We start from the raw sequence: 113,802 nt of genomic DNA on the forward strand, positions 1-113,802 counted from the left end.
CTTTATCTACGGCGCTTATTTTACCGAGACCTTCCGCGGCGCTTATCTGGCGGTGCCGAAAGGGCAGATCGAAGCGGCGACGGCCTATGGCTTCAGCGGCGCGCAGATCTTCCGGCGCATTCTGTTCCCGGCGATGATGCGTTTCGCCCTGCCGGGCATCGGCAATAACTGGCAGGTGATCCTGAAGGCGACGGCGCTGGTGTCGATTCTCGGCCTGAACGATGTGGTCAAAGCCACGCAGCTGGCGGGAAAAGGCACCTATCAGCCGTTCTTCTTCGCCATCGTGGCCGGCGTGGTGTATCTGATCTTCACTACCGTTTCCAACGGCGTGCTGTTGTGGCTTGAACGGCGTTACTCACTGGGCGTCAAGAGGGCCGAACTATGATCGAGATCCTGCAACAGTATTGGCAGTCGCTGCTGTGGAGTGACGGCTACCGCTTCACCGGCGTGGCGATCACGCTGTGGCTGCTGATTGCCTCGGTGGTGATGGGCGGGCTGCTGGCGATCCCGATGGCGGTGGCGCGCGTTTCTTCCCTTCGCTGGGTGCGTTTCCCGGTGTGGCTCTACACCTATGTGTTTCGCGGTACGCCGCTGTACGTGCAACTGCTGGTGTTCTACTCCGGCATGTATAGCCTCGAGATCGTGCGCGGCAGCGAGTTTCTCAATGCGTTTTTCCGCAGCGGGCTCAACTGCACCATCCTGGCGCTGACGCTCAACACCTGCGCTTATACCACCGAGATCTTCGCCGGGGCGATCCGCTCGGTGCCGCACGGTGAAATCGAGGCCGCCAACGCCTACGGTTTCTCGCGTTTCAAGATGTATCGCTGCATCATTTTGCCTTCGGCGCTGCGCACCGCGCTGCCGGCTTACAGCAACGAAGTGATCCTGATGCTGCACTCCACCGCGCTGGCGTTTACCGCCACCGTGCCGGATCTGTTGAAGATCGCGCGCGACATCAACGCCGCGACCTATCAGCCGTTTTACGCCTTCGGCATTGCGGCGGTGCTGTATCTGATCATCTCCTACGTGTTAATCAGCCTGTTCCGCAAAGCTGAGAAACGCTGGATGGCACACGTTAGTCACTGATAAATGACGGGAAGAAAACCATGTCTGAGAATAAATTAGCCGTCACGGAACTGCACAAACGCTATGGCGACCACGAAGTGCTGAAGGGCGTCTCGCTGGCGGCCAACGCCGGGGATGTGATCAGCATCATCGGCTCCTCCGGCTCCGGCAAAAGCACCTTTCTGCGCTGCATCAACTTCCTTGAGAAGCCGAGCGAAGGTTCGATCAGTCTGAACAACGAAGATATTCGCATGGTGCGCGACAAGGACGGCCAACTGAAGGTATTCGACAAGAAGCAGCTGCAGCTGTTGCGCACCCGCCTGACCATGGTATTTCAGCACTTTAACCTGTGGAGCCACATGACGGTGCTGGAGAACGTGATGGAAGCGCCGGTGCAGGTGCTGGGGCTGAGCAAGGCCGACGCGCACGAGCGCGCGGTGCGCTACCTGGACAAAGTGGGCATCGACGAGCGGGCGCGCGGCAAATACCCGGTGCACCTGTCGGGCGGCCAGCAGCAGCGCGTCTCTATCGCCCGCGCATTGGCGATGGAGCCGGAGGTGCTGCTGTTTGACGAACCGACGTCGGCACTGGATCCCGAACTGGTGGGCGAGGTGCTGCGCATCATGCAGAAGCTGGCGGAGGAGGGGAAGACCATGGTGGTGGTGACGCACGAAATGGAGTTTGCGCGCCACGTTTCCAACCACGTGATCTTCCTGCACAAAGGGTTGATTGAAGAACAGGGGCCGCCGGCCGAGCTGTTCGGCAACCCCAAAAGCCCGCGCCTGCAGCAGTTCCTGTCCGGCGCGTTGAAGTAACGTCAGATCAGCGGGCTTCGGCCCGCTGATTGACAACGTCATCCAACGCCTGTTCCAACTCCAGATAGCGGAAGTGGAAGCCGGCTTCTTCCAGCCGTTTCGGCACCGCCCGCTGGCCGCCGAGCACCAGCACCGCCGCTTCCCCCATCAACAAGCGCATGACGAACGCCGGCACCCGCAGAAACGCCGGGCGATCGAGCACGTTGGCCAGTTGGGCGGCGAACTGTTCGTCATGCACCGGGTAGGGGGCGACCATGTTGAACGGGCCGGTCAGCGTGGCGTGATCCAGCAGATAAATAATGCCGTTGACCATGTCGTCGAGATGGATCCACGGCAGATATTGGCGGCCGTCGCCGATCGGGCCGCCCAGCCCGAAGCGGAACGGCGGCAGCATTTTGGCCAGCGCGCCGCCTTGTGGCGCCAGCACCACGCCGGTGCGCAGCAGGCAGACGCGGGTGGCGTCGCTCTGCGCCTGCAGCGCCAGCGTTTCCCAGCGTTGGCACAGCTGGTGGGTGAATTCGTCGTGCGGCGGCTCCTCTTCGGTGACCACCGCCTGCCCCTGATCGCCGTAGTAGCCGACGGCGGAACCGGAAATCAGCACGCCGGGCGGCGTGCTGCCGGCCTTGATCAGCTGCGCCAACCGTTCGGTCAGATCCCAGCGGCTGCGGCACAGGCGCTCTTTCTGCTGCGCGCTCCAGCGCTTGTCGGCGATAGGTTCGCCGGCGAGGTTGATCACTGCGTCGAAGTCATCCAGCGACTGCCGGTCGTCCAGCGTTTGCCAATAGCTCGGCCGGTCGCCCAGCCTGGCTCGGGCGCGCCGCTCGTCGCGGGTCAGTACCGTAATGTGGTGAGAAAGCGCCAGCAGTCTTGCCGTCAGGCTGCTGCCTATCAATCCCGTTGCGCCGGTGATCAGGATCCGCATGGTCGACCTCCCTGAGTTAGCCCCGGCGGTAGCTCATGGTCATGGAGACCGAATCGGCGTAGCGCAGAGCCAGAAGTTTATCTATCTCCACTTCAGCATAGGTTACCCAGGCGTGTTCTTTTACGATGTCGAGCACATCCTGCGTTAATTTTTCCAGCAATGCGAAACGGTTATCTTCCACATGGCGGATGATCGCTTTGGTGATGGTGCGGTAGTTGAGTGCGTCGGCGATGTCTTCGCTGTTGCGCGCCTTATCCGCCGGGTAGTGGATCACCACGTTGATCAGAACGTCCTGTCGGTTGTTGATTTCCTCTTCCTTGATACCGATGAACGTGCGCAGCCGCAGATTTTTAATGCGAATAACGGCGTCGGATTGACTGAAAGACATCAGAGATTCTCCATAGGTCTGATTATTAGCGTTCAGAATACACGGAAAGTAAGGAAATGATAACGTGAGGACGATGTGACTCCCCGGCCGACGGGGAGTCGGGGGAGGCGCTTAGGCTTGTTCGGCCAGTTTGTAGGCGCGCTCGGTCGCCGGGCGGTTGCTGATGCGCTCGAACCAGTTGCGCACCGCCGGGTAATCTGCCAGATCGATGCGCTGGCGCGGATGCGACACCACCCACGGGTAGGTGGCGATATCGGCGATGCTGTAGTTGTCGCCGCCCAGGTACGGGTGTTTTTGCAGTTCAGCTTCCAGCACGCCGTACAGCCGCTTGGTCTCCAGATGGTAACGCTCGATGGCGTAAGGCACCGGCTGCGGCGCGTAGTGATTAAAGTGATGATTCTGCCCGAGCATCGGCCCGAACCCGGCCACCTGCCAGAACAGCCACTGCAGGGTGGCGGCGCGTTCGCGCAGGCCCTTGCTCAGCAGCTTGCCGGTCTTCTCCGCCAGATACAGCAGGATTTCCCCGGACTCGAACAGGCTGATTGGCGCGCCGCCGTCCACCGGTTGCTGATCGACGATCGCCGGGATTTTGTTGTTGGGAGAAATGCTCAGAAAGTCCGGTTTGAACTGCTCGCCGGCGCTGATGTTTACGCGATGGATACGGTAGGGCAAGCCGACCTCTTCCAGAAACAAGGTGATCTTGTGACCATTGGGAGTAGGCGCGTAATACAGGTCAATCATGTTGCCTCCTGCGGTAAGGTGATCTGTAATTCATTACACGTTGCTGCGGTCTTCGCCGCGCACAAAGGTATATCAGAGATCCAACAATAGCAGCTAAGGATAGCAGGCTATGTGGGATTCGTCCGATGCTATCTGCGCAGTTGGATCACAATTCTCCACCGGGGCGGTCGGCGGTTTGCCGCACGGCGCCGGCGCGGTAAAATGGCGCTTATTTCCCTCTATAGGACAAGGTTATGAAGCTGATGTTCGCCTCGGATATCCACGGATCGCTGCCGGCTACCGAACGCGTGCTGGAATTGTTCGCACAACACGGCGCCGACTGGCTGATTCTTCTGGGTGATTTGTTGAATCACGGCCCGCGCAACGCGCTGCCCGCCGGGTATCAGCCCGCTCAGGTTGCCGAACGATTGAATCGCTATAGCGACAAGATCATCGCCGTTCGCGGCAATTGCGACAGCGAGGTCGATCAGATGCTGCTGACGTTTCCCATCGAGGCGCCCTGGCAACAGGTTTTACTGCAAAAAAGACGATTGTTTTTGACCCACGGTCACCTTTATCATCCCTCGGCACTGCCGCCGTTATCCCGCGGTGACGTCCTGGCCTACGGCCATACGCATCTGCCGCAGGCGGAGCGGCAGGGTGAGATCTATTGCTTCAATCCAGGCTCGGTCAGCATCCCGAAAGGGGGCTTTCCGGCCAGCTACGGCATGTTGGATCGGGGCACTTTGCGCGTGCTGGCGCTCGACGACGGCAAGGTCGTCGCGGAGGTGGCGTTAACACGCTAAACGCACTAATTTATACACACACAATAAAAATCTTTGAAAAACACTCATTGATTAACCAGCGCGCGGGATGCATCGCGCCAAAATAGAAGGTTTTAGAGGATGGCGGAACAGGGTCAGGCTGCAGATACCGAATGGGTTGATATCGTCGACGAGCAAAACGAGGTGATTGCGCAATCCAGTCGTCAACAGATGCGGGCGGAGCGGCTGCGTCATCGTGCTACCTATATTGTGGTGCATGATGGGATGGGAAAAATTCTGGTGCAGCGTCGCACCGAGATCAAGGACTTCTACCCGGGCTGGCTGGACGCGACGGCGGGTGGCGTAGTGCAAAGCGGTGAAAACGTACTGGATTCGGCGCGCCGCGAGGCTGAAGAAGAGCTGGGCATCGCCGGCGTGCCTTTCGCCGAACACGGTCTGTTCTACTTCGAAGAAGAGCAGTGCCGGGTGTGGGGGGCGCTGTTCAGCTGCGTATCGCACGGCCCGTTCGCGCTGCAGGAAGAAGAAGTGGCTGAAGTGTGCTGGCTGACGCCGGAAGAGATCACCGCGCGCTGCGACGAGTTTACCCCGGATTCGCTGAAGGCGCTGTCGCTGTGGCTGACGCGCAACAACGAACAGGATTACGGTAAGCCGCTCGACAACCACTGAGACGCCAACGCGTGAGAAAGCCGGTCATCGACCGGCTTTTTTTATGCTGTGGATTCAGCAACTGTCGCGGCGGCACAGCGTGGCGGGCAGGGAGCCCGCCGGTTGCCAGGGTTGCTCGTTCAGCCGCGCCAGCAGCGCCTGGCCGGCCTGAATGCCGATATCGCGATGCGGAATGGTCATGGTGGTCAGCGGCGGCTGGCACACCCGGCTGAACTCGCTGTTGCCGAACCCCACCACCGCCAGATTGTCCGGCACCTTGATGCGCCGCCGCTGGCATTCATACAGCGCGCCGCCCGCCAGTTCGTCCGAGGCGCACACCAGCGCGTCCAGCTCCGGCCAAGCCAGCAAGAATTCCGGCAGCTGCTGCGCGCCGGTGCTGAAGCTGGCGGGCTGCGCGGCGTTGATCACCCGATGCGGCGACATATGGTTGCGCAGCAGCGCCTTGTGCCAACCCTGCAGGTGTTGCTGGAAAATCCACTGTTCCTGATTGGCGCACAGCAGCCCGATATTCTGATAGCCGCCGGCGATCACCGTTTGCGTCAGCTGATACATGGCCGCCACGTAATCGATGCCGATGCTCATGTCGATCGGATCGGCGCGCACGGCGCCGATCTCCACCACCGGAATGTTGGCGGCGATCAACGCGTTGCGGGCATTTTGCGAATGCTCGACGCTGAGCAGCACCGCCGCCGCCAGGTTGTAAGAGAGCAGGGTCTCCAGCAGTCTCTCCTCGCGTTCCAGGTGGTGCTGCGACTCCGCCAGCATGATGTGATAGCCGGCGGGCTGCAGCACTTTCTGCAGACCGGCGAACATCTCGGCGCAGCCGGATTCGGACAGGCTGGGCACCACCATGGCGATGGTGTAGGAGGAGGCCGACGCCAGCGAACTGGCGGCCAGGTTGGGCAGATACCCCAACTCGCTCACCGCGGCTTCAATCTTCTCGCGCAGTTTGTCTGAAACCTGCTCCGGCGTGCGCAGCGCGCGCGACACCGTCATGGTGCCGACGCCCGCCAGCTGCGCTACGTCAGCCAACGTCACCCTGCCCGTGCTGCGGCGTTTTTTACCGATCGACATGCCAAATCCCGACTGAAATGCGCGCGCGGCGCATAAAAATGGTGAGGGTGGGAAGCCGACGGCGCGGCTTCGACGATCCCCGTATGTGGCACATTCTACCCCGTTACCCGAAAGAGCGAGAAAAAATTGTGGTTAACGTCATGCCGCGGCGCGGCGTTTTGATAGCGCTATCACAGATCTGCATGATAGCGCTTTGGTAGCGCTATCTTTGTGATATCCATCACTGTGTGGCCGGGAGGGGTTGATTAAAGTTTTACCGTCGTCGGTGAATTAATCACCGGCCGCAATCATCGATTCTCGGGAGGATAACGTGCTGAAAGAGTGGCTGACCGCCGATCATATACAGCTGTGCGAACGGGTGGAGGACTGGCGCCAGGCGGTAACGCTGAGCGCGCAGCCGCTGCTGCAAGACGGCGTGATTACGCCGAATTATCTGACGGCCATCTTTCATCAGCAGGAGAAGCTCGGCCCTTACTTCGTCCTGGCGCCGGGCATCGCCATGCCACACGCCCGGCCCGAGGAGGGTGCCAACGCGCTGGGGTTATCGCTGTTGAAGATCCATCAGGGGGTGAACTTTCATTCCGCGGATAACGATCCGGTTCAGGTGGTGGTGACGCTTTCCGCGCCCGACGGCAACAGCCACATCGAATTGATTTCGCAACTGGCTGAATTATTTTCAGACAATCAGGCAATGGAGGCGTTATTTCACGCCAAAGATAAACGACAAATCGAGGATATTATCGCCCGCTATTAACGTTTAATCACCAGGAGCACGATTAATGCTAACAACGCCGGGAATATGACCGGCGGCGCTACCCTACACGCTAAATTCAACAGGTGGATATCATGAAAATCATGGCGATTTGCGGTTCTGGTCTCGGCAGCAGTTTTATGGTGGAAATGAATATTAAAAAGGTGCTGAAAAAAATGGGCGTGGAGGCCGAGGTCGAACACTCCGATCTGTCGTCGGCCACCCCCGGCGCAGCCGACGTGTTCGTGATGGCGAAAGACATCGCCGACAGCGCCAGCGTGCCGGCCGAGCAGCTGGTGGTGATCAGCAACATCATCGACATCAATGAGCTGGAAGCCAAGCTGCGCGCTTACTTCGAAGCCCACTCAATCCTCTGAATAAAACGATTGGCGAGGTGGATATGTTTATCCAGGAAACGCTTAAGTTTGTGGTGGATATATTAAAGGTGCCTTCGGTGCTGGTCGGGCTTATTGCGCTGATCGGTTTGCTGGCGCAAAAGAAATCCTTTTCCGACGTGGTGAAAGGCACGGTAAAAACCATTCTCGGCTTTATCGTTTTGGGCGGCGGCGCCACGGTATTGGTCGGGTCGCTCAATCCGTTGGGCGGCATGTTCGAACACGCATTTAATATTCAGGGCATCATTCCGAACAACGAAGCGATCGTCTCTATCGCGCTGGAGAAATACGGCGCTTCCACCGCCTTGATCATGGCGTTCGGCATGGTGGCGAACATCGTGGTGGCGCGCTTCACCCGGCTGAAATACATCTTCCTCACCGGCCACCACACCTTCTACATGGCCTGCATGATCGGCATCATCCTGACGGTGGCGGGCTTCGAGGGCGTTCAACTGGTGTTTACCGGCGCGTTGACCCTGGGGCTGGTGATGGCGTTCTTCCCGGCGATCGCCCAGCGCTATATGCGCCGCATCACCGGCAACGACGATATCGCTTTCGGCCACTTCGGCACCCTGGGCTATGTGCTGTCCGGCTGGATCGGCTCGAAGGTGGGTAAGAACTCGCGCTCGACCGAGGAGATGAACCTGCCGAAAAACCTCAGCTTCCTGCGTGACAGCTCCATTTCGATCTCGATGACCATGATCGTCATCTACCTGATCCTGGCGATCTGCGCCGGGCGGGCCTATGTGGAAAGCGAGCTCAGTGGCGGCCAGAACTACCTGGTGTATTCGATTATCCAGGCCATCACCTTCGCCGCCGGGGTGTTCATCATTCTGCAGGGCGTGCGCTTGATTCTGGCGGAGATCGTGCCGGCGTTCACCGGCTTCTCGGAAAAACTGGTGCCTAACGCGCGGCCGGCGCTGGATTGCCCGGTGGTTTATCCCTATGCCCCCAACGCGGTGCTGATCGGCTTCCTGTTCAGCTTCCTTGGCGGGTTGGCCGGGCTGTTCCTGCTGGGGCAACTGAAGATGGTGCTGATCCTGCCCGGCGTGGTGCCGCATTTCTTCACCGGCGCTACCGCCGGGGTGTTCGGCAACGCGACCGGCGGGCGGCGCGGCGCGATGCTGGGCGCCTTCGCCAATGGACTGCTGATCACCTTCCTGCCGGTGCTGCTGTTGCCGGTGCTGGGGGCGCTTGGCTTTGCCAACACCACCTTCTCCGACGCCGATTTCGGCGTGATCGGCATCCTGCTGGGCAATATGGCGCGCTTTATGTCGAAGGAGATGATCATGCTGGCGATCGTCGCCGTGTTCGCGCTGCTGGTGGCGCATAACTTCTTGAGAAAACGCAAAGGCGCGCCGGCCGCTGACCGCGTCGAGAAATAACGAGGGCAGACTGATGAACGACACAACGAGCGAAACGGAAATTGAAGAGCTGCGCACTCTGGCGCGCGCGATCCGTCTGGAAACGCTGAAAGCGCTGACCGGGCTGGGCTTCGGCCACTACGGCGGCTGCATGTCGGTGGTGGAGACGCTGGCGGTGCTGTACGGCGGCGTGATGCGCATCGATCCGGCGGACCCGGACTGGCCGGAGCGCGATGACTTCGTGCTGTCGAAAGGGCACGCCGGCCCGGCGCTGTACAGCACGCTGGCGATCAAGGGCTACTTCCCGCTGGCGGAACTGAAGACCCTCAATCAGAACGGCACGCGCCTGCCGAGCCACCCGGACCGGCTGCGCACGCGCGGCGTGGACGCCACCACCGGCTCACTGGGGCAGGGCGTGTCGATCGCCGCCGGCATGGCGTTATCCCATCGGCTGGCGGGGCGGCGCAATCGGGTGTTCAGCATCCTCGGCGACGGAGAGCTGAATGAAGGGCAGTGCTGGGAGGCGTTCCAGTTTATCGCCCACCACAACCTGAACAACCTGACGCTGTTTATCGATTACAACAAGCAACAGCTGGACGGCGCGCTGGACGAGGTGATCCAACCGTTCGATCTGGCCGCCAAGTTCCGCGCCTTCGGCTTTGAGGTGCAAACCATCAAGGGCGACGACATCGCGGCGCTGCTGGCGGCGGTAGCGCCGGCGCGCGGCGGCGAACAGCGGCCGCTGGCGATCGTGCTCGACAGCATCAAGGGACAGGGCGTGACCTATCTGGAAAACCTGTCGAACTCACACCACCTGCGCCTGACGCCGGACGTGCAGCTGGAGATCGAAAAAGCCATCGCCGAACTGGAGGCCGCCCATGTTTAACGTAGTGACGCAGTTGGAAAACGACGCCGTCGAAATGCGCAAAGTCTACGCCGGCGCGGTGCGGCGGCAGATTGAGGCGGGCGCGCCGATCATCGCGCTGGAGGCGGATTTGATGAGCTCGATGGCGATGGACGGCGTGCACAAGGATCACCCGCAGCACGTGATCAACTGCGGCATCATGGAGGCCAACGTGATCGGCGTCGCCGCCGGGCTGTCGCTTACCGGCCGGGTGCCGTTCGTGCATACCTTCACCGCCTTCGCCAGCCGCCGCTGTTTCGATCAGCTGTTCATGTCGCTGGATTACCAGCGCAACAACGTCAAGGTGATCGCTTCCGACGCCGGGGTAAGCGCCTGCCACAACGGCGGCACCCACATGTCGTTCGAGGACATGGGCATTGTGCGCGGGCTGGCGCATTCGGTGGTGCTGGAAGTGACCGACGCCACCATGTTCGCCGACATTCTGCGCCAACTGATGGATCTGCGCGGCTTCTACTGGGTGCGCACCATTCGCAAGCAGGCGACGCGCATCTACCAGGAAGGCTCGCGCTTTACCATCGGCAAGGGCAACCTGCTGCGCGATGGCGACGACGTCACGCTGATCGCCAACGGCATCATGGTGGCGGAGGCGTTGAAAGCGGCGGAGATGCTGGCGCGGCAGGGCGTCAGCGCGGCGGTGATCGATATGTTCACCCTCAAGCCTATCGACCGTGAACTGATCAAAACCTACGCGGCCAAGACCGGACGCATCGTCACCTGTGAGAACCACAGCATTCATAACGGGCTGGGATCGGCGGTGGCGGAGGTGCTGGCGGAAGAGTGCCCGACGCCGATGCGGCGCGTGGGGGTGAAGGAGCGTTACGGCCAGGTGGGCACCCAGGCGTTTTTACAGCAGGAGTATGGCCTGACCGCCGAACATATTCTGGAGGCTGCCGGGCAGTTATTGTAAAGCAGAATAGGAATTACCGGCATTCTTAATCGGTAATCGAATTGGTTATTACCCGCGAGTTGTTCTGCCCTGAGACGTTTATCAACATGCTATCCATTACAAAGTCCCTTAGGGGACTTTTTTTTCCATTGATAATAACTGGTCAACACAGGGATAAAATATGATAATGAGAAAATAAATCAAATAAATACAATATGTTAAATTTATTTGGTGAATGATTTCCGTCATGCTGTCTTATTCATACGTGCAGTGAATAAGACAGTGTGTGAATTTTTTATAAACCCTATGATTAAATGACATCCGGCTCTCAAGGAGGAGATTATGGCCGTGGTTCCATTACTGCCGCCAGGCGGTTTTACTGTTCTTGCCAGAAACTTGCGCGAGGCGCGCAGGCAGGGGCAACCGCGCAACATGGCGTTGCCTGGTACTTACTATTGGTTCTACCATCAGGTAAAAAATCGGGGCCCCTGGGATTACAAACAGCAAAATCGCGCCTTGGCTAACTTTGGTAATTTCAATTATGGTGCAACCGGTACCGCGGCTGGAATTCCCGCAGATATTTTGTTGATGGGCGCTGGATTTGCTCAGTCACGTGCAGGAACATCGCGGTTAGAATGGAGTCATTGGTATCAACGCCCGCCGTATGGTGATGACCCTCGGGATCAATATTGGATCAAACAAGGAATTGATTATGCAACTCGGCATGGTTACTAAATGGGCTCATCGGCTATTGACGACGGTTTTGTTGGTTATTGTCGTTGGCTTTGCGGGGTATTGGTATGCCACCCGCGAGACTTATGACGATAAGCTCTACAGCAAAAAGCAGTTGACCGACGAGATTTGGCTCTATGTCACCGAGTACCAGAATGCGGGGGCCACCGACACGGATGTGTATCGTTACTATTTGAACGGAAGCTTGGATGGCGACCCTATCAACGTGCTGAGTCAAAGCGCGCCAATTTTGACGGCGGATCGGGCTGATGCAACTATCCGCGGTGAGGGCAACCGCGTCACCATCAATTTTTCCGGGAAGGTGTATTCCTTTACGAATTCGGCATTTTTCTATGCCACGAACAGCCAAACCCCCATCATGCCTACCATTGATTTTTCTGCACGGGGCGTCAGCGCTTGGCGATGATGGTGGGTGCTGCGGATTTGGCGGGTATTGTCTAAAACAGCATCATCACCAAGAATATCAGGCATAAAAAAGCCAGTCAGGATTACCTGACTGGCTTTTTTTAACGGTTTATTACGCCTTGGCGGCAGCGTCAGCCTGGGAAGACTGGATCGCCGTCAGCGCGACGGTGTAGACGATATCGTCAACCAGTGCGCCGCGCGACAGGTCGTTCACCGGCTTGCGCATGCCTTGCAGCATCGGGCCGATGGAGACCAGGTCAGCGGAGCGCTGTACCGCTTTGTAGGTGGTATTGCCGGTGTTCAGATCCGGGAAGATGAACACGGTCGCCTGGCCGGCCACCGGCGAGTTCGGCGCCTTGGACTTGGCAACGTCGGCCATGATGGCGGCGTCGTACTGCAGCGGGCCGTCGATGATCAGGTCCGGGCGTTTTTCCTGCGCCAGACGGGTCGCTTCGCGCACTTTCTCAACGTCGCTGCCCGCACCGGAGTTGCCGGTGGAGTAGGAGATCATCGCTACGCGCGGCTCGATGCCGAAGGCCGCGGCGGAATCCGCAGACTGGATGGCGATTTCAGACAGCTGCTCGGCGGTCGGATCCGGGTTGATCGCGCAGTCGCCGTAGACCAGTACCTGGTCAGGCAACAGCATGAAGAACACGGAGGACACCAGCGAGCTGCCCGGCGCGGTTTTGATCAGCTGCAACGGCGGACGAATGGTGTTGGCGGTGGTGTGAACCGCGCCGGAGACCAGACCGTCGACTTCGCCCTGTTCCAGCATCAGGGTGCCGAGCACCACGTTGTCTTCCAGCTGCTCGCGCGCGACCACTTCGGTCATGCCCTTGCTCTTGCGCAGCTCAACCAGACGCGGCACGTAGTTTTCACGCACGGCGACCGGATCGACGATTTCGATGCCTTTGCCCAGCTCAACGCCTTGCGCTGCCGCGACGCGCTGGATCTCGTCCGGGTTGCCGAGCAGCACGCATTCCGCGATGCCGCGTTCGGCGCAGATGGCCGCCGCTTTCACGGTGCGCGGCTCGTCGCCTTCCGGCAGCACGATGCGCTTGCCGGCTTTACGCGCCAGTTCGGTCAGTTCGTAACGGAACGCCGGTGGAGACAGACGGCGTGAACGCTCAGAGGTAGCGGTCAGCGAGTCGATCCACTCGGTGCTGATGTGGCTGGCCACGTAGTTCTGCACTTTCTCGATGCGCTGGTGGTCGTCCGCCGGCACTTCGAGGTTGAAGCTCTGCAGGCTCAGCGAGGTCTGCCAGGTGTTGGTGTCGACCATGAACACCGGCAGGCCGGTCTGGAAGGCGCGTTCGCACAGCTTCTTAATCGGCTCATCGATGGCGTAGCCGCCGGTCAGCAGGATGGCGCCGATTTCCACGCCGTTCATCGCCGCCAGGCAGGCGGAGACCAGCACGTCAGGACGGTCTGCGGAGGTCACCAGCAGGGAGCCTGGGCGGAAGTGTTCCAGCATGTGCGGGATGCTGCGAGCACAGAAGGTCACGGACTTCACGCGGCGGGTCATGATGTCGCCTTCGTTGACCACGCGGGCCTTCAGGTGGCGAGCCATGTCGATGGCGCGGGTGGCGATCAGATCGAAACTCCACGGCACGCAGCCCAGAACCGGCAGCGGGCTGTTGGCGAACAGCTGCGCAGGATCGACGTGGGCGATGCTGGCTTTGGTGGAGTCGTCGAAGATTTCGGACAGGTCAGGACGGGTGCGGCCCTGATCGTCGACCGGCGCGTTCAGCTTGTTGATGATAACGCCGGTGATGTTTTTGTTCTTGCTGCCGCCGAAGCTGGTGCGCGCCAGTTCGATGCGCTCTTTCAGCTGCGCCGGGGAGTCGTTGCCCAGCGCCAGTACGAAGACGATCTCGGCGTTAAGGGTTTTGGCGATCTCGTAGTTCAGCGCGTTGGCGAACTGGTGTTTGCGGGTCGGCACCAGGCCTTCGATCAGCACCACTTCCGCGTCTTTGGTGTTCTCGTGGTAGCGCGCCACGATCTCTTCCATCAGCACGTCTTGCTGGTTGGAGCTCAGTAGGCCTTCAACGTAATCCATGCGCAGCGGTTCGGCCGCCGGGATGGTGGAGTTGCTGCGGATGATGGTGGTGGTCTGGTCGAGCGCGTTGTCGCCGGTGCGCGGTTGAGCGATAGGCTTGAACACGCTCAGACGAACGCCTTTTTGCTCCATGGAGCGGATGACACCCAGGCTGACGCTGGTCAGGCCGACGCTGGTGCCGGTGGGGATCAACATAATAGTACGTGACACAGAATAGTCCTCTTCACGATTAACATGAGGCTAAAACAACACCGTCAGCCTGGGCTGACGGTGTTTTGAGAGCATTACGCGGTCAGGCGGGATGCGTCCTGCGCGATGACCAACTCTTCGTTGGTCGGGATCACCAGCGCCAGGCGGCTGCCGTCTTTGGTGATGGCGCCGGATTTGCCGAAGCGAGCGGCCATGTTGCGGTCGTGGTCGATTTCGAAGCCCAGCAGGCCCAGTTTGTTCAGGGTCAGCTCACGCACCATGCCGGCGTTCTCGCCGATGCCGCCGGTGAAGATCACCGCGTCCAGACGGCCTTCCATCAGCGCGCTGTAGGCGCCGACGTATTTGGCCAGACGGTGGCAGAATACGTCCATGGCGCGTTTGGCATCGGCTTTGCTGTCGTAGTTGTCTTCAACGTAACGGCAGTCGCTGGTGACTTCGGTCAGGCCCAGCAGGCCGGATTCTTTGGTCAGCATCTTGTTGATCTGGTCAACGCTCATGCCCAGAGAATCGTGCAGGTGGAAGATGATAGCCGGATCGATATCACCGCTGCGGGTGCCCATTACCAGGCCTTCCAGCGGGGTCAGACCCATGGAGGTGTCAACGCACTGGCCGTTGCGCACTGCGGTGACGGAACCGCCGTTGCCCAGGTGGCAAGTGATCACGTTCACTTCTTCCACCGGCTTGTTCAGCATCTTCGCGGCTTCCTGAGTCACGTAGAAGTGGCTGGTGCCGTGTGCGCCGTAGCGGCGAACGCCGTGGTCGCGGTACAGGCTGTACGGCAGGGCGTACAGGTAAGATTCTTCCGGCATGGTCTGGTGGAACGCGGTGTCGAACACGGCAACGTTCTTGTCAGCCAGGTGAGGGAAGGATTTCAGCGCTTCCGCGATGCCGATCAGGTGAGCTGGGTTGTGCAGTGGTGCGAACGGCACGGAATCTTTGATACCCTGCAGAACTTCGTCGTTGATCACGGCGGAGGCGGTGAACTTCTCGCCGCCGTGCACGATGCGGTGGCCGATAGCGGTCAACTGCGCGGAAAGCTCTGGTTTTTGTGCCAGAATAGTATTAACAATGAAGTTCAGCGCTTCGCTGTGTGCAGCGCCGGCCCCCAGGGCAGCTTCGTGTTTGGCGCCGTCCATTTTCCACTTGATGCGAGCTTCAGGCAGGTGGAAACACTCGGCCAAACCGGAGAGGAATTCGTCGCCGTTAACGGCATCGATGATGGCGAATTTCAGAGAAGAACTGCCGCAGTTAAGAACCAGTACTAGCTTACTCGACATGGAAGTACCTACTTAAATAGTCGTGTTGTTAAAAGAAAATCGAACACACGTGGTGAATTAATCGTCAATCAGACAACAAGCGTAGCGCATAGTGCCGATGACATTTATGATTAACATCATGTGAAGTGCACAAATCACAGGATGATGGAAAAACCGATGATTTCTCTGCGGTTTAAATAATCTTGATTTTTATAGGGCTAAAAGTTGACAAAATTTACGTCATCTTCTACCGGCCACAAGGCCGGCTTAGGATACCGATAGCCCGGTGCAAACACAAAATAAATTTAAAGCTTCAAATTTTTTAGTATGGTCTCTGGCAGCACGCTTTTAGTTTCTTTACGTGACGTTGAGGTACGCAATGACGAGCAAACCGTCCGGTTCCGTAAGCTGGTTTCAGGTCTTCCAGCGCGGGCAGCATTATATGAAAACCTGGCCGTCAGACAAACGTCTGGCACCGGTCTTTCCGGAGAACCGCGTTGCGCGTGCCACCCGTTTCGCTATCCGTTTCATGCCGCCGTTGGCGATTTTCACGCTGACCTGGCAGATCGCGCTCGGCGGCCAACTGGGCCCGGCGATCGCCACCGCGCTGTTCGCCTGCAGCCTGCCGATGCAGGGCTTGTGGTGGCTGGGGCGTCGTTCGGTCACGCCGCTGCCGCCGACGCTGCTGCAATGGTTCCATGAGGTGCGCAACAAGCTGACGGAAGCCGGACAGGCGGTGGCGCCGCTCGAAGGCACGCCGACCTATCAGACGTTGGCTGATTTGCTCAAGCGCGCCTTCAAGCAGCTGGACAAAACCTTCCTCGACGATCTGTAAATGAAAAAAGGCCGCGTTGTGCGGCCTTTTTCGTCTAAGCGCCAATAACCCCGGTTTAAATCAAAGAACGGTCGAGTTGTGATTTCCTGCGTTCTTGCGCTGTGCGATGCTCCCGCCATCACACAGAAATGAGGAAATCCTGATGGAAATGACCAACGCCCAGCGGCTGATCCTGTCGAATCAGTACAAGATGATGACCTTGCTCGATCCGGACAACGGCGATCGTTATCGCCGGTTGCAAACCATCGTCGAACGCGGCTTCGGTTTGCAAATGCGCGAGCTGGATCGCGACTTCGGCGAACTGAGCGAAGAGGTGTGCCGCACCATCATCAACGTGATGGAAATGCATCATGCGCTGCAGGTTTCCTGGGGCAACCTGAAAGAGAAGCAGGATCTGGACGAGCGCCGCCTGGCGTTCCTCGGCTTCGACGCCGCGACCGAGGCGCGCTACCTGAGTTACGTGCGTTTCCTGGTCAGCACCGAGGGGCGCTATACTCACTTTGATTCCGGCAGCCACGGTTTTAACGCCCAGACCAAAATGTGGGAAAAATACCAGCGTATGCTGGCGATCTGGTTGGCCTGTCCGCGCCAGTATCACTTGAGCGCCGTTGAGATAGCGCAAATCATCAATGCTTGATTAAGAAGAGGTTTTCTGTGGAGTGTAAGGGTTTTCTGTTCGATCTTGATGGCACCCTGGTGGATTCGCTGCCGGCGGTAGAGCGCGCCTGGACGCACTGGGCCGAGCGCCGCGGCGTCGACCCGCAAGCGGTGCTGGACTTCATTCACGGTAAACAGGCCATTACTTCTCTGCGCCATTTTATGCCGGGCGAAAGCGAAGCGGAAATTCAGCGCGAATTCCAATTGCTGGAGCAGGTGGAAGCGCAGGATACCGATGGCGTTCGCGCGCTGCCGGGCGCGATTGCGTTGCTGGAGCGCCTGAACGCGCTCGGCATCCCTTGGGCGATCGTCACCTCCGGTTCGGTGCCGGTGGCCGGCGCTCGCCGCCAGGCCGGCGGTTTGCCGCAGCCGGCGGTGTTCATCACCGCCGAGCAGGTTAAACATGGCAAGCCGCAGCCCGACGCCTATCTGCTGGGCGCCGAGCGCCTGGGGCTGGCGCCGCACGAGTGCGTAGTGGTCGAAGACGCGCCGGCCGGCATTCTCTCCGGCCTGGCGGCGGGTTGCCAGGTGATTGCGGTCAACGCCCCGGCCGATGCGCCGAAGCTGGAGCAGGTCGACCTGCGGCTGGATTCGCTGGCGCAGATCGCCGTCGATAAAACGGCGCAGGGCGCGATCGTTCGCCGGCTGGTTTAAGCGGCATGATCTTCACCCTAATTGATTAGACCCCGCTTCGGCGGGGTTTTTTTATGCTATTTTTTAGACCCTTGGACATTTGCCGGATGAGGCCGTTTTGAACAGCGAATTACTGTGGGTGCTGAGTTTACTGCTGATTGCCATCGTGCTGTTTACCACCAACAAGCTGCGGATGGACGTGGTGGCGCTGTTGGTGATCATCGCTTTCGTGCTGAGCGGCACGCTCAGCTTGCAGGAGGCGACGGTCGGTTTCAGCGATCCCAATGTGATTTTGATCGCCGCGCTGTTCGTGATCGGCGAAGGGCTGGTGCGCACCGGCGTGGCTTATCAGGTGGGCGACTGGCTGGTGAAAGTGGCCGGCAGCAGCGAAACCAAAATGTTGATGCTGCTGATGGTGACGGTCGCCGGATTGGGGGCATTTATGAGCTCGACCGGCGTGGTGGCGATCTTTATCCCGGTGGTGCTCAGCGTGACGGCGAGAATGAAGATCGCGCCGGGGCGGCTGATGATGCCGCTCAGCTTCGCCGGGCTGATCAGCGGCATGATGACGCTGGTGGCCACGCCGCCCAACATGGTGGTCAACAGCGAACTGGTGCGTGAAGGCATCCATGGTTTCGGTTTCTTCAGCGTGACGCCCATTGGCCTGGCGGTGCTGGCGCTGGGCGTCGGTTACATGCTGATCGCCCGGCGTTGGCTGGGCAGCGGCGACACGAGCAAAGCAGGCGACGACTGGCAGCGCCGCACCTTCCGTGACCTGATCCGCGATTACAAGCTGACCGGCCGCGCGCGGCGGTTGGCTGTCCGCAGCGCTTCGCCGCTGATCGGGCGTTCGCTGGACGAGCTGCACCTGCGCGCGCGCTATGGCGCCAACGTGGTGGGCATCGAGCGCTGGAAACGCTTCCGGCGGGTGATGGTCAGCGCCTCCGGCAGCACCGAACTGCGCGAGGGCGACGTCCTCTTGATCGACATGTCGGACAGCCAGGTCGATCTGCGCGAATTCTGCGGCGAGCAGCGGCTGGAGCCGATGGTGCTGCGCGGCGATTACTTCTCGGAACAGTCGCGCAACGTCGGCATGGCGGAGGTGTCGCTGATCCCGGACTCGGCGCTGCTGGGCAAAAGCCTGCGCGAAGCGGCGTTCCGCAGCCGTTACGATCTGAACGTGGTGGGCATCCGCCGCCACGGCGAGACGCTGGGCGGCAAGTTGGTGGACGAGCCGCTGGAACTGGGCGACATCTTACTGGTGATCGGCGATTGGAAGGCGATTCGTCAGCTGCAGGCCAAAACCCACGACTTTATCGTGCTCAATCTGCCGGCCGAGGTGGACGAAGTGGCGCCGGCCATCACGCAGGCGCCGCATGCGCTGTTTTGCCTGGCGCTGATGGTGGCGATGATGCTGACCGACGAAATCCCCAACCCGATCGCGGCGCTGATCGCCTGTTTGCTGATGGGCAAGTTCCGCTGCATCGATATGGAGAGCGCCTATAAATCGATCCATTGGCCGAGCATTATTTTGATCGTCGGCATGATGCCGTTCGCGCAGGCGCTGCAAAAGACCGGCGGGGTGGATCTGATCGTCAGCGGGCTGATGGACGTCGCCGGCGGCGCGGGGCCGCGCGTGATGCTGCTGTGCCTGTTCGTCTTGTGCGCCACCATCGGCCTGTTTATTTCCAATACCGCGACGGCGGTGCTGATGGCGCCGATCGCCATCGCCGCCGCGCGCGAAATGGGGGTATCGCCATACCCGTTCGCGATGATTATCGCCGTCGCCGCGTCCGCCGCCTTTATGACGCCGGTTTCTTCACCGGTCAATACGCTGGTGCTGGGGCCGGGCAATTACAAGTTCGGCGATTTCGTGCGGCTCGGCGTGCCGTTCACCCTGTTGGTGATGGCGGTCAGCGTGATTGTGGTGCCGTGGCTCTACGGTTTTTAACGGCGCAACGAGGCTGCGCCGGCGGGGTTACAGCGAGCTGTCGAGGCTGATTTCGTCCAATGACAGACTGAAACTGGGAATGAACACTTCCATGAAGTAGTCCATCTCCGGGCTGCGGCGCTGTTCCAGGGTTTTATCCAGCCGCGCCTTGGCCAGGGTAAATTCGTTGTTACCGGCAGACAGCTCCTCCAGGCATTTCAGGTAGGCGCATAATGCGTCCGCCTGCTTTACCACCTGCTTTTCATCTTCGCTGTAATAGTGCTCATCGAGAATGGTGCGGAAATCGTTGCGCAGTTCCGCGGGGATCATGTCCAGCAGCTTTTGCTGGGCGATCTTTTCGATCTTCTTGTACTCGTGGGCGATCTGCGGATTGTAGTACTTGATCGGCGTCGGCATGTCGCCGGTGATCACTTCGCTGGCGTCGTGATACATCGCCAGCAGCGCAACCCGGTCGGCGTTGAGATTGCCGTTGAACTTGCGGTTCTTGATCACCGCCAACGCGTGGGCGACAAAAGCCACCTGCAGACTGTGTTCGGAGACGTTCTCGGTGCGCACGTTGCGCATCAGTGGCCAGCGGTTGATCAGTTTCAGGCGGGACAGATGGGCGAAGAAATGGCTCTGGCTCATGGTGCTCTCTTTAACGGCAAGTGAGGCCCCCATTGTGAAGCAGTGACGGCGAATTTTGCAACCGGGCAATGAGAGAAGGGCGCAGCAAGGCGCTGCGCCCCAGGCGATTACTGATGGTAGCCTTCAAGGAAGCGGCCCAGCTTGCCGACCGCCATTTCCAGCTCGTCTACGCGCGGCAGGGTGACGATGCGCACATGATCCGGGTAGGGCCAGTTGAATGCGGTTCCCTGCACCAGCAGCACTTTTTCCTGCAGCAGCAGATCCAGCACCAGTTTCTGGTCGTCATGGATATTGAAGCGTTTGGCATCGATGCGCGGGAACATGTACAGCGCGCCCTGCGGCTTCACGCATGAGACGCCCGGAATGTCATTGAGCAGTTCCCAGGTGCGATTGCGCTGTTCGTACAGACGGCCGCCGGGCTGAATGAATTCGCTGATGCTTTGATAACCGCCCAGCGCGGTTTGAATCGCGTGCTGCATCGGCACGTTGGCGCACAGGCGCATCGAAGCCAGCATCTCCAGCCCTTCGATATAGCCTTTGGCGTGCTTTTTCGGCCCGTTCAGCACCATCCAGCCCTGGCGGAAGCCCGCCACGCGGTAGGTCTTCGACAGGCCGTTGAAGGTCACGGTCAGCAGATCCGGCGCCAGCGCGGCGATAGAGTGGTGCTCCGCTTCGTCGTACAGGATCTTGTCGTAGATCTCGTCGGCGAAGATGATCAGGTTGTGTTGACGGGCGATCTCGACGATCTGTTCCAGCAGCGCTTTGCTGTACACCGCGCCGGTTGGGTTGTTCGGGTTGATGATCACGATGCCGCGGGTGCGCGGGGTGATCTTGCTGATGATGTCGTCCAGATCCGGGAACCAGCCGGCCTGCTCATCGCACAGATAGTGCACGGCTTTGCCGCCGGACAGCGAGACCGCGGCGGTCCACAACGGGTAGTCCGGCGCCGGCACCAGCATTTCGTCGCCGCTGTTGAGCAGCGCCTGCATGGATTGAACGATCAGCTCCGAGACGCCGTTGCCAATGTAGATATCCTCAACGGTCACGTCACGCATGTTGCGCGCCTGATAGTGCTGCATGATCGCTTTACGCGCCGAGAAGAGGCCCTTGGAGTCGGAGTAGCCTTGCGCCGTGGGCAGATTGCGGATCACGTCGACCAGGATTTCGTCCGGGGCGTCGAAACCGAACGGGGCAGGGTTGCCGATGTTCAGTTTCAGGACTTTGTTGCCTTCTTCTTCAAGACGTTTAGCTTCTTTAAGCACCGGGCCGCGAATGTCATAGCAGACGTTGTCCAGTTTGCTGGATTTCTCAATGGGGGACATAAAAAGTTGAGCCTTTTGCTGGGATAGGGGCGCTCCTACCGTGGGACGCCGCAACCCGCCCAATGTACTCCTGGCGTAGTTGCTTTTGAAGGGTTTTGCACGCCTTTGGTGCAAATGCATGTCGTAACGGGGGATTTTAGTTATGATAAGCAAAGGTAAAGTTATTTTGTGGTTCATAATTTCATGAACTATAATTTTACTAGGGTTTTGTTCTGTAAAATCACGTGTCGATAAACGAGACGTGTCGGCGATCGCGGCCGGCAGCAGTGAACTGATAAGCCGAAAGTGAGAATAGGCTTCAATAAACTGTAAAGGAACGATAATACCGGAGTTGTCTGATAGCGGGTTGCCGGTTAGCGCACCACACTAAAAAAATGGCATATTTACATTAGCTTTACTTTATATTTCAGCTTAAGCATTGTTTATGTGGTTATAGGATTATTATTTAAAGTAAAAATCTTACTGATTGAATTTATTAAATTCATTGAGTGATAACACGACGTTGGTGCCGTTAATTATTTATTTTTCTTACTCTGTAATGCAGCCTGAACGCCGGTTGATAAGGATTCTCAGTAGCACGAATGGAGTGGAAATTAGGCAGTATCAATGAGTAAAATCTCAGGTTCGGTGGGGGTTTTCCCTTCCCACCGGTATTCAGTCCCCCGCGTTCTATAAGCACCATCGATAGATCGCATTTTAAAAAGCGATAGAGGTAACGAATCATAAGTAATTTTTTTGCCCTCCACTTATGAGTGGGGTACTGTCATAACAGGCTCCGTCCTTTTCAACGGCGTCTGAGAAACACACCAGGGTAGTAGTTCGTAAATTAGAATTTAAAAAAGTGAAGAATACACTATGACAACTGCAAATCGTCCGATACTTAATCTCGACCTCGATCTGCTAAGAACCTTTGTTGCGGTTGCTGATTTGAATACCTTCGCGGCGGCGGCTGTTGCCGTTTGCCGTACGCAATCAGCCGTCAGCCAACAAATGCAGCGATTAGAGCAACTGGTCGGCAAAGAACTGTTTGCCCGCCATGGGCGCAACAAACTCCTGACTGAGCATGGTATTCAGCTTCTCGGTTATGCCAGGAAGATCCTGCGCTTTAACGACGAAGCCTGTACCTCGCTGATGTACAACAATATTAAAGGTGTTCTGACCATCGGCGCTTCCGACGACACCGCCGATACCATTCTGCCTTTCTTGTTGAACCGCGTGACCGCCATTTATCCGAAGCTGGCCATTGACGTGCGCGTAAAGCGCAGCACGACGATGGTCGATCTGCTGGAAGAGGGGGAGATCGATCTGGCGGTGACCACGGCCGATCCGGCCGGGCACCCGCACATCGTGCTGCGCACGTCGCCGACGCTGTGGTACTGCGCTGCCGATTATCACTATCAGGCCGGCGAACCTATCCCGCTGGTGGTGATGGATGAACCAAGCCCGTTCCGCGCGCTGGCGATCAAACAGTTGGACGAAGCCGGTATCCCGTGGCGTATCGCCTACGTCGCCTCCACGCTGTCCGCGGTGCGGGCGGCCTGTAAGGCCGGCCTGGGCGTGACCGCGCGGCCGATCGAGATGATGAGCCCCGATCTGCGGGTGCTGGGCGCGGTGGAAGGTTTGCCGCCGCTGCCGGATACCCAGTATGTGCTGTGCAAAAACGCGCAGTGCAGCAACGAACTGGCCATGGCCATCTTCAGCGCGATGCAGGGCGGCGATGACGGCTATGGCTTCAACGGCGCGGAAGCCGGTCTCCAGAGCGATCAGGATGATGCCAGCCTGGTGGACGAAGAAGAATAACGCCGCGACGTGATATCTGATGAAAAACCTCTGCTTCGGCGGAGGTTTTTTTTGGCCGTTTTTTGATGATTTCTACTGTTATAGAGGTTTAAGTGTGATTTTGTTATGAGTCGTCTGTTTTATTAACTTTTAAGCGTTGCTGAAAAGAGAGTTTGACCGGATTTAAGATGCTGGGTTCGTTTTTTGCACAATAAGATTGAATGAGTTAAAGGCATGGTAATAGCAGGGTTATTTTGTTAGCTTATGGCGGTCGTTTTTGCGGCTTAATTTGAGGAAAATTGTTAAAGGGCCACACTTTTTTTGAGGATTTATGCTGAAAACGTGTCCTGGATCAAAAAAATACCCCTAGGTAGTGAGTGGAAGAACAGGGAATTCCTGAGACAATGGTATAGTAAAACTGAAATGTGCATGTTGGTTTATATCTATCTGTTTCTACACAAAAATTAACTGACACGATTTAGCCTGTCCCTGGCGCATCAAATGTTAATCAAATGATACGTATGTAAACTAGTGTGTAGATACTTTTGTCAAAGTTGACAAAAGGTTATAGAAAGGAGTAAAAAGCCCACAGAAAAACGCTGCCTAACTCGCTGTAAAAGCAGTTTGTTTGTGTGGTTATTTATCCTTCCCTTAAATCGATGTGGCGCACTAACTGCCGGTGACAAGAGCAGTGCGATCGACGCCACTTTTGATGAGTAAGCATAGAGTATGTCAACAACCACTGAAGTTATCGCTCATCACTGGGCGCTCGCCGTATTTCTCGTCGTGGCTATCGGGCTTTGCGGCTTAATGCTGCTGGGTGCGTTCTTCTTGGGCGGGAGAGCCCGGGCGCGCGCCAAACACACCCCGTTTGAATCAGGCATCGACTCGGTCGGCACGGCGCGCATGCGCTTGTCCGCCAAGTTCTACCTGGTGGCCATGTTCTTCGTTATTTTCGACGTTGAAGCCTTATACCTGTATGCCTGGTCGGTCTCGATTCGCGAGAGCGGCTGGGTGGGCTTTATCGAAGCCGCCATTTTCATTTTGGTGCTATTGGCCGGTCTGGTTTATCTGGTGCGCATCGGCGCGTTGGATTGGACTCCGGCGCGTTCCCAACGCCGCAGCAAACCGAGCACGATCACTAACACCAACAGTCATCCGCAGTAACAGCGAGGCATTAAGATGGACTATACGCTCACCCGCATAGACCCGAACGGTGAGAACGACCGTTATCCCCTGCAAAAACAGGAGATCGTCGCCGATCCCCTGGAACAACAGGTTCACCGCACGGTTTACATGGGTAAACTCGAACATGCGCTGCATGACATGGTGAACTGGGGGCGTAAAAACTCTATTTGGCCGTATAACTTCGGCCTTTCGTGCTGTTACGTGGAGATGGTGACGTCGTTTACCGCCGTTCACGACGTGGCGCGTTTCGGTGCGGAAGTGTTGCGCGCCTCCCCGCGTCAGGCTGACCTGATGGTGGTAGCCGGGACCTGCTTCACCAAAATGGCCCCGGTCATCCAGCGCCTGTACGAGCAGATGCTGGAGCCTAAGTGGGTGATCTCGATGGGCGCCTGCGCCAACTCCGGCGGCATGTACGACATCTATTCCGTGGTGCAGGGCGTGGACAAGTTCCTGCCGGTCGACGTGTACATTCCCGGCTGCCCACCGCGTCCGGAAGCCTACATGCAAGCGCTGATGCTGCTGCAGGAATCCATCGGCAAAGAACGTCGCCCGCTGTCGTGGGTTGTCGGCGATCAGGGCGTTTACCGCGCCAATATGCAGTCTGAAAGAGAGCGTAAACACGGCGAGCGCATCGCGGTGACCAACCTCCGGACGCCTGACGAGATTTAAGACGTTCATTTAACGTCCATCTTAGTGCGCTATTGGTTAACACAGCGAAAAGTGAAACTTGCGGCGAATAACCCTTTAGTGTGGTGAAAAAAAATTATGACAGATTTGACGACGCACGACGCCTTGCCTGCCTGGCAGACCCGAGATCACCTTGACGACCCGGTGATCGGCGAACTGCGCAACCGTTTTGGGCCGGAAGCCTTTACTGTTCAGGCCACTCGTACCGGCATGCCCGTGGTATGGGTTAAACCTGACCAGTTACTGGAAGTAATGACGTTCCTGAGAAAACAGCCGAAGCCGTATGTCATGCTGTTCGATCTGCATGGCGTGGATGAACGCCTTCGCACCCACCGCGACGGCCTGCCCGCTGCGGATTTCTCCGTTTTCTACCATCTGATCTCCATCGAGCGCAACCGCGACATCATGCTGAAGGTGGCGCTGTCTGAAAAAGACCTGCACGTGCCGACGGCGACCAAGGTGTTCCCGAACGCCAACTGGTACGAGCGCGAAACCTGGGAAATGTTCGGCATCACCTTCGACGGCCACCCGCACCTGTCGCGCATCATGATGCCGCAGACCTGGGAAGGGCACCCGCTGCGCAAGGACTACCCGGCGCGAGCCACTGAATTCGATCCTTTCGTGCTGACCAAGCAGAAAGAAGATCTGGAAATGGAAGCGCTGACCTTCAAGCCGGAAGACTGGGGCATGAAGCGCGGCACCGAGAACGAAGACTTCATGTTCCTCAACCTCGGCCCGAACCACCCGTCCGCGCACGGTGCGTTCCGCATCATTCTGCAGCTGGACGGCGAAGAGATCGTCGACTGCGTGCCGGATATCGGCTATCACCACCGCGGCGCCGAGAAGATGGGCGAGCGTCAATCCTGGCACAGCTACATCCCGTACACCGACCGCATCGAGTACCTCGGCGGCTGCGTGAACGAAATGCCTTATGTGTTGGCGGTCGAGAAGCTGGCCGGCATCAAGGTGCCCGAGCGCGTCGACACCATCCGCGTGATGCTGTCCGAGCTGTTCCGCATCAACAGCCACCTGCTGTACATCTCCACTTTCATTCAGGACGTCGGCGCGATGACCCCGGTGTTCTTCGCCTTTACCGATCGTCAGAAAATCTACGATCTGGTGGAAGCGATCACCGGTTTCCGTATGCACCCGGCCTGGTTCCGCATCGGCGGCGTCGCGCACGATCTGCCGCGCGGCTGGGATCGCCTGCTGCGTGAATTCCTCGACTGGATGCCGAAGCGTCTGGACTCCTACGTGAAAGCGGCGCTGAAGAACAGCATCCTGAAAGGCCGCTCCATCGGCGTCGCGTCTTACAACGCCAAAGAAGCGCTGGAGTGGGGCGTGACCGGCGCCGGCCTGCGCGCGACCGGCGTGGAGTTCGACGTGCGTAAATGGCGTCCGTACTCCGGCTACGAGAACTTCGACTTCGAAGTGCCGGTCGGCGACGGCACCAGCGACTGCTACACCCGCGTGATGCTGAAGGTGGAAGAGCTGCGCCAGAGCCTGCGCATCCTCGAACAGTGCCTGAACAACATGCCGGAAGGCCCGTTCAAGGCCGATCACCCGCTGACTACGCCGCCGCCGAAAGAGCGCACGCTGCAGCACATTGAAACGCTGATCACCCACTTCCTGCAGGTTTCCTGGGGCCCGGTGATGCCAGCCAACGAATCATTCCAGATGATTGAAGCCACCAAAGGGATCAACAGCTACTACCTGACCAGCGACGGCAGCACCATGAGCTATCGCACCCGGGTACGTACGCCGAGCTTTGCGCACCTGCAGCAGATCCCATCGGTCATCCGAGGCAGCCTGGTTTCCGACCTGATCGTCTATCTGGGTAGTATCGATTTTGTAATGTCAGATGTGGACCGCTAACTATGCATGATCAAAAAGACAATCACGCAGTCAACGATGCGCTCGAGCCCATCAACGCAGCCGCTCCTCAGAGCGGCGTTGATGCATTTGTACTGAGCGCGGAAGAACGTGATGCGATCGAGCACGAAAAGCACCATTACGAGGATCCGCGCGCCGCGTCCATCGAAGCACTGAAAATTGTGCAGAAGCAGCGCGGTTGGGTTCCGGACGGTGCGATTTACGCCATCGCGGAAGTGCTGGGCATCCCCGCCAGCGACGTAGAAGGCGTGGCCACGTTCTACAGCCAGATTTTCCGTCAGCCAGTAGGACGTCACGTGATCCGTTATTGTGACAGCGTTGTTTGTCACATCACCGGTTACCAGGGCATTCAGGCCGCTATCGAGAAGAAGCTGAACATCAAGCCGGGTCAAACCACCTTTGATGGCCGCTTCACGCTGTTGCCGACCTGCTGTCTGGGCAACTGCGATAAAGGGCCGACCATGATGATTGACGAGGACACTCACAGTCAGCTGAAGCCTGAAGATATCGAGACGCTACTGGAGCAGTATCAATGACCAAGCACATTGTACGCACTCCCGAAACGCATCCGCTGACCTGGCGTCTGCGCGATGACAAGCAGCCGCTGTGGCTGGACGAATACCGCAGCAAAAACGGCTATGCCGGCGCAGAGAAGGCCCTCAAAGGCCTGGCCCCGGACGAGATCGTCGGCCTGGTGAAAGATTCCGGGCTGAAGGGCCGCGGCGGCGCGGGCTTCTCCACCGGTTTGAAGTGGAGCCTGATGCCGAAGGACGAATCCATGAACATCCGTTACCTGCTGTGTAACGCCGATGAGATGGAGCCGGGCACTTACAAAGACCGCCTGCTGATGGAGCAGCTGCCGCACCTGCTGGTGGAAGGCATGCTGATCTCCGCGTTCGCGCTGAAAGCCTACCGCGGGTACATCTTCCTGCGCGGCGAGTACATCGAAGCGGCGGCGCACCTGCGTCGCGCTATCGCGGAAGCCACCGAAGCCGGCTATCTGGGCAAGAACATTCTCGGCACCGGATTTGATTTCGAGCTGATCGTGCACACCGGCGCCGGCCGTTACATCTGCGGCGAAGAAACCGCGCTGATCAACTCGCTGGAAGGCCGCCGCGCCAACCCGCGCTCCAAGCCGCCATTCCCGGCCAGCGCCGGCGTCTGGGGCAAGCCGACCTGCGTCAACAACGTCGAAACGCTGTGCAACGTGCCGGCCATTTTGGCGAACGGCGTGGAGTGGTACACCGGCATCTCCGGCAGTGAAGACAAAGGCACCAAGCTGATGGGCTTCTCCGGCCGGGTGAAAAATCCGGGCGTCTGGGAACTGCCGTTCGGCACCACCGCGCGCGAAATCCTGGAAGACTATGCCGGCGGCATGCGCGACGGTCTGCGTTTCAAAGCCTGGCAGCCGGGCGGCGCGGGCACCGACTTCCTGACCGCCGATCACCTCGATCTGCCGATGGAATACGGCGCGATCGGCAAAGCCGGCAGTCGTCTCGGCACCGCGTTGGCGATGGCGGTTGACCACGAGATCGGCATGGTGCCGCTGGTGCGCAACCTGGAAGAGTTCTTCGCCCGCGAGTCCTGCGGCTGGTGTACGCCTTGCCGCGATGGCCTGCCGTGGAGCGTGAAGATTCTGCGCGCGTTGGAAAACGGCGAAGGGCAGCCGGGGGATATCGAAACCCTCGAACAGCTGTGCCGTTCCCTCGGCCCGGGCAAAACCTTCTGCGCCCACGCGCCAGGTGCCGTAGAGCCACTGCAAAGCGCGATTAAATATTTCCGTGAAGAGTTCGAGGCGGGTATCGCCGTGCAGCACTTCGGCAACGCGCATGCGATTGGCGGCATTCAGCCGAACAATCTGCTGAAGCAACGCTGGTAAGCCGACTCGCCCGAACACGGCCAGAATTTTTGATTAACGCCTGCCGCAAGGCAGGCCACTTGGAAGCATGCTGACTATGGCTACGATTCATGTAGACGGCAAAGAGTATGAGGTAGACGGGGCGGACAACCTGCTGCAGGCTTGTCTCTCCCTCGGCCTTGATATTCCTTACTTTTGCTGGCATCCGGCGCTGGGAAGCGTCGGCGCTTGCCGCCAATGTGCGGTAAAGCAATACCAAAACGCGGAAGATACGCGCGGCCGTTTGGTGATGTCCTGTATGACCCCGGCATCCGATGGCACCTTCATCTCCATCGATGACGGCGAAGCGAAGCAGTTCCGTGAAAGCGTGGTCGAGTGGTTGATGACCAACCACCCGCACGATTGCCCGGTCTGTGAGGAAGGCGGTAACTGTCACCTGCAGGATATGACGGTAATGACCGGCCACAGCTTCCGTCGCTACCGCTTTACCAAGCGCACCCACAACAACCAGGAGCTGGGGCCGTTTATCTCGCACGAGATGAACCGCTGCATCGCCTGCTATCGCTGCGTGCGTTACTACAAAGACTATGCGGACGGCACCGACTTCGGCGTGTACGGCGCGCACGACAACGTCTACTTTGGTCGCCCGGAAAGCGGCACGCTGGAAAGCGAGTTCTCCGGCAACCTGGTGGAAGTGTGCCCGACCGGCGTCTTCACCGACAAAACGCACTCCGAACGCTACAACCGTAAATGGGACATGCAGTTCGCGCCGAGCATTTGCCAGCAGTGCAGCATCGGCTGTAATACCAGCCCGGGCGAGCGCTATGGCGAGCTGCGCCGTATCGAAAACCGTTACAACGGCAGCGTGAACCACTACTTCCTGTGCGACCGCGGCCGTTTCGGTTACGGCTACGTCAACCAGAAAGATCGTCCGCGTCAACCGCAGCAGCTGCGCGGCGATGACTGGATCACCCTGAACGCCGAGCAGGCGATGCAGGGCGCGGCGGACATCCTGCGTCAGGCGAAGAAAACCATCGGCATCGGCTCCCCGCGCGCCAGCCTGGAAAGCAACTTCGCACTGCGCGAGCTGGTCGGCGCCGAGAACTACTACACCGGTATCGCTCAGGCTGAGCAATCACGCCTGGCGCTGATGCTGAACGTGCTGAAAAACGGCGGCGTTCATACGCCGGCGCTGCGCGAGATCGAGGATTACGACGCGGTGCTGGTGCTGGGCGAAGACCTGACGCAAACCGGCGCGCGCATCGCGCTGTCCGTGCGTCAGGCCGTCAAGGGGAAAGCCCGCGCGATGGCGGCGGCGCAGCGCGTTGCCGACTGGCAGATCGCGGCGGTGCAGAACATCGGCCAGCACGCCAAATACCCGCTGTTCACCACCAACGTCGACAACACCCGCCTGGACGACATCGCCGCCTGGAACTACCGCGCGCCGGTTGACGAGCAGGCGCGCTTCGGCTTCGCCATCGCTCACGCGCTGGATAGCGCAGCGCCGGCGGTGAACGATCTGGCTGAAGGCCTGAACAAGAAAGTCGATATCATCGTGCAGGCGCTGACCGGCGCACGCAAACCGCTGATCATTACCGGCAGCAACGCCGGCAGCGAAGCCATCATCGAAGCGGCGGCCAACATCGCCAAAGCGTTGAAGGGCCGCGGTGCCGACGTCGGCATCACCTTCGTGGCGGGCGCAGCCAACAGCATGGGCCTGGCGATGATCGGCGGCGGTTCGCTCGATCAGGCGCTGGAACAGCTGGCGAGCGGCGCAGCCGACACCGCCATCGTGATGGAAAACGATCTCTATCGTCATGCGCCGGCGGCGCAGGTGGACGCGGCGTTGGCCAAGGTCAACAACCTGATCGTCGCCGACCACCAGCGCACCGCGATCATGGACAAAGCCAACCTGATCCTCTCCTCGGCCAGCTTCGCCGAGAGCGACGGTACGCTGATCAACCAGGAAGGCCGCGCGCAGCGCTTCTTCCAGGTGTACGATCCGGCTTACTACGACGACGCCAAGAAGAATCAGTTCACCGTGATGCTGGAAAGCTGGCGCTGGATGCACTCGCTGCACTCCACCTACACCAGCCGCCATGTGGACTGGACTCAGCTCGATGACGTGATCGCCGCTTGCGTCGCCGCGTTGCCGCAGCTGCAGGGCATCGTCGATGCCGCGCCGGACGCGACGTTCCGCATTCGCGGTCAGAAGCTGGCGCGTTCGCCGCACCGCTCCAGCGGCCGTACCGCCATGCGCGCCAACATCAGCGTGCACGAGCCGCGTCAGCCGCAGGATAAAGACACCATGTTCGCCTTCTCGATGGAAGGGAACAACAGCCCGCTGGCCGATCGTCAGCAGATCCCGTTCGCCTGGGCGCCAGGCTGGAACTCACCGCAGGCATGGAACAAGTTCCAGGCCGAAGTGGGCGGCAAACTGCGCCACGGCGATCCGGGCGTGCGCCTGATTGAAGCGGGGGAGGGCAGCCTCGGTTACTTCGATCGCGTGCCTGCCGCCTTCAATCCGAACGACGGCTGGCGTGTCGCGCCTTACTACCACCTGTTCGGCAGCGATGAAATGTCGCAGCGCTCTCACGTGATCCAGCAGCGCATGCCGGAAGCCTACGTGATGGTCAACCCGGCCGATGCGGCGACGCTTGGCGTCAACGCGGGCAGCCTGGTGGAGTTCAACTGCGCGGGCCAGACCCTGCGTCTGCCGGTGCGTCTGAGTGAAACCCTGACCCAGGGCCAGGTTGGTTTGCCGCTCGGCTTGCCAGGGATCCCGCCGATCTTGGTGGGTGCTAAGGTAGACAATCTGCGGGAGGCGGCACGATGAGCTGGTTTACCCCTGAGGTGATCGACATCTTGATCGCCATTCTTAAAGCGGTCGTGATCCTGTTGGTGGTCGTGGCGTGCGGGGCGTTCATGAGCTTCGGCGAACGCCGTCTGCTCGGCCTGTTCCAGAACCGCTACGGACCGAACCGCGTAGGCTGGGGCGGCTCGCTGCAGCTGGTCGCCGACATGATCAAAATGTTCTTCAAGGAAGACTGGGTGCCGAGATTCTCCGACCGGGTGATCTTCACCCTGGCGCCGATGATCGCCTTTACTTCCCTGTTGCTGGCATTTGCCATCGTACCGGTCAGCCCGACCTGGGCGGTGTCCGATCTCAACATCGGTATTCTGTTCTTCCTGATGATGGCCGGCCTGGCGGTGTACGCCGTGCTGTTCGCCGGATGGTCGAGCAACAACAAATACTCGCTGTTGGGCGCGATGCGTGCCTCCGCGCAAACCCTGAGCTACGAAGTGTTCATCGGCCTGTCGCTGATGGGCGTGGTGATGCAGGCGGATTCATTCAACATGCAGGCCATCGTTGAATCTCAGGCGCACGTCTGGAACGTCATTCCGCAGTTCTTCGGCTTCGTGACCTTCGCGATCGCCGGCGTGGCGGTGTGTCACCGTCACCCGTTTGACCAGCCGGAAGCCGAGCAGGAACTGGCTGACGGTTACCACATCGAATATTCCGGCATGAAGTTCGGTCTGTTCTTCGTGGGGGAATACATCGGTATCGTCACCGTGTCCGCCCTGATTGTGACGTTGTTCTTCGGCGGCTGGCAGGGTCCGTTCCTGCCGCCATTCATCTGGTTCGCGTTGAAAACGGCCTTCTTCATGATGATGTTCATCCTGATCCGCGCCGCGCTGCCGCGTCCGCGTTATGACCAGGTGATGTCCTTCGGCTGGAAAGTGTGCCTGCCGCTGACGCTGCTGAACCTGCTGGCAACCGCCGCGGTCATTTTGTACAACGCTCAATAAGGGGTGAATAAACCATGACATTGAAAGAGTTAGTGGTTGGTTTCGGCACCCAGGTGCGCAGCATTTGGATGATTGGCATGCATGCCTTCGCCAAGCGCGAAACCCAGATGTATCCGGAAGAACCGGTTTACCTGCCGCCGCGCTACCGCGGCCGCATCGTGCTGACGCGCGATCCGGACGGCGAAGAGCGCTGCGTCGCCTGTAACCTGTGTGCGGTTGCCTGCCCGGTCGGCTGTATCTCGCTGCAAAAGGCAGAACAGAAAGACGGCCGTTGGTATCCGGAGTTCTTCCGCATCAACTTCTCGCGCTGCATCTTCTGCGGCCTGTGCGAAGAGGCTTGCCCAACTACCGCTATCCAGCTGACGCCGGATTTCGAACTGGGCGAGTACAAGCGTCAGGATCTGGTGTACGAAAAAGAGGATCTGTTGATCTCGGGGCCGGGTAAATATCCGGAATATAACTTCTACCGGATGGCCGGTATGGCGATTGACGGCAAAGCCAAAGGCGAAGCCGAAAACGAAGCCAAACCGATCGACGTCAAAGGTCTGTTGCCCTAAGGAGCCAGCAAGCATGGAAATTGCATTTTATCTGGCAGGTTTGATTGCGGTGGCCGCGACGATTCGCGTGATCACCCATACCAACCCTGTGCATGCGCTGCTGTATCTGATCGTCTCGTTATTGGCGATCTCGGCAGTCTTCTTCTCTCTCGGCGCCTACTTTGCCGCCGCGTTGGAAATCATCGTTTATGCGGGCGCCATCATGGTGCTGTTCGTGTTCGTGGTGATGATGCTTAACCTCGGCAACGTGCAGCAGCAAGAGCGCGACTGGATGAAGCCGACGGTGTGGATCGGGCCTGGCCTGCTGTCGCTGGCGCTGCTGGTGGTATTGATCGTTGCGATCCGCAGCGTATCCGATCAGGGCATCAGCGGTGAGATGGTTGACGCGAAGGCGGTGGGCATCAGCCTGTTCGGGCCTTACGTACTGGCGGTTGAGCTGGCTTCAATGCTGCTGTTGGCGGGTCTGGTTGTCGCCTTCCATATCGGCCGCGAGCACAAGCCTGGCGAGGTGCTGAGCAACGCGCCGGTGGGTGGCGAAATGGCGAGAAGAAAATCGGAGGAGCAAGCATGATCCCTCTTCAACACGGCCTGATCCTGGCGGCTATCCTGTTTGTGCTCGGTTTGACCGGGCTGCTGGTGCGCCGCAACCTGCTGTTTATGCTGATCAGCCTGGAAGTGATGATCAACGCTGCGGCGTTGGCGTTTATCGTGGCGGGAAGCTACTGGGGCCAGGCGGACGGGCAGGTGATGTACATCCTGGCGATCAGCCTGGCGGCAGCTGAGGCCAGTATCGGCCTGGCGCTGCTGCTGCAGCTCTACCGTCGTCGTCATACCCTGAATATTGATACTGTCAGTGAGATGCGCGGATGAACCTATTATATTTAACAATTCTGCTACCGCTGATCGGGTTCCTGCTGTTGGCATTTTCCCGCGGTCGTTGGTCTGAAAACACGGCGGCCACCGTCGGCGTGGGTTCTATCGGCCTGGCTGCGCTGGTCACGGTGTATGTGGCGATGGATTTCTTCGCCCAGAAAGCCGCCGGCGTGCAGCTGTTCGAGCAAAGCCTGTGGACCTGGATGGCCGTTGGCAACTTCAATATCGGCGTGACCCTGGTGCTGGACGGCCTGTCGCTGACCATGCTGTCGGTGGTCACCGGCGTCGGCTTCTTCATCCACATGTTCGCTTCCTGGTACATGCGCGGTGAAGAGGGCTATTCGCGCTTCTTCGCTTACACCAACCTGTTTATCGCCAGCATGGTGGTATTGGTGCTGGCGGACAACCTGCTGCTGATGTATCTGGGTTGGGAAGGCGTGGGCCTGTGCAGCTACCTGTTGATCGGTTTCTACTACAAAGATCCGGCCAACGGCGCGGCGGCGATGAAAGCCTTTATCGTCACCCGCGTGGGCGACGTGTTCCTGGCGTTTGCGCTGTTCATCCTCTACAACGAGCTGGGCACGCTGAACATCCGCGAGCTGATGATCCTGGCGCCGCAGAAACTGGCGGTGGGCGATACGGCCATCACCTGGGCGACCCTGATGCTGCTGGGCGGCGCGGTCGGTAAATCGGCGCAGCTGCCGTTGCAAACCTGGTTGGCGGACGCGATGGCGGGCCCAACCCCGGTTTCCGCACTGATCCACGCGGCGACCATGGTGACCGCGGGCGTCTATCTGATCGCCCGCACGCACGGCCTGTTCCTGATGGCGCCGGAAGTGCTGCACCTGGTGGGCATCGTCGGTGCGGTCACTCTGCTGCTGGCCGGCTTCGCCGCGCTGGTGCAGACCGACATCAAGCGCGTGCTCGCTTACTCCACCATGAGCCAGATCGGTTACATGTTCCTGGCGCTGGGCGTGCAGGCATGGGACGCGGCGATCTTCCACCTGATGACCCACGCGTTCTTCAAGGCGCTGCTGTTCCTGTCGTCCGGTTCGGTGATCCTGGCTTGCCACCACGAGCAAAACATCTTCAAGATGGGCGGTCTGCGCAAGAGCATCCCGCTGGTGTACGTCTGCTTCCTGGTGGGGGGCGCGGCGCTGTCCGCGTTGCCGCTGGTCACGGCCGGCTTCTTCAGTAAGGACGAGATCCTGGCGGGCGCGATGGCTAACGGCCACATCAACCTGATGGTTGCCGGCCTGGTCGGTGCGTTCATGACCTCGCTGTACACCTTCCGAATGATTTTCATCGTGTTCCATGGCGAAGAGAAAATCAAAGCGCATGCCGGTAAAGGCATCACTCACCACCTGCCGCTGCTGGTTCTGCTGGTGCTGTCCACCTTCGTCGGCGCGATGATCGTGCCGCCGTTGCAGGGCGTGCTGCCGGAGACGACCGAACTGGCGCACGGCAGCGTGCTGACGCTGGAAATCACCTCCGGCGTGGTGGCTATCGTCGGCATTCTGCTGGCGGCCGCGCTGTGGCTGGGCAAACGCAGCCTGGTCAACAGCATCGCCAACAGCGCGCCGGGTCGTTTCTTCTCGACCTGGTGGTTCCATGCCTGGGGCTTCGACTGGCTGTATGACAAAGTGTTCGTCAAGCCGTACCTGGGCATTGCGAAGCTGCTGCAGCGCGATCCGCTGAACTCGCTGATGAACCTGCCGGCCGTCTTCTCCCGCTGGGGGAACCGCGGTCTGACGGTGAGCGAGAACGGCCAGGTGCGTTGGTATATAGCGTCTATGGGTGTGGGTGCAGTGGTCGTATTGGCTCTGTTGATTTTGGTTTAATTGAATAATTTAAACAGACGCATTTTTCGGGCGTAGCGCCGGGCAGGCGCTACGTACAAAGTTTGAAATTATTCGTATAAGGGACACAAAACGCCATGCTATTACCTTGGCTAATTCTTATCCCCTTTATCGGCGGTCTGCTGTGCTGGCAGCTTGAGCGCTTCGGTACTAAGGTGCCGCGCTGGATAGCGCTGATCGCAATGGGGCTGACGTTGGCGCTCTCTCTGCAGCTGTGGATGCAGGGCGGCTATACATTGACCACGCCGAAAGGCATTCCGCAGTGGCAGAGCGAATTCCTGCTGCCGTGGATCCCGCGCTTCGGCATCTCCATCCACCTGGCGCTGGACGGTCTGTCGCTGCTGATGGTGGTGTTGACCGGTCTGCTGGGCGTGCTGGCGATCCTCTGTTCCTGGCGTGAAATCCAGAAATATCAGGGCTTCTTCCACCTCAACCTGCTGTGGATCCTGGGCGGCGTTATCGGCGTGTTCCTCGCCATCGACATGTTCCTGTTCTTCTTCTTCTGGGAAATGATGTTGGTGCCGATGTACTTCCTGATCGCGCTGTGGGGCCACAAGGCGTCGGACGGTAAAACCCGCATCACCGCGGCGACCAAGTTCTTCATCTACACCCAGGCCAGCGGTCTGGTGATGCTGATTGCGATCCTGGGCCTGGTGTTCGTGCACTACAACGCCACCGGCGTGTGGACCTTCGATTACGAAGACCTGCTGCAAACGCCGATGTCCCACAACGTGCAATATCTGCTGATGCTGGGCTTCTTCATCGCCTTCGCGGTGAAAATGCCGGTGGTGCCGCTGCACGGCTGGTTGCCGGACGCGCACAGCCAGGCGCCGACCGCAGGTTCCGTCGACCTGGCGGGCATCTTGCTGAAAACCGCGGCCTATGGCCTGTTGCGTTTCAGCCTGCCGCTGTTCCCTGAGGCTTCGCACGAGTTTGCGCCAATCGCCATGTGGCTGGGCGTGGTCGGCATCTTCTACGGCGCCTGGATGGCGTTCGCGCAGACCGACATCAAGCGTCTTATCGCCTACACCTCGGTATCGCACATGGGCTTCGTGCTGATCGCCATCTACACCGGCAGCCAGCTGGCTTACCAGGGCGCCGTGATCCAGATGATCGCGCACGGTCTGTCCGCCGCCGGTATGTTTATCATCTGCGGCCAGCTGTATGAGCGTCTGCACACCCGTGACATGCGTCAGATGGGCGGCCTGTGGGGGCGTATCAAGTTCATCCCTGCGCTGTCGCTGTTCTTCGCCGTGGCTACGCTGGGGATGCCGGGTACCGGTAACTTCGTCGGCGAATTCATGATTCTGTTCGGCAGCTACCAGGTGGTGCCGGTGATCACCGTGATCTCCACCTTCGGTCTGGTGTTCGCTTCGGTTTACTCGCTGATCATGATGCAGCGCGCTTACTACGGTGCGCCTAAGTCAGACCAGCCGCTGCAGGGCATGACCGCGCGCGAATTGTTCATCATTCTGCTGCTGGTGGTGTTGCTGGTTCTGCTGGGGGTTTACCCGCAGCCGATTCTGGATACTTCCAACGCGGCGATGAGCAACGTGCAACACTGGTTTGGTTCGTCAGTTTCAGCAATTTCAACAACAAGGCCGTAATTCGCCATGACAATAACTCCTCAACAACTGATCGCACTGCTGCCGCTGTTGATCGTCGGATTGACGGTGGTGGTTGTGATGCTAGGCATTGCGTGGCGACGCGACCACTTTATCAACGCCACCCTGACCGTGATCGGTCTCAACCTGGCGCTGCTTTCGCTGTACTTTGTCGGCCAGGCAGGCCCAATGGACGTCACCCCGCTGCTGCGGGTTGACGGCTACTCGATGTTCTACACCGGGCTGGTGCTGCTGGCGAGTCTGGCGACCTGCACCTTCGCCTATCCGTGGCTGGTCGGCTATCCGGATAACCGCGAAGAGTTCTACCTGCTGGTGCTGATCGCCGCCATGGGCGGCATCCTGCTGGCGAGCGCCAACCATCTGGCTTCGCTGTTCATCGGCATTGAGCTTATCTCGCTGCCGCTGTTCGGCCTGGTGGGCTACGCCTATCGCCAGAAGCGCCCGCTGGAAGCCGCCATCAAGTACATGCTGCTGTCCGCCGCCGCGTCGTCGTTCTTGCTGTTCGGCATGGCGCTGCTGTACGCCGAATCCGGCGATCTGTCGCTGGCCGGCCTCGGCAAGAGCCTGCAGGAAAACATGATGCACCAGCCGCTGATCCTGGCCGGCATGGGCATGATGATCGTCGGTCTGGGCTTCAAGCTGTCGCTGGTGCCGTTCCAACTGTGGACGCCGGACGTGTATCAGGGCGCGCCTGCGCCGGTTTCGACCTTCCTGGCGACCGCCAGCAAGATCGCGATCTTCGCGGTCGTGATGCGTCTGTTCCTGTATGCCCCGGCCGCCGACAACGAAGCGCTGCGCCTGGTGCTGTCGATCATCGCGTTCTGTTCTATCTTGTTCGGCAACCTGATGGCCATCAGCCAGACCAACATCAAGCGTCTGCTGGGTTACTCGTCGATCGCTCACCTGGGCTACCTGCTGGTGGCGCTGATTGCGGTGCAAACCCATCAGCTGTCGCTGGAAACCGCCGGCGTTTATCTGGCCGGTTACCTGTTCAGCAGCCTGGGCGCCTTCGGCGTGGTCAGCCTGATGTCCAGCCCATACCGCGGTCCGGATGCGGATTCGCTGTTCTCTTACCGCGGCCTGTTCTGGCATAAGCCAATCTTGTCCGCGGTGATGACGGTGATGATGCTGTCGCTGGCCGGTATTCCGATGACGCTGGGCTTTATCGGTAAGTTCTTCGTGATCGCGATGGGCGTCAGCGCACACCTGTGGTGGCTGACCGGCGCAGTCGTGGTAGGCAGCGCCATCGGCCTGTACTACTACCTGCGCGTGACCGTCAGCCTGTTCCTCAGCGCGCCGGAATCGCTGCAGCGCGACACCCCGAACAACTGGGCGTTGACCGCCGGTGGCGTCGTGGTGCTGATCTCCGCCGCGCTGGTGCTGCTGTTGGGTGTTTATCCGCAGCCGCTGATTTCGCTGGTGCAGATGGCGCAGCCGACGTTCTGATAACGCTTCAGACAGTAAAAAGGTCGCTTCGGCGGCCTTTTTTTATGGGTGAAACGGCACTCAGCCGTAATGGGCGCTAAACGACGTTTCCAGCGCCTGCACCACCGCCCGCACGCGGGCGGCGCGTTGCAAATCGGGGTGCAGCACCAGCCAGATATCCACCCAGTCTTTGTTCTCCGGGAACAGGCGCACCAGCTCCGGGTCTTTGTCCGCCAAAAAAGCGGAGAGCAGGCCGATGCCCAGCCCGCTGCGAGTGGCGGAACGCAGCAGCAGCTGCGAATTGCATTGCAGCACGACGTTGGGCTCGTGCAGAGCCTCGCCGCAGAAATTGTTCCAGTGGCGCGGCACCAGCTCGCGCGGGAACATCAGCAGATCGTGGCCGCGCAACTGCTCGCCTTTGACCGGCATGCCGCGCCGCGCCAAATAGTGCTGAGTGGCATACAGGCCCATTTCGATGGTGGCTAACCGTTTGATGATCAGCTCATCGTCATCGGGACGGGCGCCGCGGATCGCCAGATCTGCGCCGTGGTAAGAAATATCGGCGATGTTGACCGCCGTCAGCAGCGTGACGGTGATGGCCGGATAGCGTTCCCGCAGATCTTGCAGCGCCGGCATCACGAAGGCTTCGGCCAAGGTATCGGTAGTGGCGATGCGCACGTTGCCGCACAGGCTTTCGTCACCGCTGGCGGCTTTACGGTTGATCGCCTGCACCGCATTTTCCATCTTCATCACGTCCGCCAGCATTTCTTCCCCCAGCGGGCTGAGGGCGAAGGATTTCGGCGTGCGGATAAACAGCTTGGAGCCGAGCGCGTCTTCGAAAGCGGAGAGCCGTCGGCCGACGGTCGCCTGATCGACATGCAGCTGGCTGGCGGCTTTGCGTAGCGTGCCGCAGCGCGCAACGGCGAGAAAAAATCGGGCGTCGTCCCAGTTCATTGCGCACCTCCTCTGTACAGACTGGCGGGAGGGGGAAGGAAGCGGTGTGATGCGGTGTTTATTCTGGTGTGGGGACCGAAAAAAATGCTTCGTATCATCATTATTTATAATGTTTCAGGATATGTATAAATGCATCACCGTGAAGCGGTTTTGCACCTTTATTTTTGTCTGGTAATGCTTATTCTTATCGGCGCTTATGCTGCGACCCGACGCATATTTTACACCAAGGCTACCCTAATGCATAAGCAATACGAATAAGAGCCGGTTCCCGTTATTTCTGGGCGACCGCCAAGTGGGATCGACTCTGAATCAAGTTAGCTCACGATGATATGACTGGATATAAAAAAATGGAGTCTCACGCAGAGATGCTGTGCCCCCCCGTTGCGCTGGCGACGGAGGACGGAGTCAGAGTTACCGTGGCGCCAGGCGCCGAGAAGATGGAACGCAACAACGCCGATATCATTATTCAAGGCCTTGCAGCGCGCGGCATTCAACATATCTTTTTGGTCCCCGGCAAACTGGTTTACCCGTTAATCACTTCTATTGACCGTTCCGAGATTGTCGGCATCGTCGGTGCCCATGAAACCGCATGCGGATTTATGGCCGATGGCTATGCCCGCGCCAGCCGAAAGTTTGGCGTCTGCTTGGGCATTTCAGGCCCCGGCACCATGAATTTCCTGCCGGCGATGGCCGCCGCGCAAGCCGATAAGATCCCCGTGCTGTACCTGGCCGGCAGCATCGCCACCTATCACGAGGCGCAGGGCGCTTTTCAGGACGGCAGCAACAGCGGCATCGATGAGCTGACCATCGTCAAACCGTTGCTTTGCGCCGCGATAGAAACGAAAAACAACCTGACCTTGCAGCATGAGCTGCGCCGCAGCCTCTCCAGTCTGAACCCACAGCGGAAAGGGCGCGCCTATCTGAGCGTGCCGGTCGACATGCAGAAGAAAACCGCGTTCGGCGATCGTCGCGACCAGCCTGAGCGAGTGCCACAGCACCGTGAAGCGGCCGTGGATGTGCAAGCGGTGGAACAGCTGCTGCATGATTATCTGCTGCGCGGCCTCAACGTCGCCTGCCTGGTGGGCAACCGGATGAACAATCCGCAGGATGCCGCGCTGTTGTTGCGGGTAGCGGAAAAATACCGCTTGCCTGTCGCCACGACGTTGTCCGGCAAGGGCGCGTTTCCCGAAGGGCACGCCCTGGCATTAGGGGTCTACGGTTTTGCCGGGCATGCCCGCGCGGTAGAAACCCTCAACGGTGAAGGCGTCGACGTGCTGCTGGTGCTGGGCTGCGATCTCAGCCAGCGCGACAGTCTGAACTGGAACCCGAGACTGCACGGCAATAAAACGCTGGTGGCGATCGACGAAGACTTCGACAAAGTGAGCTCGCATTACCAGCCGGATCTGCAGATATTTTCCAGCCTGAGCGGTACGTTGCACTGTTTGTTGGCCGCGGTTGGCGATGAGGACGCGCGGCTTGGCGACGCGGCTCACTTGCGTGACGCCTGGTTGGAAGGGGTTCGCGCACTGCCGCTGGAACAGCCGCAGCCGACGTTGCAGGCGCGCATCGCCCAGGGCGAAAGCCGGCTGTATCCCGGCGATGCGATTAAACACATTCGCAGCCGCATGAATCCGGATACCAACGTCGTGGTCGATTCGGGCGCACACCGCATCTTCATGGCGCATCACTGGCTGGCGGCCGGGCGGGGAGATTATCACACCTCCAGCTCCCTGGCGCCGATGGGGTGGGCCATTTGCGCGGGCATCGGCATCAAGCTGGCGGCACCGCAGCGGGATTGCGTCGTGGTGACAGGCGACGGTTGCATGCTGATGCACGGCATCGAAATTCAGACCGCCGCGCGTTATGGCGTGAAGGTGGTGTTCGTGGTGATGAACAACAACGCGCACGGCGCCATGCACATCGACACGCTGCAAAATCGCGGCATTTCCGCTGACTATACCGCTTTGCCCAGCCATGACTGGAAAGCGTTTGCCAACAGCCTGGGGGTCGCCTCCGCGAAGGCGGAGACACTGGAGGATCTGGACGAAGCCCTCGACGCCGCGGCGAAACATCCGGGGCCGTACCTCATCGAAGTGATGGTGGGCAACTTTGCGGCGCCTAACCGCTATTACGCCGAGAGCATCGCGGAATACGAGCAGCGCATCAAAGGACTGTAGCACAACGCTGTTTTTTCAACTCGCCAGGTTCACCGCGCGCGGCGCCTGGCATTTTTACTCGCGGCAGTCATGGAGCGATCAGATGGTTAAGTGGAGCATTTTGGCATTGTTGGCAGTATTTCAGGGGCCGGTTCAGGCTGCCGAGGGGCATGGCGAAGGCATCGTCAAAACGACGTTGCTCAAGACCGACAGCGCGTGGGAGGGCTCGGCATATCGTCAGTATCCCGCCGGCGCACCGCAGATCACCATGCTGAAGGTGACGGTAGAGCCGAACAAGGTACTGGCCTGGCATACGCATCCTTGCATCAGCGCAGTGTACATGAGCGGCGGCAGCGTTTCGCTCACCGTCAGGACAACCGGTGAACGCCGCACGTTCCGGCAGGGGGATTCGTTTACCGATACCGTGGATATCGTGCACCAAGGCGTTTCCGGCGAGCAAGGCGCCGAAATGCTGGTGTTCTTCGCTTGCGCGGACGATAAACCGTTGACGGTGAAAGCCGCCGGGTAGTGTTGATACGGCCCAGACCAAAGGCCGTTAATAAGAGAAGATCATGGTAGCTTTGTGGATGGTCGTCGCCAGCGGATTCTTTGCGCTGATGGGTGCTTGCATCAAGTTGGCGTCGACGACGGTCGGATTTTTCGACATCATTTTTTATCGTTCTCTCATCAATGTGCTGATCGTCGCGGCGCTGATCAAGATCCAGCGCCTCGGTTTTCGCACCCGTCATCTCGGATTGCATATGAAGCGGGCGGCGATAGGCAATGCGGCGATGTACTGCGGTTTTTATTCGCTGATACATCTGCCGATCGCCACCGCCACCACGTTGGGTTATACCAATCCCCTCTTTCAGTCGGCGATCGCGTTTATCACGACCCGAGGGCAACTGACCGGTCGGCTGTTGTTTTCCGTGCTGTTGGGCTTTGCCGGCATTTTGGTATTGCTGCGCCCCGACGCCCCCAACGGGGAGTACGTTGCCACGCTGGTCGGGCTGGCGGCCGGTCTGTTGACCGCGCTGGCTTACTTTAACGTCGGCAAGCTGGTGCGGCGCGGAGAGCCGGAACTGCGCGTGGTGTTCTATTTCTCGCTGGTGGGAACGCTGGTTGGCGGCCTGATGACTGCGTTACTGGGCTTTTCCTTGCTGGACGGCGCAATGCTGCTGTGCGTCTGCGCCATCGGCGTCTTCGGCAGCCTGGGGCAGATCGCCATGACTCGCGCCTACGGGGGCGGCAATGCGGTGATTGTCAGCATTCTCTCTTACAGCACCATTATTTTCTCTACGCTGCTTGGCTATCTGATATTTGGCGAACAGCAGTCTTATATCGCCGCCGCCGGTATGGCGCTGATCGTGTTGTCCGGCGCGTTGGCGGTGCGCAAGCGTGCTTCGGCCAAGTCCGAGCAGGCGGCGGTGGCATAACGTGATAAGGAACGAAACAATGAACATGCGTCCGGTTGGCGGCATGGCGATGGCGGTCTTGTTTGGCATGGTGGCGACGTTGGTGATGGATGGGGTGAACAGTGTCGCCTCCAGCGTCGGTCTCATCGGCAAGCTCAACCTGGCCTTCATCGGCAAACTGATGAATCAATGGCTGCAGGGGCAATTTTGGTTTTTGCGGCCTGGCGACATTCCCGATGTGCCAGAGGCTCTGATGATAGGCTACGGCGCGCACTATTTTGCCGGCATTAGCCTGGCGATCCCGTTCTATTGCCTGATCTGCCCGCGCATTAAGTCCGGGGGCGGCCTGTTCGTCGGGGCGCTGACGTATGGCCTGGCCTGCTCGCTGATCTCGCTGTGCTTCATTTATCCCTCGGTGGGGTTGGGGCTTTGGGGAATGGCCGGTAAAAATCCGGCTTTGCTGATCGCCAGCCTGGCCAACCATGCAGTGTATGGCGTGGCATTGGGCGGTTGCGCCATCGCCTGGCGGCGTCGCATGCTGCAGAAATGCATGCCTGGCGCTGCGATGCTGCATTAATGAATCACGATGATGCATTCTTGGCTATTTTGGGCGTGATAGCCCAACGCTATGATAAGCGCGCTTCCTGAAGCCGCGTGGCCTACGGGAAGGCGCATTTATTTAGGGCGAATGCCTGATCGATTCGGGAGTTGAACATGTCAGAAAGTATCGCCGTTGAAGAAACGGCTAAAGCGAAGGCGGGTACATCGCATTTCGCTATCTTGCTGTTTCTGGCGTTGGCATTGATGTCAGCGCTGTTGAACAGCAGCGCGCCGACGCCGCTTTATCCGCTTTATCAACATGAGCTGGCGTTGAGCTCGGTCAGCCTGACGATCATCTACGGCGCTTATGCCGCCGGCGTGCTGATTTCGCTGTTCGGCGTAGGCAATATGGCGGGGAAAGTAAAAGACCTGCGCAGCATGATCGTGCCGGCGCTGTTGGTGGTGTTGCTTGGCGCGCTGCTGTTTTCGGTGGCGTCATCGTTCTTCATGATGTTTATGGCACGGCTGCTGGCCGGCGTCGGCACCGGCGCCCTGACCGGTGCGGCGAATATCGCGTTGGTGCGTTTCGGGCCGCAGGACGGCGGAAAAAATGCGGCGTTGATCGCGACGCTGTCCTTTACCACCGGATTGGCCCTGGGCCCGATCTTTAGCGGCGTCGCCCTGCAAACCGGTTTTCATACCACGTCATTGCCGTTCATCATCATCATGGCCATCGCCGCCGTCGCCGCACTGGGCGTGATGCTGCGTTGGCCGCGAGAGGCGGTGGCGGCGCAGGCCGATAGCGCAGCGGCGGATAACGCGCCGGTGGCGAAGAGCTCTCTGGCGGATGGCCTGCGCGCGACCGGCGGCAAATTCTTCCTGTGCGCCGGGGCATTGTTCATTTGTTGGGCGGTTGCCGCCAGCATTCTGGCGATAGGGCCGAGCGTCGCCGAAAAGCTGTTGGATATGCAGAGCCGTGGCGTCTTTGGCTATGTGGTCGCCGTCTATCTGGTGATTGCCGGCATCAGCCAGATTTTGAGTCGTCGCATCAACGCCCGCCATTCGCTGTTGTTCGGTTGCCTGGCTCAGGCTTTGTCGGTCGGGGTGTTCGCCGTGGCGATTCAGATCCATTCGCTGGCGCTGGCCGCCGCAGGCATGGTGATCGCCGGTTACGCCTATGGCGCGATCTTCGTCGGCAGCGCCACGCTGGTGAATCTGATTTCACCGAAAGCCAGCCATGCGCGTTTGATCTCCCTGTTCTACGTGATCGCTTATATTGCTAACTGGGTGCCGATCCTGTTGGGCGTTGTGATCGACCACGCCGATTTGCATTTGGCGACCCACTTGTTATTCCTGAGCAGCGCCGTGATTTGTTTGACGTTGAGCGTCATGGTAACGCGTGCGGGCTTCCCACGCTGAAACCGGCGTTCGGGAGGGAGGCGACAGGCGTCGCATGTAGGCATTTCATTTGAGATCGTGATTTCCCTGGTGTTGTGTTATTCCAGCGTGCTCGTCACGCTGGCTTTTTTTGTGATACACATTGATTTTTTGATATTTACATTTCCTTATTTGCATTTTTTTCGTGATTTTAGTCACGAAAAAATCACTCGCTTCGGTTAAACTGCGCGCTTTATTTTTGCCGCGGGTCACTTTATGAACGTTCTTTTCGCCATTGCCGTTACTACCGGGATCCTCTCCGGCGTTTGGGGCTGGGTTGCCGTCAGCCTGGGGCTGATCGGTTGGGCCGGTTTTCTGGGCTGCACGGCGTATTTCGCCTGCCCGCAGGGCGGGCTGAAAGGGCTGTTGATTAGCGCGTTGACCTGCTGCAGCGGCGTCTTCTGGGCAATGGCGATCATCCGCGGCAGCGAACTGGCCCCGCAGTGGAATCTGCTGGGGTATCTGCTGACCGGCGTCGTGGCGTTCCTGATGTGCATTCAGGCCAAACAGCAGTGGTTGGGGTTCGTGCCCGGCACCTTTATCGGTGCCTGCGCGACCTTCGCCGGCGGCGGCGATTGGCCGCTGGTGACGCTTTCCCTGCTGGTGGGGCTGCTATTCGGCTATGCGATGAAAAACAGCGGTCTGTGGTGGGCGGCGCGCAGCGAAAAAGCCCGCGCTACGCCGCCGGTTGGCCCGAATGTCGGCTCAAACGGTGCCGCCGAGTGAGAGACGGCAGTTCACCACCAGCGTTTGGTCACCCGGCGTTTGGGTTACGCCGGCCCATTGTGTGATGTCCTGTCGCGTAACGCGGAGGTGTTTCATTCGGTGGCCTTCACGGGCGGCGCGGCAAGGGGGATAGCGGTATTTTAACCCATCGATTTGGCGATAACAATGAATGCACTTCTATTGGAAATAGCCATTTTTCAATCGGATAGATGATCTTTCCCCTCTTGCTGCCTGCGTGAGATCACGTTAAAGGTAACAGGGTTTCGTAACATGATTTTCAGTGATTTCCATCACGTTTTTACCGGTAACAATCGGCTGAGATAGAGGCCTGTCCGATTGGAGGCCTGATGGCCGGGAATCACCATGAACAATCTGTTTTCACTGGATAACAAGACCGTCTTGATCACCGGCGCCTCGCGCGGCATCGGTTTTCTGCTGGCACGCGGCCTGGCGCAACAAGGCGCGCATATTCTGATCAACGCCACCACCGAAGAACATGCCCGGCACGCCGCCGATCGTTTGCGCGAAGAGGGGCTGCGCGCCGAGGCGGCGGCGTTCGACGTCACCGACTCTCAGGCGGTGCATGCCGCCATCGACCGTATCGAAGCGGACATCGGCGCGATAGACGTTTTGATCAACAACGCCGGCATCCAGCGCCGCCACCCGTTCACCGAGTTTCCGGAGCAAGACTGGGACGATATCATCGCCGTCAACCAGAAGGCGGTCTTCATCGTGTCACAGACCGTGGCGCGTTACATGGTGCCGCGCCGGCGCGGCAAGATAGTCAACATCGGCTCGATGCAAAGTGAGCTGGGCCGCGACACCATCACCCCTTATGCGGCGTCCAAAGGGGCGGTGAAAATGCTCACGCGCGGCATGTGCGTGGAGCTGGCGCGCTACAATATTCAGGTCAACGGCATCGCCCCCGGCTACTTCAAAACCGAGATGACGCAGGCGCTGGCCGACGATCCGGCCTTCACCGCCTGGCTGACCCAACGCACGCCCGCCGCGCGCTGGGGCGATCCGCAGGAGCTGATCGGTGCGGCGGTGTTCCTGGCCGCCGACGCCTCCGCCTTCGTCAACGGGCAACTGCTGTTTGTCGATGGCGGCATGTCGGCGGCGGTGTAACCTTTTTCCGTGGAGTCTGGAGATGAAAATTCAAACCCAGTCCTGCGTGGTCAACGGCAAGCGAGACGTGGCGGTGATCGCGCAAGAAGTGGATTATCGGGGGCAGGGAACGCTGGTGAAAATCAGCCGCGGCGGCATCTGCGGCTCGGATCTGCATTACTTCCAGGAAGGCAAGGTCGGCAATTTTCAGGTGCGTCAGCCGATGGTGCTGGGCCATGAGGTGATCGGTGAGGTGGTCGCCAGCGATTCGCCGCAGCTGCCGGTCGGGCAGAAGGTGGCGCTCAATCCCAGCAAACCCTGCGGGCAGTGTAAATACTGTCTGGCGCAGCAAAGCAATCAATGCGTCGAGATGCGCTTTTTCGGCAGCGCGATGTATTTTCCGCACGTCGACGGCGCTTTTACCCAATACAAAGTGGTGGATAGCGCGCAGTGCATTCCTTACGCCGCCGATCGCGACGACAGGGTGATGGTGTTCGCCGAACCGCTGGCGGTGGCTGTCCACGCGGCGAAGCAGCCCGGCGATGTGACGGGGAAAAAGATTTTCGTGTCCGGCGTTGGCCCGATCGGCTGTCTGCTGGTGGCAGCGCTGAAAGCGCTGGGCGCCGCCGAGATTGTCTGCGCCGATCTCAGTCCGCGCTGCCTGACGATCGCGAGGCAAATGGGGGCAAATCGGTGCCTGCATGCTGCGGACGACGATTTTAGCGACTATCAGCAGGACAAGGGCTATTTCGACGTCGCCTTCGAAGTGGCGGGACATCCGCTGTCGCTGCAGCGTTGCCTGGAGCTCACCCGCGCCAAAGGCACTGTGGTGCAGGTGGGCATGGGCGGCAGCTTCCCCGATTTTCCGCTGATGTTGTTGATTGCCAAGGAACTGAATCTGCTTGGATCGTTCCGCTTCGTGGCGGAGTTCGCGTTGGCGGTGGCCTGGCTGGCCGACGGCGTGATCGATCCGCTGCCGTTGCTGTCGGCGGAATTCGCCAGCGGGCAGTTGGCGCAGGCGCTGACGTTTGCCGGCGATAAACGCCAGGCCGCCAAGGTGCAATTGGTGTTTTAGGGTAAAAGTCCGATGGCCGCAGGCGGTGATCCTTGTCTATAGTGTAGGAACGCTTAATTTTTCAACCACGGAGATCTCACGATGGCAAGACATACGGATGCTGAGCAAACTACGCTGGATGACGATCTGAGAATGCTGACCGAGACGCTGGAAGAAGTACTGCAATACACCGGCGATCGCGCGGATCAGGCCTATATCGACATCAAGTCGCACGCCGAGCAGGCGCTGAGTGAGGTCAAGGCGCGCTGGGCGAACACGGGCGAATCCTACTATGCGCGCGCCAAAGAAGCGGTGCACCGCACCGACGACTACGTGCGGGACAAACCCTGGCACGGCGTGGGCATCGGCGCCACCGTCGGGCTGGTGCTGGGGCTGCTGCTGGCCCGCAAATAAATCATGTCATCGGGGCGGCGCAGGCCGCCTCGTGCTTTTCTGCAGACTGTGTCGTTCATCCCGCCGTTTCCCCGATCGCTTGCCCTTATCCCGCCTATACTTCCCGCTAGCCGCCGTTGGAGCGCCTCTATTTCCCTTGTTTTTGTATGGACGGATTGAGCCGGCGTCGCCGCAAGTGTAAAGTATTTGTGTTTTAATTGTTTATTTTTTGTTCTAAATCAAATAATTATCTGGTGTAAACACTCAGGGATATACGGCGTTTTTGCGCTGGCGCAAAAGCCGTGAAAATAACACCTCATATAATACAGAGCGTAACTACAGGCGCGGCGTCCGTCGGCTGCGCCGGAGACGATCTCTGCTAACTGACTTGTGAGCGAACTATGTCGACAAGTGTTTTTAATCGCCGGTGGGCGGCTGTGCTGCTCGAGGCGCTGGCCCGCCATGGGGTGAGGCATGTTTGTATCGCTCCGGGATCGCGCTCCACGCCGCTGACGCTGGCCGCTGCGGCCAACCGATCGTTTATCTGCCATACCCATTTTGATGAGCGCGGGCTCGGCCATTTGGCGCTCGGTCTGGCGAAGGCGGCGCATGAGCCGGTGGCGGTGATCGTCACGTCCGGCACCGCGGCGGCGAACCTTTATCCCGCGTTGATCGAAGCCGGCCTGACCGGTGAACGGCTGGTGTTTCTCACCGCCGATCGGCCGCCGGAACTGATCGACTGCGGCGCCAATCAGGCGATCCGTCAAAACGGTCTCTACAGCAGTCACCCGACGTTGGCGATCGATCTGCCGCGTCCGACGCCGGATATTCCGGCCGCGTGGCTGGCCTCCAGCGTCGACAGCGCGATGGCGCGCCTGCAGCATGGCGCTTTGCATATCAACTGCCCGTTCGCCGAACCGCTGTACGGCGGCGATGAGCGTCAGTATGCCGATTGGTCCGCCGCGCTGGGCGACTGGTGGCAGGGCGATCGTCCGTGGCTGCAGGAAAGCGAGACGCGTGCGGCGCCGTCGCCGCAGCCGGACTGGTTCTTCTGGCGGCAAAAACGCGGCGTGGTGCTGGCCGGCCGCATGAGCGCGGAAGAGGGCGCGCGGCTGGCCGACTGGGCCGAGACGCTGGGCTGGCCGCTGATCGGCGATGTGCTGTCGCAGACCGGGCAACCGCTGCCCTGCGCCGATTTATGGCTCGCGCATCCGCAGGCGCAGCGCCTGTTGCAAGACGCGCAGCTGGTGGTGCAGTTCGGCGGCAGCTTGACCGGCAAACGCCTGCTGCAGTGGCAGACGCAGTGCCGGCCGGAAGAGTATTGGGTTATCGACGAGCTGCCGGGGCGGCTCGATCCGGCCCAGCACCGGGGGCGGCGCTTGCGCGCCGGGGTGGCGCAGTGGTTGGCGCAGCATCCGGCGCAACCGCGCGCGCCGTGGGCCGCCGGGCTGGCGGCCTTGGCGGATAAGGCGCTGACGGCGGCGTCCACGCATCTGCACGATAACTTTGGCGAAGCGCAGCTGGCGCACCGCCTGCCGGAGCTGCTGCCGGAGAACGGCCAGCTGTTTCTCGGCAACAGCCTGGTGGTGCGACTGATCGACGCGTTAACGACGCTGCCTGCCGCTTACCCGGTATTCAGCAACCGCGGCGCCAGTGGCATCGACGGTCTGATTTCCACCGCCGCCGGCGTACAGCGCGCCACCGCGAGGCCGACGTTGGCGGTGGTGGGCGACCTTTCCGCGTTGTATGACCTCAATGCGCTGGCGTTGTTGCGCCACGGTTCGGCGCCGACGGTGCTGATCGTCGTCAATAACAACGGCGGCCAAATTTTCTCGCTGTTGCCGACGCCGGACGAGGAGCGCCAACGCTTTTACTGCATGCCGCAGAACGTCGAGTTCAGCCACGCGGCGGCGATGTTCCAGCTTGACTACGCGCGGCCGGAAAACTGGAGCCAGCTGCAACAGGCGGTTGAGCAAGGCTGGCGGCGCGGCGGCGCTACGCTGATAGAACTGCAGGTGCCACCGAGCGCAGGGGCCGAAAGCCTGCAATACCTGGTGCAACAGATGGCGGTGCAATGATGCTGGCGACGCGAATTTTGCAACAGGGCGAAGCGGGCCGCCCGTGGCTGGTGTGGCTGCATGGCCTGCTCGGCAACAACAACGAATGGCGGGTGATCGCCGCGCGCTGCCCGGAATGGCCGTCGCTGGCCATCGATCTGCCCGGCCACGGCGATTCCGTGGCGGTGACCTGCCGCGGCTTCGACGACATCAGCGCGCAAATCGCCGCTACGCTGCAGCTGCGCAATATTGAACGTTATTGGCTGGTGGGCTATTCGCTCGGCGGGCGCATCGCCATGTATCACGCTTGCCTCGGCCGCCATGCCGGCCTGCAAGGCGTGATCGTCGAGGGCGGCAATCCGGGGCTGGAGGACGAACAACAGCGCCGCCATCGCTGCGAGCAGGATGCACTGTGGGCGGCGCGTTTTCGCAGTGAACCGATCGCCGAGGTGCTGGCGGACTGGTATCAGCAGCCGGTGTTCAAAGAGCTTAGCCATGTGCACCGTCAGGCGTTGATCGCCGCGCGTTCGGTCAACAGCGGCCCGGCGATTGCCGACATGCTCGAAGCCACGTCGCTCGGGCGGCAGCCCTATCTGACGCCGCAGCTGCGCCAACTGACCGTGCCGCTGCGGGTGCTGTGCGGTGAGAACGACCCCAAATTTCAACGGCTGGCGCGCGACGCCGGGTTGCCGTTGCGCATCGTGCCGCAGGCCGGCCACAACGCGCATCTGGCCAATCCGCAGGATTTCGTCGCCGAGCTGCAGACCTTTCTCGTTAACCCTGGTTAAAGGAACCGAACATGCTTTATCCGAATGAAGAACACCTGTATGCCGCCATCGCCTGGCAGGATTGCACCGGCGATTTCGAAGACATTCTGTATCACAAGTCCGCCGACGGCATCGCTAAAATCACCATCAACCGGCCGCAGGTGCGCAACGCGTTTCGTCCGCAAACGGTCAAAGAGATGATCGACGCGCTGGCCAACGCCCGTTACGACGACGGCATCGGCGTCATTATTCTGACCGGCGCCGGCGATAGGGCCTTCTGCTCCGGCGGCGACCAGAAAGTGCGCGGCGACTACGGCGGCTATCGCGACGACAGCGGCGTACATCATCTCAACGTGCTGGACTTTCAGCGCCAGATCCGCACCTGCCCGAAACCGGTGGTGGCGATGGTGGCCGGCTATTCGATCGGCGGCGGCCACGTGCTGCACATGATGTGCGATCTGACCATCGCGGCGGATAACGCCATCTTCGGCCAGACCGGCCCGAAAGTGGGCTCGTTTGACGGCGGCTGGGGGGCGTCTTACATGGCGCGCATCGTCGGCCAGAAGAAGGCGCGCGAAATCTGGTTCCTGTGCCGTCAGTACGACGCCGCCGCCGCGCTGGACATGGGCCTGGTCAATACCGTGGTGCCGCTGGCCGATCTGGAAAAAGAGACGGTGCGCTGGTGCCGCGAAATGCTGCAGAACAGCCCGATGGCGCTGCGCTGCCTGAAGGCGGCGCTGAATGCCGACTGCGACGGCCAGGCCGGTTTGCAGGAGCTGGCGGGCAACGCCACCATGTTGTTCTACATGACCGACGAAGGGCAGGAAGGGCGCAACGCGTTCAACGAGAAGCGCCAACCGGACTTCAGCAAATTCAAGCGTAACCCGTAATGAGCGGAGCAAACCGCAGCGCGGCGCTATACCGTTACAGCCTGCCGATGGAGGCGGGCGTGGTGCTGCGCAATCAGCGGTTGAAAACGCGTGACGGATGGGTGGTGCAACTGTGCCAGGGCGAGCGTGAGGGGTGGGGCGAGATCGCGCCGCTGCCGGAATTCAGTCGGGAAACGTTGGCGCAGGCCGAACAGGCCGCGTTGGGCTGGCTGCAGGCCTGGTTGGCGGGCAACGAACCGGATGACAGCGCGCTGCCCTCGGTGGCCTTTGGGCTCAGCTGTGCACAGGCCGAGCTGGAGCAGCGCTTGCCGATGCAGGCGGATTTCCGCAAGGCGCCGCTGTGTACCGGCGATCCGGACGAGCTGTTCGAGACATTGAGCGCTTTGCCGGGCGAGAAAGTCGCCAAGGTGAAAGTAGGGCTGTATGAGGCGGTGCGCGACGGCATGATCGTCAACGTGCTGCTGGAGGCGCTGCCGGATCTGCGGCTGCGGCTGGATGCCAACCGCAGTTGGACCCGCGCCAAAGCCGACGGCTTCGCCAAATACGTCAACCCGGCGTGGCGCGATCGCATCGCCTTTTTGGAAGAGCCCTGCAAGACCCGTGATGAATCGCGCGATTTCGCCCGGGCGACCGGCATCGCCATCGCCTGGGATGAGAGCGTGCGCGAGGCGGACTTTGTGGTGCAGGCCGAGCCGGGCGTGGCGGCCATCGTGATCAAGCCGACGTTGGTCGGCAGTCTGACGCGCTGCCAGGCGCTGGTGGCGCAGGCGCACGCGGCGGGGCTGACGGCGGTGATCAGTTCCAGCATCGAGTCCAGCCTGGGGTTGACCCAGCTGGCGCGCATCGCCTATTGGCTGACGCCGGACACCGTGCCGGGCCTGGACACGCTGGGGTTGATGCAGGCGCAGGTGCTGCGCCCGTGGCCGGGCAGCGCGTTGCCGCTGCTGGATGTCTCGGCGCTGGAGTGTCTATGGCGCGGTTAAGCGATTGGCCGTGGCGGCACTGGGCGCGCCTTCAGCCGCAGGCGACGGCGCTGTTGCTCGGCGAACGGCCGCTGAGCTGGCTGGCGTTGCAAAGCCAGGTGGATGAACTGGCGGCGGACTTTCAGCACCAGGGCGTAGAACCGGGCTGCGGCGTGGCGCTGTGCGGCAAAAACAGCTATCCGTTGCTGTTGGCCTATCTGGCGCTGCTGCAATGCGGCGCGCGCCTGTTGCCGCTCAATCCCGCCTTGCCGACGCCGCTGTTGGCGCAGCTGTTGCCGGAATTGGATATAGCCTTCGCTTTCGGCCCGGACTCGTTGCCGGCGTTGCCGGAAGAGGTGATTCGGTTGACGCCGCCCTCGACCGAGCCGCGTTGGCCAGACCTGCCGACGTGGGATGCGCAGCGTCTGGCGACGCTGACGCTGACCTCGGGTTCCAGCGGCATGCCGAAAGCGGCGGCGCACAGCTACGCCAATCATCTGGCCAGCGCCGCCGGGGTGTTGCGGTTGATGGATTTTCAACGTGAGGATTGCTGGCTGTTGTCACTGCCGATGTTTCACGTCTCCGGCCAGGGCATCGTCTGGCGCTGGTTGGCGGCGGGCGCCCGATTGGCGGTGCGCGAGATGCACCCGCTGGCGGAGGCATTGGCGGGATGCACGCATGCTTCGCTGGTGCCGACGCAGCTCTGGCGGCTGCTGGCGCAACCCCTGACGGGCATGATGTTGAAAGCGGTGCTGCTCGGCGGCGCGATGATCCCGGTGGAGCTGACCGAACGGGCGGAGGCGGCGGGGATCCGCTGCTGGTGCGGCTACGGGCTGACCGAACTGGCCTCCACGGTGTGCGCCAAGCGCGCCGATGCGCGGCCGGGCGTCGGCCTGCCGCTCGGCGGCCGCGAAGTAAAACTGGTGGGCGAAGAGGTCTGGATCCGCGCCGACAGCCTGGCGCTCGGCTACTGGCGTCATGGCCATCTGCAGCCGTTGGCCGATGAACAGGGCTGGTTCGCGACCCGCGATCGCGGCGTGATGGCTGAGGGAGAACTGCGCATTCTCGGCCGGCTGGACAACCTGTTTTTCAGCGGCGGCGAAGGGGTGCAGCCCGAGGATATCGAACGCGTGCTGGCGGCGCACCCGCAGATCACGCAGGCGTTTGTGGTGCCGATGGCGGACGCCGAGTTCGGCCAGCGGCCGGTGGCGGTGATCGACGGCGATCCGTCGCTGTCGCTGGCGACGCTGCTCGCCTGGTCGCAGGACCAGCTGGCCAATTTCCAACGCCCGGCGGCGTTGCTCCCGTTGCCTGACGAGCTGAAAAACGGCGGCATCAAGATTTCGCGCCGCCAGTTGCAGCAGTGGGTGGCGGAGAGCCTGCGTCCGGCATAAAAAAAGCCGCCCGAAAGGGCGGCTGAGTAGATGGCAACAGAGGGTTATTTCAGCCCCAACGCCTTGGCGACGCCGGCGCCGTAGTCCGGATGCACCTTGGTGAACAGCTCGACCTGACGGCGCTGGATCTGTTCCGGCACCTGCGACAGTTCGCCGGCGATGCGGGTGAACATGCGCTGGTGCTCTTCGGCGCTCAGCAGGTTGAACAGCGCGCGCGGCTGGCTGTAGTAATCGTCGTCTTCACGATGGTTCCAGTGATCGGCCGCGCCCTCAATGCTCAGCGGCGGCTCGCTGAAGTCCGGCTGCTCCTGGAACAGGCCGAAGCTGTTCGGTTCGTAGGTGGCGCCGTTGCCGCTGTTGCCGTCCACGCGCATCGCACCGTCGCGATGATAGTTGTGGAACGGGCATTTGGCGCCGTTCACCGGGATCTGGTGATGGTTGACGCCCAGGCGGTAGCGGTGCGCATCGCCATAGGAGAACAGACGGCCCTGCAGCATTTTATCCGGCGAGAAACTGATGCCCGGCACCACGTTGGCGGGGTTCATCGCCACTTGTTCGACTTCGGAGAAGTAGTTGTCGGGATTGCGGTTCAACTCGAAATAACCGACGTCGATCAGCGGGTAGTCGCCGTGCGGCCATACCTTGGTCAGATCGAATGGGTTATATGGCGTCTGAGAGGCTTCGTGTTCCGGCATGATCTGAATTTGCAGCTTCCAGCGCGGGAAGTCGCCGCGTTTGATCGCCTCGAACAAATCGCGCTGTGAGCTTTCGCGATCCTTGGCGATGATCGCTTCCGCCTCTTCATCCATCAGGTTTTCAATGCCCTGTTCGCAGCGGAAGTGGAATTTCACCCAGAAACGTTCGTTGGCGGCATTGATAAAGCTGAAGGTGTGGCTGCCGAAGCCGTGCATGTGGCGGTAGGACTTGGGAATGCCGCGATCGCTGAAGTCGATGGTCAGCTGGTGCAGTGATTCCGGCAGGTGGGAGAAGAAGTCCCACTTGTAGACCGGATTGCGCAGGTTGGTATGCGGATCGCGTTTCACCACGTGGTTGAGATCGGGGAATTTCAGCGGATCGCGCAGATAGAACACCGGCGTATCGTTACCCACCAGATCCCAGTTGCCTTCTTCGGTATAGAACTTCATGGCGAAGCCGCGAATGTCGCGTTCGGCGTCGGCGGCGCCGCGTTCACCGGCGACGGTGGAGAAGCGGATAAACATGTCGGTCTGCTTACCGATTTCGGAGAAGATCTTGGCGCGGGTGTAGCGGGTGATGTCGTGGGTGACGGTAAAGGTGCCGTAGGCGCCGGATCCCTTGGCGTGCATGCGACGCTCGGGGATGACTTCACGGTCGAAGTGGGCCAGTTTTTCCAGGAACCACACGTCCTGCAACAGCATCGGGCCGCGTTTGCCCGCGGTGATCACGTTATTGTTATCGACAACCGGGGCGCCGGCTGCGGTGGTCAGTCCTTTCTTGCTCATCACTTGCTCCTTATCGTAGTGCAGTTAAGTAAAGACTCGGGCGGTTTAAGCGTTCATCAGCATAGTCCTTTGGCGGGGCTTCTTCCCCTGACCTTGGTCAAAGCCACTACTAGTTGTAGCCCTATTGCCGAGCGACGGCAAATAGGTCTCGGTTATCGTTGGCATCGCCTTGACGAATATGGATTTTTGTTTGCAAATTTTTACATTTATTTGATTATTGAAGAATTTTTTCGCTTTTATCCCTTAAATACTCATTGCGCTTTGGTATAGACTCGTGACGTTATTATTATGCGTTGATTCGATCATTCGGTACGGATGACAAACCAGAGGGAAAGATGATGAAAAAGACTTGGGTCGCGTGCGCGGCAGGATTGCTGTTGGTGACCGGCGCGGCGAACGCCATCAGCGTGTCGGGCGAAGCCGGGCAACACTACACCAACCTGGGCGTCGGCATGAGCACCGGCTCTTCAGGTCTTGGCCTGACCGGCAACTGGGCGCGCAGCGACCACGACGGCAACGTCGGCAGCCTGGGGTTGAACTTCGGCGTGCCGCTGGGGCCGTTGACGGCGACCGTGGGCGCCAAAGCGCTGTACCTCAGCCCGAAAGACGGGAAGAGCGGCGGGGCGGTGGCGCTGGGCGGCGGCCTGGAGTGGGAAATTAACCGTTACTTCAGCCTGCACGGCGAAGGGTACTTTGCCCCTGAGTCTTTCACCAGCGGCGTGAAGGCCTATAACGAAGCCAGCGGCGGCCTGCGCTGGAAGTTCCGTCCGCTGAGCGTGGACGTGGGCTACCGTTACATGCAAATGGAAGGCAAAGACGGGCGTCGCGACAATACGCTGGCCGATGGCCCTTATGTCGGCGTGGGCCTGAGCTTCTGACGCTCAGCAAAAAGGGGCCATTGCGGCCCCTTTCTCTTTATCATTTCTTGTCTTTCGTCGCTTACCCGACCGCCGGCAGCATGCCGCTGGCGATGCCCAGTTGGATGGCGATCACCGTCACCCCGCAGACAAACACCAACGCCAGCGCCGGCGTACCGCCCCAGACGCGATACTGCGCCTGATGCTTTTGGCGGGTTTTCCACACCAGCAGTGAAGGCAACAGCAGCGCCAACACCGACAAGGCGATGGCGGCGAATCCCAGCGCCAGCACGAAGCCGCGCGGGTAGAACAGCGCGAAGGCCAGCGGCGGCAGGAAGGTGATGGCGCCGGTTTGCAGGCGGCCGCGCACGTTATCTTGCCGCTTGAACAGGTCGGCCAGGAAATCGAACAGCCCGAGCGCCACGCCGAGGAACGAGGTCGCCAGCGCCAGATCGGCGAACAGGTGCACCGCCAGTTCAACGTGCGGCGAAGCCACCGCGTCGCGCACCGCCTGCAACAGGCCGTTCAGCCCGGCCTGCTGCGCCAGAATGCCGACGAAGGTGTCGGAGCTGATGCTGCCCAGCGTCGCCAGCTGCCAGAAGATATAGGCCATCAGCGGGATGGCGCTGCCGATGATAAATACCCAGCGCAGTTTGCGAATGTTGCCGCCCATGTAGTTGACAATGCTCGGCACGCTGCCGTGGAAACCGAAAGAAGTGAAGATCACCGGAATGGCCGACAGCGCCAGGCCTTGCTCCAGCGGCAATGTCATCAGATTGGTTTGGTGGATATTCGGCAACATCAGGCCGAGCATCACCACCAGAAATACCACTTTGGCGCTGAACAGGATGCGGTTGAACAAGTCGACCGAGTGGGTGCCGATGCACACCACGCCGCCGGCCACCAGGGTGAACAGCAGGACGCCGAGCGACACCGGGAAGTCCTGCGATGTCCATTGGCTGATGCTGGTGGCGAGCAGTTCGCCGGCGCCGCTGATATAGGCGGCGGTGAGGGCGTACATCAGGAACATCATGCTAAAGCTGGTCAGCCACTGGCCGCCGCCGCCGAGATAACGTTTGGCGAGCGTGCCCAGACCGGTATCCGCCTGCTCATGCTGGTAAACCTCCACCAGCAGCAGCGCGGTGTAACACATCAACAGCCACAGCCCGACCAGTAAGGCCAGCGTGACGCCGAAGCCGACGCCGGCCGCTGCCAGCGGCATCGCCAGCATCCCGGCGCCAATGGTGGTGCCCGCCACGATAAAAACACTGCCAAGAGTGCGATTCTTCACGTTTTTTCTCTACCAGCCGAAAGATTTTGAAAATTATAGGTAACGATTTATGAGGATGGCAGGATAGTGGAAGCCCTAATTTGTGTCAAACCGGCGTTACGCGTGATGTAAATAAATATTTACATTTCGGCGACCGGCATGGCACATGAGAAACGGACCCAAGGCTGAAATTATCCGAAGGCGGCTAGTGAAAAGTTATTTACGGGCTTCTATAGTGGAATGACCAAAAAATGTGGGAGAGATCAATGTTAAGGGTGGAGATGCTCAGCACCGGCGATGAGGTGCTGCACGGGCAAATTATTGATACCAACGCCGCCTGGCTGGCGGACTACCTGTTCCAGCAGGGGGTGCCGATGAGCGGGCGTGAAACGGTCGGGGACAGCCTCTCTGCGTTGATCGAGATCCTGCAGGAACGCAGCCATATCGCCGATGTGTTGATCGTCAACGGCGGCCTGGGGCCGACCAGCGACGATCTCAGCGCGCTGGCCGCCGCGAAAGCCAGCGGCGTAGAGCTGGTCGAACGGGCTGACTGGTTGGCGCGCATGGAAGCCTATTTCGCCGAGCGCGGGCGGCCGATGGCCCCTTCCAATCGCAAGCAGGCGCAGATCCCGGCCAACGCGGAAATGCTGGATAACCCTGTGGGCACCGCCTGCGGGTTCGCATTGCAGCTGAACCAATGCCTGATGTTCTTCACCCCCGGCGTGCCGTCGGAATTCAAAGTGATGGTCGAGCAGCAGATCGTACCGCGTCTGCGCCAGCGCTTCACCTTGCCAGCGCCGCCGCTGTGCCTGCGCCTGACGACCTTCGGCACCTCCGAGAGCGATCTGGCCGCCGAGCTGGACGGCATGCCGCTGCCGCCGGATGTGGTGTTGGGTTACCGTTCCTCCAGCCCGATCATCGAACTGAAGCTGACTGGGCCGGAAAGCCGGCGTGCGGAAATGGAGCTGGCCTGGCGACGCGTGCGCGAAGTGGCGGGGGACAACTGCATTTTTGAAGGCACCGACGGGTTGCCGGCGACGCTGACGCAGCGCCTGAATCAGCAAGGGCTGAAGCTGGCGTTGAGCGAGCAGTTCAGTGGCGGTTTGATCAATCTGCAGCTGCAGAGCGAAGGGGCGCCGCTGGCGGGTGGCGAGCTGCTGCCGGCACACTGCATCGAAACGCTGGAAACGACGCTGGCGCGCGCCCGCTCGCTGGCGGAATTGACCGGCGCGCCGTTGGCGTTGGCGGTCAGCGCCATGCGCGATGAGCAGGTGAGCATTGCGCTGCACACGCCGCGCGGCGGCATTGGCCAGACCGTGCGTTATCGCGCGTCGCGCCACGGTCTGCGGTTGCGTCAGGAGTCGGTGGCGATGCTGGCGTTGGATATGCTGCGCCGCTGGCTGAATGGGAGCCAGGCGTGCGGTAAAAACGCCTGGCTGGAAGTGGTGGAAATTATCGAGTGACGGGCATCGGCGTTGCTGAGTCTCCCGCGTCTTGTCGGCCTCATCGCGCTGCATCAGCCGTTCGGACGCCAGGCGTGAAAGACGTATTGCGGCCGCGCCTCGCGTTTGCAGTTCTGTACCGTAGTTCCTGAGTGCCTGCCCGGCGCTGTCTGAGTGCGCCAGATGCGCCGCCAGGCTGGCGGCGTCTACCAGCGCGGTGTTGGCGCCGAGCCCACCCGCCGGGCTCATGGCGTGCACGGCGTCGCCGAGAAAGGCGATGCGTTCGCTGTGCCATTCCGGCATCGCCGCCGTAACCTGCACCGTCCGCACGCTGAGCGACAGGGGATCCGCCAACGCTAACGCCGTTTGCAAGGCGGGCGCCCATCCCTGCGAGATATGCCGTACGCGCGCCCGCAACGCGGTGCTTTTTTACACATCGGCGGGAAAGGGGCACTAAGCGAAATACTTTGAGGATGGTTATATATCCCTGATTAATCATAATCTTATAGGGGATATTCGCGGTGAGGGAATGCTGTTACTCTCTTGACGGGTGCTTGAGACTGTTCGTCTTGGGCATTGTGTGACAAGGCGGATAGATGAAAGCCCCAGACTGACTCTCAAATCAGAATGGGGCTGCCCTAACGCCTAGACACCGTTATGGTAGCCCCTTCACAGCAAGGAGGCAAGCATGCGCTTAAGGCATGTGTTTCACTCGCTAACCGTTGTATGTATTACGGTTTTGTTATTTATCTGGATGATAAGAGACTCGCTGTGCGAGCTGAAAATCTACCAGGAAAATATCACTATCCTGATCAGGTTGGCGTGTGAGGTGAAGCGGTAATCCTAGGGCGGGGGCAACCCCGCCTTCTGGTCTTCAGGCGCGGTTTCCGGCACCCGACTTTACATTTCCAGCTCGATATCCGTCAGCGGCATGCAGCAGCAGGGCAGGATTTCGCCGGCGTTGATAAACGCCAGCGGCTGTTGGCGGTAGGCCACTTCGCCTTTCACCAGCTTCAGGCGGCAGGCGCCGCAATAGCCGGAGCGGCATTGGTACTCCACCTGCACGTCGTGCAGTTCCAGCACGTCGAGCAGGCAGTTTTCACTGTTAGGGCAAGAGAGCTGCGTGCCGGCGGCGCGCAGCGTCACGGTTGGCGTCGTCATCGCTTACAGTTCGAAGTCGCTCAGGTCGTCGGCGTTGATCTCCGAGTCGATCTGGCCAACCAGGTAGGAGCTCACTTCCACTTCCTGCGGCGCTACCTGCACGTTGTCGGACACCAGCCAGGCGTTGATCCACGGGATCGGGTTGGAGCGGGTTTCGAACGGCAGACCGAGGCCGACCGCCTGCATGCGGATATTGGTGATGTATTCCACATACTGGCACAGGATGTCTTTGTTCAGGCCAATCATCGAGCCGTCGCGGAACAGGTATTCCGCCCACTCTTTCTCCTGCTGGGCGGCCAGCACGAACAGATCGTAGCACTCTTGCTGGCACTCTTCGGCGATCTCCGCCATTTCAGGATCGTCGGCGCCGGAACGCATCAGGTTCAGCATGTGCTGGGTGCCGGTCAGGTGCAGCGCTTCGTCGCGAGCGATCAGCTTGATGATCTTGGCGTTGCCTTCCATCAATTCGCGCTCGGCGAACGCGAAGGAGCAGGCAAAGCTGACGTAGAAACGGATCGCTTCCAGCGCGTTCACGCTCATCAGGCACAGGTACAGCTGCTTCTTCAGCGCACGCAGATTGACGGTGACGGTTTTACCGTTCACCTGGTGGGTGCCTTCACCCAGCAGGTGATAGTAGCTGGTCATCTCGATCAGATCGTCGTAGTAGCCGGAAATGTCTTTCGCGCGCTTCTTGATCTCTTCGTTGGTGACGATGTCGTCGAACACCAGCGCCGGATCGTTGACGATGTTGCGGATGATGTGGGTGTAGGAACGGGAGTGGATGGTCTCGGAGAACGACCAGGTTTCCACCCAGGTTTCCAGCTCAGGGATCGAGATCAGCGGCAGCAGGGCGACGTTCGGGCTGCGGCCCTGGATGGAGTCCAGCAGCGTCTGATACTTCAGGTTGCTGATGAAGATGTGCTTCTCGTGCTCCGGCAGCGCCTGATAATCGATGCGATCGCGGGAAACGTCAACCTCTTCCGGGCGCCAGAAGAAGGAGAGCTGTTTTTCGATCAGCTTTTCGAAGATTTCATGCTTTTGCTGGTCGAAACGCGCAACGTTTACCGACTGGCCGAAGAACATCGGCTCTTGCAGCTGGTCGTTTTTGGTCTGAGAAAAAGTGGTGTAAGCCATAAGCCTGAATCCATCGTAACGTGGCTAAATGAAGGGGCCGGAAAACTCCGGCCCGCTAGGTCAAACTTTAGATCTTGCAGGCGCCGCTTTCGCAGTCGTCATCGCCGGCCTTGGCAGGCTGCAAATCTTCCTGGGCGTCTTCCGCGCCGTCGCGGGTGTTTTGGTAGTACAGCGTTTTCACGCCGAACTTGTAGGTGGTGAGCAGGTCTTTCAACAACTGCTTCATCGGCACCTTGCCGCCCGGGAAGCGGGTAGGATCGTAGTTGGTGTTGGCCGAAATCGACTGGTCGATGAATTTCTGCATCAGCCCCACCAGCTGCAGATAGCCGTCGTTGCTCGGCATTTCCCACAGCAGCTCGTAGTTGTCTTTCAGACGCTCATACTCCGGCACCACCTGGCGCAGGATGCCGTCTTTCGACGCCTTGATGCTGATGTGGCCGCGCGGCGGCTCGATGCCGTTGGTGGCGTTGGAAATCTGCGAAGAGGTTTCCGACGGCATCAGGGCGGACAGCGTCGAGTTGCGCAGACCGGTTTCCTGGATCTCTTTGCGCAGGGTTTCCCAGTCGTAGTGCAGCGGCTCGTTGCAGATCGCATCCAGGTCTTTCTTGTAGGTGTCGATCGGCAGGATGCCCTGCGAATAGGTGGTTTCGTTGAACCACGGGCAAGCGCCTTGTTCCTGAGCCAGGCGGTTGGAGGCTTTCAGCAGGTAGTACTGAATGGCCTCGAACGTTTTGTGGGTCAGGTTGTTGGCGCTGCCGTCGGAGTAGCGCACGCCGTTTTTCGCCAGGTAATAGGCGAAGTTGATCACGCCAATGCCCAGGGTGCGACGACCCATCGCGCCACGGTGCGCGGCCTTGATCGGATAATCCTGATAATCCAGCAGGGCGTCGAGTGAACGCACCGCCAGGGTCGCCAGCTCTTCCAGATCGTCCAGGCTGTCGATCGCGCCCAGGTTGAAGGCGGACAGGGTGCACAGCGCAATTTCGCCATTCTCGTCGTTGACGTCTTCCAGCGGCTTGGTCGGCAGGGCGATTTCCAGGCACAGGTTGGACTGACGCACCGGCGCGATCTGCGGATCGAACGGGCTGTGGGTGTTGCAGTGGTCGACGTTCTGGATGTAGATGCGGCCGGTAGAGGCGCGCTCTTGCATCATCAGCGAGAACAGCTCAACCGCTTTCACGCGCTTCTGGCGAATGCTGTCGTCTTTCTCGTACTGGGTGTACAGACGTTCGAATTCGTCCTGATCGGCGAAGAATGCGTCATACAGCCCCGGCACGTCGGACGGGCTGAACAGGGTGATGTCTTCGCCCTTGATCAGACGCTGGTACATCAGGCGGTTCAGCTGCACGCCGTAGTCCATGTGGCGCACGCGGTTGCCTTCAACGCCGCGGTTGTTTTTCAGCACCAGCAGGCTTTCCACTTCCAGGTGCCACATCGGGTAGAACAGCGTTGCCGCGCCACCGCGCACGCCGCCCTGCGAGCAGGATTTGACGGCGGTCTGGAAGTGTTTGTAGAACGGAATGCAACCGGTATGGAAAGCTTCCCCGCCACGGATCGGGCTGCCCAGCGCGCGAATGCGGCCGGCGTTGATGCCGATGCCGGCGCGTTGCGAAACGTATTTCACAATGGCGCTGGAGGTGGCGTTGATGGAGTCCAGGCTGTCGCCGCACTCGATCAGCACGCAGGAGCTGAACTGACGGGTTGGGGTGCGCACGCCGGACATGATCGGCGTTGGCAGCGAAATCTTGAAGGTGGAAATCGCGTCGTAGAAACGTTTGACGTAGTCCAGACGAGTTTCACGCGGGTAGTTGGAGAACAGGCAAGCGGACACCAGCATGTACAGGAACTGGGCGCTTTCGTAGATCTCGCCGCTGACGCGGTTCTGCACCAGATACTTGCCTTCCAGCTGCTTGACGGCGGCATAAGAGAAGTTCATGTCGCGCCAGTGATCGATAAAGGAGTCCATCTGCTCGAACTCTTCAGCGCTGTAGTCTTCCAGCAGATGTTTATCGTATTTGCCCATCTCGACCATGCGCGTCACGTGAGCGTGCAGCTTCGGCGGTTCGAACTGGCCGTAAGCCTTTTTGCGCAGGTGGAAGATCGCCAGGCGAGCGGCCAGGTACTGATAGTCCGGCGCATCGCGGGAGATCAGATCGGCAGCGGCTTTGATGATGGTTTCGTGAATATCGGCGGTTTTGATGCCGTCATAAAACTGAATGTGGGAACGCAACTCTACTTGAGAAACCGAGACGTTGTGTAATCCTTCTGCGGCCCAATCGATGACCCGGTGGATTTTGTCGAGGTTGATGCGCTCTTTACGGCCATCGCGTTTAGTTACAAGCAGACTTTGGTTCATGTGGTGTTTTACCTGTCCGTATGGTGCCCCTAAGCAGAAGTGTAGTCGCTCTGCTCAGTATGTAAACACTATATATAGGGGTTGTATGTCGGTGAGGTAACAAGATAGTGAGAAAAAACGGCGTTTGCAAGTGAACAAAACCCGCCTAATTTGTGGATAACTTGGGGGTGAAATGTCACTTGCCTTTCGCAGTGCGCGCCGTGACTGGCGCGACAAGCTTGTCAATAAGCGAGATCAGATTTTCCTTAAAAACTGAAAAAACCGATCGTTTGGCGCTTTATTAAACGTTAGAAAAAAACGGCATATTGATCTGATTTAATATTCTAAAAAACTGTTTACAACCGCTATTTTGATCGAAGTCGCGAAAATTAGGTATTTTTCCGAATACGTCAATGGCGCCGCCCCCCGGTAATGCAGGGCCGGCGCGGTTTACCGCGTTTAACCTTCGTGCTGGGTGTGCACCATGTAGTTCACGTCAACGTTGCGCCCAAGCTTGAAATGATCGGTGATCGGGTTGTAATGCAGGCCGATCATGTGTTTTTCGCGCAGCGGCGTGCCGTCGACCCAGCCGATCAGTTCGGAAGGGCGAATGAACTTCTTATGATCGTGGGTGCCCTGCGGCACCATCTTCAGCACGTACTCCGCGCCGATCACCGCCATCAGCCAGGCTTTGGTGTTTCGGTTGATGGTGGAGAAGAACACGTGGCCGCCCGGTTTCACCAGTTGGGCGCAGGCGCGTACCACCGAGGCCGGATCCGGCACGTGCTCCAGCATCTCCATGCAGGTGACCACGTCGTAGCGCTGCGGGTTGGCCTGAGCGTGGCTTTCCACTGTCTCTTGCACATAGGTGACGTCCATGCCGCTTTCCAGGGCGTGCAGCCGGGCGACCTGCAGCGGCTCCGCGCCCATGTCCAGCCCGGTTACCTTGGCGCCTTCGCGCGCCATGCTCTCCGCCAGAATGCCGCCGCCGCAGCCCACGTCGAGCACCTGCTTGTCAAAAATGCCGCCGGCGCGCTGCATGATGTAGTTCAGGCGCAGCGGGTTGATGCGGTGCAGCGGTTTGAACTCGCCTTCCAGATCCCACCAGCGGGAGGCGACGGCCTCGAACTTGGCGATTTCCTGGTGGTCAACGTTTTGCACTCGGCTGGATGATTCTGCGTTCATGGGCTTGTCTGGCTCCTTGTTCTCGTTGCGCGGATTATACATGTTCCGGCGCGGCATCGTCTGTGCCGATGCGTTTTTAGCGCACTTATCTGCACAATTTCCGTGAAACAGCGGCGGTTATTTTCCCGTAAAGCGTGCTTTGTGATATAGTTTTACACCTTTGCCACTATGGCAGCGGGCAGATGAATCATTAGTAGAGGGATAGCAGCTCCATGAGCGACCTTGCCAGAGAAATCACACCGGTAAACATCGAAGACGAGTTGAAAAACTCGTATCTGGACTATGCGATGTCCGTTATTGTCGGACGTGCCCTGCCAGATGTTCGTGATGGACTGAAGCCGGTTCACCGCCGCGTTCTGTACGCGATGAGCGTATTGGGTAACGACTGGAATAAACCATACAAGAAATCGGCCCGTGTCGTCGGGGACGTGATCGGTAAATATCACCCGCACGGTGACAGCGCGGTTTACGACACTATCGTGCGTATGGCTCAGCCGTTTTCACTGCGCTACATGCTGGTGGACGGTCAGGGTAACTTCGGCTCCGTCGACGGCGACTCCGCGGCGGCGATGCGTTATACCGAAGTGCGCATGTCCAAGATTGCTCACGAACTGTTGGCGGATCTGGAAAAAGAAACCGTCGACTTCGTGCCTAACTATGATGGCACCGAGCAGATCCCGGCCGTCATGCCGACCAAGATCCCGAACCTGCTGGTCAACGGCTCGTCGGGCATCGCCGTGGGCATGGCTACCAATATTCCGCCGCACAACCTGGCGGAAGTCGTCAACGGCTGCCTGGCCTATATCGACGATGAAAACATCAGCATCGAAGGGCTGATGGAACACATCCCGGGGCCGGACTTCCCGACGGCGGCGATCATCAACGGTCGCCGCGGCATTGAAGAGGCCTACCGCACCGGGCGCGGCAAAGTCTACCTGCGCGCGCGCGCGGAAGTGGAAGCCGACGCCAAGACCGGGCGCGAAACCATCATCGTTCACGAGATCCCGTATCAGGTGAACAAGGCGCGTCTGATCGAGAAGATCGCCGAGCTGGTGAAAGAAAAACGCGTGGAAGGCATCAGCGCACTGCGCGACGAGTCCGATAAAGACGGCATGCGCATCGTGATCGAAGTCAAACGTGACGCGGTCGGCGAAGTGGTGCTGAACAACCTGTATGCGCTGACGCAACTGCAGGTCACCTTCGGCATCAACATGGTCGCGCTGCATCAGGGGCAGCCTAAACTGCTGAACCTGAAAGACATCCTCGAAGCCTTCGTGCGCCACCGCCGCGAAGTGGTCACCCGCCGCACCATCTTCGAACTGCGCAAGGCCCGCGACCGCGCCCATATTCTGGAAGCGCTGGCTATCGCGTTGGCCAACATCGACCCGATCATCGAGCTGATTCGCCGTGCGCCGACCCCGGCGGAAGCGAAAGTCGCGCTGGTGGCGCAGCCTTGGGATCTGGGCAACGTCAGCGCCATGCTGGAACGCGCCGGTGACGACGCCGCTCGCCCTGAGTGGCTGGAGCCGGAGTTCGGCATCCGCGACGGCAAATACTACCTGACCGAGCAGCAGGCTCAGGCGATTCTGGATCTGCGCCTGCAGAAACTGACCGGCCTGGAGCACGAGAAGCTGCTGGACGAATATAAAGAGCTGCTCAACTTTATCGCCGAGCTGATCTTTATTCTGGAAAGCCCAGAGCGCCTGATGGAAGTGATCCGCGAAGAGCTGGTGGCGGTCAAAGAGCTGTACAACGACGGCCGCCGCACCGAGATCACCGCCAATACTTCCGACATCAACATCGAAGACCTGATAAACCAGGAAGACGTGGTGGTGACCCTGTCTCACCAGGGCTATGTGAAGTATCAGCCGCTGTCCGACTATGAAGCGCAGCGCCGCGGCGGTAAAGGCAAGTCCGCCGCGCGTATTAAAGAAGAAGACTTTATCGATCGCCTGCTGGTGGCCAACACCCACGATACGATCCTGTGCTTCTCCAGCCGTGGCCGCCTGTACTGGATGAAGGTGTACCAACTGCCTGAAGCCAGCCGCGGCGCGCGCGGCCGCCCAATCGTCAACCTGCTGCCGCTGGAAGCCGACGAGCGTATCACCGCCATTCTGCCGGTGCGCGAGTATGAAGAAGGGCGCCACGTGTTCATGGCCACCGCCAGCGGTACCGTGAAGAAAACCGCGCTGACCGAGTTCAGCCGCCCACGCAGCGCCGGCATCATCGCCGTCAACCTCAACGAGGGCGATGAGCTGATCGGCGTCGATCTGACCGACGGTAGCAACGAAGTGATGCTGTTCTCCGCTAACGGTAAAGTCGTGCGCTTCCCGGAAACGCAGGTGCGTTCGATGGGCCGTACCGCGACCGGCGTGCGCGGCATCAACCTCGGCGAAGGCGATAGCGTGATCTCACTGATCGTGCCGCGCGGCGAGGGCGACATCCTGACCGTCACGCAAAACGGCTTCGGTAAACGTACTGCAGTCACCGAGTACCCGACCAAGTCACGCGCCACCCAGGGGGTTATCTCCATCAAGGTGAGCGAGCGTAACGGCCAGGTGGTCGGCGCGGTGCAGGTGGAAACCAGCGACCAGATCATGATGATCACCGATGCCGGCACGCTGGTGCGTACCCGCGTTTCGGAAGTCAGCGTGGTCGGTCGTAACACCCAGGGCGTGACGCTGATCCGCACGGCGGAAGACGAAAATGTCGTCGGTCTGCAGCGGGTGGCCGAACCGGTGGAAGACGAAGAGCTGGACAGCCTGGAACCGGGCGCGGAAGCGGTGGAAGAAGACACCACGCCGCTGGACGATGGCGACGACGCGGCTGAGCCGGTGGACGACGACAACGTTTAAGCAAGGTGAGGGCGTCGGCATGCCGACACCGTAATGCACTGAGACAAAAGGGCCTGGCAGCGATGCTAGGCCCTTTTTCAGTTATATGGTTTAATTGGCGCACCGAGCCGCCGGCCGCCGCGCCGGCGACAACGCGCGCCGTCACTGACTTTCGTATGGTATCCGATTGAAATACTTAGCCTCTTTTCGAACTACGCTGAAAATATCCCGCTATTTGTTCCGGGTGCTGGCGATTTTGCTGTGGTCGTTGGGGGCGCTGCTCACCACCTTTTATATTCTGAATATCCTGCATCAGAAAGAATCTGACATCCGGCAGGAGTACAACCTCAACTTCGATCAGGCGCAGGGCTACATCCGCCATTCCGCCGACATCATCCGCGACATCAAGTATATGGCGGAGAATCGCCTCAACGGTTCGGTCAGCAGCCTGGACATGTTCAGCGGCGTGTTTCCCGGCAAAGGCAGCCCGCCGCAATTCTTTCCGCTGTACCCGGAGTCCAACTGCACGCTGAGCACTACCTACCGCAGTTCGCTCGATTCGCTGAGCGGCCTGATCCAGTATTGGAAAGAGAACTTCGTGGCGGCCTACGATCTTAACCGGGTGTTCTTCATCGGCGGCGACAGCCTGTGTATGGCGGAATTCGGCGGCGGCAACGCGAGCGCCAATCGGGAAAACGTGCTGAAGTCCCTGCATGAGCGCATTCTGAAATACCGCAACGCCAAGAATCTGGACAAAGACAACAACCTGTATTGGATCAGCCCCAGCGCGCAGCGGCCCGACATCGGTTATCTGTATGTGCTGACCCCTCTCTATATCGGTAATAAGCTGGAGGCGCTGCTGGGCATCGAGCAAACCGTCCGGCTGGAAGATTTCGTCACCGCCGGCAGCCTGCCGATCGGCGTCACGCTGTTGGATGAGAACAACGAGCCGGTGCTGCGTTTGGCGGACGGCGATCGCTATGCCGCTGCGCTCAACAGCTACCCCGAAGAGCATGCTTACTTCGGTTATGTCGACAATTACCGCGACCTGATCCTGAAGAAAGCGTTGCCGCCTTCATCGCTGAGCATCGTTTATGCGCTGCCGGTGAAAAGCGTGGTGGAACGCTTCAAGATGCTGATCCTCAACGCGCTGTTGCTGAACCTGTTATCGGCTATCGTGCTGTTCACGCTGGCCTGGCTGTTTGAGCGCAAGATGTTCTTGCCGGCGGAGGAGAACGCCTTCCGTCTGGAAGAACACGAGCAGTTCAACCGCAAGATTGTCGCCTCGGCGCCGGTGGGCATCTGCATCCTGCGTATCAGCGACGGCACCAATATCCTGAGTAACGAACTGGCGCATAACTACATCAACCTGTTGACCCACGAAGATCGCGATCGCATTACGCGCATCATTTGCGAACAGCAGGCGAATTTCGTCGATGTGATGACCAGCAACAACAACAACCTGCAGATCAGCTTTGTCCACTCGCGTTACCGCAACGAAGAGGTGGCGATCTGCGTGCTGGTGGACGTCAGCGCGCGCGTGAAGATGGAAGAGTCGCTGCAGGAGATGGCGGCGGCGGCGGAGCAGGCCAGCCAGTCCAAATCGATGTTCCTGGCCACCGTCAGCCATGAGTTGCGCACGCCGCTGTACGGCATTATCGGCAATCTCGATTTGCTGCAGACCAAGGCGCTGCCGCAAGGGGTCGATCGGTTGGTCAACGCGATGAATAACTCTTCCGGCCTGCTGCTGAAAATCATCAGCGATATTCTCGATTTCTCCAAAATCGAGTCCGAACAGCTGAAGATCGAACCGCGCGAGTTCTCCTGCCTGGAGGTGATCACCCATATCGCCGGCAACTATTTGCCGCTGGTGGTGAAGAAACGTCTGGGGCTGTACTGCTTTATCGAACAGAACGTGCCGGAGCGCATTTTCGGCGATCCGGTGCGGCTGCAGCAGGTGCTGTCCAACCTGGTGAACAACGCCATCAAGTTCACCGATACCGGCTGTATCGTGCTGCAGGTCTGCACCCGCGGCAGCTACCTGGAGTTCAGCGTGCGTGATACCGGCGTCGGCATCCCGGAGAAGGAAATCTCGCGCCTGTTCGATCCGTTCTTCCAAGTGGGGACCGGCGTGCAGCGCCACTTCCAGGGAACCGGCTTGGGGCTGGCGATCTGCGAGAAGTTGGTCAACCTGATGGACGGCGACGTCTCCGTCGAGTCCGAACCGGGGCTGGGCAGCTTGTTCAGCATTCGCATTCCATTGTTTAACGCCCAGTTCCCGATCCCGCAGGCCAGCGATACCTGGCAGGGCCGGCGGCTGTGGCTGGATATCCGCAATCAGCGCCTGGAAAGTTACCTGATGGCGATTCTGGGCGGCTACGGCGCCGATATCCAGCGCTATGACGGGCAGGATACCGCCGCCGGCGAGGTGATGCTCAGCGATTACCCGCTGATGATGAACACGCCGCTGCTGGCTCAGATCCAATTCTCCACCGAACATATCGGTCCATCGCAGGAAACCCGGCCGGGCTATTGGATGCACAGCACCTCTACGCCGCGTGAAACGCTGACCTTAATCAACCGGTTGTTCGGCGTCGGCCACGGCGCGGCAGAGGCGCTGGTGCAACTGCCGGTGCCCGCCAAGGCCAGTGTGGCGGACAACGGCGATATTTATCTGCTGGTGGTTGACGATCATCCGATCAACCGTCGCCTGCTTTCCGATCAGCTGGGGTCGCTGGGGTATCAGGTGGTGACCGCCAATGATGGCGTCGACGCGCTCGGCGTGCTGAAACAGCACCACGTCGATATTGTGCTGACCGACGTCAATATGCCGAACATGGACGGCTATCGTCTGACGCAGACCCTGCGGCAGATGCAGTTCAGTGCGCCGGTGATTGGCGTGACGGCGAACGCGTTGGCGGAAGAGAAACAGCGCTGCCTCGAGGCGGGCATGGATAATTGCCTGTCGAAGCCGGTCACGCTGGAGACGCTGGAGCAGACGCTGGCATATTACAGCCAACGGGTACGCTACAACCGCAGCGAGGTCTGAAAAGCAAACAGGCACGGCGGATGCCGTGCCTGTTTGGCGTTAACCTGCCGTGAGGCGGGCTTTAGTCTTTGTCCAACGGCGTCATGCTGACGGACGAGAGGTAGTTGAGCAGGGCGATGTCGTTTTCGACGCCCAGCTTCATCATCGCCGATTTCTTCTGGCTGCTGATGGTTTTGATGCTGCGGTTGAGTTTTTTGGCGATTTCGGTCACCAGGAAACCTTCGGCGAACAGACGCAGCACTTCGCTCTCTTTCGGCGACAGGCGTTTGTCGCCATAGCCGCTGGCGCTGATCTTCTCCAGCAGTTTGGAGACGCTTTCCGGCGTGAACTTCTTGCCTTTTTGCAGGGCGGCCAGCGCCTTCGGCAGATCGGTCGGCGCGCCTTGTTTCAGCACGATGCCTTCGATATCCAGATCCAATACCGCGCTCAGGATCGCCGGGTTGTTGTTCATGGTCAGCACGATGATCGACAACTGCGGATAGTGGCGCTTGATGTATTTAATCAGCGTGATGCCGTCGCCATACTTGTCACCCGGCATCGACAGATCGGTGATCAGCACGTTGGCGTCCAGCTTGGACAGATTGTTGATCAGTGCGGTTGAGTCTTCGAACTCCCCAACGACATTCACCCATTCAATTTGCTCAAGTGACTTCCGGATGCCAAACAGTACGATAGGATGGTCATCAGCAATAATTACGTTCAGGTTATTCATGTTGTTGGCTACCTTGCTTCAGCAGTCTGCTGACGAAAAAATCAATCTGACTGATGTTATTCTCGATCTCGGGCGCATCACCTTCTGCGATGCGCTGTTCTAACGATTCGCACAGCTGCTTGCCGGGAAGCAGATTTAACATGGCAAACACGCCTTTCAGGCGGTGTGCGGTTTGTGACAGCGCATTGAAATCACTGCTGCCCGCCTCAGTATACAGTTTTTTGACATCGTCGGGTACTGTATCGACAAACAGCCCATAGTAATCACTTGATTTCAATTGTTTTTCATAGAGTTGGATATCTTCTGAGCTCAATGAAAGCGGGCTTTCTTCCTGTTCCAGCGCGGCCATTTGCTGTTCGATCAGCATCAGCACGGCGTCGATTAAAGCGCCGTTCAGATTATAGTTCACCCGAATGTAGCGTTTATCCAGCGCTTGCCAGCCCGGTTCATCGGTCGCCAGCAACAGGGTGTAATCATCGGCGCGCTGCGGGTTATCGGTCAGCAGCACGTCATAATCGCGGTTGACCGCGCGATCTTCGGCGACGAGGCAGTCGGCGCCGTAGGCCTGCAGCAGACGAGTCACGATGCCGCGCACTTCATCCGACGTAACGTCCAGCAAGGCGGTGACGCCGTCGAGCAGCTTTTCCTGCTCCTGCGACTCTTTTTTCTCCATCTCCATGGCGACGCGAATGGTGTAGCGAGTGCCGATATCCACCTTGCTGCGAATGTCCAACTGGCCGTTAAGCTTCTTGCACAGCTGATTGCACAGGAAGAACGTGAGGCCGGAACCATGGTTGAAGCGATCCACCAGCGTCTGGCTGAGGAACGGATAGTTAAGGTTGCTGATCTCTTCGTTGGAGATGCCGGAGCCGGTGTCGTTGATTTGGAAAATCAGGCGGTCAGGGTGCTCGGGCTCATGGTCGATAACCAGAGAAACCTTGCCGCAGGCGGTGGTGATAATGGCGTAATGCACCAGCAGCGAGATCACCTTGCGCAGCGCGTTGGCGTCGCCGATATAGTTCTGCTCGACGTCCAGCTGGAAATGCTTGAACAGCGCCAGCCCCTTCTGATTAAGGGCAGGCAGGGCCTCCAGCAGCAACTCGTCGATCATCGCCGTCGGGTTGAACGGCTCGCGCGTGGGTTGCCAGTCCTGGGTTTCCAGCCGGGTCAGCAGGGTGATGTTATCGATCAACTCCAGCACCGAAGCCGACGCCGCCGTCAGCTGGCCCAGCAGAGCTTGCTGTTGTTCCTCATCCGGCCGGCTGTGCAGACGGTCGACCAGATCGTGCATCTTGCGTACCGGCTGATTCAGCTCGATGCCAAGATTGTGCAGCATCAGCTTGCGCGCCTGAACGTTTTTGTCGTATTCGCGCCGCGCCTGCTGCAGCCGCTTATTCACCATCACCTCTTTATCCTGATCGTGCATCAGGAACAGGTAGGTGTCCGGCGACAGCTGGCTGCGGAAAATGCGGATTTCATACACCTCGTTGTTGACCGTCGCCTGGATCACCCCGTGATGCTGTTCGGCCATATGGGCGATCTTTTGCAGGCTGAGGTGCGGCAGCAGGTGCTCGGCGATTTTGTTGCTGGCGATCACCGTATTGTTGGCGAAGCTGTAGACCAGCAGTCCGGAGGGCAGGCTGGAGATGATCTCCTGATTCAGCGCGCGCTCGGCCTCCAGCTCTACCGCCATGTTTTCGCTCGGGCGAATGTACTGGCGTCGGATAAAGTAGATGCTCAGCATCGACAGCGCCAGCAGCAGCAAGTTGACTGCGATCAGCCAGATGTTGTTGCGCAGCAGATCGATGGCCAGATTGATGGCCGAAACGCGATACACCACCTTCAGCGGCGCATTGGGCAGAGCGGCGCTGAACTCCACCCAGCCACCGCTCATCGTCGCATGGGTACCGAGGACGGTGTCCGCCGGGATGGCGCTATCGTCGAGATCGACATCGTCCGGCAGCAGCAGGAAATTGGCGCGGGCCAGATTGGCCGGAATGATGTCGTTGATTGGCAAATCGAAGGCGATCACCGTCGCCAGATGCCCCGGCTGATTGAACGTGGTGCGAATCGAGAACGAATAGGCGTTCTGGAAGCGCTGCTTGCGCAGGTCGGAAAAGCTCTCGCGTTCGTCGAGCATATTGGCCTGTTGCAGCATCTCGGCGCGGCGTTCATCCGCCGAGGTGGTCAGGTAGCTTTCCCGAAAGCGCGAAGCCAGCTCTTTGAGCGGCTGGGTGGTGATCAGGCTGAGGCTATTGTCCTGACCATTGAGATAATACATGGCGTAGTTCTCGGTCTTGGCGCCCCAGCGGGTGTCCAGGTAGTCCGAGATATTGGCGATCATCGCCAGCGTGTTTTCGTCATGGCTGCCGAAGATCACCGCGTCGGTTTTCTTGTGCGGTTTCTCGACATAATAGACATCGGGCCGCAGGCGGGTTTCCTGCAAACCGGGATCGACATTCTGCGCCGGCGCATTGCCGAATTTGTCATAGACCTGATAAGTCATATAGCGGTAGGCATCGATACGCTTTTGCAGCGAACCGGCGATGCTGTTCAGCGTGTACTTCTTTTCCGCCAGCCAGGCGTTGGTGTAGTTGTAGCCATACAGGCCGATGCCGATCGTCAGCAGCACGATAAACAGCAGGAAGCAGCGGGTAATGTTGCTGGAGCTTATGGTCAATTGTTTATTTTGCATAGTGGCTGCGCATTCCTGAATCAGCGAGTGACGGCCCTGGCGCTGGCGGCCACCGCCAACAGCAGAACGGCTACGCAAGCGAAGGCCGCCGTCAGGCTGGAAAACTGAGCGATGAAGCCGATCAACGCCGGGCCGGCCAGAATACCGGCATAGCCGACGGTAGTGACGGAGGCGATCGCCAAATTGGCCGGCATGTCGCGCTGGTTGCCTGCGGCGCTGAACAGGATCGGTACGACGTTCGAGGCGCCCAGCCCGACCAGCATGAAACCGACCAGCGAAACGGTCGCGTGATTGAAGGTGATGGCCAGGCTCAGGCCGAGAGCGGCGCACAGGCTGCCCAGCAGCAGCACCCGGTAGCGGCCCAGCGAGTTCACCACCCGATCGCCATTGAGCCGGCCGAGCGTCATGGTGATGGAAAACAGCGCATAGCCCAGACCGGCCTGACTGTGTTCGACGCCGCGCAATGTGGTGAGAAACAGCGCGCTCCAGTCGAGCATCGATCCTTCCGCCAGAAACATGATAAAGCACAGAATGCCGATGAACATCACCCAGCCGCGCGGCAAGACGAACATCGGCCCGCCGTCATCGGCGCCGCTCTCACGCAGCAGATGGCGGCTGGCCAGCGTCAGCAGCGCGATCACCGCCAGCACGGTGAGCAGGGTGGATTGCAGCGGCGTCAGCCCCAGCCACAGCAGCGCGCTGACGCCGCCGGCGCCGGCAATGCCGCCGATGCTGAAGAAACCGTGAAAACCGGACATCATCGCCTTGCCGCTGGCGCGTTCGACGATCACCGCCTGCACGTTCATCGCTACGTCGATCATGCCGATCGCCGCACCGAACAGCAGCAGCGCCGCGGCCATGCCGCCGAGGGAATCCATTAGCGCCAATAGCGGCAGATCGATGCACAACCCGAGCCCGGCCATCAGGATCACCGCACGGCAACCCAGTTTGCCGGTCAGGAAACCGGTCAGCGGCATCGCCAGCATGGAGCCGGCGCCGATACAGAGCAGCAACAGGCCGAGCGAGCCATCATCGATACCAATGCGCGCTTTGGCGAAGGGGACCAGCGGCGCCCAGGCGGCCATGCCGAGACCGGCGACGAAAAAGGCCAGACGGGTGGCGATCTGTTGAGGAACGCCGGGCGTTTGCTGTTCATTGCACAAGGTGGCTGTCATGTAAGCGTCAGGATCTTGGGTCAAAAGAATGGTGAAAGTTACTGACAGTTTTTATCACAATCCGCGATCCGGGTCGAAAATATTCGTGCCCGACACATCCCCGGCGCCGCCTCTGCGCACCAGCCACAGCGCGATAACCTGGACAATATAGTCCTTTTGCTGCTCGTCCAGCGCGACGCCTTGCGCTATGCCGTGCCACTTTTCCAGACAGCCGCGGCAGCAGGTGGCAGTGGCATGCTGGGCGACGAACACCGGGTGGCCACGCATCGGGGTTTGCTTGCCGTCGTTTTTAGGATGGGCGGCGACCAGGCGGCGGTCGATAAAATCGCGGGCATGGCTGAGGATCAGCGGCAATCCCTTGCCATCGAGATAAGTCTGGTCTTTGGCATTTAAACGGAAGCGAGCGCGGAAGGGGGAACTTTGCAGCCGCCGCCACAGCACGTCGGGTTGAAAGGGCATCATGAATTTTACTCGCTGAAGGTGCGCTTTTTTCAGATTACCAGAACTGAAACTCGGCGGCTAATGATGCCTGCGGCGGGAAATAATTGATGCGATAAAGCACGAAATGAAAAGCAAGTTCAATTTGTAGACTAAAATAAGGAAAAAGATTAGCAATTAGTGCGAAAGTGAATTAATGAAACTATATCATTGGGTTATTTATTTGCGTGCTATTTGTACGGGCTGAAATTGTGAGGAGAGTATGGAGGAAAATAAAAAACCGGCCAGAAGCCGGTTAAAGGAATGCAGAAATTATCTTCGGATAATGAAGGTAATAATGAAAATAATGATGATAGCGAGGTGATTATAGCGGCTGCGTGTGGGCTGCGTTTTGGCACAATGTGCTTATTGTCTGGCTCAATTGTATGGTTGGCTTTTTTTTCTTAAAGATATGTATAACTACATGATTTTTTATCAATTAATCTATTCTTTGTCTTTAAGTGCTTTATTTTGTTTGTCTGTAATGTTTTGTGAAAGTTCGCGCGTATTTACATTTTGAAACCTTTATTAATTACAATGAAACACTATCGGATACTTGGTATCATTTTCTTTCTGGATTAATATAACCCTTGTTACCAGAATGGTAATGCACAGTCGTGCTAATAATGCTCGAAAAGGGCAGTGGCCGTAGCTCGACATAATTAACGAGGATAATAACGATGAAACTTCGAGTACTCTCTCTGATGGTACCCGCACTGCTGGTCGCAGGCACAGCAGGCGCGGCGGAAATCTACAACAAAGACGGTAATAAACTGGATTTGTACGGTAAAGTCGACGGTCTTCACTATTTCTCCAGCGACAACGGCGTGGACGGCGATCAGTCTTATATGCGTTTTGGCCTGCGCGGCGAAACGCAAATCAGCGATCAACTGACCGGTTACGGCCAGTGGGAATATCAGGCGAACCTGAATCACGCTGAAAGCCAGGACAACAAGAACTTCACCCGTTACGGCTTCGCCGGTCTGAAATTCGGCGACTACGGCTCCTTCGACTACGGCCGTAACACCGGCGTGCTGTACGACGTCGCGGCGTATACCGACTTGCAGCCTGAGTTCGACGGTATGACCTACGGCGCCGACCAGTTCATGTTCCAGCGTTCCAGCGGCCTGGCGACCTACCGTAACAACGACTTCTTCGGTCTGGTTGACGGCCTGAACTTCGCCCTGCAGTACCAGGGTAAAAACGGCAACGGCGAAGAGACCAACAACGGTCGTGACGTTCTGGGCCAAAACGGCGAAGGCTACGGCATGTCCATGAGCTATGACATGGGCTACGGCATCAGCGCGGCGGGCGCCTTCTTTAACTCTCGCCGCACCAGCGAGCAGAACGGCGCCGGCGCGTACCGCAATATTATGGGCCGCGGCGACAAGGCCGAAGGCTACTCCGGCGGTCTGAAATATGACGCCAACGACGTCTACCTGGCGGTGATGTTCACCCAGTCCTACAACGCGGCGCGTTTCGGTAGCTCCGACAGCAGCGTTTACGGCTACGCCAACAAGGCGCAGAGCTTCGAAGCCTATGCGCACTACCAGTTCGACTTCGGTCTGCGTCCGTTCGTCGGCTATAACCAGACCAAAGGTAAAGACCTGGGCCGCGCCGGTAACGGCAAGGACTACGGCGATCAAGATCTGGTCAAATTCGTCGACCTGGGTGCGACCTACTTCTTCAACAAAAACATGTCCACCTATGTTGATTACAAAATCAACCTGGTGGACAACAACGATTTCACCGACGCTGCCGGCATCAACACCGACAACGTGGTTGCCGTGGGCCTGGTTTACCAGTTCTAAGCACCAGCGTGTGAATGACACAGCGCGGCCTTTGGGCCGCGTTTTTTTTGCTGGTAAAAAGCACGGATTGATCCGTTGTCGGCTCGGGAAGCGCTTCGGAGCGTCTCTGTTCGACCTACGCTGTCAGAACGGAAAACAGAGCGGAGGTGATATGGAACTCAAGATCGACAAGGTGATCGAAACGGTGCTGTACGTCAGCGATATTGAACGCGCGGACGCTTTTTACCGGGAGGTGCTGAAGCTGCCGACGATGGCCGCCAACGAACGGTTTCGCGCCTACAACGTCGGCGATCGGAGCGTACTGTTGCTGTTTATCGAAGGTGATTCGCTGCGCGGGGCGCACTATCCGACCGGGTTTATTCCTGCGCACGATGGCGTGGGGCCGGCGCATATCGGGCTGGCGGTGACGAAAGAGCAACTGCCGCATTGGGAACGGCATCTGGTGGACAACGGCGTGGAGATTGAGGGGCGGATGCGCTGGGAACACGGCGGGGAGAGCATTTATTTTCGCGATCCCGACGCCCACCTGTTGGAACTGGTGACGCCGGGCATTTGGGCCAATTACTGATCGAACCCGCCTTGCGCCAACATGTCCAACGCGGCATTCAGCACCTGCAGCGCGGCCTGCGGTTGCCGCTCTATCTGCACTCTGACGATGGCGCCGTCGATCAGCATCGCCAGCATTGCCGCCCGCTGTTCCCGCTGTGGGCCGGCGGGCAGGTGACGCGCCAGTTCATCCGCCATTTGCCGCTTATGCCGGCCGGCGATTTGCAGGCTTTCCGGCAGCAGGTCGGCGATTTCCACCGCCGTATTGATAAACGCGCAGCCGCGAAAGCGCGGATCGTCGAACCATTCCGCCAGGCAGGGCGCCAGCGCCGGCAGCAACCCACCGGTTTGTGCCACATGGCGATCCAGCGCTGTGCTGAACCAGGTGAGCCACTGCTGGTGGCGATAGGCCAAAAACGCCGTAATCAAATCGTTCTTGCTGGGAAAGTGGCGGTAAAACGTCACCTTAGTGACGCCTGATTCTTTGATGATGCGATCGATGCCGGTGGCGCGGATCCCTTCCTGATAAAACAGATCGTGAGCCGTCAGCAGGATGCGCTGGCGGGCGGGTAAGGTATTGCGATCGACGGTCATCATTTTCTCCAAGCTATTTTCGAGTGATTGTAGACAACTCTGTCTACATGCGCTAGCGTAATAATGTAGACAGAGTTGTCTACATGCCTTCACTCAGGAGATAAGCATGAGCATTAAACCCCCATTGCCGCCTTTTACCCGCGAATCCGCTATCGAGAAGGTGCGGCTGGCGGAGGATGCCTGGAACAGCCGCGATCCTGAGCGGGTGTCGCAGGTGTATTCCCTCGATACCCACTGGCGTAACCGCGCGGAATTTGTCGACGGCCGCGCGGCGGTGGTCACATTTTTGCAACGCAAGTGGGCGAAAGAGCTGGAGTATCGGCTGATTAAGGAACTGTGGGCGTTTGACGGCGCGCGCATCGCGGTGCGTTTCGCCTATGAGTGGCGCGACGATTCCGGCAACTGGTATCGCAGCTTCGGCAATGAAAACTGGGAGTTCAATCAGGAGGGGCTGATGATTAACCGCCATGCCTGCATCAACGACATGCCGATTCGCGAACAGGATCGGCGTTTTCATTGGCCACTCGGTCGGCGCCCGGACGATGTCCCGTCGCTGAGCGATTTCGGCTTTTGAATCCGATGTCGTGCCCGCGCCGGCCGATCGCGAGAAAAAGCGCACCGATCGACAAACGGGAATTTGTAGAAAAGCCTTTCCGCTTCTAGACTTAGGGGACAACAAACGTACTCCAAGAGGACAAGCTATGACGAAGAAGTTGGTTTTGGCCGTCGGTACTGCGGCGGTATTTTCCATTCTTGCCGGCTGCACCGCCTATGACCGTGCAACCAGTTATGTCAATGAGCCGGTGGTCAGCGATGTCAAAGTAGGGATGACCAAGCAGCAGGTGCGGGCGATTGCCGGTCCGCCGTCGACGTCCGCCACGCTGATTCATGCGCAAGGCACTTGCGATACCTATGCGGTCGCGCCGCGCGATGGCAAAGTGCAAACGTACTTTGTCAGCTACAACGACACGGGCCATGTCATGAACAAGGGCTATCAAACCTGTTCCGACTACGATTCGCAGCCGAAGTAAACGCGTTTAAGCCGAACATAAAAGCCTCGCTTTCGCGGGGCTTTTCATTTTTTAAGCGTTTAAGGCTTGAAGTTTAGGCAACCGCACCGTCCATGCCATTTTTTTGCATCAAAATGATAGACATTTCATAACGGTATCGCTAATATCAGCGCCCATTGGAAGGATGGCCGAGTGGTTTAAGGCAACGGTCTTGAAAACCGTCGAGTGTAACAGCTCCCAGAGTTCGAATCTCTGTCCTTCCGCCAAATTCAGCCGGCTTAGCTCAGTAGGTAGAGCAACTGACTTGTAATCAGTAGGTCACCAGTTCGATTCCGGTAGCCGGCACCATGAGTGCCAAAAAACCGCCAACCGCAAGGTTGGCGGTTTTTTGCTTTACGCGGTTCTCAACGCGGCGCGCAGGGACTAGGGCAGCCAGGCGCCAAGCACCACCCCGATAATCGCGTACTCATCGGCATTCTGCGCCGGGCAACCCGGCATGCTTCCCTTAAGCCATCGATGCCCGGCTTCCTCGACATACCTTCTAAAGATGAGCTCCGCGCTGTCACAGCGTTTCGCTATCACCTTATCGCCGGACACGAGCTCGGTTATGCCGGCAGTAACGGGTTCGACAAGTATCAAGGCGCCCTTTGGGTAATTGGCGCCGGCAGAGCCGTTCATCGTGTTATCCCGCACCGGCAACCAGTAGGCCTGAGCGCTGCATTGCACCATCGCCGGGTAGTGGACGGTCGTTCCTTTGCGCAGCTGTTCATGAGACAACGGCAATGTCCACGTCAGCAGCGGCAGCGTTTTACCCAAGGCCTGCGAAGTCTTCTGCCTGACGGGGCGTAGCCCGATTTGCTCCAGGCCATCCAGCCAGCCGATTTGCACGGCGAAGTACTGTTCAATCCTTCGCGCCATGTCGCCACTGATGCCCTTTTTGCCTTTCTTGCCCGGCGGGTAGAGCAGGCGAGAGACATAGTCAGCGGCAATACCGAGCGCCTCCGCAAGGCGCTTTTGCCCCCCGACGCCGAGGTTATCGATCAGGATGATCAGGCGCTCTCGCCGCATCTCCTGGAGGTGCATTTTTTGCTCGTTTTTCATGAGGCCATCGTACCTAAATTTACCTGCAGGTAAATGGATTTTCGCTATTGAAAAAAAGATACCTCTGGGTATACTTGATACTGGTTATTTATACAGTATTTGGTGTAATGCCCTCGGCGAGCACGCCGGGCGGAGCGGTTGTTGCGTGTTGGCGCACGCCGAGCAGAAGAGCGGCTCGACCGACGTCGGTCAACGACATGGAGCCCTGGCGATGTGGCAAACGCCCAAAGGAGGTGGAAGCATGAGAGATATGAATGAAGTGTTGGAGCGGTGGGGCGTATGGGCCAGGGATAATAGCGGCATCGATTATTCCCCCATTGCTGCCGGGTTCAGAGGGCTGTTGTCCTATAAATCGAAAGGCGAGCGTTCCTGTTGCGATGATGATGGCCTGGTGATCGACGGTTGCGTGGGCAGATTGAAGAAATACAAACCCGAAGAGTTCGATCTCATCATTGCCCACCATGTTTATGGCATATCTCTGCGTAAGATCGCCCTGAAAAGGAAATGTTCAGACGGTACGATACGTAAAGAGATGCAAACGGCGGAAGGGTTCATCGGGGGATGCCTGGCGATGTTGGATATAAAGTTGACTATGGATCGCTGAAACTGCTGCCGTTGAAGTTGATGAGGGTTTATTTCTCGTTTCACTGTGACATCAGGAATAATAATGGCGTATGCGCGTTGCAATAATTTAAAAAAAGACTCACGCGTACGCAAATAAACGCGTAATCTGATAAAACTGAGTCGTTGCCGGCACCGCCGCACGATAACTAAACCTCGCTCCGGCGGGGTTTTGTTTTTTTATAATAAAAGACTCACGCGTACGCAAATAAACGCGTAATCTGATAAAACTGAGTCGTTGCCGGCGCCGCTGCACGATAACTAAACCTCGCTCCAGCGGGGTTTTGTTTTTTTATAATAAAAGACTCACGCGTACGCAAATAAACGCGTAATCTGATAAAACTGAGTCGTTGCCGGCGCCGCCGCACGATAGCCAAACCTCGCTCCGGCGGGGTTTTGTTTTTTTATAATAAAAGACTCACGCGTACGCAAATAAGCGCGTAACCTGATAAAACTGAGTCGTTGCCGGCACCGCTGCACGATAGCCAAATCTCGCTCCGGCGGGGTTTTTCATTTTTAGCCTCCTTGTCAAAACGGTCAATCACTCACTGAATAATGACTGTCGTTGAATGATCACGGCGGGAGGCTAATCCTTCTCATTTATAAAACGGCGCAATCCTTATTTCTCTTCTCAGGTTGAGCAGAACGGATAAGCCATTTTCGACAGCGTAAATGGCCGCTTATTTAAATGGAACAGGAATGACGGAGAGGGGCGCCGCATTTAGCCGCTCTTTTCCATGACTCCCGACGATCGGGCTATGCCCCGGTAAGGGGAGGGTGATGATTATGCCTTGGAAAAATGAACCAAACATCCTTTCAATGCTGCTTGCTTTCGGCATGACGCTGCTGGGGGCGATCGCCAGCTATTCCTTCAAGGTTTTGAACGGCGAAACCTTTAGCTGGAGGACGCTGTTTTTGCAGTTGTTCGTCTCTATTTTCGCCGGTTTGACCATGGTGATGATTGCGCTGCATTACGACTGGCCTTCGGAGGTGATGGGCGGCGTATGCGGCATGGCGGGGTGGTCGGGAGCATCGCTGATCAAGGCATTGGAACGCCGATTTCTCAATAAAGCGTCAGGAGGAAACCAATGAAGATAAGTGATGATGGCATGGCGCTGATTAAGCGTTTCGAAGGCCTGCGTTTGCAGGCTTATCAGGACTCGGTCGGCGTTTGGACCATCGGCTACGGGTGGACTCAACCGGTAGCGGGACGAAAAGTTGGGGCCGGCATGGCGATCGATGTCGCAACGGCCGAGCGTTTGCTGGTGTGCGGTGTCGCCCAATTCGAACGGGGCGTCGAACGGCTGGTGGCGGTGACGATCACGCAGGGGCAGTTCGATGCTCTGGTGAGCTTCGCCTATAACCTGGGCCTGCGCGCGCTGGAGAACTCGACGCTGCTGCGCCGGCTGAACGCCGGCGATCGGCAGGGGGCGGCCGACCAGTTCGGCCGATGGGTGAATGCGGGCGGTGTGCGGCTCGATGGGCTGGTTGCCCGGCGCGCGGCGGAACGCGCGCTGTTCCTTACCTGATGCCTGAATGCGTCTGTAAAACAATTCCCCCTCAAAACGACGGAGACCTTGCCCAAATGATTGAAGATGAAATCCAACGCTCGCTGGCCGCGCTAACCCATCTGGCGGTTCATCCGCTGATCTTGCCGGATCCGCAGCAAGAAGGCGTGACCTATCAGAAGATCAGCGATCTGAAAGTGAACACCGGTCTGGTTGACAGCTCGCTGGTGCAGAGCCGTTTTCAGGTCGTGTTGTACGTAATCGACGATTACTCCCGGCTGATCGCTCTGGATAAAGCGGTTTTGAACGCCTGGGAAGGGGTTCGACATGGTCATATCGGCGAATGGCCGGTACAAGCGGTCACGCGCAGCACCCTTTTGCAGAGCGCCACGCCCCTGGCGGATAACCGCGTCCAGTATCGGATGGCCCGTGATTACCTCATCACCCATTCCGAGGTGGCGGCGTGATCGCCATAAACGTTACCGGCATGGCGGAATTGACTCGCCGCTTGGAAGCGATTCGGCGCGAGGTCGCCAGTCACATTCTGCCGGAGGCCGGCCACGCCGCGCTGGCGCCGCTACTTAGCACGATGCGGCAGTGTGCCGAGCGGGGGGCGTCAAACAGCGAACCCTCGCTGAGCGCCGGCATCGCGATACGCCCGGCCGTTACCGGATGGAACGCGGTGACGTTGCGTGTCGGCCCCAGTAAACAGCATTACCACAGAGCTCTGGCGCAGGAGTACGGCACGGCAACGCAAGCCGCCGCCCCGTTTATTCGCCCTGCGCTGGATCACCATAAGCACCAAGTGTTACGCATCCTGGCGGCTAACGTCCGCTATGGCATCGAAAACCGGTAGCGACCGCTACCATCCTTCATCAAAAAAGAGAGAGAAAAACTATGGCTGATAAAACCTCGCCAGAATACGCCATGCTGCCTGCCGGCACTATCGTCAAATGGGGCACCGTTGGGGCTGCACCGACGGCCATGAAGGCGCTGACCAACTGTAAAGCGGTAGGTGAAATGGGGCAAACCGGCGGTTTTGTCGATTGCACCACGCTGCTGGATACCGCCAAGCAGTTTATTTCCGACCTGCCGGAGGGCGCGGAGAAGTCCATCGGTTTCATCGACGATCCGTCCAACGCCGATTTCGCGGCGCTGCTGAATGCGGCGGACAAGCGCGAAACGGTGCAGTTCTACGTCGAGCTGCCAAATGGCCGCACCTCCACCTCCATCCTGTCGCTGTCCGGCTGGAAAATGAATGAGATCACCGCCCCGGCGAGCGAAGTCATTCAGATTACCGTCCAGGGCAAGCAAAACAGTAACACCTGGGGCTCGGTCACCCCGAAAGTGTGACCCATTGGCGGTTTGCCGCGGGTTAACGCCTGAAGGCGAACGCTTCCGCCGCGGGCCATGTGGCCTGCGGCAACCTGCTTATTACAGAGTAAACCGAATTGAACAAGGAAAAACCGATGAGTGAGAAATACGATCTGAAAGCGCTGAAAGCGGCGCTGCTGAAATCCGACGATCACGTGATTGAAACGCAGATCTTTGGCGCCAAAGCCTTTATCCGTCGCCTGAAAGCCGCGGAACTGCAGGAAAACGAAGACGGCATGAAGGCCGCCATCGACAGCGGTGACATGAACAAAGCCGCGCAGCTCAACGTGCAGCTTCTGCTGTCTTGCCTGATGACGCCGGACGGCAAACGCATCCCGGCCGGCGCCTTGCCGAGCGTAGACGATCTGCTGGCGGCGCACGACAACCCGACGCTGGTCGAAGCCATCGGCGCCGTCAAGCGCCATGCGGTCGGCAGCCTGGAGGAAGCGGAAAAAAACTGACTGACTCGCCCTGGCTGATGTTGGTGTTCCAACTGGCCGATCGCTGGGGTGAGTCGGATCCTCGCAAGATCGCCGCGATGCCGGCGCACATCCTGAATCACTGGCGGGCATACTTCAAACTGCAAGGCATGACGGCCGATGCGGCGGAGAGTGCCCCCGTTCATCAATCCGGTCAGCCCGCGCAAAGCAGTATTGATATGCAGTGTGCTGACGTTATGCGAGTGCTGGGAAATGGCTGATACCGCACAGTTGGTCGTCGGGTTGCAACTGAATGACACCAACTTTAAAAACAAACTGACGGCGGCTTACCGTACCGCCGGGGAACAATCCGCCAAATTTAACCGCCAGGCTCAGCAGGACGCGAAGAAGACCGACGAGTCGTATCAACGCATCGGTGGCACGCTTGGCGGCCTGGCGGGGAAACTGGCGGGGCTGGCCGGCGTTGAGCTGTCGCTGCAGGGCCTCGCAGCCACCTCGCGCCAGTATGGGCAGGCGCTCACCGAACTCGCGTCCATCACCGTCGCCGCGACGGCGCAGATGAAACAGTTGGACGACGCGGCTCGCCAGGCGAGCAGCGCTTCCGGCGAAGGTGGCAGCCGGGCGGAGGAGATGCTGAAACTGGCCGGTGGCCTGAATGACAGCGCGGCGGCCTGGCGCGATCAGGCGGCGGCGGCGCGCGGGGCGGCTCAGGCGACATCGGGCGTCGGCGCGGCGTCTCGTGTCGCCAATGTCGCGCTGGGTGTGCTTGGCGGCCCGATCGGTGTCGCCATCCAGGCGGGATTGGGGATGGCATACTTTTATGAGCAAACAATGCAAGCCAAAGAGGCTGCGGTAAGTCTGAAAGATGCTGCGATTCTAACTACGTCAGAGCTTATCAAACTGTCTAGTAAGCAACTTGCCCTGAGAAAATTAGATCTCAGTGAGCAGCTCGAAGAACAGCTTAGTGAGCGAGATAAGCAGCAGAATTTGTTGAATTACGCAAACGAGAGAATAGAACGAATCCAGAGTAACCCTGGTTGGCTGGGCGACATATTTGGTGTTGAAAAGCAGATGCAAGCTACGCGGGTGCGTGCAGAAGCGGCTCTCGAGTCAATTGACATCGGGATTCAAAATACTCGCACTAGTATGCAAAATATTGACCAAGCTAACCTTCTTGTTTTGACAGGGGCTGCTCGTCAATTTAATCAGCCAGCCGGCAATATTTTGCCCGTTACTGCGCCAGCACAATTGATGGGCCCCCCACCCCCCGATTATCCATTGGATATGGTAAGTACAGATAATCGTGGTCGTGAGCGACAGCAGGCTCTTGATCAGTACCAACAGCTGCGTCAGGAAATCGAGCAGGCGCATCTGAGCAGCCTCGACAAAATCACCCAGGATGAACAAAGCGCACAGGCCAAACTGGCGTCAGCGGCCAAGGCGGCCGGTGCCGGGCAGGCCGATGTGCAGCGTGCGATGGCGCTGAACGCCGAGAAGTACCAGCGGCAGCGGCAACAGCTCGCTGAACAATACGCGCCAGGGCAGGCGGCGGTGCGTAAAGAGCAAGAGGTTGGCAAGGAGCTGAAGGCGTTGTATGACGGGCGGCTGTTGACCGAGCGCGAGTACCACACCGCCAGCCGGATGCAGCAGCAAGAAATGACGCGCCAGCGGCTGAAGGCCGAAACCGACGCGCTCGCCGCGCCGCGTATGAACATTGCCGGTGAGGTGGATCCTGTCGCTCGGCTTAACAACCAATTGGTGCAGCAGCAGGCGCAATACCAGGCCTACTACCAGCAAGGCTTGCTGGATAAACAGCGCTATGAACAGCTGATGCAGGCGTCGACGCAAGAATCGTCGGACGCTCAGTATCAGCAGGCGCTGAGTCTGTTCGGCGGGCAGAGCCGCGTGCACAAGATGGCGCTGGGGCTGGTGGACATGACGCGGGAACGGACCTCCGGCATGATGTTCGATCTGCTGACCGGGACGCAAAACTTTAAGCAAAGCATGCTCGGTTTGATGACCTCCATGACGCAGTCCATCATTCAGCAACTGATCGATCTGGCGATGCAGGCGCTGTTAACCAGAACCTTTCTCTCTACCTTTATGAACATCGGCGGCGGTTTGCTGGGCGGGGCTGCAAGCGCCGGCGCGGGCGCGGCCGGTTCAGGCGCGATGGGCATGCCGACCGGTTGGCAAGGCTATGTCCCCAACGCCAAGGGCGGTGTATATGCCTCGCCTTCGCTGAGCGCATTCAGCGGCCAGATCGTCAGCAATCCCACGTTGTTCGCGTTCGCCAGAGGCGCCGGCTTGATGGGCGAAGCCGGGCCGGAGGCCATCATGCCGCTCAAACGCGGCGCGGACGGTTCGCTCGGCGTGCGGGCTATCGGCGGCGGCCCGCAGTCTGCGGCGACGCCGAATGTCTACATCACTATCGAGAACGGCGGCAACGTCAGTTCGCAGGCCGATCCGGGATGGGGAGAGTTCGGTAAACGGATGGGCAATATCGCCGCGCAGGAAAGCCAGAAGGTGATCAACCGTAACCTGATGCCGGGCCAGCCGATTTGGAAAGCAATCAAGGGGATGTAATGGGCATTCAGACATTTGAATTTCCGGCGCGCGTCAATGCCGCCGGCGATACGCGCTTTCGCGTCAGAAAGGCGCAGTTCGGCGACGGCTATGCGCAGGTCTCCGGCGACGGCATCAACCCGATCGTGCGCTCCTGGGATCTGACCTTTGTCGGCAAGTATGACTACATCACGCCGATCATCGTCTTTCTGGAAAACCATCACGGGGTGAAGTCCTTTCAATGGACGCCACCGACGCAGGTTCCCGGCCTGTTCCGCTGCGAGGGCTATAAACCGGTCGCGATGGGCGGGGATAACTATTCATTGACGGCCACGTTTACCGAGGCCTTTCACGTTTAACCGGGGGAGATGATGCTGAATTCAGATTTGCAAAAGCTGGAGCCGGGCAACCGCATCCGCCTGATTGAGGTGGACGGCACCCGGTTTGGCGCCGATATTCTGCGCTTTCATTGCGATACCCTGCCGTTTACGCCGCAAGAGCTGGCCGCTGCGGGCGGTGATGAAAGCAAACTGCCGGCGAAATCGGTCTGGTGGCAGGGGCTGGAGTACGGCCCGTGGCCGTTTAGCGTCGAAGGGCTGGAGATCTCCGCCGACAGCCAGGGCAACGCGCCCAAGCTGTCGGTCGCCAATATCAACGGCCTGATCAGCGCGCTCTGCCTGCAGTTTGAGGACATGGCGCAGGCCAAGGTGCGGATCCACGACACGCTGGTGCACTACCTTGACGCCCGCAATTTCCCGCAGGGAAACTCTTCGGCCGATCCGCTGCAGGAAAAGCTGCAGGTGTTCTACATCGATCGCAAGGCGACGGAAAGCGACGAGGCGGTGGAGTTCGAACTCTCCAGCCCGGCGGATCTGCGGGGGTTGCGCATTCCGACCCGGCAAATCCACAGCCTGTGCACCTGGTGCTCGCGCGGCGACTATCGCACCGGCAAGGGCTGCGATTACGCCGGTAGCCGTTACTTTGACGACAAAGGCAACCCGGTGGAGGACCCGAGTCAAGATCGCTGCGGCGGGCTGCTTAGCGACTGCCAGAAACGCTTTGGCGAGCACGAACCGCTGCCGTTTGGCGGCTTCCCGGGCGCGGCGTTAATCCGGCAGTAGGGGGCGAGTATGAAAGAAAAAACCGCGGCGGCCATTATGGCGCACGCCAAGGCCGAGTACCCGCGCGAATGCTGCGGCGTGGTGGCGCAAAAATCCCGCGTGGAGCGCTATTTCCCGTGTCGCAACCTGGCGGATAACCCCACCGAGCAGTTTCATCTGGCGCCGGAAGACTACGTGGCCGCCGCCGAATGGGGCACCATCACCCTCATTGTGCACAGCCACCCGGACGCCACCACGCAGCCGAGTGAGCTGGACAAGGCGCAGTGCGACGCGATGGAGTTGCCCTGGGCGATAGCCAGCTGGCCGGAGGGGGATTTGCGCACCATTTTGCCGCGCGGCGAACTGCCGCTGGTGGGTCGCCAGTTCGTGCTGGGGCATACCGACTGTTGGGGGCTGGTCATGAGCTATTTCCGCCAGGAACACGGCATAACGCTCCAGGATTACCGCGTTGATTACCCGTGGTGGGAGCGGGGTGAAAACCGCTATCTGGATAACTGGCATGCCTGCGGCTTTCGCGAGTTCGATGGCCCGCCGCGCCCAGGCGACATGGCGATCATGCAGGTTTCGGCGCCGGTGGCCAACCACGCCGGCATTCTGCTGGCAGATGGCCTGTTGCTGCACCATATGTACGGCATGCTTAGCCAGCGGGTGCCTTATGGTGGTTATTGGAAGGAGCGAACGATGAAGGTGTTGCGGCATAGAAAAATGATGTAATTCTCTGTTAAGATGAAAAAAATAACAGAGGGATTACTGATGAAAAAACTCCTATTACCCATCACGTTGCTGATGCTGACAGGTTGCGCAAATCCAGAACTAACAAAAAAGGTTACTGCTGAGTTTACGTCTCAAAAAGATGCCAATAGTTTGGCTGTCTGCATTGCAGAAAAATCGGACAAGCGTACCTTCAATGGATTGCGAATTGAAACAGTAAGTAAGCCCACACGAGAGAGTGGGATTGCACTGGTTTTGATTAATGGTAATGGTTATATCGACATTTTAGATAAAGGGTCTCAACAGCAAGTAATATATAGAGGTGAGGCCGCAAATAGTAATTGGGGTAAACTGACCAATAGAAATGGTGAGGTTATTTCTGACATTAAATCATGCTTGTAAAAATTAAATTTCCAATTAGACCCACCTTTGGTGGGTTTTTTTATGAGGAAAAATACATGTCGTTAATTGAAGTTCCACTCAGAACGGTAAGATTTCACGGGCCGTTGATCAACGCTTTTGGGAGAGAGTTCAAATATCGGGCTACGACGGTACCCAAAGCCATTGATGCAATGAAGAACTTGTTACCTGGTTTCGAACGCTACATGCTGGAGGCGCACAAACGCGGCCTGACATTTTCTATTTTCGTCGGTAAACGCAATGTCGGACAGGATGAGCTGGAGTTCACCAAAGGGTCGGAAGATATTCACCTTGTTCCCGTCGTGATTGGCAGCAAGCGCGCAGGCTTATTCCAGACCGTGTTGGGCGTGGCGCTGGTTGCCGTGGCTATGTATGTTTCTGCGGGCGCAGGGACGGGGGCTCTGGGGGCATTTACGGCGGGTGGGGGAACTGGCATGGCGGCGATGGCCGGTGCTTCCCTTGCCCTCGGCGGCGTCGTCCAAATGCTTTCCCCGCAAATGGGCGGGCTGCGCATGCGGCAAGGCCCGGAAAATAAACCGAGCTATGCCTTTGGCGGGCCGGTCAACACCACGGCGCAGGGCAATCCCGTCGGCGTGCTGTACGGCACGCGTGAAATTGGCGGGGCGATTATCTCCGCAGGCATTTATACCGAAGACCAGCAATAACGACATCCGTTTGAACAGACAGCCGCAATAGCGGCTTTTTTTATGGGCGAAATATGGCACAGAACATGATCCGTGGGCGAAAAGGCGGCGGCGGTGGCGGCCACACGCCGGTAGAATCGCCGGACAGCATTCAGTCGATCGCCAGAGCGAAGATGTTGTTCGCATTGGGCGAAGGAGAATTTGCCGGCGGGCTGGATGGCACAAACATTTTTGTTGACGGTACGCCGGTGCTGAGCAGCGACGGAACGGAAAACTTTCCCGGTTTCCGCTGGGAGTTCCGCCCTGGCTCGCAGGCGCAGGAATATATCCAGGGCATTCCCGCCGTTGAAAATGAGATCTCGTTCGGCAGCGAACTGAAAAGCGGCGCGCCGTGGGTGCGCTCCGTCTCTAACCTGCAACTTTCCGCCGTCCGCCTGCGCCTGGGGTGGCCCATGCTGCAAAAGCAGGCGGACAACGGCGACGTCAACGGCTATCGCATCGAGTACGCCATCGACGTGGCGACCGACGGCGGCAGTTACCAGGAGGTGTTAACGGCGGCGATCGACGATAAAACCACCTCGCTGTATGAACGCTCGCATCGCATCAATTTGCCGAAGGCCACCACGGGATGGCAGCTGCGCGTGCGCCGGTTGACGCCTAACGCCAACAGCGCCCGGATCGCCGACCGCATGAACATCGAGGCGCTGACCGAAATCATTGACGCCAAGCTGCGCTATCCGAACACTGCGCTGCTTTACGTGGAGTTCGACTCAAAGCAGTTCCCCAACATCCCGAAGATCAGCTGCAAACCGCGCGGCCGCCTGATCCGCGTGCCGGACAACTACGATCCGCAAACGCGCAGCTATACCGGCATCTGGAGCGGCGGCTTTAAGTGGGCCTACAGCGACAACCCGGCGTGGGTGTTTTACGACATTATTTTGGCCGAGCGTTTCGGCCTGGGCGATCGCATCGACGCCTCCCAGGTCTCCGAGTCCGAACTGTACCGCATCGCGCAGTATTGCGATCAGCCGGTGCCGGACGGGCGCGGCGGCGAGGGCATGGAGCCGCGCTTCACCTGCAACGTTTATCTGCAGTCGCGGGAAGAGGCCTGGACGGTGCTGAGCGATTTGGCCGGCATCTTCCGCGGCATGACCTATTGGGGGCAAAACCAAATGGTCGCCCTGGCGGACATGCCGCGCGATATGGACTTCACCTACACCCGCGCCAACGTGATCGACGGCAAGTTTACCTACTCGTCCGCCAGCGAGCGCACCCGCTACAGCACCGCGATGGTCAGTTGGTCCGATCCGGGCAACCATTACGCCGATGCGATAGAGGCGGTATTCGACAGCGATCTGGTGCGCCGCTACGACGTGAACCAGACCGAACTGACGGCCATCGGCTGCACCACGCCGAGCGAAGCGAACCGCCGCGGCCGCTGGGCGCTGTTGACCAACAGCAAGGATCGTACGGTCAGCTTCTCCGTGGGGCTGGACGGTATGATCCCCATGCCGGGGCATATCGTCGGCGTGGCGGACCAGATGCTGGCCGGACGAGTGATTGGCGGGCGCCTCAGCGGCGTGGACGGACGTAAACTGACGTTGGACAGGAGGCCGGGCGCTAAAGCCGGCGATCGCCTGATCGTTAACCTGCCTTCAGGTAAAGCGCAGGCGCGCACCGTGCAGGCGGTGAATGATCGCGTAGTGACCGTCACCACCGCTTACAGCGAGACGCCGGCGCCGGAAGCGGCCTGGTCCATCGATGCGGACGATCTGGCGGTGCAGCTTTACCGCGTGGTGGGCATCGCCGACAACGGCGATAACACCTATACCGTCAACGCCGCGGAACACGATCCGAACAAGTACGCTCGCATCGATACAGGCGCGCGTATCGACGATCGTCCGATCTCCATCATTCCGCCCGGCGTGCAGGCGCCGCCGAAAAACATCACCATCGACAGCTACTCCTCGGTGAGTCAGGGTATCGCCATTACCACCCTGCGCGCCGCCTGGGGCGCGGTTGAAAATGCCATCGCCTATGAGGCGGAATGGCGCAAAGATAACGGCAACTGGGTGTCGGTGCCGCGCACCTCGGCGCTCGGCTTTGAAGTGCCGGGGATTTACGCCGGTCGTTATCGGGTGCGGGTGCGGGCCATCAACGCCAGTGACGTATCGTCTATCTGGGCGACGTCGATGGAAACCTACCTCAAGGGCAAAGAGGGTAAACCGCCGATGCCGGTCGGCTTCAAGGCATCGCCTTTGCTGTGGGGCATCCAGCTCGACTGGGCGTTCCCTACCGGCGCTGAAGATACGCTCAAGACCGAAATTCAGTATGCGGACAACGCGGCCGGAAATAACGCGATGCTGCTGGCTGATATCCCGTATCCGCTGCACACCCACGCTATGGCCGGGCTGAAGGCGGGACAGGGCTTCTGGTTCCGCGCGCGGCTGCAAGACCGCACGGGCAATCAGGGCGACTGGACTGGCTGGAGCGCCGGGCAGGCGAACGCGGACGCCGGCGATTATCTCGAGAACATCGGCGACGATCTTCTGACCGCGAAAGACGGCGAGCGGCTGGTGGGCGATATCGACACCAACATCGACGCCATCTTGCAGAATGCGCTGGCAAACAATGCGACGGTGGATCACCAGTGGGCGCAGTACGGCACGGTGCGCGCCGATATCATGGTGGTGAAAACCACCATCGCGGAGGTCGATCGCGGGCTGGCCGAGATGAAAACCCAAGTGCAGGCGCAGATTGACGACGTGGCGGCGGTGCTGGAAGACAAACTGACGGCGACGGTAGACGCCGACGGCGCCACGGCCATCCATACGCTGAAAGCGGGCGTGCGGGTGAACGGCACCTTCTATAACGCCGGCATGTCGATCGCGGTATTGGCGGAAAACGGCAGGCCTGTCACGACTCGCGTCGGCTTTAACGCCAATCAGTTCGTGCTGATGAGCGGCAACAACAGCAATCAGTATTCGCCGTTTGCCGTGGTGGATGGGCAGGTGTTTATTAGCGACGCGTTTATTCGCAATGGCACTATCGATAGCGCAAAGATCGCACAGCATATCCAGTCTTCTAATTGGATAAGTGGGCAGCGTGGCTGGGCGATAAATAAAGATGGTGGGGCACAATTCAATAACATTAGCGCCCGTGGAGCAATATATGCCGACACCGGTGAGTTTAAAAATGGTGTGATTGGCAATTGTCGAATTCTTGAAAACTGTTCCATTGAGGGAAAACTTTCCGCCGCAAATATCGAGGGCGCGATCATGGATGGCTCGATGTTAAGCTGGACGGGTTATCATACTAATGAGAGTCGGTTATTACGTTTTGGCGGTAATAATGTTATTCCCGTTCGTGTTTTTGGACAGATTCAAATTAGAAGAAGCGGACGCGGCTATCCTCACGGTTATGGCGGGGTTAGGCAAAATGCAACCGGTGGAGGCTATATGCCAGAGGTTCCCGTTAGTTCCAGTTCAGGTAGCGGACAACCTTCGGTATCCATCGTTTATGTCGATGCATTAATTGGGAAGTCTTCGACTGCCTTTTGGCAGCTTGCTTCAGGAGAACTCGATCAAGGACAAGGACATTCAACGACCTTCATTGTGAACATTTTTGCCACGCCACAATATACGGCCTTTGCGCTGGAGTAATCATCACCTCCGTAACGAGGTTTTATCAGGCTAATTCAGGAGGATACTTATGCCAGCAGGCACTCTCACCCTAACGAGTAATTCCATAATAGTAAAAGGTACCGGAACGGCCTTTAATACCGAATTAAAATCCGGTGATTTCATCGTGAGCGTGGTCGGCGGCGTCACCTATACGCTGCCGGTGAAAACCGTTGATAACGCCACGCAGGCCACGCTGATTAAAGCCTATGATGGTCCAACGCAGGCGGGCGCAGCATGGTATGCCGTTCCGCGCGACGCGATGAACGTCATCACCGCCCAACTGGCCGCTGAGACGGCCAAAGCCCTGCGTGGGCTGAACCTCGATAAAGAGAACTGGCAGCAGGTCTTCAGCAATACCGGAAATATTACCGTTAAGTTGCCGGATGGCAGCACCTATAGCGGCCCGGCCTGGAATAATATTTCAGCTTCACTCAATAATAAGTTAGACAAGACGATTAGCGCTGCCCAGGAAATTAAAGGTTCACTGTCTTTACAGGGTTCTTTGGTGACAGGGCAAACGGCAAACCTTGACGTTGGGGGATATTCACGCTTCCGTAAGTCAACGACATTTGATGATACAATTTTTTCTCCTAAAGGACTCATTGCTGATGGGGGAAATAATGAATCTCCCTCAGTCATCTGTCATCGCACATCGACCGCCATGGCTGGGCAAGTAACAGGAGGGACTTTTTTATCAACGCTGAAGCAAAACGGTTTGAAAACCGCGATGGTCATGGCGTTACGTCGCGAGATTGGCATTGAAGACTATGGGTATATTTCATATCAGGACTATGTCGGGAATTGGCATGAGGCTCGCTGGTTGGCTAGCGGGAACATTAATAACATGACAGGAAGTTGGGTGACCGGGTCCGATCTTCGAATAAAAACTGACATTGAAGTTATTAATGATCCTATTTCCCTTGTTCGAGGCTTGAAGCTTTATTCTTTCAATCGTGATGGCAAGCCACAGATAGGTGGAATTGCTCAGGAAATTGAAAAGACGATGCCGTTATTAATCAGTGATGGCGGATCTATCACATTAAAAGATGGTAGAAATATCGAAAAAGTAAAATCCGTCGATTATTCAACGCTGGGATATGTGGCCCTGGCCGCATTGAATCAGGCTCTGGATAGAATCGATCGCCAGGATGAATTAATCAAAGAACTTATGGAGAAAGTACAATGACATTAATCAGCGGCATATTAAAAGGCCCTTACGGCGATCCTCGCTCCGGCGTAACCATTACCCTGCGCGCAGTCAGAACTTCGTCAACGGTCCTGAGCTTGGCTAAATCACAATCAGTGACGGATGATAGCGGTAAATATTCCCTACCCGTGGAGCCGGGCGCTTACGAGGTCATCATCTCGGTGTATGGCGCGCAGCCGGAGCGAGTGGGGGCTATCGAGGTTTATAACGATTCGCTGCCCGGCACGCTCAATGATTTCCTGCGTCGGCCAGGGGAAAGCGATATCACGCCGGAGATTGTGCAGACCGTCGATCGTCTGCGTGCTGAAGCGGCAGCGTCCGCCGACAAGGCTTCTTCCTCTGCTGCTGCGGCAAAAGTGAGCGAGCAAAATGCGGCGAAGAGCGCCGCTCAGGTGGTGACCGCCTTTGATAATGTGCGCTTTAAGCTGCCGGAGAACAATACCAGTACCTCTGCCTGGTTCCTGCTGGGGCAGTTTAAAAATGCGGGGCAAAATGGCGTAGGCGTCGCCCTCAATTTTTATGGTTCAAATGGTTTTAACGGTTTTACTTATAACGCGGGCATGTCACGTCTGATGTTGAGAACGGGCAATCAGAGCGCCAGCGATTCGACCAACAAGGTCAACCGTATCGGTGGCACCTTTATTAACGATACCGGAACGGCGATCTTGGATATTCAGGTTATTGAATCTAGCCGAGATAATTATGATATCTATTTGAAAATTAATGCATTTTCACTCAATTGCTGGTATACGGTTGAGCAAATCACCTACGCGAACGCTGCCGGCCTGCGCTGGGAGCATAAGGCGGTAAAACAATCGGTGGAACCGGTCGGGGTGATGAAAGTTGATATGCGTACGGGCGTTTCGTTCTCGCAATCCCAGGCGTTGCCCGAATATGCCACGGTCGCCCAATCTGCTATCGCCGGTTTTGGGATCGGGCCGGTTCATACTGAGGATGCATTCGCGAAGGATAATAAATCTTCCATTCAGCGCTACACGGTGGCGACGGCCAATCGGCCGGGCAATGTGTCTGGGGGGCTATTAACGCTGCCGGTGGATGGCGGACCGTCGTGCGCGTATTTTGCCACATCGGTTTCGCGGCAGGCCTGGGTGGGGAGTTCCTCTACCGCATTGCCTTCGACCATCACGTGGTCGCGGTTATTCAGCTCGTCCGATCAACCCACTGTCGCAGACATTCCAAACCTGAAGGACTGGGGGTTGAGTAAAGGCGTGACGGCGGCGAGTAAAGGCAACTTCAATGCGCAAATGCAAAGCCGGCGCGGTTATGTGAGCACGGATCCCATTGGCAACCCCTTCAAAGACGTTGGCACATATTTCCTCGATACGCGCTCATGGGCGGTGACGCAGGCGGGAACCGACGACAGCTATCGAACGGTGCAAACCTGTTACGGCTATGGCGTGAGTGCTGCACAGACGGGAAAAATTGCCGTGCGCAGCTGGAATGGCACCGCGTTTACCCCCTGGGTTTGGATGTGGTCAGAAGCCAACACCACGGTTGACGGCAACGGTTTTATCAAGAAAGCCTCGCCGATCGCGAGATTGTCCGCGGCGCCCGAGCATATGCAGGCTGACTATCTGGACGGCGGCTTTGCGCTGGCCGGCTGTGTCGCCGTTAACGGTGAGGCGACGGGGGTGAGCGCAGAGCGAATCTCCACCGGCGTTTATCAGTTGAGTGGTTCGCTGGGGTTGGCAAAGGAGGGCTGGACCATCGAAGTACCGCAGGACGTGAACGGCAACCGCCTGTGCTTTGTAGAAACCGCCACCGACAGCGACGGCGTTATTACGGTGAAAATCAGCAAACGCCGTTTTGACATCGATACCGCGACGGTCGTGGCCGGCGAAGCGATGGATATTCCTGAAGGGCGCTGGATCGATCTGCGCCTCGCCATGCCGGCGCGTGAAGAGGTGGAGGTGTTGCCGCCGGACGCGCTGGTATCAAACGATGACGTGTCATCGGAAACCAACGCGGTTTCATAAATAAAGTGGATGCCAGGTAAATGCCGGTGCAGTAGGTTATTGGCCGCCTATTGCATCGGCGCCGGCATTATCACCGAGAGGCTCGGGCAAACACGCTGCCCGTTCTGCCCGGCAAGGTTCCCGCTGAGTGGGAGTCAATAGCGTTGCTGCCCGTCAAATATCAGTGACCAGCCACTGATCCGCTTCTTCGAACATCTCTTCCAACATTCGGTTCAGCTTCTCACGATCGCTTTTGCTGGCGTCGGAGTTCAGGCCGTTGGCCTGCATCGGTTTTACGCGCACGTCAGCTTCCGGAAACAGCGCATGCACGCGTTTTTCCAGCTCGTTGCGAATAATCTCGGCGGCGTTGGGCAGCCCAGCGACGTTGCGTTTGTCGTACACCAATTCTACAAACATGACTCACCTGTAAACACTGATTTAATGTACAGTATTCTGGCCTGAGGAAGACCGGTTGGCAAGAGGGCGCGCGGAATTTTGCCTGATGCGATCATTCTTGCGCGGCGTGCGGTAAAACCTGCAGCTGAATCACCAATTCCGCCAGGCTGGCGGCCTGCATTTTCTCCATCACTTTTGCCCGGTGGACCTCTACGGTGCGCAGGGCGATATTCAACCGTTCCGCCATTTCTCTGTTCATCATGCCTCGCACCACCAACTGCGCGATGTCGCGTTCTTTCGGCGTGAGCGTGCGGTAACGGCCGCAAGTTTCATGGCGTCGCCAGGCTTTGGCCGAGACTTGCTGCGCCCGTTCGAGGGCGGCGATCAGCGGTTCAGCGGCGATCGGTTTTTGCAGGAAATCCACCGCGCCGTACTTCATCTGCTCCACCGCCATCGGCACGTCGCCATGGCCGGACAGGAACACCACCGCCAGCGTGCTGCCACGGCGGCGCAGCTCAGCGTAGGCCTGATGCCCATCGAGTATCGGCATCCGCATGTCCAGCAAGACGATCCCGGTCTGAAACAGATCGGCCTGCGCCAAAAAGCCGGCGCTGTCATTCCAGCATTGCACGTCGTGGCCGAGGCTGGTCAGCAAAAAATGGCAGGCGTCGGTGACGGCGACGTCATCATCCACCAGATGAATTAGCGACATGGTTTTCCTCATCGTTCAATATGAAATGCAGGGTTACGCACAGCCCCTTGCGGCTGTCGGGGGCGAGGCGGTTAGCCAGCAGGATCTCGCCGCCGCCATAGCGGGCCAGGCGCCGGCAAATGGCCAACCCCAGCCCCATGCCGCCGGTTTTGGTGGTGTTGAAGGGGCGAAAAGCCTGTTCCAGCCCGGCCGCACTCATCCCACCCGCGTTGTCCTGCAGATGCAACTCGATCGCCCGTTCGCTCTGGACGGCGGAAAGCCAGACGGCGTTGGCCCCGGCCTGCGCCGCATTCAGCAGCAGGTTCGCCAGCAGCTGTTCCAGCAGCGCCGGCGGCAGGATTAGCGTCAGCGAAGGTGCCACATTGTTGAACAACGTCAGGTCGGGATAGCGCTGCGTCAGGCGCAGCAGTGTCCACACCCGCTCGGCGGTTTCGCTCACCGCGATGGGGCGCCAGCTCGCTCTGTCTCCCTTCTCGCTGGGGGACTGGACCCACTGGCGCAGGTTATGAATCGTCTCGCCGCCGCGCTGCGCCTGCCGGTCGATATTTTCCAGCGGCGTCAGCAGCGGGTGCCCGGCGTCCGTTTTGCGCAGTTGGATCAGGCACCCCTGCGCATAGTGGCGAATAGCCGCCAGCGGTTGATTGAGCTCGTGTGCGAAGCCGGAGGCCATTTCCCCCAATACGTTCAGCTGTCTGGCATTCTCCAGCGCCTGCTCCTGTCGCCGCAGTTGCTCTCCGGCATGAAGCAACTGCCGCCCGCGCCGGCGTACCAGCAGCGCGATCCAGATATGGTTGACGATCAACAGCGCCAGCACCGCCAGCGACAGGCCGACGGCCGTCTGATGCTGGATCAGCCAGCTCTTGATGTCCAGCCACAGCCGCCGCTGTTCCGGGTGTTGGTTGACGGCGCGCAGCAAGGCTTCCACCTCGCTGGTCGAGGCCGGGGCGCCCCACAGGAAGGGAGATTGCGGTGGGGCGGTCAGCAAGGCTCTTGCCACCGCATCCACCAGTGAGTTATCCAGACCGGGCAGGGCGGCGAACGACCAGTTGGGGTAAAGCGGCGTGCTGGTGACGCAGGGAACCGATGTGGGCCGTTGCAACAGCGGGCGAAAATCCGCCGGGTTGATCAGGCCTTCCCGATCCATTTTCTCCAGCAAACAGACGGGAACGATGGCGGCCTGAATGGCGCGCTCGCGCAGCAGATAGAGCAGGGCATCGGCAGGAAAACCGGTAAAGCGCAGGTGAAAATCGCGCTCGGGCCGTATGCCGGCGTCGCTGAGCGCCTTATAACCGGTCAGATAGCCGCCGAAGGCCTGCGGATCGATGGCGCCCACCGTTTTGCCCATCAGCGCCTGCGGCGTCGTAATGCCGCTGTCGCGCCGCACCAAAATCACGCTGCCGATGATGTTACCCGTTGCCCGATCGCCGTTGGCGGCGCGCAACGACGCCAGCCAGCGCAGATGATAGTGGTTGTTCAACTGCACGAACTGCGCCGGATTAGTGACCACGAACTGCACGCTGCCCCGATTGACCGCTTCGCGCATCTGCGCCAGATCGAGCGGCTGCAGGCGGAAGCGTTCACCGCCGAAGCTGCCGTTGAGACTGTCGATCAGCGGCTGCCAGTCACGCGCGGTCGCCGCATCGCCGCGCATCGCCAGCACGCCGACCGACCACTCTCCCGCCTGTGCCGCCATACCCCAGCCGAGACTGAACAGCAGTAATAACACGACCCTCACAGCCCCTCCTGATGGGCAATCTGCCTGCCGTCACTTGTTTTAGATCAACGTTAGGTTCGGTATGTGGTTAACCACAATAGAGCTGAGCCCAATGTCATTTTTACACTGTAAATCATCGACATTGTTTATTCATCTAACGGGCATCAATAGCGTGATCGGGGTGATGCCCAGGACGTGGGAGAGGCGCATGGATTTCGGTAAACGGCAGTTTTTACAGCGGCTGGGCGTGTTGACGGCGGGGGCTTCGCTGATCCCCGTGGCGGAGGCCGGGCTGACGTTAGCGCCGACGCGGCGCGAGGGGGATGCGAGCCGCCGTTACGCGATGCTGATCGATCTGCGGCGCTGCGTAGGGTGCCAGGCTTGTACCGTGAGCTGCGCCATTGAAAACCAGACGCCGCACGGTGAGTTCCGCACCACGGTAAACCAGTACCAGGTCAGCCTCGAAGGCGAATCCGTCGCGACCAACGTGCTGCTGCCCAGGCTGTGCAACCACTGCGACAACCCGCCCTGCGTGCCGGTATGCCCGGTACAGGCCACCTTCCAGCGCGAGGACGGGATCGTGGTGGTCGACAACAAACGCTGCGTGGGTTGCGCCTATTGCGTGCAGGCCTGCCCGTACGATGCCCGTTTTATCAATCACGCCACCCAAACGGCGGACAAATGCACCTTCTGCGCGCACCGGCTGGAAGCGGGATTGCTGCCGGCGTGCGTGGAGTCGTGCGTGGGTGGGGCGCGGATCATCGGCGATATGCGCGATCCGCACAGCACGCTGAGCAAGCTGCTGCGGCGCCACGAGGCCGAGATCAAGGTCCTCAAGCCGGAGAACCAAACCGTGCCCCACGTGTTTTATCTGGGGCTGGATGACGCCTTTGTCACGCCGCTGCCGGGTCGGGCGCAGGTCGCCTTATGGGGGGAGGGACAATGAGCCGCCAACTGATGATCGCAGAAGTGCTGAGCCAGCCGCAGGCGGTGAGCTGGCTGCCGTGGGCCGTGCAATATTTCTTCTTTATCGGCATCGCCGCCTGCGCCGCGCTGCTGGCCTGCGTGTGGCGCTGGCGCGGAGGGGACAACGCCGCACGCCTGGAGCGCGCGGCGCTGTTTATCGGGCTGACGTGCGCCATCACCGCGCCGCTGGCGTTGACCGCCGACCTGCATCAAACCGCCCGCTTTTGGCATTTCTACGCCTACCCGACGCCCTGGTCGTGGATGCCGTGGGGCGCGCTGTTCTTGCCGCTGTTTACCCTGCTGATCGGCCTGTGGTTTATCGCGATTGAATTTACGCGGCTGACGGGCAGACCGGTTGCGCTGCTGCGTGGGATCGCGACCGCCTGCGCGCTGGTGGCTATTGGCCTGCTGTTGTACACCGGGCGAGAGGTTTCCATCGTGCGCGCCCGCCCAATCTGGTTCAGCTACGGATTTCCGATCGTGATGTTCCTCAGCGCGCTGCCGGCGCTCTTGGCTTTGCTGCTGCTGACATTGCGCGAACGGCCCGATCTGCAAGCGCCGCTGGCGCGTGCGATGTTGCTGACGTTGCTGCTGCTTGGCGGGGCGATCCTGCTGTGGGGATGCGGCGATACGTTATCCGGCGCGGCGGTACGCCACTGGCTGCAGACGCAGGCGATGGCGCGCCGGTACGCCGCGGGATGGATTGCGCTGTGGGGGCTGACGCTGGCCTGCGCCGCCTGGACCGGCTATCGGCGCTTGCCGCGCGGCGGCGCGCCGCTGCTGGTGGCCGGCGCACTGGGGCTGAGCTGGCTGATGCGCTGGACGCTGTTGATCGAGGTACAAACCATTCCGAAATACAACGCGTCTAACTCCCCTTATAGCCTGCCGCTCGGCACCGACGGTTTGCTGGCGATCGTCGGCACCTTCGGGTTGTGGCTGGCGTTAATGATCATGGTGCGTGAAGCACAGGCGTTTTTACTGCGGAGAAAACAACATGGCTAAATTCACCCGGCGTCAGTGGTTGAAAGTGGGCCTGGCCTTCGGCGGATTGTCCGCTTTCGGCCTGAGCTATCGCGAAGTCGCCAAACGGGCGATTGACGGCTTGATTCACGGCACTTCAGGGCGGGTGACTCTGGATCGTATCAACGGCAACTCCCTGCCGCCCGAAGGACGGGCAATGCCGGAGTGGCAAGGCAATCCGCAGCAGGCCATCTCGATGACCCAATGTTTCGGTTGCTGGACGCAATGCGGCGTGCGGGTACGGGTGGACAGGCAGACCGACCGGGTATTGCGCATTGCCGGCAACCCGTACCATCCGCTGTCTCAGGAACGGCACGTCGACTCTGCGTTGCCGCTGCAGGACGCGTTGGCGCAGCTGGGCGGCGAAAGCGGCCTCGACGCCCGCTCCACCGCCTGCGCGCGCGGCGCCACGTTGCTGGAGGGGCTTTACAGCCCGCTGCGCGTGCTGGAGCCGATGAAGCGCGTCGGCAAGCGCGGCGAGGGCAAGTGGCAACGCATCAGCTTTGAGCAGTTGATCGCCGACGTGGTGGAAGGCGGCGATCTGTTCGGCGAGGGGCATGTGGACGGCCTGCGGGCGATCCGCGATCTGGAGACGCCGATCGATGCCCGACGGCCGGGGCTGGGGCCGAAAGCCAACCAGCTATTGGTGACCAACGCCGGTGACGACGGGCGCGATAGCTTCCTGCGGCGCTTTGCCCAGAACAGTTTCGGCAGCAAAAACTTCGGCGCGCACGGCGCTTACTGCGGGCTGGCCTACCGTGCCGGTTCCGGCGCGTTGATGAACGATCTGGACAAGAACCCGCATGTGAAACCCGACTGGGAACAGGTCGAATTCGCACTGTTTATGGGGACTTCGCCGGCGCAGTCCGGCAACCCGTTCAAGCGCCAGGCTCGGCAACTGGCCAGCGCCAGATTGCGCAGCGAGTTCCGTTATGCGGTGGTGGCGCCGGCGCTGCCGCTGACCACCACGTTGGCGGACGATCATGGCCATTGGATCCCGATATTGCCGGGCACCGACTCGGCGCTGGCGATGGCGATGATCCGTTGGATCCTCGACAACCGGCGTTATCAGGCCGCTTATCTCGCCATCCCGTCGGAGGCCGCCATGCAACGCGCCGGCGAGAAGAGCTGGACCAACGCCACGCATCTGGTGATCGCCGAGAGCGAGCATCCGCGCGCGGGGCAGCATTTGACGTTGGCCGATCTGAACGGCGCCGGGTCGGCGTCGCCGCTGGTGGTCAACGGCGCGGGTGAGCTGGTGGCGGCCGAGACGTGCGACAGCGCAGAGCTGTGGGTAAGCCGTACGGTGACGCTGCACGATGGCGCGCAGGTGGGGGTGAAAAGCGGCTTCCAGTGTTTGAAAGAGGCCGCCGATAAGCTGTCGCCGGAGGCGTACAGCCGGCAATGCGGCGTGCCGGTGGCACGCATCGCGGCACTGGCCGAGGCTTTTACCGCCCACGGGCGCAAGGCGGCGGTGATCGCCCATGGCGGGATGATGGCGGCGAACGGGTTTTACAATACCTGGTCGGTGATGATGCTTAACGTGCTGATCGGCAACCTGAGCCTGGCGGGGGGCGTGTTCGTTGGCGGCGGTAAATTCAATGGCTTCGCCGAGGGGCCGCGCTATAACCTGGTCGAGTTTCCCGGCCTGGTAAAACCAAAGGGGCTGAATATCGCGCGCAGCAAGGCCGCCTATGAAACCTCTGACGAATACCGCGAAAAAGTGGCGGCGGGCGTTTCCCCCTGGCCGGCCAGGGCGCCCTGGTATCCGTTCGTCGCCGGGCAACTGACCGAACTGCTGACATCGGCGTTGGCGGGGTATCCGTACGGGCTGAAAGCCTGGATCTCGAACATGACCAACCCCTTGTACGGTATCGCCGGGTTGCGCGGCGTGGCGGAGGAACGATTGAAAGATCCGGCGCGTTTGCCGCTGTTTATCGCCATCGATGCGTTTATCAACGAAACGACGGCGCTGGCCGACTATATCGTCCCGGACACCCATAATTTTGAGAGCTGGGGGTTCAGCGCCCCCTGGGGCGGCGTCGCCAGCAAGGCCACTACCGCGCGCTGGCCGATAGTGACGCCGGCGACCGCGAAAACGGCGCAAGGGCAACCGATTTCCATGGAGGCGTTTTGCATCGCCGTCGCTAAACGCCTGGCGCTGCCGGGGTTCGGCGATCGCGCTATCGGCGACGGTCAGGGCGGGCAGCTGCCGCTCAACCGCGCCGAGGATTATTATCTGCGCGCCGCCGCCAACGTGGCGTTTGCCGGCAAGGCGCCGGTGCCGGCCGCGAGGGCGGACGAACTGACGCTGAGCGGCGTCGATCGCTTGTTGCCGCAGCTTGCGCAGACGCTGCGCGCCGATGAAATCGACCGCGTGGCGTTTATTTACAGCCGCGGCGGCCGATTCGCGGATCATGACAGCGGCCGCCGCGACGGCAGCGTGGGCAACCGCTGGGAGAAACCGCTGCAGATCTGGAATGCGGAAGTGGCGAAACACCGGCATGCGATCACCGGCGAGCGTTTCAGCGGCTGCCCCACCTGCTATCCGGCGCGTTTGTCGGACGGCCGCGCGGTGGAAGCGCTCTACCCTGAACGGCAGTGGCCACTGCGCCTGATGTCCTTCAAATCCAACGTGATGAGCAGCTCCACCGCGGTGATCCGGCGCCTGCACGACGTGAAGTCGGTGAACCTGGTGGCGCTGAATCCGGCAGACGGGGCGCGTTTCGGCATTCAACACGGCGACCGGGTGCGCATCAGCACGCCGGGCGGCAGCCGCGAGGCGCAGATCAGTTTACTGGCGGGCGTGATGCCCGGCGTGATCGCGGTGGAACACGGCTACGGCCACCGGGAGATGGGGGCCAGTCAGCACTACCTGGACGGCGAACCGCTGGCGATGGATGAGCGCATCGCCGCCGGCATCAACCTCAACGATTTGGGCTTTGCCGATCCGACGCGCGAAGTGCCGAATACCTGGCTGGATTGGGTGACCGGTGCGGCGGTGCGTCAGGGGATCCCTGCGACCATCGTCAAGCTTTCCGCGTAGGCGCAGCCGTAAATCTGCTGTGGCTGCAGGTGAGGGGTGTTAAGCCTGCGTCAGCAGCTGCAAAAAGCGGCTCAGCGCGGCAAAAGGCGGTTCGCTGTTGCGCCAGAAGACGCCCACGCTGCCTTTCTGCTCTATCTTCGGCAGATTCAGGATCGCCAACTGCCCCTGGCTGGCATAACGCTGCGCCAGCCGTAGGGAAAGAATGGAGATCATATCGCTGCTTTGCAGCAGGTTGGTACTGACGTTCATGGATGCCGATTCAACCGTGTTTTCGGGCAGCATCACGCCGTTATCCGCCAGCGCATTATCAATGCTGAGGCGGATGGGCGTGCCGGTCGGCCAGACAATCCAGCGCCAGTGGGTGAGATCGTGCCAGGTGAGGGAGGCGGATTTTGCCAGCGGATGGTGAGGGCGGGCAACAAAGCATACCGGTTCGGTGTAGAGCACTTGATAGTTGAGCGGCAGTTGCAGCGCCCGCCCGCCAACGCGACCCACGACGACGTCCACCGCGCCCGCGAGCAGATCGTGCAGCAGCGGGGTCATCACCTTTTCCTCAATATTGAGATGCAGCGTTGGCATTTCTTGCAGCAGGCTCAATATGGCCTGCGAAACGCAGTCGGTGGCGACCGGCGAACAGCCGATTTTCAGGCTTCCCACCAGCCCGCCTTGCTTAAAGCGGGCGATTTCAGACTGCGAACGCTCCAGATCATTGATCAAACGCTGCGCATGCTGAAGCAGCAATTTCCCCCCCTCGGAGGGGCGCAGCCCTTTGCTATGCCGCTCAAACAGCGTGATCCCAATCTCATCTTCGAGCTGTGACAACCATTTTGACAGAGCGGGTTGGGAGATGTTCATCATCCGGGCAACGTGGGTCAGATTTCCCTGCTCGCCCAACGCCACCAACATTTGCAGATGGTGAAGTTTCATTTTCTGCGCCCAGTTCGCCATTTGCTATAACCCTCCGGTTATGTCTCCGCCTGAAAAGCCATTGTACATTTTATCGCTAAGGATACAAATTCGTAACATACCTAAAACAAGACAGACATCTCCCTACCCGCACCGAGGCGCTCACTATGACTCAATGGCGTGATTTACAAGCTCTGATCGATGCTGCTCCCATCGGTAAGACGCAGTGGCGCGTTATCATCTGCTGCTTTTTGGTGGTGATGCTGGATGGTTTTGACACCGCCGCCATTGGTTTCATCGCACCCGACATCCGCGCCCAGTGGCAACTGACCGCCGGTGAACTGGCGCCGCTGTTTGGCGCGGGGCTGCTGGGGTTGACAGCGGGTGCACTGCTTTGCGGCCCGCTTGCTGATCGCTTTGGCCGCAAGCGTGTCATCGAGCTTTGCGTGGCGCTGTTTGGCGCGCTGAGCCTGATTTCGGCCTTCTCCCCCGATCTGTCAACGCTAGTCGTTTTGCGTTTTCTCACCGGCCTGGGGTTGGGGGGCGCGATGCCGAACACCATCACGATGACCTCTGAATATCTGCCCGCTCGCCGCCGTGGCGCGCTGGTCACGCTGATGTTCTGCGGTTTCACGCTCGGTTCAGCCTTGGGCGGGATCGTCAGCGCCCAACTGGTGCCGGTGATGGGGTGGCACGGCATTTTGGTGCTCGGTGGCGTTTTGCCGCTGATGCTCTTTGTGGTGCTGCTGTTTGCCCTGCCGGAATCCCCGCGCTGGCAGGTTCGCCGCCAACTGCCACACAAGGTGATTGCCAAAACGGTCAGCGCCATCACCCGAGAGTGCGATGAAGAAACCCATTTTTATCTGAGCGAAGCCGCCACGGCGGCCAAAGGCAGCATCAGCCCGCTGTTTGCCGGCCGCCAGTTGCGTATCACCCTCATGCTCTGGGCGGTTTTTTTTATGAGCATGCTGATCATCTACCTGCTCTCCAGTTGGTTGCCGACGCTGCTTAACCACCGCGGTATTGATCTGCAGCATGCCTCCTGGGTGACCGCCGCTTTCCAGATGGGGGGCACGGTGGGGGCGCTGGGGCTGGGCGCGTTGATGGACAAATACAATCCCTTCCGGGTCTTGGCGGTGAGCTACGCCTTAGGCGCCGTCTGTATCGCCATGATTGGCCTGAGCGAGAACGGCCTATGGCCGATGGCGCTGGCGATCTTCGGCACCGGCATCGGCATCAGCGGTTCGCAGGTTGGGCTGAATGCCTTGACCGCCACGCTCTATCCGACGCAAAGCCGGGCGACCGGCGTCAGCTGGTCCAATGCCATTGGCCGCTGCGGCGCGATTGTCGGCTCGCTTGCCGGCGGCGTGATGATGGCGATGAATTTCTCATTCGATACGCTATTTTTCATTATTGCCGTGCCGGCGGCGATCAGTACGGTGATGTTAATGCTGCTGACGGCTGTCGTTCGCCAGTCTGCCCCAGCCCCTGATACGTTGCCTCGCGCAGCGTCGTGAATGAAAAGGAGAATCCCTATGCCTGAACGCAATCAGGATGTTAATCCCAGCCGCCAGCAGTTCTACCGGCATATTTCAGGGCAGAACCTGACCCCATTGTGGGAGTCGCTGCACCATTTGGTGCCGCCGACGCCGAATGCAAACTGCGCCCCGGCTTACTGGAACTATCAGGCGATTCGCCCGCATCTGCTGGCCAGCGGCGAGTTGATTGGCGCCAAAGAGGCGGTTCGCCGCGTGCTGGTGCTGGAAAACCCGATGCTGCGCGGACAGTCCTCCATTACCCCGACGCTGTATGCCGGATTGCAGTTGATCATGCCGGGCGAAGTCGCGCCGAGTCATCGCCATAATCAGTCGGCATTGCGGTTTATCGTCGAAGGGAAAGGGGCATTTACCGCCGTTGACGGCGAACGTACGCAAATGCATGAAGGCGACTTCATTTTGACGCCGCAGTGGCGCTGGCACGATCACGGTAATCCCGGCGAGGAGCCGGTGGTATGGCTGGACGGGCTGGATTTGCCGCTGGTGAACCTGCTGGGTTGCGGTTTCGCGGAAGACTATCCGCAAGAGCAGCAGCCCGTGACGCGCCAGGAGGGGGATTATTTACCGCGCTATGCGGCCAATATGCTGCCGCTGCGCCACCAGAAAGGCAACTCATCGCCCATTTTCAACTACCGCTACGATCGCAGCCGGGAAGCGCTGCATGACCTCACCCGCATGGGGGACGCCGACGAATGGGAAGGGTACAAGATGCGCTACGCCAACCCGGTGACCGGCGGCTACCCCATGCCCTCGATGGGCGCCTTCCTGCAGCTGCTGCCGAAAGGCTTTTCCTCACGGAAAGCGCGAACCACGGACAGCACCATTTATCACGTGGTGGAAGGGCGCGGTCAGGTCAGCATCGGCAGCGAAACCCTTCACTTTTCGGCAAAAGATATCTTCGTGGCGCCGACCTGGTTCGACGTGTCGTTCCAGGCGGACGAAGACACCGTGTTATTCAGTTTTTCGGACCGGCCGGTTCAGGAAGCCCTGGGACTGTTCCGTGAAGCACGTTATTAATTTGGGAGAGACAAAATGACGCAATACGTATTTGCACCGCAAGCCCCCGTGACGGTTCCTGTCGTGGGGAGTGATAAACAGTTTCCCGTGCACCGTGTCTACTGCGTCGGGCGCAACTATGCCGCGCATGCCCGCGAAATGGGCTTTGACCCGGATCGTGAGCCGCCGTTTTTCTTCTGCAAGCCTGCCGATGCGGTGGTGCCGGTGGCGGCCGGCGAAACGCTGGCGTTGCCGTATCCGTCGCAAACCGACAACTATCACTACGAAATCGAACTGGTGGTGGCGATTGGTAAACGGGGGAGCGATATTCCGCTGGAAAAGGCGCATGAATACATTTGGGGATATGCCACAGGCCTGGACATGACCCGCCGCGATCGGCAGATGGACATGCGTCAGATGGGGCGCCCATGGGAAATCGGCAAGTCGTTCGATCTTTCTGCGCCCATCGCGCCATTGCATAAAGCCGGCGACAGCGCAGACGTGAACAACGCGCCTATCTGGCTGCAGGTCAACGGCAGCGATCGCCAGCGCAGCGATATCCGCCATCTGATCTGGTCGGTGAATGAAACCATCAGCTATCTGTCCGGCTTTTTTGAGCTGCAGCCCGGCGATCTGATTTTTACCGGCACGCCGGAAGGGGTAGGCGCGGTGGTGAAAGGCGATGTGATTACCGGCAATGTAGAGGGGCTAACCCCTATCGCCGTGAAGATTGTCTGAGGCCGATTCAGAGGTGAATGATGAAGCTGTACAGTTTTTTTAATAGCTCAGCCTCCTATCGCGTGCGCATTGCGCTGGCGCTGAAAGGCCTCCATTACCAGACGGTGGGGGTCAATATTCGCATCGGGCAGCAGAATGAGCTGGCTTATCGGCGCATGAACCCGGTCGGGCTGGTGCCGACGCTGCTCACGGACGACGGCGAGTCTCTCAGCCAGTCGCTGGCGATTACCGACTGGCTGGATCGCCATTTCCCTCAGTCGCCGCTGTTGCCGGCGGCCGATCCGGCGCGCAGCCGGGTACTGGAAATCGTCTATGTCATTGCCTGTGATATTCACCCGGTCAATAACCTACGGGTGTTACGCTACCTGAGTGAAGAGCTGAAGGTGGGCGATGAAGAGAAAAAACGCTGGTATGCGCACTGGATCCGCCAAGGGCTGAGCGCCGTAGAACAGCTGTTGCTCCAGAGGCCGCCAGGCCCCTTCTGCGTTGGCGATACCCCGACGTTGGCGGATTGCTGCCTGATCCCTCAGTGGGCGAATGCCCTGCGGATGGGGTGCGATCTGGGCGGGTATCCGCGCTGTAAGGCGGTTTACGACGCCTGTACTCAGCTCCCGGCGTTCATCGCCGCGGCGCCCGAAAACCAACAAGACAAAATCTCAGCCTGAGCTTGATAAGGCGAAAGGCCGTCGTGAAAGCGAGGCGCGCAATGATCGTTGGGGGAGACAGTGGCGCAGCGGCTGCTCCCTCATCCTCTCGACGTGCAGACGAAAAAAAACCTGCTGTTACAGCAGGTTTTCTTGAATTTGGTCGGCATGAGAGGATTATGCGCATCTTCGATGCTTGCCCTGCGGGCCGTTGCTAAAGCAACGTGGTCTCACTACGTTCGGCTCAAACCTCCTTCGGAGATTCTCATCCTCTCGACGTGCAGACGAAAAAAAACCTGCTGTTACAGCAGGTTTTCTTAAATTTGGTCGGCATGAGAGGATTCGAACCTCCGACCCCCGACACCCCATGACGGTGCGCTACCAGGCTGCGCTACATGCCGACGCTATGAAAAATCATACTACCGATTCCCGATGTTAATGCAAGCGCCTCGCCACTTGATTGCTTTAGTTTTAAGCAGTTAGTTGGCGATAAAGCGTTTTACATCGGTCAATACCTGCAACAGCAGAGCAAGCTGCGGTTTCTCGTCCTTTATCTCTTCGCCGTTCTGATCGTAGACGCGATAGTTACCGCTGTTGTCCAGCATCAGCGTTTGTGTCGGCGTGGTTATCACCAGCTGGTTACCATCGCCGGTGGCGATCCAGTTGTTGCGGCGCTGGGCGGTGAACAGATCCTCGCCTTGCGAATAGTCTTTCGGCGCGGTTTTCACGTGCAACAGGCGTTGCATCAAGGTGCGCATGACGTCGTTATGGCCGGTCAGCTTGCTGATGGTCTGCGCTGGGGTGCCCGGCCAGTGGATCACCAACGGCACCTGTAGCTGCGCCTGGTTGAAGGCGGTGCCGGCGCCCCATTGGCCTTTGCCGCTGTCGTTGAACTCGACGCCGTGCTCGGCGGTGATTACCACCACGGTTTTATCCAGCAGGCCGCGCTGTTTCAGCGTGTCCAGCACCTGGGCTATCTGGGTATCCACATCTTGTGCGCCGGCGCGATAGCGCCGAATAAAGTCGGCCGGGACCGATTTTTTGTCGCCTTCGGTCGGCTCGGCGCCGCTGAAGTTGATATAGGAGAACCACGGCTCTTTGCTACCCTGGTCTGCCAGCCAACGCTGCCATTGCTGGGTGGTCTGGGCGTCGCTTTGCGGCGCCGGCGTCGGCAGCGAGAAGTCGGTCAACAGGGCCTGGCGGTACAGGCTGGCATTGAAGCCATCGGAGGAGAACAGCCCCAGCTGGTAGCCCCGATCGCCGAGCGCATTGATCAGTGCTGACGGCTTGCGGCCGGCGAGCACGCTGTCCAGATAGGTCGGGGAAATGCCGTAGAACAGGCCGAACAGCCCGGTATCGGCATGGTTGCCCGAACTGTAATGATCGCTGAAACGCACGTTTTCCTGGGCGAAGCGGGTCAGGGTTGGCATGTCCTGCGCCACGTCTTTGGCGCGAATGCCGTCCACTACGATCATCAGCAGGTTATAGCCGCTGCCTTTATCGCCGTAGCTGAGATCGCTGAGCGGATACTCCACCGACACCGCTTCCGGGTTGCCCTGTTGCACCAGACGGCGCTCATACTCTTGCTGGTCGAGCAGGCCGTGTTTTTCGAGGAACTTGCGCGCGGTCATCGGGTACGAGAGCGGCAGGTTGGCCCGCTGCATGGTGATCGGGCGATAGAAGTTGGCGTCGGCCCAGATATAAATCAGGTGCGACGCGAAAAAGGCGCTGATAAACAGCGCCGCCAGCGGCTTGCCGAAGCGGCGGCGGTTCAGGCTGCGCAGCTTCTGCCAGCTCCAGGTGCCGAATAGCATCTCCACCAGGAAGATCACCGGCACGCAGATAAACATCAGCTGCCAGTCACGCGACAGTTCGCTTTGATCCGGGTTGACCACCAGATCCCATACCACCGGATTGAGGTGCAGGTGGAAATGGGAGAACACTTCGCTGTCGACCAGCAACAGCGTGAGCCCGATGGTGGCCAGCGCGGCGGAAATAAATCGCAGCAGCCGCTGCGACATCACCACGAAGGTGAGCGGGAAGATCACCAGCAAATAGCCGGCGAACACGATAAAGCTGAAATGCCCCAGCAGGCTGACAAAGGCATAGACCCGGCCCAGCAGGGATGCGGGCCAGTCGGTGACAAACAGGTAGCGGCTGCCCAGCCCAAGGGCGAGCAGGATGTTGAATAAGGCGAACCAGTGCCCCCAGCTGATCATCTGGGAGACTTTTTCACGATAACGCTGACGGTTTGTCACCATAAGTCAATATTAATGTGCTTTATCTTCACGGACAGAAGCCTGCAGGGCTTCCGCGAACGATCTTGCCAGGGTTTTCCGCTGCGCGGGGGCAACGCTGGTGTTGATCAAATTAGTGACCATGTTGCCCAGCACCATCAGGGAAAGATCGGTGGGGGTATGGTGTTTTTCCAGAACATTGACCAGCTCTGAGAGCAGTTGTTCAACGTGTTCGTCACTGTAACGGGATGATTGTGGCATAAAATTGCGCTTAGTAATCTGCAAAGTGCCCTATCTTACCGTATAGGGCAGTGATTTTCCGCTCTTTTATCACTTCCTGTCATTTGGGGAAGGGGGCGCCCGTGGCGGGGCTGCTCCTCGCAGCGCCTTTCCGGTTTGCCGCGGCTTTTTAGTATTGCAGGGCGGGGTCTTCAGTGTTTGAATACGCGCCTAAAGAACAGGAGGATTTATCATGAGTCTGGATATCGACCAGATCGCTCTGCACCAATTGGTGAAACGCGACGAGCAAACGCTGGACGTGGTGTTGCGCGATACCTTGCTTCCCACCAACGCGGCGGTGGAAGAAATGATGACGGAACTGCATCGCGTCTACAGCGCCAAGAGCAAGGCCTTGGGCCTGTTCAACGAAGGCAGCGAGCTGGCGGAAGCGCTGCGCACTTGCCGCAAGGACGATAAGGACTTTCTGGCCTTCAGCCGTGCGGCGACCGGCCGCCTGCGCGACGAACTGGCGAAGTATCCGTTTGCCGAAGGCGGCGTGGTGCTGTTCGGCCAATACCGTTATCTGGCGGTGGAGTACTTGCTGATCGCGGTGCTGAACAGCCGTAACAGCATGCGCGTCAAC

At 59.2% G+C, this 113,802-nt stretch carries 105 protein-coding genes, 3 tRNA genes, 1 other RNA gene and 1 pseudogene (2 of these 110 cut by a window edge); 80 read left to right on the forward strand and 30 right to left on the reverse strand.

What is annotated here, in order from left to right; genetic code table 11:
* The 3 genes in view from ACJ8KE_RS00845 to hisP are tightly spaced (at most 20 nt apart) and all read left to right on the forward strand, a layout consistent with a single transcriptional unit that may run on beyond the window.
* A protein-coding gene (locus tag ACJ8KE_RS00845; protein ID WP_016926884.1) for a histidine ABC transporter permease HisQ crosses the window boundary here: on the forward strand, positions 1 to 385 show its 3' portion. 302 nt of this gene lie to the left of the window's left edge; only the last 385 of its 687 coding nucleotides appear in the window; the start codon falls outside the window, past its left edge; it ends in the stop codon at positions 383 to 385.
* Positions 382 to 1,086, forward strand: coding sequence for an ABC transporter permease (locus ACJ8KE_RS00850; protein WP_004936100.1), 705 nt, complete (start codon positions 382 to 384; stop codon positions 1,084 to 1,086). The genes ACJ8KE_RS00845 and ACJ8KE_RS00850 overlap by 4 nt, the downstream gene beginning before the upstream one ends.
* Before the next feature lie 20 nt (positions 1,087 to 1,106).
* The gene (hisP, locus tag ACJ8KE_RS00855) at positions 1,107 to 1,880 is read left to right on the forward strand and encodes a histidine ABC transporter ATP-binding protein HisP (protein WP_004936098.1); all 774 of its coding nucleotides are present in this window, start codon (positions 1,107 to 1,109) and stop codon (positions 1,878 to 1,880) included.
* A gap of 7 nt (positions 1,881 to 1,887) precedes the next feature.
* On the opposite strand, the gene ACJ8KE_RS00860 is transcribed toward hisP, so the two are convergent.
* The 3 genes from ACJ8KE_RS00860 to yfcG form a co-directional block, all read right to left on the reverse strand.
* Positions 1,888 to 2,802 (reverse strand): TIGR01777 family oxidoreductase, encoded by a 915-nt coding sequence (locus ACJ8KE_RS00860; RefSeq protein ID WP_097101609.1) that lies wholly within the window; start codon positions 2,800 to 2,802, stop codon positions 1,888 to 1,890.
* Positions 2,803 to 2,818: 16 nt separating this feature from the next.
* Entirely contained in the window at positions 2,819 to 3,190 is a 372-nt protein-coding gene (gene folX, locus ACJ8KE_RS00865) for a dihydroneopterin triphosphate 2'-epimerase (RefSeq protein WP_442517059.1), read from the reverse strand.
* Between the two features lie 111 nt (positions 3,191 to 3,301).
* The gene (gene yfcG / locus ACJ8KE_RS00870; RefSeq protein ID WP_016926886.1) at positions 3,302 to 3,931 is read right to left on the reverse strand and encodes a GSH-dependent disulfide bond oxidoreductase; all 630 of its coding nucleotides are present in this window, start codon (positions 3,929 to 3,931) and stop codon (positions 3,302 to 3,304) included.
* 233 nt (positions 3,932 to 4,164) lie between these two features.
* Here yfcG and yfcE point away from each other — a divergent pair, with 233 nt between their 5' ends.
* Positions 4,165 to 4,716: a phosphodiesterase gene (yfcE, locus tag ACJ8KE_RS00875; RefSeq protein WP_016926887.1), complete on the forward strand. Its 552-nt coding sequence runs from the start codon at positions 4,165 to 4,167 to the stop codon at positions 4,714 to 4,716.
* A 99-nt stretch (positions 4,717 to 4,815) separates the two neighbouring features.
* The gene (gene yfcD / locus ACJ8KE_RS00880; RefSeq protein WP_004936086.1) at positions 4,816 to 5,361 is read left to right on the forward strand and encodes an NUDIX hydrolase YfcD; all 546 of its coding nucleotides are present in this window, start codon (positions 4,816 to 4,818) and stop codon (positions 5,359 to 5,361) included.
* A gap of 54 nt (positions 5,362 to 5,415) precedes the next feature.
* Here yfcD and ACJ8KE_RS00885 read toward each other — a convergent pair whose 3' ends face one another.
* On the reverse strand, positions 5,416 to 6,435 hold the full coding sequence (locus tag ACJ8KE_RS00885) for a LacI family DNA-binding transcriptional regulator (RefSeq protein WP_016926888.1): 1,020 nt from the start codon (positions 6,433 to 6,435) through the stop codon (positions 5,416 to 5,418).
* A 310-nt stretch (positions 6,436 to 6,745) separates the two neighbouring features.
* Between ACJ8KE_RS00885 and ACJ8KE_RS00890 the strand changes: the two genes are divergently transcribed.
* The 7 genes from ACJ8KE_RS00890 (at position 6,746) to ACJ8KE_RS00920 (ending at position 11,915) form a co-directional block, all read left to right on the forward strand.
* The gene (locus ACJ8KE_RS00890) at positions 6,746 to 7,189 is read left to right on the forward strand and encodes a PTS sugar transporter subunit IIA (protein ID WP_016926889.1); all 444 of its coding nucleotides are present in this window, start codon (positions 6,746 to 6,748) and stop codon (positions 7,187 to 7,189) included.
* A 92-nt stretch (positions 7,190 to 7,281) separates the two neighbouring features.
* Complete coding sequence (locus ACJ8KE_RS00895) at positions 7,282 to 7,563, forward strand: PTS sugar transporter subunit IIB (RefSeq protein ID WP_015378585.1); 282 nt, start codon at positions 7,282 to 7,284, stop codon at positions 7,561 to 7,563.
* 23 nt (positions 7,564 to 7,586) lie between these two features.
* Positions 7,587 to 8,966 carry a PTS ascorbate transporter subunit IIC gene (locus ACJ8KE_RS00900; protein ID WP_016926891.1) on the forward strand — a complete coding sequence of 460 codons (1,380 nt, stop codon included), beginning with the start codon at positions 7,587 to 7,589 and terminating at the stop codon, positions 8,964 to 8,966.
* Positions 8,967 to 8,979: 13 nt separating this feature from the next.
* Positions 8,980 to 9,831 (forward strand): transketolase, encoded by an 852-nt coding sequence (locus ACJ8KE_RS00905; RefSeq protein WP_033639778.1) that lies wholly within the window; start codon positions 8,980 to 8,982, stop codon positions 9,829 to 9,831.
* Positions 9,824 to 10,777, forward strand: a complete 954-nt coding sequence (locus ACJ8KE_RS00910; RefSeq protein WP_239442184.1) for a transketolase family protein — start codon at positions 9,824 to 9,826, stop codon at positions 10,775 to 10,777. Before ACJ8KE_RS00905 ends, ACJ8KE_RS00910 begins: the two co-directional genes overlap by 8 nt.
* A gap of 321 nt (positions 10,778 to 11,098) precedes the next feature.
* A complete protein-coding gene (locus tag ACJ8KE_RS00915; RefSeq protein ID WP_071997811.1) occupies positions 11,099 to 11,491 on the forward strand; it encodes a polymorphic toxin type 44 domain-containing protein in 393 nt (130 codons plus the stop codon).
* On the forward strand, positions 11,469 to 11,915 hold the full coding sequence (locus tag ACJ8KE_RS00920; RefSeq protein ID WP_033652000.1) for a hypothetical protein: 447 nt from the start codon (positions 11,469 to 11,471) through the stop codon (positions 11,913 to 11,915). Before ACJ8KE_RS00915 ends, ACJ8KE_RS00920 begins: the two co-directional genes overlap by 23 nt.
* 111 nt (positions 11,916 to 12,026) lie before the next feature.
* On the opposite strand, the gene pta is transcribed toward ACJ8KE_RS00920, so the two are convergent.
* Both pta and ackA read right to left on the reverse strand, forming a co-directional pair.
* Complete coding sequence (pta, locus tag ACJ8KE_RS00925; RefSeq protein ID WP_028127748.1) at positions 12,027 to 14,183, reverse strand: phosphate acetyltransferase; 2,157 nt, start codon at positions 14,181 to 14,183, stop codon at positions 12,027 to 12,029.
* Between the two features lie 74 nt (positions 14,184 to 14,257).
* Positions 14,258 to 15,460: an acetate kinase gene (gene ackA / locus ACJ8KE_RS00930; RefSeq protein ID WP_004936063.1), complete on the reverse strand. Its 1,203-nt coding sequence runs from the start codon at positions 15,458 to 15,460 to the stop codon at positions 14,258 to 14,260.
* 358 nt (positions 15,461 to 15,818) lie between these two features.
* Between ackA and yfbV the strand changes: the two genes are divergently transcribed.
* From yfbV to ACJ8KE_RS00950, 4 genes are all read left to right on the forward strand, one after another.
* A complete protein-coding gene (gene yfbV / locus ACJ8KE_RS00935) occupies positions 15,819 to 16,274 on the forward strand; it encodes a terminus macrodomain insulation protein YfbV (RefSeq protein WP_004936061.1) in 456 nt (151 codons plus the stop codon).
* A gap of 142 nt (positions 16,275 to 16,416) precedes the next feature.
* Positions 16,417 to 16,911 (forward strand): YfbU family protein, encoded by a 495-nt coding sequence (locus tag ACJ8KE_RS00940; protein WP_016926898.1) that lies wholly within the window; start codon positions 16,417 to 16,419, stop codon positions 16,909 to 16,911.
* 17 nt (positions 16,912 to 16,928) lie between these two features.
* On the forward strand, positions 16,929 to 17,585 hold the full coding sequence (locus tag ACJ8KE_RS00945) for a sugar phosphatase (RefSeq protein WP_016926899.1): 657 nt from the start codon (positions 16,929 to 16,931) through the stop codon (positions 17,583 to 17,585).
* Between the two features lie 79 nt (positions 17,586 to 17,664).
* The gene (locus ACJ8KE_RS00950) at positions 17,665 to 19,515 is read left to right on the forward strand and encodes an SLC13 family permease (RefSeq protein WP_141398612.1); all 1,851 of its coding nucleotides are present in this window, start codon (positions 17,665 to 17,667) and stop codon (positions 19,513 to 19,515) included.
* Between the two features lie 27 nt (positions 19,516 to 19,542).
* Here the strand turns inward: ACJ8KE_RS00950 and yfbR are convergent, their stop codons facing one another.
* Entirely contained in the window at positions 19,543 to 20,142 is a 600-nt protein-coding gene (gene yfbR / locus ACJ8KE_RS00955) for a 5'-deoxynucleotidase (protein WP_015378582.1), read from the reverse strand.
* Between the two features lie 107 nt (positions 20,143 to 20,249).
* Positions 20,250 to 21,464: a pyridoxal phosphate-dependent aminotransferase gene (locus tag ACJ8KE_RS00960; protein ID WP_004936047.1), complete on the reverse strand. Its 1,215-nt coding sequence runs from the start codon at positions 21,462 to 21,464 to the stop codon at positions 20,250 to 20,252.
* 855 nt (positions 21,465 to 22,319) lie between these two features.
* On the opposite strand from ACJ8KE_RS00960, the gene lrhA reads away from it, so the two are divergent.
* The 14 genes from lrhA (at position 22,320) to nuoN (ending at position 39,039) form a co-directional block, all read left to right on the forward strand.
* Positions 22,320 to 23,264, forward strand: coding sequence for a transcriptional regulator LrhA (gene lrhA / locus ACJ8KE_RS00965; protein WP_079450293.1), 945 nt, complete (start codon positions 22,320 to 22,322; stop codon positions 23,262 to 23,264).
* A 708-nt stretch (positions 23,265 to 23,972) separates the two neighbouring features.
* On the forward strand, positions 23,973 to 24,410 hold the full coding sequence (nuoA, locus tag ACJ8KE_RS00970) for an NADH-quinone oxidoreductase subunit NuoA (RefSeq protein WP_004936040.1): 438 nt from the start codon (positions 23,973 to 23,975) through the stop codon (positions 24,408 to 24,410).
* A 15-nt stretch (positions 24,411 to 24,425) separates the two neighbouring features.
* Positions 24,426 to 25,100, forward strand: a complete 675-nt coding sequence (locus tag ACJ8KE_RS00975; RefSeq protein ID WP_004936039.1) for a NuoB/complex I 20 kDa subunit family protein — start codon at positions 24,426 to 24,428, stop codon at positions 25,098 to 25,100.
* Between the two features lie 96 nt (positions 25,101 to 25,196).
* Positions 25,197 to 26,993, forward strand: a complete 1,797-nt coding sequence (gene nuoC / locus ACJ8KE_RS00980; protein WP_004936036.1) for an NADH-quinone oxidoreductase subunit C/D — start codon at positions 25,197 to 25,199, stop codon at positions 26,991 to 26,993.
* Between the two features lie 2 nt (positions 26,994 to 26,995).
* Entirely contained in the window at positions 26,996 to 27,547 is a 552-nt protein-coding gene (nuoE, locus tag ACJ8KE_RS00985; RefSeq protein WP_004936034.1) for an NADH-quinone oxidoreductase subunit NuoE, read from the forward strand.
* A complete protein-coding gene (gene nuoF, locus ACJ8KE_RS00990; RefSeq protein ID WP_015378579.1) occupies positions 27,544 to 28,890 on the forward strand; it encodes an NADH-quinone oxidoreductase subunit NuoF in 1,347 nt (448 codons plus the stop codon). The genes nuoE and nuoF overlap by 4 nt, the downstream gene beginning before the upstream one ends.
* A gap of 76 nt (positions 28,891 to 28,966) precedes the next feature.
* Positions 28,967 to 31,705 (forward strand): NADH-quinone oxidoreductase subunit NuoG, encoded by a 2,739-nt coding sequence (gene nuoG / locus ACJ8KE_RS00995; protein WP_089185341.1) that lies wholly within the window; start codon positions 28,967 to 28,969, stop codon positions 31,703 to 31,705.
* Positions 31,702 to 32,679: an NADH-quinone oxidoreductase subunit NuoH gene (gene nuoH, locus ACJ8KE_RS01000; protein WP_004936022.1), complete on the forward strand. Its 978-nt coding sequence runs from the start codon at positions 31,702 to 31,704 to the stop codon at positions 32,677 to 32,679. The genes nuoG and nuoH overlap by 4 nt, the downstream gene beginning before the upstream one ends.
* Before the next feature lie 14 nt (positions 32,680 to 32,693).
* On the forward strand, positions 32,694 to 33,236 hold the full coding sequence (gene nuoI / locus ACJ8KE_RS01005) for an NADH-quinone oxidoreductase subunit NuoI (protein WP_025160170.1): 543 nt from the start codon (positions 32,694 to 32,696) through the stop codon (positions 33,234 to 33,236).
* Between the two features lie 13 nt (positions 33,237 to 33,249).
* Positions 33,250 to 33,807, forward strand: a complete 558-nt coding sequence (gene nuoJ, locus ACJ8KE_RS01010; protein ID WP_004936018.1) for an NADH-quinone oxidoreductase subunit J — start codon at positions 33,250 to 33,252, stop codon at positions 33,805 to 33,807.
* Complete coding sequence (nuoK, locus tag ACJ8KE_RS01015) at positions 33,804 to 34,106, forward strand: NADH-quinone oxidoreductase subunit NuoK (RefSeq protein ID WP_004936014.1); 303 nt, start codon at positions 33,804 to 33,806, stop codon at positions 34,104 to 34,106. Before nuoJ ends, nuoK begins: the two co-directional genes overlap by 4 nt.
* On the forward strand, positions 34,103 to 35,950 hold the full coding sequence (nuoL, locus tag ACJ8KE_RS01020; protein WP_015378577.1) for an NADH-quinone oxidoreductase subunit L: 1,848 nt from the start codon (positions 34,103 to 34,105) through the stop codon (positions 35,948 to 35,950). The genes nuoK and nuoL overlap by 4 nt, the downstream gene beginning before the upstream one ends.
* Before the next feature lie 95 nt (positions 35,951 to 36,045).
* Entirely contained in the window at positions 36,046 to 37,575 is a 1,530-nt protein-coding gene (gene nuoM, locus ACJ8KE_RS01025; RefSeq protein WP_004936002.1) for an NADH-quinone oxidoreductase subunit M, read from the forward strand.
* Positions 37,576 to 37,581: 6 nt separating this feature from the next.
* Positions 37,582 to 39,039: an NADH-quinone oxidoreductase subunit NuoN gene (nuoN, locus tag ACJ8KE_RS01030; protein ID WP_025303659.1), complete on the forward strand. Its 1,458-nt coding sequence runs from the start codon at positions 37,582 to 37,584 to the stop codon at positions 39,037 to 39,039.
* Between the two features lie 60 nt (positions 39,040 to 39,099).
* Here the strand turns inward: nuoN and ACJ8KE_RS01035 are convergent, their stop codons facing one another.
* Positions 39,100 to 39,972, reverse strand: coding sequence for a LysR family transcriptional regulator (locus ACJ8KE_RS01035; RefSeq protein ID WP_004935995.1), 873 nt, complete (start codon positions 39,970 to 39,972; stop codon positions 39,100 to 39,102).
* 347 nt (positions 39,973 to 40,319) lie between these two features.
* Here ACJ8KE_RS01035 and ACJ8KE_RS01040 point away from each other — a divergent pair, with 347 nt between their 5' ends.
* The 14 genes from ACJ8KE_RS01040 (at position 40,320) to menE (ending at position 54,870) form a co-directional block, all read left to right on the forward strand.
* Entirely contained in the window at positions 40,320 to 42,149 is a 1,830-nt protein-coding gene (locus ACJ8KE_RS01040) for a thiamine pyrophosphate-binding protein (RefSeq protein WP_028127746.1), read from the forward strand.
* Between the two features lie 82 nt (positions 42,150 to 42,231).
* Complete coding sequence (locus tag ACJ8KE_RS01045; protein ID WP_016926910.1) at positions 42,232 to 42,657, forward strand: cupin domain-containing protein; 426 nt, start codon at positions 42,232 to 42,234, stop codon at positions 42,655 to 42,657.
* Between the two features lie 43 nt (positions 42,658 to 42,700).
* Positions 42,701 to 43,564 carry a DMT family transporter gene (locus tag ACJ8KE_RS01050; RefSeq protein ID WP_016926911.1) on the forward strand — a complete coding sequence of 288 codons (864 nt, stop codon included), beginning with the start codon at positions 42,701 to 42,703 and terminating at the stop codon, positions 43,562 to 43,564.
* Positions 43,565 to 43,583: 19 nt separating this feature from the next.
* Positions 43,584 to 44,120, forward strand: coding sequence for a DUF2938 family protein (locus tag ACJ8KE_RS01055; protein WP_282677007.1), 537 nt, complete (start codon positions 43,584 to 43,586; stop codon positions 44,118 to 44,120).
* Positions 44,121 to 44,257: 137 nt separating this feature from the next.
* Positions 44,258 to 45,502, forward strand: coding sequence for an MFS transporter (locus tag ACJ8KE_RS01060; protein WP_016926913.1), 1,245 nt, complete (start codon positions 44,258 to 44,260; stop codon positions 45,500 to 45,502).
* A gap of 234 nt (positions 45,503 to 45,736) precedes the next feature.
* Positions 45,737 to 46,246, forward strand: a complete 510-nt coding sequence (locus tag ACJ8KE_RS01065; RefSeq protein ID WP_016926914.1) for a DUF1097 domain-containing protein — start codon at positions 45,737 to 45,739, stop codon at positions 46,244 to 46,246.
* A 363-nt stretch (positions 46,247 to 46,609) separates the two neighbouring features.
* Complete coding sequence (gene idnO, locus ACJ8KE_RS01070; protein WP_016926915.1) at positions 46,610 to 47,374, forward strand: gluconate 5-dehydrogenase; 765 nt, start codon at positions 46,610 to 46,612, stop codon at positions 47,372 to 47,374.
* Between the two features lie 22 nt (positions 47,375 to 47,396).
* Complete coding sequence (idnD, locus tag ACJ8KE_RS01075) at positions 47,397 to 48,428, forward strand: L-idonate 5-dehydrogenase (protein WP_097101617.1); 1,032 nt, start codon at positions 47,397 to 47,399, stop codon at positions 48,426 to 48,428.
* An 81-nt stretch (positions 48,429 to 48,509) separates the two neighbouring features.
* Positions 48,510 to 48,821: a stress response protein ElaB gene (gene elaB / locus ACJ8KE_RS01080; protein ID WP_028127745.1), complete on the forward strand. Its 312-nt coding sequence runs from the start codon at positions 48,510 to 48,512 to the stop codon at positions 48,819 to 48,821.
* Between the two features lie 380 nt (positions 48,822 to 49,201).
* Positions 49,202 to 50,878 (forward strand): 2-succinyl-5-enolpyruvyl-6-hydroxy-3-cyclohexene-1-carboxylic-acid synthase, encoded by a 1,677-nt coding sequence (gene menD / locus ACJ8KE_RS01085; protein WP_049300060.1) that lies wholly within the window; start codon positions 49,202 to 49,204, stop codon positions 50,876 to 50,878.
* Positions 50,875 to 51,645 carry a 2-succinyl-6-hydroxy-2,4-cyclohexadiene-1-carboxylate synthase gene (gene menH / locus ACJ8KE_RS01090; protein ID WP_097101619.1) on the forward strand — a complete coding sequence of 257 codons (771 nt, stop codon included), beginning with the start codon at positions 50,875 to 50,877 and terminating at the stop codon, positions 51,643 to 51,645. Before menD ends, menH begins: the two co-directional genes overlap by 4 nt.
* Positions 51,646 to 51,656: 11 nt before the next feature.
* A complete protein-coding gene (menB, locus tag ACJ8KE_RS01095) occupies positions 51,657 to 52,514 on the forward strand; it encodes a 1,4-dihydroxy-2-naphthoyl-CoA synthase (RefSeq protein WP_016926920.1) in 858 nt (285 codons plus the stop codon).
* Positions 52,514 to 53,497: an o-succinylbenzoate synthase gene (menC, locus tag ACJ8KE_RS01100; protein ID WP_097101621.1), complete on the forward strand. Its 984-nt coding sequence runs from the start codon at positions 52,514 to 52,516 to the stop codon at positions 53,495 to 53,497. The genes menB and menC overlap by 1 nt, the downstream gene beginning before the upstream one ends.
* Positions 53,485 to 54,870 carry an o-succinylbenzoate--CoA ligase gene (menE, locus tag ACJ8KE_RS01105; protein ID WP_097101623.1) on the forward strand — a complete coding sequence of 462 codons (1,386 nt, stop codon included), beginning with the start codon at positions 53,485 to 53,487 and terminating at the stop codon, positions 54,868 to 54,870. The genes menC and menE overlap by 13 nt, the downstream gene beginning before the upstream one ends.
* 44 nt (positions 54,871 to 54,914) lie before the next feature.
* Here menE and katA read toward each other — a convergent pair whose 3' ends face one another.
* Complete coding sequence (gene katA / locus ACJ8KE_RS01110) at positions 54,915 to 56,351, reverse strand: catalase KatA (protein ID WP_015378563.1); 1,437 nt, start codon at positions 56,349 to 56,351, stop codon at positions 54,915 to 54,917.
* A 338-nt stretch (positions 56,352 to 56,689) separates the two neighbouring features.
* On the opposite strand from katA, the gene ACJ8KE_RS01115 reads away from it, so the two are divergent.
* Positions 56,690 to 57,229: a YfaZ family outer membrane protein gene (locus tag ACJ8KE_RS01115; protein WP_016926923.1), complete on the forward strand. Its 540-nt coding sequence runs from the start codon at positions 56,690 to 56,692 to the stop codon at positions 57,227 to 57,229.
* A gap of 61 nt (positions 57,230 to 57,290) precedes the next feature.
* Here ACJ8KE_RS01115 and tyrP read toward each other — a convergent pair whose 3' ends face one another.
* Positions 57,291 to 58,499: a tyrosine transporter TyrP gene (gene tyrP / locus ACJ8KE_RS01120; RefSeq protein WP_015378562.1), complete on the reverse strand. Its 1,209-nt coding sequence runs from the start codon at positions 58,497 to 58,499 to the stop codon at positions 57,291 to 57,293.
* Between the two features lie 245 nt (positions 58,500 to 58,744).
* On the opposite strand from tyrP, the gene ACJ8KE_RS01125 reads away from it, so the two are divergent.
* A complete protein-coding gene (locus ACJ8KE_RS01125) occupies positions 58,745 to 59,941 on the forward strand; it encodes a nicotinamide mononucleotide deamidase-related protein YfaY (protein WP_089184844.1) in 1,197 nt (398 codons plus the stop codon).
* A gap of 141 nt (positions 59,942 to 60,082) precedes the next feature.
* Here ACJ8KE_RS01125 and ACJ8KE_RS01130 read toward each other — a convergent pair.
* A pseudogene (locus tag ACJ8KE_RS01130) lies at positions 60,083 to 60,337 on the reverse strand (FAD-dependent oxidoreductase); the annotation flags it as partial.
* 271 nt (positions 60,338 to 60,608) lie between these two features.
* On the opposite strand from ACJ8KE_RS01130, the gene ACJ8KE_RS01135 reads away from it, so the two are divergent.
* Positions 60,609 to 60,761, forward strand: coding sequence for a Hok/Gef family protein (locus ACJ8KE_RS01135; RefSeq protein ID WP_004935921.1), 153 nt, complete (start codon positions 60,609 to 60,611; stop codon positions 60,759 to 60,761).
* A 59-nt stretch (positions 60,762 to 60,820) separates the two neighbouring features.
* Here the strand turns inward: ACJ8KE_RS01135 and yfaE are convergent, their stop codons facing one another.
* From yfaE to ubiG, 4 genes are all read right to left on the reverse strand, one after another.
* The gene (gene yfaE, locus ACJ8KE_RS01140; RefSeq protein ID WP_016926927.1) at positions 60,821 to 61,081 is read right to left on the reverse strand and encodes a class I ribonucleotide reductase maintenance protein YfaE; all 261 of its coding nucleotides are present in this window, start codon (positions 61,079 to 61,081) and stop codon (positions 60,821 to 60,823) included.
* A 3-nt stretch (positions 61,082 to 61,084) separates the two neighbouring features.
* Complete coding sequence (gene nrdB, locus ACJ8KE_RS01145) at positions 61,085 to 62,215, reverse strand: class Ia ribonucleoside-diphosphate reductase subunit beta (protein WP_004935915.1); 1,131 nt, start codon at positions 62,213 to 62,215, stop codon at positions 61,085 to 61,087.
* A 67-nt stretch (positions 62,216 to 62,282) separates the two neighbouring features.
* Positions 62,283 to 64,571: a class 1a ribonucleoside-diphosphate reductase subunit alpha gene (nrdA, locus tag ACJ8KE_RS01150; protein WP_016926928.1), complete on the reverse strand. Its 2,289-nt coding sequence runs from the start codon at positions 64,569 to 64,571 to the stop codon at positions 62,283 to 62,285.
* Positions 64,572 to 65,009: 438 nt separating this feature from the next.
* Positions 65,010 to 65,735: a bifunctional 2-polyprenyl-6-hydroxyphenol methylase/3-demethylubiquinol 3-O-methyltransferase UbiG gene (ubiG, locus tag ACJ8KE_RS01155; RefSeq protein WP_004935909.1), complete on the reverse strand. Its 726-nt coding sequence runs from the start codon at positions 65,733 to 65,735 to the stop codon at positions 65,010 to 65,012.
* A 212-nt stretch (positions 65,736 to 65,947) separates the two neighbouring features.
* On the opposite strand from ubiG, the gene gyrA reads away from it, so the two are divergent.
* A complete protein-coding gene (gyrA, locus tag ACJ8KE_RS01160) occupies positions 65,948 to 68,590 on the forward strand; it encodes a DNA topoisomerase (ATP-hydrolyzing) subunit A (RefSeq protein WP_028127742.1) in 2,643 nt (880 codons plus the stop codon).
* Between the two features lie 166 nt (positions 68,591 to 68,756).
* Positions 68,757 to 71,618 carry a two-component system sensor histidine kinase RcsC gene (rcsC, locus tag ACJ8KE_RS01165; RefSeq protein WP_261419481.1) on the forward strand — a complete coding sequence of 954 codons (2,862 nt, stop codon included), beginning with the start codon at positions 68,757 to 68,759 and terminating at the stop codon, positions 71,616 to 71,618.
* A 61-nt stretch (positions 71,619 to 71,679) separates the two neighbouring features.
* Here rcsC and rcsB read toward each other — a convergent pair whose 3' ends face one another.
* The 4 genes from rcsB to ACJ8KE_RS01185 are packed head-to-tail and all read right to left on the reverse strand — an operon-like array spanning position 71,680 to position 76,662.
* Positions 71,680 to 72,330: a response regulator transcription factor RcsB gene (gene rcsB, locus ACJ8KE_RS01170; protein ID WP_004935900.1), complete on the reverse strand. Its 651-nt coding sequence runs from the start codon at positions 72,328 to 72,330 to the stop codon at positions 71,680 to 71,682.
* Positions 72,323 to 75,025: a phosphotransferase RcsD gene (gene rcsD, locus ACJ8KE_RS01175; protein ID WP_117287356.1), complete on the reverse strand. Its 2,703-nt coding sequence runs from the start codon at positions 75,023 to 75,025 to the stop codon at positions 72,323 to 72,325. Before rcsD ends, rcsB begins: the two co-directional genes overlap by 8 nt.
* A 20-nt stretch (positions 75,026 to 75,045) precedes the next feature.
* Complete coding sequence (locus ACJ8KE_RS01180) at positions 75,046 to 76,200, reverse strand: MFS transporter (protein WP_016926934.1); 1,155 nt, start codon at positions 76,198 to 76,200, stop codon at positions 75,046 to 75,048.
* 54 nt (positions 76,201 to 76,254) lie between these two features.
* On the reverse strand, positions 76,255 to 76,662 hold the full coding sequence (locus ACJ8KE_RS01185) for a DUF4186 domain-containing protein (RefSeq protein WP_421086014.1): 408 nt from the start codon (positions 76,660 to 76,662) through the stop codon (positions 76,255 to 76,257).
* 695 nt (positions 76,663 to 77,357) lie between these two features.
* Here ACJ8KE_RS01185 and ompC point away from each other — a divergent pair.
* Both ompC and ACJ8KE_RS01195 read left to right on the forward strand, forming a co-directional pair.
* Entirely contained in the window at positions 77,358 to 78,488 is a 1,131-nt protein-coding gene (ompC, locus tag ACJ8KE_RS01190) for a porin OmpC (protein ID WP_028127739.1), read from the forward strand.
* 151 nt (positions 78,489 to 78,639) lie between these two features.
* A complete protein-coding gene (locus ACJ8KE_RS01195; RefSeq protein ID WP_079450283.1) occupies positions 78,640 to 79,056 on the forward strand; it encodes a VOC family protein in 417 nt (138 codons plus the stop codon).
* On the opposite strand, the gene ACJ8KE_RS01200 is transcribed toward ACJ8KE_RS01195, so the two are convergent.
* Positions 79,050 to 79,628, reverse strand: coding sequence for a TetR/AcrR family transcriptional regulator (locus tag ACJ8KE_RS01200; RefSeq protein ID WP_097101627.1), 579 nt, complete (start codon positions 79,626 to 79,628; stop codon positions 79,050 to 79,052). The genes ACJ8KE_RS01195 and ACJ8KE_RS01200 overlap by 7 nt on opposite strands.
* Before the next feature lie 106 nt (positions 79,629 to 79,734).
* Here ACJ8KE_RS01200 and ACJ8KE_RS01205 point away from each other — a divergent pair, with 106 nt between their 5' ends.
* The 4 genes from ACJ8KE_RS01205 to ACJ8KE_RS01220 all read left to right on the forward strand — a co-directional run bounded on the left by ACJ8KE_RS01205 (position 79,735) and on the right by ACJ8KE_RS01220 (position 80,986).
* Complete coding sequence (locus ACJ8KE_RS01205) at positions 79,735 to 80,202, forward strand: nuclear transport factor 2 family protein (protein WP_097101629.1); 468 nt, start codon at positions 79,735 to 79,737, stop codon at positions 80,200 to 80,202.
* Between the two features lie 127 nt (positions 80,203 to 80,329).
* Positions 80,330 to 80,659 (forward strand): osmotically-inducible lipoprotein OsmE, encoded by a 330-nt coding sequence (osmE, locus tag ACJ8KE_RS01210; RefSeq protein ID WP_004935874.1) that lies wholly within the window; start codon positions 80,330 to 80,332, stop codon positions 80,657 to 80,659.
* Between the two features lie 157 nt (positions 80,660 to 80,816).
* Positions 80,817 to 80,904: transfer RNA gene (locus ACJ8KE_RS01215), tRNA-Ser, on the forward strand.
* Between the two features lie 6 nt (positions 80,905 to 80,910).
* A tRNA-Thr gene (locus ACJ8KE_RS01220) sits at positions 80,911 to 80,986 on the forward strand.
* Between the two features lie 75 nt (positions 80,987 to 81,061).
* Here the strand turns inward: ACJ8KE_RS01220 and ACJ8KE_RS01225 are convergent.
* On the reverse strand, positions 81,062 to 81,739 hold the full coding sequence (locus ACJ8KE_RS01225; RefSeq protein ID WP_016926940.1) for a S24 family peptidase: 678 nt from the start codon (positions 81,737 to 81,739) through the stop codon (positions 81,062 to 81,064).
* Positions 81,740 to 81,980: 241 nt separating this feature from the next.
* On the opposite strand from ACJ8KE_RS01225, the gene ACJ8KE_RS01230 reads away from it, so the two are divergent.
* The 17 genes from ACJ8KE_RS01230 to ACJ8KE_RS01310 all read left to right on the forward strand — a co-directional run bounded on the left by ACJ8KE_RS01230 (position 81,981) and on the right by ACJ8KE_RS01310 (position 98,030).
* On the forward strand, positions 81,981 to 82,343 hold the full coding sequence (locus ACJ8KE_RS01230) for an antiterminator Q family protein (RefSeq protein ID WP_016926941.1): 363 nt from the start codon (positions 81,981 to 81,983) through the stop codon (positions 82,341 to 82,343).
* Between the two features lie 797 nt (positions 82,344 to 83,140).
* Positions 83,141 to 83,452 carry a phage holin family protein gene (locus ACJ8KE_RS01235; protein WP_028127738.1) on the forward strand — a complete coding sequence of 104 codons (312 nt, stop codon included), beginning with the start codon at positions 83,141 to 83,143 and terminating at the stop codon, positions 83,450 to 83,452.
* Positions 83,449 to 83,889, forward strand: coding sequence for a lysozyme (locus ACJ8KE_RS01240; protein WP_016926943.1), 441 nt, complete (start codon positions 83,449 to 83,451; stop codon positions 83,887 to 83,889). Before ACJ8KE_RS01235 ends, ACJ8KE_RS01240 begins: the two co-directional genes overlap by 4 nt.
* 56 nt (positions 83,890 to 83,945) lie before the next feature.
* Positions 83,946 to 84,335 carry a hypothetical protein gene (locus ACJ8KE_RS01245; RefSeq protein WP_016926944.1) on the forward strand — a complete coding sequence of 130 codons (390 nt, stop codon included), beginning with the start codon at positions 83,946 to 83,948 and terminating at the stop codon, positions 84,333 to 84,335.
* Positions 84,332 to 84,724 carry an HK97-gp10 family putative phage morphogenesis protein gene (locus ACJ8KE_RS01250; protein WP_016926945.1) on the forward strand — a complete coding sequence of 131 codons (393 nt, stop codon included), beginning with the start codon at positions 84,332 to 84,334 and terminating at the stop codon, positions 84,722 to 84,724. Before ACJ8KE_RS01245 ends, ACJ8KE_RS01250 begins: the two co-directional genes overlap by 4 nt.
* Before the next feature lie 41 nt (positions 84,725 to 84,765).
* On the forward strand, positions 84,766 to 85,221 hold the full coding sequence (locus ACJ8KE_RS01255; RefSeq protein WP_016926946.1) for a major tail shaft subunit: 456 nt from the start codon (positions 84,766 to 84,768) through the stop codon (positions 85,219 to 85,221).
* Between the two features lie 116 nt (positions 85,222 to 85,337).
* On the forward strand, positions 85,338 to 85,703 hold the full coding sequence (locus ACJ8KE_RS01260) for a phage tail protein (RefSeq protein WP_016926947.1): 366 nt from the start codon (positions 85,338 to 85,340) through the stop codon (positions 85,701 to 85,703).
* 17 nt (positions 85,704 to 85,720) lie between these two features.
* Positions 85,721 to 85,942, forward strand: coding sequence for a hypothetical protein (locus tag ACJ8KE_RS01265; RefSeq protein ID WP_004935830.1), 222 nt, complete (start codon positions 85,721 to 85,723; stop codon positions 85,940 to 85,942).
* Entirely contained in the window at positions 85,935 to 88,268 is a 2,334-nt protein-coding gene (locus ACJ8KE_RS01270; protein ID WP_442517060.1) for a phage tail tape measure protein, read from the forward strand. The genes ACJ8KE_RS01265 and ACJ8KE_RS01270 overlap by 8 nt, the downstream gene beginning before the upstream one ends.
* Positions 88,268 to 88,606 carry a phage tail protein gene (locus ACJ8KE_RS01275; RefSeq protein ID WP_048796968.1) on the forward strand — a complete coding sequence of 113 codons (339 nt, stop codon included), beginning with the start codon at positions 88,268 to 88,270 and terminating at the stop codon, positions 88,604 to 88,606. Before ACJ8KE_RS01270 ends, ACJ8KE_RS01275 begins: the two co-directional genes overlap by 1 nt.
* A gap of 9 nt (positions 88,607 to 88,615) precedes the next feature.
* Positions 88,616 to 89,368, forward strand: coding sequence for a phage minor tail protein L (locus tag ACJ8KE_RS01280; RefSeq protein ID WP_176519317.1), 753 nt, complete (start codon positions 88,616 to 88,618; stop codon positions 89,366 to 89,368).
* Positions 89,369 to 89,377: 9 nt separating this feature from the next.
* The gene (locus ACJ8KE_RS01285) at positions 89,378 to 90,082 is read left to right on the forward strand and encodes a C40 family peptidase (RefSeq protein ID WP_097101633.1); all 705 of its coding nucleotides are present in this window, start codon (positions 89,378 to 89,380) and stop codon (positions 90,080 to 90,082) included.
* Between the two features lie 39 nt (positions 90,083 to 90,121).
* Entirely contained in the window at positions 90,122 to 90,481 is a 360-nt protein-coding gene (locus tag ACJ8KE_RS01290; RefSeq protein WP_141398613.1) for a hypothetical protein, read from the forward strand.
* 56 nt (positions 90,482 to 90,537) lie between these two features.
* Positions 90,538 to 91,164 (forward strand): tail assembly protein, encoded by a 627-nt coding sequence (locus ACJ8KE_RS01295; RefSeq protein WP_016926952.1) that lies wholly within the window; start codon positions 90,538 to 90,540, stop codon positions 91,162 to 91,164.
* A gap of 53 nt (positions 91,165 to 91,217) precedes the next feature.
* The gene (gene gpJ, locus ACJ8KE_RS01300) at positions 91,218 to 94,805 is read left to right on the forward strand and encodes a TipJ family phage tail tip protein (RefSeq protein WP_306376880.1); all 3,588 of its coding nucleotides are present in this window, start codon (positions 91,218 to 91,220) and stop codon (positions 94,803 to 94,805) included.
* Between the two features lie 49 nt (positions 94,806 to 94,854).
* Positions 94,855 to 96,012: a tail fiber domain-containing protein gene (locus tag ACJ8KE_RS01305; RefSeq protein ID WP_049300463.1), complete on the forward strand. Its 1,158-nt coding sequence runs from the start codon at positions 94,855 to 94,857 to the stop codon at positions 96,010 to 96,012.
* Positions 96,009 to 98,030 carry a phage tail fiber protein gene (locus tag ACJ8KE_RS01310; protein ID WP_116403474.1) on the forward strand — a complete coding sequence of 674 codons (2,022 nt, stop codon included), beginning with the start codon at positions 96,009 to 96,011 and terminating at the stop codon, positions 98,028 to 98,030. Before ACJ8KE_RS01305 ends, ACJ8KE_RS01310 begins: the two co-directional genes overlap by 4 nt.
* Positions 98,031 to 98,183: 153 nt before the next feature.
* Here ACJ8KE_RS01310 and ACJ8KE_RS01315 read toward each other — a convergent pair whose 3' ends face one another.
* The 3 genes from ACJ8KE_RS01315 to ttrS form a co-directional block, all read right to left on the reverse strand.
* Entirely contained in the window at positions 98,184 to 98,426 is a 243-nt protein-coding gene (locus ACJ8KE_RS01315) for a DinI family protein (RefSeq protein ID WP_004935803.1), read from the reverse strand.
* A 91-nt stretch (positions 98,427 to 98,517) separates the two neighbouring features.
* Positions 98,518 to 99,117, reverse strand: coding sequence for a tetrathionate respiration response regulator TtrR (ttrR, locus tag ACJ8KE_RS01320; protein WP_016926956.1), 600 nt, complete (start codon positions 99,115 to 99,117; stop codon positions 98,518 to 98,520).
* Positions 99,092 to 100,810 carry a tetrathionate respiration histidine kinase TtrS gene (gene ttrS / locus ACJ8KE_RS01325; protein ID WP_306377025.1) on the reverse strand — a complete coding sequence of 573 codons (1,719 nt, stop codon included), beginning with the start codon at positions 100,808 to 100,810 and terminating at the stop codon, positions 99,092 to 99,094. Before ttrS ends, ttrR begins: the two co-directional genes overlap by 26 nt.
* A gap of 229 nt (positions 100,811 to 101,039) precedes the next feature.
* Between ttrS and ttrB the strand changes: the two genes are divergently transcribed.
* The 3 genes from ttrB to ttrA are packed head-to-tail and all read left to right on the forward strand — an operon-like array spanning position 101,040 to position 105,863.
* Complete coding sequence (ttrB, locus tag ACJ8KE_RS01330; RefSeq protein ID WP_016926958.1) at positions 101,040 to 101,777, forward strand: tetrathionate reductase subunit TtrB; 738 nt, start codon at positions 101,040 to 101,042, stop codon at positions 101,775 to 101,777.
* Positions 101,774 to 102,799: a tetrathionate reductase subunit TtrC gene (ttrC, locus tag ACJ8KE_RS01335; protein WP_442517061.1), complete on the forward strand. Its 1,026-nt coding sequence runs from the start codon at positions 101,774 to 101,776 to the stop codon at positions 102,797 to 102,799. The genes ttrB and ttrC overlap by 4 nt, the downstream gene beginning before the upstream one ends.
* Complete coding sequence (gene ttrA / locus ACJ8KE_RS01340; protein ID WP_079450271.1) at positions 102,792 to 105,863, forward strand: tetrathionate reductase subunit TtrA; 3,072 nt, start codon at positions 102,792 to 102,794, stop codon at positions 105,861 to 105,863. The genes ttrC and ttrA overlap by 8 nt, the downstream gene beginning before the upstream one ends.
* A gap of 39 nt (positions 105,864 to 105,902) precedes the next feature.
* On the opposite strand, the gene ACJ8KE_RS01345 is transcribed toward ttrA, so the two are convergent.
* Positions 105,903 to 106,811, reverse strand: a complete 909-nt coding sequence (locus ACJ8KE_RS01345; RefSeq protein WP_033639826.1) for a LysR family transcriptional regulator — start codon at positions 106,809 to 106,811, stop codon at positions 105,903 to 105,905.
* A gap of 125 nt (positions 106,812 to 106,936) precedes the next feature.
* On the opposite strand from ACJ8KE_RS01345, the gene mhbT reads away from it, so the two are divergent.
* Genes mhbT through maiA form a run of 4 tightly spaced genes read left to right on the forward strand, consistent with a single transcriptional unit; the run spans position 106,937 to position 110,724 of the window.
* Entirely contained in the window at positions 106,937 to 108,286 is a 1,350-nt protein-coding gene (gene mhbT / locus ACJ8KE_RS01350) for a 3-hydroxybenzoate transporter MhbT (protein ID WP_033639827.1), read from the forward strand.
* Between the two features lie 18 nt (positions 108,287 to 108,304).
* A complete protein-coding gene (gtdA, locus tag ACJ8KE_RS01355; RefSeq protein WP_016926963.1) occupies positions 108,305 to 109,342 on the forward strand; it encodes a gentisate 1,2-dioxygenase in 1,038 nt (345 codons plus the stop codon).
* 15 nt (positions 109,343 to 109,357) lie between these two features.
* Positions 109,358 to 110,059 (forward strand): fumarylacetoacetate hydrolase family protein, encoded by a 702-nt coding sequence (locus ACJ8KE_RS01360; RefSeq protein WP_306376879.1) that lies wholly within the window; start codon positions 109,358 to 109,360, stop codon positions 110,057 to 110,059.
* 20 nt (positions 110,060 to 110,079) lie between these two features.
* The gene (gene maiA / locus ACJ8KE_RS01365) at positions 110,080 to 110,724 is read left to right on the forward strand and encodes a maleylacetoacetate isomerase (RefSeq protein ID WP_079452254.1); all 645 of its coding nucleotides are present in this window, start codon (positions 110,080 to 110,082) and stop codon (positions 110,722 to 110,724) included.
* 139 nt (positions 110,725 to 110,863) lie between these two features.
* Here the strand turns inward: maiA and ACJ8KE_RS01370 are convergent.
* From ACJ8KE_RS01370 to ACJ8KE_RS01385, 4 genes are all read right to left on the reverse strand, one after another.
* Positions 110,864 to 110,993, reverse strand: a non-coding RNA gene (locus tag ACJ8KE_RS01370) — RtT sRNA.
* Between the two features lie 34 nt (positions 110,994 to 111,027).
* Positions 111,028 to 111,104 (reverse strand) — tRNA-Pro (locus ACJ8KE_RS01375).
* Between the two features lie 78 nt (positions 111,105 to 111,182).
* Entirely contained in the window at positions 111,183 to 112,964 is a 1,782-nt protein-coding gene (yejM, locus tag ACJ8KE_RS01380) for an LPS biosynthesis-modulating metalloenzyme YejM (RefSeq protein ID WP_442517062.1), read from the reverse strand.
* Between the two features lie 9 nt (positions 112,965 to 112,973).
* Positions 112,974 to 113,201 carry a YejL family protein gene (locus ACJ8KE_RS01385; RefSeq protein WP_004935782.1) on the reverse strand — a complete coding sequence of 76 codons (228 nt, stop codon included), beginning with the start codon at positions 113,199 to 113,201 and terminating at the stop codon, positions 112,974 to 112,976.
* Positions 113,202 to 113,412: 211 nt separating this feature from the next.
* Here ACJ8KE_RS01385 and yejK point away from each other — a divergent pair, with 211 nt between their 5' ends.
* A protein-coding gene (yejK, locus tag ACJ8KE_RS01390) for a nucleoid-associated protein YejK (protein ID WP_004935779.1) crosses the window boundary here: on the forward strand, positions 113,413 to 113,802 show its beginning. It continues 618 nt past the right edge of the window; 390 of the gene's 1,008 nt are visible here — the first part of the coding sequence; its start codon is at positions 113,413 to 113,415; its stop codon lies beyond the right edge, outside the window.

Origin of the sequence: Serratia sp. CY56464, from assembly GCF_052168435.1 — a bacterium.
Lineage (GTDB): Bacteria > Pseudomonadota > Gammaproteobacteria > Enterobacterales > Enterobacteriaceae > Serratia > Serratia marcescens.

Coding starts and splice junctions, on each gene's coding strand:
- ACJ8KE_RS01315 (WP_004935803.1), bottom strand. CDS start 98,426: ATGTTTGTAGAATTGGTGTACGACAAACGCAACGTCGCTGGGCTGCCC.
- hisP (WP_004936098.1), top strand. CDS start 1,107: ATGTCTGAGAATAAATTAGCCGTCACGGAACTGCACAAACGCTATGGC.
- idnD (WP_097101617.1), top strand. CDS start 47,397: ATGAAAATTCAAACCCAGTCCTGCGTGGTCAACGGCAAGCGAGACGTG.
- ACJ8KE_RS00900 (WP_016926891.1), top strand. CDS start 7,587: ATGTTTATCCAGGAAACGCTTAAGTTTGTGGTGGATATATTAAAGGTG.
- ACJ8KE_RS00885 (WP_016926888.1), bottom strand. CDS start 6,435: ATGTCGATCGGTAAAAAACGCCGCAGCACGGGCAGGGTGACGTTGGCT.
- nuoA (WP_004936040.1), top strand. CDS start 23,973: ATGTCAACAACCACTGAAGTTATCGCTCATCACTGGGCGCTCGCCGTA.
- nrdB (WP_004935915.1), bottom strand. CDS start 62,215: ATGGCTTACACCACTTTTTCTCAGACCAAAAACGACCAGCTGCAAGAG.
- nuoG (WP_089185341.1), top strand. CDS start 28,967: ATGGCTACGATTCATGTAGACGGCAAAGAGTATGAGGTAGACGGGGCG.
- nuoE (WP_004936034.1), top strand. CDS start 26,996: ATGCATGATCAAAAAGACAATCACGCAGTCAACGATGCGCTCGAGCCC.
- ttrC (WP_442517061.1), top strand. CDS start 101,774: ATGAGCCGCCAACTGATGATCGCAGAAGTGCTGAGCCAGCCGCAGGCG.
- folX (WP_442517059.1), bottom strand. CDS start 3,190: ATGTCTTTCAGTCAATCCGACGCCGTTATTCGCATTAAAAATCTGCGG.
- ACJ8KE_RS01205 (WP_097101629.1), top strand. CDS start 79,735: ATGAGCATTAAACCCCCATTGCCGCCTTTTACCCGCGAATCCGCTATC.
- ACJ8KE_RS01040 (WP_028127746.1), top strand. CDS start 40,320: ATGGAGTCTCACGCAGAGATGCTGTGCCCCCCCGTTGCGCTGGCGACG.
- ACJ8KE_RS01180 (WP_016926934.1), bottom strand. CDS start 76,200: ATGACAGCCACCTTGTGCAATGAACAGCAAACGCCCGGCGTTCCTCAA.
- gpJ (WP_306376880.1), top strand. CDS start 91,218: ATGGCACAGAACATGATCCGTGGGCGAAAAGGCGGCGGCGGTGGCGGC.
- nuoI (WP_025160170.1), top strand. CDS start 32,694: ATGACATTGAAAGAGTTAGTGGTTGGTTTCGGCACCCAGGTGCGCAGC.
- ACJ8KE_RS01035 (WP_004935995.1), bottom strand. CDS start 39,972: ATGAACTGGGACGACGCCCGATTTTTTCTCGCCGTTGCGCGCTGCGGC.
- ACJ8KE_RS01310 (WP_116403474.1), top strand. CDS start 96,009: ATGACATTAATCAGCGGCATATTAAAAGGCCCTTACGGCGATCCTCGC.
- ACJ8KE_RS00905 (WP_033639778.1), top strand. CDS start 8,980: ATGAACGACACAACGAGCGAAACGGAAATTGAAGAGCTGCGCACTCTG.
- ACJ8KE_RS01385 (WP_004935782.1), bottom strand. CDS start 113,201: ATGCCACAATCATCCCGTTACAGTGACGAACACGTTGAACAACTGCTC.
- yfaE (WP_016926927.1), bottom strand. CDS start 61,081: ATGACGACGCCAACCGTGACGCTGCGCGCCGCCGGCACGCAGCTCTCT.
- ACJ8KE_RS01230 (WP_016926941.1), top strand. CDS start 81,981: ATGAGAGATATGAATGAAGTGTTGGAGCGGTGGGGCGTATGGGCCAGG.
- ACJ8KE_RS00960 (WP_004936047.1), bottom strand. CDS start 21,464: ATGTCCCCCATTGAGAAATCCAGCAAACTGGACAACGTCTGCTATGAC.
- ACJ8KE_RS00915 (WP_071997811.1), top strand. CDS start 11,099: ATGGCCGTGGTTCCATTACTGCCGCCAGGCGGTTTTACTGTTCTTGCC.
- ACJ8KE_RS01270 (WP_442517060.1), top strand. CDS start 85,935: ATGGCTGATACCGCACAGTTGGTCGTCGGGTTGCAACTGAATGACACC.
- yfcD (WP_004936086.1), top strand. CDS start 4,816: ATGGCGGAACAGGGTCAGGCTGCAGATACCGAATGGGTTGATATCGTC.
- idnO (WP_016926915.1), top strand. CDS start 46,610: ATGAACAATCTGTTTTCACTGGATAACAAGACCGTCTTGATCACCGGC.
- ACJ8KE_RS01050 (WP_016926911.1), top strand. CDS start 42,701: ATGGTAGCTTTGTGGATGGTCGTCGCCAGCGGATTCTTTGCGCTGATG.
- yfcG (WP_016926886.1), bottom strand. CDS start 3,931: ATGATTGACCTGTATTACGCGCCTACTCCCAATGGTCACAAGATCACC.
- ACJ8KE_RS01290 (WP_141398613.1), top strand. CDS start 90,122: ATGAAAAAACTCCTATTACCCATCACGTTGCTGATGCTGACAGGTTGC.
- ACJ8KE_RS01240 (WP_016926943.1), top strand. CDS start 83,449: ATGAAGATAAGTGATGATGGCATGGCGCTGATTAAGCGTTTCGAAGGC.
- yejM (WP_442517062.1), bottom strand. CDS start 112,964: ATGGTGACAAACCGTCAGCGTTATCGTGAAAAAGTCTCCCAGATGATC.
- katA (WP_015378563.1), bottom strand. CDS start 56,351: ATGAGCAAGAAAGGACTGACCACCGCAGCCGGCGCCCCGGTTGTCGAT.
- ACJ8KE_RS01185 (WP_421086014.1), bottom strand. CDS start 76,662: ATGATGCCCTTTCAACCCGACGTGCTGTGGCGGCGGCTGCAAAGTTCC.
- menC (WP_097101621.1), top strand. CDS start 52,514: ATGAGCGGAGCAAACCGCAGCGCGGCGCTATACCGTTACAGCCTGCCG.
- lrhA (WP_079450293.1), top strand. CDS start 22,320: ATGACAACTGCAAATCGTCCGATACTTAATCTCGACCTCGATCTGCTA.
- ACJ8KE_RS00940 (WP_016926898.1), top strand. CDS start 16,417: ATGGAAATGACCAACGCCCAGCGGCTGATCCTGTCGAATCAGTACAAG.
- ACJ8KE_RS01285 (WP_097101633.1), top strand. CDS start 89,378: ATGAAAGAAAAAACCGCGGCGGCCATTATGGCGCACGCCAAGGCCGAG.
- ttrR (WP_016926956.1), bottom strand. CDS start 99,117: ATGTCGCTAATTCATCTGGTGGATGATGACGTCGCCGTCACCGACGCC.
- elaB (WP_028127745.1), top strand. CDS start 48,510: ATGGCAAGACATACGGATGCTGAGCAAACTACGCTGGATGACGATCTG.
- ACJ8KE_RS00895 (WP_015378585.1), top strand. CDS start 7,282: ATGAAAATCATGGCGATTTGCGGTTCTGGTCTCGGCAGCAGTTTTATG.
- nuoH (WP_004936022.1), top strand. CDS start 31,702: ATGAGCTGGTTTACCCCTGAGGTGATCGACATCTTGATCGCCATTCTT.
- nuoK (WP_004936014.1), top strand. CDS start 33,804: ATGATCCCTCTTCAACACGGCCTGATCCTGGCGGCTATCCTGTTTGTG.
- gtdA (WP_016926963.1), top strand. CDS start 108,305: ATGCCTGAACGCAATCAGGATGTTAATCCCAGCCGCCAGCAGTTCTAC.
- nuoN (WP_025303659.1), top strand. CDS start 37,582: ATGACAATAACTCCTCAACAACTGATCGCACTGCTGCCGCTGTTGATC.
- ACJ8KE_RS01060 (WP_016926913.1), top strand. CDS start 44,258: ATGTCAGAAAGTATCGCCGTTGAAGAAACGGCTAAAGCGAAGGCGGGT.
- ACJ8KE_RS00920 (WP_033652000.1), top strand. CDS start 11,469: ATGCAACTCGGCATGGTTACTAAATGGGCTCATCGGCTATTGACGACG.
- ttrB (WP_016926958.1), top strand. CDS start 101,040: ATGGATTTCGGTAAACGGCAGTTTTTACAGCGGCTGGGCGTGTTGACG.
- nuoL (WP_015378577.1), top strand. CDS start 34,103: ATGAACCTATTATATTTAACAATTCTGCTACCGCTGATCGGGTTCCTG.
- mhbT (WP_033639827.1), top strand. CDS start 106,937: ATGACTCAATGGCGTGATTTACAAGCTCTGATCGATGCTGCTCCCATC.
- menD (WP_049300060.1), top strand. CDS start 49,202: ATGTCGACAAGTGTTTTTAATCGCCGGTGGGCGGCTGTGCTGCTCGAG.
- ACJ8KE_RS01135 (WP_004935921.1), top strand. CDS start 60,609: ATGCGCTTAAGGCATGTGTTTCACTCGCTAACCGTTGTATGTATTACG.
- ttrA (WP_079450271.1), top strand. CDS start 102,792: ATGGCTAAATTCACCCGGCGTCAGTGGTTGAAAGTGGGCCTGGCCTTC.
- ackA (WP_004936063.1), bottom strand. CDS start 15,460: ATGTCGAGTAAGCTAGTACTGGTTCTTAACTGCGGCAGTTCTTCTCTG.
- nrdA (WP_016926928.1), bottom strand. CDS start 64,571: ATGAACCAAAGTCTGCTTGTAACTAAACGCGATGGCCGTAAAGAGCGC.
- ACJ8KE_RS01280 (WP_176519317.1), top strand. CDS start 88,616: ATGATGCTGAATTCAGATTTGCAAAAGCTGGAGCCGGGCAACCGCATC.
- nuoJ (WP_004936018.1), top strand. CDS start 33,250: ATGGAAATTGCATTTTATCTGGCAGGTTTGATTGCGGTGGCCGCGACG.
- yfbR (WP_015378582.1), bottom strand. CDS start 20,142: ATGAGCCAGAGCCATTTCTTCGCCCATCTGTCCCGCCTGAAACTGATC.
- ACJ8KE_RS01245 (WP_016926944.1), top strand. CDS start 83,946: ATGATTGAAGATGAAATCCAACGCTCGCTGGCCGCGCTAACCCATCTG.
- ACJ8KE_RS01275 (WP_048796968.1), top strand. CDS start 88,268: ATGGGCATTCAGACATTTGAATTTCCGGCGCGCGTCAATGCCGCCGGC.
- nuoF (WP_015378579.1), top strand. CDS start 27,544: ATGACCAAGCACATTGTACGCACTCCCGAAACGCATCCGCTGACCTGG.
- nuoM (WP_004936002.1), top strand. CDS start 36,046: ATGCTATTACCTTGGCTAATTCTTATCCCCTTTATCGGCGGTCTGCTG.
- rcsB (WP_004935900.1), bottom strand. CDS start 72,330: ATGAATAACCTGAACGTAATTATTGCTGATGACCATCCTATCGTACTG.
- gyrA (WP_028127742.1), top strand. CDS start 65,948: ATGAGCGACCTTGCCAGAGAAATCACACCGGTAAACATCGAAGACGAG.
- ubiG (WP_004935909.1), bottom strand. CDS start 65,735: ATGAACGCAGAATCATCCAGCCGAGTGCAAAACGTTGACCACCAGGAA.
- ACJ8KE_RS01305 (WP_049300463.1), top strand. CDS start 94,855: ATGCCAGCAGGCACTCTCACCCTAACGAGTAATTCCATAATAGTAAAA.
- rcsD (WP_117287356.1), bottom strand. CDS start 75,025: ATGCAAAATAAACAATTGACCATAAGCTCCAGCAACATTACCCGCTGC.
- maiA (WP_079452254.1), top strand. CDS start 110,080: ATGAAGCTGTACAGTTTTTTTAATAGCTCAGCCTCCTATCGCGTGCGC.
- ttrS (WP_306377025.1), bottom strand. CDS start 100,810: ATGGCGGCACAGGCGGGAGAGTGGTCGGTCGGCGTGCTGGCGATGCGC.
- ACJ8KE_RS00910 (WP_239442184.1), top strand. CDS start 9,824: ATGTTTAACGTAGTGACGCAGTTGGAAAACGACGCCGTCGAAATGCGC.
- ACJ8KE_RS01115 (WP_016926923.1), top strand. CDS start 56,690: ATGAAAAAGACTTGGGTCGCGTGCGCGGCAGGATTGCTGTTGGTGACC.
- ACJ8KE_RS01055 (WP_282677007.1), top strand. CDS start 43,584: ATGAACATGCGTCCGGTTGGCGGCATGGCGATGGCGGTCTTGTTTGGC.
- ACJ8KE_RS01360 (WP_306376879.1), top strand. CDS start 109,358: ATGACGCAATACGTATTTGCACCGCAAGCCCCCGTGACGGTTCCTGTC.
- ACJ8KE_RS00975 (WP_004936039.1), top strand. CDS start 24,426: ATGGACTATACGCTCACCCGCATAGACCCGAACGGTGAGAACGACCGT.
- yfbV (WP_004936061.1), top strand. CDS start 15,819: ATGACGAGCAAACCGTCCGGTTCCGTAAGCTGGTTTCAGGTCTTCCAG.
- ACJ8KE_RS01260 (WP_016926947.1), top strand. CDS start 85,338: ATGAGTGAGAAATACGATCTGAAAGCGCTGAAAGCGGCGCTGCTGAAA.
- ACJ8KE_RS01065 (WP_016926914.1), top strand. CDS start 45,737: ATGAACGTTCTTTTCGCCATTGCCGTTACTACCGGGATCCTCTCCGGC.
- ACJ8KE_RS01255 (WP_016926946.1), top strand. CDS start 84,766: ATGGCTGATAAAACCTCGCCAGAATACGCCATGCTGCCTGCCGGCACT.
- ACJ8KE_RS01200 (WP_097101627.1), bottom strand. CDS start 79,628: ATGACCGTCGATCGCAATACCTTACCCGCCCGCCAGCGCATCCTGCTG.
- ACJ8KE_RS01125 (WP_089184844.1), top strand. CDS start 58,745: ATGTTAAGGGTGGAGATGCTCAGCACCGGCGATGAGGTGCTGCACGGG.
- ACJ8KE_RS00850 (WP_004936100.1), top strand. CDS start 382: ATGATCGAGATCCTGCAACAGTATTGGCAGTCGCTGCTGTGGAGTGAC.
- ACJ8KE_RS01345 (WP_033639826.1), bottom strand. CDS start 106,811: ATGGCGAACTGGGCGCAGAAAATGAAACTTCACCATCTGCAAATGTTG.
- ACJ8KE_RS01235 (WP_028127738.1), top strand. CDS start 83,141: ATGATTATGCCTTGGAAAAATGAACCAAACATCCTTTCAATGCTGCTT.
- osmE (WP_004935874.1), top strand. CDS start 80,330: ATGACGAAGAAGTTGGTTTTGGCCGTCGGTACTGCGGCGGTATTTTCC.
- ACJ8KE_RS01265 (WP_004935830.1), top strand. CDS start 85,721: ATGTTGGTGTTCCAACTGGCCGATCGCTGGGGTGAGTCGGATCCTCGC.
- menH (WP_097101619.1), top strand. CDS start 50,875: ATGATGCTGGCGACGCGAATTTTGCAACAGGGCGAAGCGGGCCGCCCG.
- ompC (WP_028127739.1), top strand. CDS start 77,358: ATGAAACTTCGAGTACTCTCTCTGATGGTACCCGCACTGCTGGTCGCA.
- ACJ8KE_RS01225 (WP_016926940.1), bottom strand. CDS start 81,739: ATGAAAAACGAGCAAAAAATGCACCTCCAGGAGATGCGGCGAGAGCGC.
- yfcE (WP_016926887.1), top strand. CDS start 4,165: ATGAAGCTGATGTTCGCCTCGGATATCCACGGATCGCTGCCGGCTACC.
- menB (WP_016926920.1), top strand. CDS start 51,657: ATGCTTTATCCGAATGAAGAACACCTGTATGCCGCCATCGCCTGGCAG.
- ACJ8KE_RS01045 (WP_016926910.1), top strand. CDS start 42,232: ATGGTTAAGTGGAGCATTTTGGCATTGTTGGCAGTATTTCAGGGGCCG.
- ACJ8KE_RS01295 (WP_016926952.1), top strand. CDS start 90,538: ATGTCGTTAATTGAAGTTCCACTCAGAACGGTAAGATTTCACGGGCCG.
- ACJ8KE_RS01195 (WP_079450283.1), top strand. CDS start 78,640: ATGGAACTCAAGATCGACAAGGTGATCGAAACGGTGCTGTACGTCAGC.
- nuoC (WP_004936036.1), top strand. CDS start 25,197: ATGACAGATTTGACGACGCACGACGCCTTGCCTGCCTGGCAGACCCGA.
- menE (WP_097101623.1), top strand. CDS start 53,485: ATGGCGCGGTTAAGCGATTGGCCGTGGCGGCACTGGGCGCGCCTTCAG.
- ACJ8KE_RS00860 (WP_097101609.1), bottom strand. CDS start 2,802: ATGCGGATCCTGATCACCGGCGCAACGGGATTGATAGGCAGCAGCCTG.